Consider the following 112,315-nt stretch of genomic DNA (forward strand, 5'->3'; position numbering starts at 1 on the left):
CGGCCGTGAGCGTGAACTCGACCACTTCCGATGCGCCCGGCGCGATGGCCAGCTTGCGGAAGCCTTTGAGCTCGCGCACCGGCCGCGTCACGCTGGCGGCGCGCTCGGCGATGTAGAGCTGCACCACTTCCTCCGCGTCGCGCGTGCCGGTGTTGGTGACGGTCGCGCGCACGCGCAGCGTGCCCGACAGCGGCATGCGTTCGCTGCTCAGTTCCACGCTGTCGTAGCGCACCGGCGAAAAGCCGATGCCATGGCCGAAGGGGTAGAGCGCTTCGTTCGTCGCGTCGACATAGCGCGTCTTGAAGGCCGTGTCGGGCGCGTTCTCGGGCGACGGGCGGCCGGTTCGCTTGTGGCCGTAGTAGTAGGGCACCTGTCCGGCCGTCTGCGGAAAGCTCACGGGCAGCCGGCCCGAGGGATTGAAGTCGCCGAACACCACGTCCGCGATCGCGTTGCCGGTCTGCACGCCGAGGAACCACGTGACGAGGATGGCGCGCGCATTGCGCACCGCGCCCTTCAGCGCCATCGCGCGGCCGTTGCTCAGCAGCACGACCACCGGCTTGCCGGCGGCTGCCACGGCTTCGGCCAGGTCCTGCTGCGCCTGCGGCAGGCCGATGTCGCTGCGCGAGCGCGCCTCGCCCGACATTTTCTGGCTCTCGCCGATGGCCAGCAGCACCACGTCGGCATTGCGCGCGGCCGCTACCGCGGCGTCGATGCCGCCGGGCAGCGCCGACTCGATGCCCGAGCCGCGCACCACGTTCACCGACGAATTGGGCCCCAGCGCGTTGCGCAGGCCCTGGTCTATGCCCACCGGCGCCGACTGCCCGGGAAACAGGCTCCACGCGCCCATCAGGTCGATGGTGCCTTCGGCGAAGGGGCCGATCAGCGCGATCTTCGTGCCGGCCTTGGGCAGCGGCAGCAGCATTCGCTCGTTCTTCAGCATCACGATGGAGCGGCGCGCGCTCTCGCGGGCCAGCGTGATGAACTCCGGGTTCTCGGGGCGCTGCGAGGCGGGCAGCCCGTCGAGCCCGTGCATCGGGTCGTCGAACAGGCCCAGCTTCTGCTTGACGCGCAGCACGCGGCGCACGGCGTCGTCCAGCCGCGCCACCGGCACCTCACCAGAAGCGACGAGGTCGGGCAGGTAGCGCATGTAAAGGCCGCTCTGCATGCTCACGTCGGTGCCCGCCATGAAGGCCTGCTTGGCCGCCTCGCGCGGGTTGGCCGCGTAGCCGTGCTCCACGAGTTCCTCGTCGGCCGTGTAGTCGGAGACCACGAAGCCCCGGAATTTCCATTCGTCGCGCAGCACGCCCGTGAGCAGCGCCGGGTTGGCGGTGGAAGGCACGCCGCCGATCTCGTTGAAGGCGCTCATCACCGACAGCGCCCCCGCATCCAGCGCCGCGCGGAATGGCGGCAGGTACACCTCGCGCAGCGTGCGCTCGGAGATGTCGCTCACGTTGTAGTCCAGCCCGCCCTCGGCCGCGCCGTAGGCCGCGAAGTGCTTGGGCGTGGCCAGCATCGAGTCGGGCCGCGAGAGGTCGGTGCCCTGGAAGCCGCGCACCCGCGCAGCCGCGAACTGCTTCGCGAGGAAGACGTCCTCGCCCACGCCCTCGAGGCCGCGGCCCCAGCGCGCATCGCGTGCGATGTCGACCATCGGCGCGAAAGTCCAGCGAAAGCCGTCGGCCGTGGCCTCCACAGCCGCCGCGCGCGCCGTGCGCTCGGCCAGCGCGGGCTCCCAGCTCGAAGCCTCGGCCAGCGGCATCGGGAACATCGTGCGAAAGCCGTGGATCACGTCGGCGCCGAAGATCAGCGGAATGCCCAGCCGCGACTCCTTGATCGCGATCTGCTGCAGCCGCCGCTTGCCCTCGACGCCCGCGTTGTTGAAAAGGCCCGTGAGCCGTCCGGCGCGCACGTCCGCCGTTTCCTGCTGCGCATTGCGCCAGCCGGCCTGCGGGTTGTTGGGCGTGTCGATGTCGGCCGGGCCGTACAGGCTGAGCTGGCCGGCTTTTTCCTGCACCGTCATGCGGGAGATGAGGGCTTCGATGCGGGCGTCGGCGTCTTGCTGCGATTGCTGCTGCTGTTGTGGCTGCGGCGTGGCGGCCGTTGACGCATCGGGGGCGGCCGAGGCGGAGGGCAGAAGGAGCGCGAGGGAGAGGAGGGCGCAGGCGGGGGCGAGAGAGCGCGCCGGAGGGCGCGGGAATCGGACGTGCATGGCCTCCTATTCTGCAGGCATCGGGAGTCACCCCTTGGCGGTGGGTCTTGGCGCTGGTTGTTGCTGGATGTGACGCACTTCAGCGTCAGCTCAATGGCTTCTTCGTCGTTGAGCGAGGAAGCCTTGGCAGCGCTGATGCGGTCGGCCATGACCTTGTGCGCATCGTCACGGGCAGCTTCCTCTACGGCAGCATTGCTGGCCAGTGTGGGCGCGAGGCTGCGGCCGGGAGCGCACTTTCACAGCGTAACGGAGCATCGGTTTTCGCGTGATGGCGATGCTCCTTGTGGTCACATTCTCCATTTGAAGCCAAACAAACAGATACTCGTCAGAACTCCGAGACCCAATGCAACGAGGCCGATAGAAGTCATCGCCGCGAGGTACAGCACAAGGCGAACGATTTGCCCCCTGACACTGCTTGCCTTTGGAACACAAACCCAATAAATGAGTGCCGGCCAGACAATGAACAGTACCGCCAGCACCATGATTTGAAGCGCGTCGTGCGTGTCGTCAAGGAAGGCGAATGCACAGAAGGTCGCGAAGGCCCACCCTGCCACGTTCGCCAAGAGGCGAAGCCAGGGATTGGTGGTGCTCACACCGAGTCCATCCCCCGCAGAGTCTGGAACGGTCCACGCCGGAAAGACGCGGAATCTGCCATTGGCCGCCACAGCCCGTTGCTCGCGGAACCCACCGCATGCGCTGGTCCGACATGAGCGCGTACTGTGGGGAAAAAGGGCAATGCGCCCATCGCCCCTGCAGCCTGCAAGGCACGTCGGCGCGAAAGTGCCGTATTCATGCTGGTCTTCGTCATTGGTTGTTTTCTCCCCGATTCGGTTGTCTGGCGGCTTACTTGATCGCCACCGCGCTGGCTGGGGCGCCGGGCACGGCCACGCGAAACTTGAGGCCGTCGAGCAGCTTGTCCCACAGGGCGATGGCTTCCTGGTCGTTGAGCGAGGAGGCCGCCGCCGCGCCAACTCGGTCCGCAGCCACCTTGGTGGACATGGCCACATTGAGGTTGCCAGGGCGTGCCACGCTGCCGCCGTTCTCGCCGATGAACATCCACTCGAAATCGTGGAAACCCTCGGCGGCGCGCACCAGCGATTCCTCTCCGTTCCAGCCATGGACCTTCTTCTTTCCCTCGCGCAAGGTTGTGAGCTTGGGATAGCTTTTGCCGGCTTCGCGTTTGCGATCGGCGATGAGCTTCAGCAGGCCGTAGCTGTTGCTGGCGAAGTTGGTGTTGACGGTCTGGTTGCTCTCGACGCTGAACACCACGTCCGGCAGCGCGGCCATGTGCAGGCCTACCTGGGTGAGGACGTCGCCCTCGGCGCCATCGACTCGGGTGAAGCCGTATTCGTGGCACAAGCCCTGATCGGTGGGGACTTCGTCGGGTGAGCGCAGGCGCAGGCTGCCGGCGGTCTCCTCGATGTCCTTGAAGATCCGCTCGACGGTCATGTTCTGGCTCTTGGCAGTCGCGGTTCCGTCGATGAAGATGTGCGGACCCACGATGTAGTAGATGCGGAAGCCCTCCAGCTCGAGATCTTTGGCCGAGGCACTCTTGAACGAGCGAATCAACCAAGTATTGGGGACGGGGCCTTTGCCGATGTAGTTGATCTCCGCAGTGCCGTTGGCTGCCAGGATCTTTGCCCGTTCGGCCGCCAGTACTTTCTCGATGTCGTTGGCTTGGTCCGGCAGCGTCGGAAAGTCACGCCCGAACTCAAGCCGCGAGTCCGCCGGTACGGTCAGTACATAGCGTCCGAAGCACAGCAGCTTGGTGTGCTGGAACAACTGTTCAATACGTCTGTTCATGCAAGTAGTCCTCCCTCGTTGTCATGTCTTGCCGGGATAGTCCCATTCCTTTTTTGCCCACCATGCGGAGTCATGATCGGCGGCGATGCGCACGATGCTGTAGAGCGTGGCAGCGGTAGCGTTCGAGGCCTTGTAGCTGTCTTGGTGGTCGTAGCCTGTCTGCACGAACTTCAGCTTGGCGCGTACCTTGCTGGCACTCCGCTCGACAGGCACGGTGCCGTCGCTTGGCGTCATCGGGGGCTGCAGCTTGAGCTTGAGTACTTCACCGCCGTAGCCTTTCACCCGCAGCGTCCCCTGACCGTTGTCACCCTTGTTGCCGCGCAGCAGCGTCCACGTCAACGGATTTCCTGCTGCTGCCGGATCTCCATCGACGACCCTCCACACGAGTTCGTTCCACGCGGGCTGCCCGGGGTCGCTGCCGTAATGCGCGTAGGTGCGTTCGTGAAAAGTGTCCTTGATCGCGTCGGCGAAACGCATGGCTTCTCTGATCCGCTCCATCGTCGCCTCTGGACCGATCTGCTCCGATGTCTTGCCGCCTTTGTTGGGCGGCCTGTCGATCTGCTTTGCCGGGTCGATCCAATCCGGATTGATCAGCCGCCACCACTTGTCCCGATCCAACGTGTAGATCTCGCTTACCGCATCGCTCTGGGGCCACTTCGCAAGGAGCTTGCCGTTGTCGTCCTGCAGGTGCAGCCACTGCGTGCCATACGCGGCGGCAGGCAGCAGCTCAAGGCCGCCCTGTGCATTGGCGAGCACTGCCGTAACTTCCTCGCCGTTGTCGCCGAGCAAGCTTTGCGTGACGTTGCCTACGATGTTTGCCCCGACATCCCACCACGGGTGGTTGCTGGCCTCGAAGCCAGCTCGCATGCGCTTGTATGCCGCTGCCGCACCCGTGGTGGGCATCACCCCGTGCACGACGCCCAGTATCTTGTCCCTGATGTTCCCGTATTTCGGATGCATCATTGCCCGCGCCAGGATGCCGCCCATGCTGTGGGTGACGATGATGACGCCGGGGCAGTTGAAGCCGTTCTCGTTGTAGGTGTCGACCAGCAGGCGGATTTTCTCGGCCAGCAATGGAGCTTCCACACCATTGCTCCTGAGCCAGTTGTAGCCAAAGGCATGCACCGGATACCAGCATTCGCCGATCTTGCGTATGTCGTCCTCGCCCAGCGGCTGTGCTCCGTGAACACCGAAGCTCGAAGGCGCTCGTCCCACAAGCGCTTCGGGGTTGTTCTTGTCCAGCCACGCTGGCGAGATGACGTGCTTCTTGCCCTCGCGGCGCAGCATGTCGTTGAGCTGGCGCTCCATCAGTTGGAGGATGTCGCCGTAGGCGTTGAACATTACCTCGCTCCACCCCCGCGCACGGGCCTTCTGTGCGGCGGTGAAGCATTGCCGGTTCATCGCCAGCGGGTGTGTCGGATCGGCCTTCGGGTCGGTGATCAGCAGCTTGCTGACGTCGCCCAGATCGTCGGGCACGTTGTCGTGGCGCTTGTCGGAGCTGACGGTCAGGTCGCCCGTGGCGTCGAAGCGGTGGCTCCTCTTGCCCTCGACTTCTTCGTGAGTGACCTTGTAGCGGTCTACCTCCACGTAGTCCGGGTCCAGCCTCAGTTGGCGGGCCGCGGCGCTCGCATTGCGCCGCCAGTACGCATCGCCCCTCTTGTCGGGCCACCATGCAAGGTTGTTGATGCGCTTGAGCAGTGCTTGCCGTTCCCGGGACAGGCGCAGGTTGCTGCCCATGATGCCGGGAAGGAACACGATCGGAATGAGCTTGCCAGGCGGCACGCGCACCCGGATCTTTCTTCTGTCGTCGAGCGGCGTCGTCACTGCGGTGATTTCCGCGAAACCGTCCAGACCCAGGCTGAAGTCCAGCCACGCGTCTTCTTCTTCTCCTTGTACTGCCATTACGTGGCCCTCCTGAACCATTTGACTTTGTAGGCCTCGGGTCCGTCCGAGCGCTGCTGCTGCGTGGTGCCGTCGGCGCTGGTGATCTCGCCGGCTTGCTGGCCCGGTTCCGCTGTCTTGCCGGGCTCGCCATTGCGCACGAGCTCGAAGAGCTGCCTTGCCGCCGGCGTTTCCTTCTCATCGATGTGATGGAAGAGAACCTCCTGGTCGAACCGCGTCTGCACATCCCGGTTCATCTTGTCGGGCGTGCGACTGTCGGGCCCGATGAAGCTGTGCTTCGCCGCATGCGCCCGCCACGTTCCACGCGTGCCGTTGACGATCCCCGAAGCATTCCAGCAGGTGTAGCTCGACCCACCATTGATGACGACTTCCTCGACGGCCGTGATGGTGATCCGGTTCGCCTCCTGCCGGATGTCCATCTTCGCGAGCACGCTGATGCTGTTCTTCAGCGCCACGATGTCGATGTCCGCGTTGGCCGCCACCAGCTTCATGCCCGCCTTGTAGGCGAACATGCGCACCGCGTTCTTCGCGGAGACGAGGAAGCTCTTCGCCGTGGCGACGCTGGTGTGCCCGCCGCTGGTGAGCGCGTTGTGCCCGGCGCTCGCGAAGTGGCTGGAGCCCTGCGCCGTGGTCTGTATGCCGCAGGGGCTCGCGAGCGTGAGGTGCGGCTGGATGAACTCGGGGAACTCGCCTTGCGCGGTGTGGTTGCCCTTGCCCTGGATCGCGTCGTTCTGCTGCTTGAGTTCACCGGCGACCTCGTGCTGGTCGCCGCTGTCGTGGGCCTTGGCATCGAGCGCCAGCCGCGACATGCCTTCGTGCACCTCGCGCGCCTGCGTGAGCCGCGCGATGGTCTCGCCCATGTCGGTGATGTGCGCCTGCGCGTTGGGCCGGGGCTCGGTGCTCACCAGCAGGCCGCGTGCGGCGCGCAGTGCGCCGTGCCCGTCGGTGCGCAGCTCGAAGCCCTGGCCGCGGTCGTCCTTGCGGCCGGCGGTGTCCTCGATGCGGCCTATGTGCCCGAGGCTGAGGCTGCTGCACTGGTGGTCGCTCTTGAGCTGGGCCTGCACCTTGCTTGCGCTGTCGTCGAGGGCCAGGTGGTTTCCGCGCAGGCTGCCTCCGAGTTCGCGGCTGCGGATGCCCGTCAGGTGTGTCTGGTCGGGCAGCTTCCACGCCGGCATCTCGTCAGCGTTGTGAAAGCGGCCGACGACGATCGGGCGGTCGGGGTTGCCGTTGAGGAAATCGACGATCACTTCCTGCCCGATGCGGGGCAGCGCGGCCGTGCCGAACTGGGCTCCGGCCCAGCCGTGCGACACGCGCAGCCAGCAGGAGGAGTTCTCGTCGTGGCTTCCGATGCGGTCCCACTGGAACTGGACCTTGACGCGGCCGTATTGGTCGGCCCAGATTTCCTGGCCTGCGGGACCGACCACCATTGCAGTCTGCGGACCGCCGGTGCGAGGTTTCGGTGTGGTGCGCGGCGGGCGCCAGGCGAAGCTGGCGGGCTGCGCGTCGAAGGCGAAGCGCTGTATGGAGCCGCCCGGCGTGGCGGTCGTGCCTTCGGTGGCGCGCAGGTTCTCCTGCAGGTGGTAGGCCACGCCCAGCACGAGGTACTGGCGGTTCTGGTCGTCGCGCGGGTGATCGGCCAGCCGCAGGGTATGGCCCGGCGCCAGCGAACGCAGGTTGGAGCGCCCGCCGACGAGGCTGCGCGCGCTCAGCTGCTCCTCGTTGCGGATGCGCGCACAGGTGTCGCCGTCGCCGTTCAGCAGATAGTGGCCGGGCCACTCGAAGACTTCGTGGCTGTCGTTGTCGTGGCCCGGCGGCATCTGGCGCCGGCTTCTCAGGTCGGCCTTGGGCTTCTCGAAGTCGTAGTCGTCGGTGCAGTGGTGGCCGGAGCGCAGGTCTTCGGCCATCTCCCATGCGTAGATGCGTTCGGCCGGCTCCTCGCCGCCGGTCATGCCCGACTGCTCGTGCGGGTGGTAGCGCACGGTCTCGCCGCCGGGCAGCGGGCCGTGCGAGCTGGCGATGTCGTCCGCGAACACCAGCACGTGCTGCGCGGCCTCGTGGCGGAACCAGTAATGGATGCCCTCGTGCTCGCACAGGCGCGAGACGAAATCGAAGTCGCTCTCGCCGTACTGCACGCAGTAGTTCCACACCCGGTAGCTGCGCGTGAGCTTCTGCTCGAAGGGATGGCCGTAGCGGCCCAGCACCTCGGCCAGGATCTCGGGAACGCTGCGGTCCTGGAAGATCCTGTAGTCGTGCCGCCTCGTGGCCAGCCAGAACCAGGGGCGCAGCCTCATCGCGTAGAAGCACAGCCGCGCGTCTTCGCGCGCGAGGCCGAAGCGGGTGACGATGCCGGCGAGATGGCGTATGTCGCCGTGCTCGGTCTGCATCGACACCGTGGCCGTCCTGCCGAGGAGTGCCTTGGGGTCGATGGCGTTGCTGCGGCCCAGCAGGTCGACATCGAAGGCGTAGGCGCGGCTCAGCGCCTCGCGGCCGACCAGCCGGTGGAATTGCAGCGCCTCGCCGACGGGCGTGGCAATGGTGACGCGACGGCCGGCCAGGATGGGCTTGGTCACGGGATCCTCCCTGAATAGTCGATTGCTCGACCGAAATTAGTTTTTTCGGATTATTCGAGCGCGCGATTCGAGGGATATGACGAAGCGTGCAAAGCGCGGAAATGCGTGAAGAAATCCTCGCCGCAAGCGCGAGGCTCGGCCATTTAAATTCCGTAAGGAATAAATCGGGGCCGTTTCAGGCAACCCGGTTCAGCAGAGCTTCGCCGCGCACCCAGCGCCGCGGGTTGTCGGGAAAGATGCCGGCCACGCGCGCCTCGTTGCCGTCCGAATGGCCGGCGGTGTGGGGCGTGACGATGACGTCCGGCAGGTCCCGCAAGGGGGAGTCGGCGGGCAAAGGCTCGTGCGCGAACACGTCGAGATACGCGCCCGACAGAGCGCCGCCGCGGCGCGGCCCATGCTGCGAAGCTCCCAGACCTTGCCGGAGTTCCATCCACCGGTCATCGCGCAGGCGCGGTGACCGGTGCCGGGCGGCGCAGCAGCAGCCATCCGAAGAGCGGGGCGGTGATGTACATCACGACCGAGTAGATGGCCGCCGGCAGCGCCAGCTGGAAGCTGCCCAGCACGCTCACCGCGATGAAGATCGCCAGCGTGGAGTTGTGGATGCCGATCTCGTAGCTGATGGCAGTGGCCAGCGGCTTGTCGAGCCCGGCGGCGCGGCTCAGGTAGTAGCCCGCCAGCAGGCTCAGCAGGTTGAACAGCAGCACCGGCACGCCGATCTGCGCGAAGGTGGTCGTGATGGTCTTCCATTCGTTGGCGATGGCCAGCACCGTCACCACCGCGAGCACCACGCCGCTGAAGATCTTGGTGGGTTTTTCCATGCGCGCGGCGAAGCCGGGCCGGCGCGAGGCCACGAACATGCCGAGTGCTACCGGCACCAGCACGATGGCGATGACTTCCACCAGCTTGCGCGTTTGCAGCGGCACCACCTGGCCGCCCTGCGCGAAATGGCCGATGGCCCAGTTCGCGATGAGCGGCAGCGTGACGATGGAAAGCAGCGTGTTCACGGCGGTGAGCGAGATGTTCATCGCCACGTTGCCGCCGAACAGGTGCGAGAACAGGTTGGCCGAGATGCCGCCCGGCGAGGCCGCCAGCAGCATCAGCCCGACCGCGAACACCGGCGGCAGGCCGAAGCCCACGATGATCGCGTAGCAGGCCAGCGGCAGCCCGATCACCTGCAGCGCGAGCGCGATGGCCACGGCCTTGGGGTGTTTGAAGAGCCTTTTGAAGTCGGCGAGCGAAAGCGAAAGGCCGAGCCCGAACATGACCAGCGCGAGCGCGCCGAACAGGAAGCGGGTGACGATGACGGTACTGTCCATGGGGTTTGTCTCCTCGTTGGTTCTTGCTTTTCTTGTAGTTGTTGTAGTGCGGGCGATAAAAGGGCACTAAAAAAATGGCCGCCAACACCTGTCGCGCAGGCGCTGGCAGCCGTGGAAACCGGGAGCGACGAAGCTCTTACTGCTTGTAGCTGTCGTCGATGCGGTCGAGCTTGCGGATGAGCGATGGCCAGACGAACTGCCCGCCCATGCCGCCGGTCTGCACCTTCATGGCCTGGCCCACGCCTTCCACGATGCGCGGGTCCACGTGAGTGAGTTCGCCGCCGCCCGACTGCGCCGCGATCTGGATCTGGCAGGTGGCCTCGAAGGTGTACATCGAAAGAAAGGCGTCGGCAATGGTCTTGCCGCAGGTCAGCAGGCCGTGGTTGCGCAGCATGAGGAAGTTGGCGCTGCCCATGTCGGCCTGCAGGCGCGGCTTCTCGTCGTCGCGGAAGGCCACGCCCTCGTAGTCGTGATAGGCCAGCGAGGCCAGCACGAAGGTCGACTGCTGGCTGATGGGCAGCACGCCGTTCTTCTGCGCGCTGACGGCGATGCCGGCGCGGGTGTGGGTGTGCAGCACGCACTGGATGTCTTCGCGCGCCGCATGCACCGCGCTGTGGATCACGAAGCCCGCCGGGTTCACGGGGTAGGGCGAGTCGATGATCTTGTTGCACTGCTGGTCGACCTTCACCAGGCTCGACGCGGTGATCTCGTCGAACATCAGGCCATAGGGGTTGATCAGGAAGTGGTGCTCGGGGCCGGGAATGCGCGCGCTGATGTGCGTGAAGACCAGGTCGCTCCAGCCGTGCAGCGCCACGAGGCGGTAGCAGGCGGCGAGGTCGACGCGAAGCTGCCACTCCTCGGCGGAAACGAGCTTCTGGATTTCGGGTTGGGCGAAGGCGTTCATGGGGTGGTGTCCTGTGTAGCTGGTTCAGGCGGCCGCGGGCTCGGTCAGCGCGGCCTTGTAGATGCTCTGCTTCGGCTGCGCCATCACGCGGCGCAGCATCGGCTCGAACTCGCTGATGGGCAGCGTCTCGGCCTTGGGGTCGAAGGCGGGGTTGTCGTAGAGCGCGCAGAACTCGGCCGTGCGCTCGTAGTGCGGATGGCCCTTGAAGTTGTCGCGCATGTCGCGGTCCAGGCCGATGTGGTGGAAGAAGTAGTGACCCTGGAAGATGCCGTGGTTCTGCACCATCCAGTGGTTGGCCTCGCTCACGAAGGGCTTGAGGATGGCGGCGGCGATGTCGGGGTGGTTGAAGCTGCCGAGCGTGTCGCCGATGTCGTGCAGCAGGGCGCACACCACGTATTCCTCGTCGCGGCCGTCGCGCAGCGCGCGGGTGGCGGTCTGCAGCGAGTGGGTGTAGCGGTCGACCGGGAAGCCGCCGTAGTCGCCTTCGAGGATCTGCAGGTGCTTGATCACGCGTGCGGGCAGGCCGCCCGCGAACTGCATGAATTCGCCACCGATCAGCTGCCAGTCTTCTCGCGTGCTTTCCTGCATGCTCTTGAAACTTGCGCGTGCGTTCATCGCCGGGGTCTCCGTTCTTGTCTCTTGTGGGGAGCTGGCCACTGTATGCCTGCGCTTGACCATGAACTGTCAAGAATTTGACAATGCGGGGTTCTGGTAAACCCCCGTCCCACCGTCATTCCCCAGTCATGGCTGCTTCCCCGAAACCGCGCCTTTCCGCAGCCCACCGCACCGCGCTGGAAGGCAACCCCTGGTTCCTGAGCATGCCGCGCGCACAGCGCGATGCGCTGGTGGGCGCGGCAGAGCTGCATCACGTGCGGCGCGGCGCGATGGTGTTCCGCCAGGGCGATCCGATCCACGCCACGGACGGCGGCTTCTACGGGCTGGTGGCAGGCACCATCAAGATTTCCTCGCTGCGCCAGGACGGGCGCGAAGCCATCCTCGCGGTGCTGGAGCCGGGCAACTGGTTCGGCGAGATCACGCTGATCGACGGCTCTCCGCGCACCCACGACGCCACCGCGCTGGGGGCGCTCGACCTGCTGGTGGTGCCACCCGCGGCCTTCGTGCAGCTGATGCGCGACGTGGTGTTCTCCAACGCCATCGCCGCGATGCTGGCCGCGCGCGTTCGCATGCTCTACGGCCTGGCCGAAGACGCCACGCTGCGCAGCCTGCGTGCGCGCGTGGCGCACCGGCTGCTGGTGCTGGCGCGAGGCGACGCCACGCAGTCGCTGCTGCTGCGCCACGAGCTGCAGCTGCCGCAGGAAGCGCTGGCGATGATGCTCGGCGTGACGCGCCAGACGCTGTCGAAGGAGCTCAATGCGCTGGCGTCCGAAGGTGTGCTTTCGCTGGGCTACGGGCGCATCGAACTGCGTTCGCTCGACGCGCTGCGCGCGCTCGTGAGCACCGGCTAGGAGGGCAGGCGGCCGCCTACCTCAGAACCCGGCCGTCGGCCGAGATGCTGATCAGGTCGATGTTGCGCACGCTGTCGCGCAGGCCCGGGCGCAGGTTGATGCGAAAGCCCCCCACGTCGTAGTCCGTCATGCCCGACATCACGCGCATGAGGCTCGCGGTGTTCAGCCCCCGGCCGGCGCGCTTCACCGCCTCGCCGGCGGCCTTGGCCGCGATGAAGCCCTCGAGGCCCTCGTAAGACGGGTTCTGGTCGGAGTTGTCCACGGCCGCGAGGTATTCCTTGACGATGGGAATGGCCGAGGGGCGGGGCGAGGGCACCACCTGCGAGATCACGATGCCGCCGATGTCCTTGCCGAGCGTGGCGTAGAGCGGGTCGATGCCGACGATGGAAAAGGCCATGAAGCTGCCCGCGTAGCCGCTCTTGCGCAGCTTGCGGATGGCGTTGGCCGTGGTGCCAGAGAGCGACACCAGTACGATGGCCTGGGGCGACTGCTTCTGCACTTCCTTCAGCGCCGCGTCGAGCTTGTCGCCCGTGGCCGGCACCAATGCGGTCGCGACCAGCGGCGTGAGCCTGAGCTCGGTGATCGCCTGCTCCACGGCCGCGAGGCCGGCGCGGCCCATGGCGTCGTCGTCGCCCACCAGCGCCACGCGCGTCTGCCCCACGGTGGCGCACTGCTTCACGATCTTCAGGGCCTCGTCGATCATGCCGGGGCGCACATGGAACACGTTCTGGTGCTCGGCGCCGCGCAGCGTGTCGGAGGCCGCGAAGGGGGCGAACAGCAGGCTGCCCTGCTGCGTGGCGACATTCGCGCCGGCCTCGCTGCTGGCCGTGCCGACGAAGCCGAAGAGCATGTCGGCCTTGTCGGTGGTGAGAAGGGTGCGTGCGTTGGCGGCGGCACGCGCTGCGTCGTAGCCGTCATCGAGCTGCAGCAGCTTGAGCTGCAGGCCGCTGGCGGCGTTGCGGTCGTTGAAGGCGCTGACCGCGAGGCGGCTGCCGGCGGCGAAGGCGGTGCCGATCTCGGAGGCTCCGCCGGTCAGCGGCACCGATTGCCCCAGCAGCACGACGCGCGTTCCGCCGGCCGCTGCCGCAGTCCGCGCGGTCTGCGCCATGACGGGGTGGGCCATGCCGATGCCGCTTCCCAGCACCAGCGCGCCTGCCTTGCTCAACCATTCCCTGCGTGATGTGTTCATCGGACACCTTCTTTCACATTAGTAAAAAAGTGTAGCAATTTCGGGGCCAGGGTGGAAGGCGGGCTGACGAGGAGGAGGGTTTTGGCTCAGCCTCCCTTGACGTAGCTGGCGAGGTGCTTGCCGGTCAGCGTGGCGCGCCTGGCGACGAGATCGGCGGGCGTGCCCTCGAAGACGACCCGGCCGCCGTCGTGCCCCGCGCCGGGGCCGAGGTCGATGAGCCAGTCGGCATGCGCCATCACGGCCTGGTGGTGCTCGACCACGATGACCGACTTGCCCGAATCCACGAGCCGGTCGAGCAGTCCCAGCAGCTGCGCCACGTCGGCCAGGTGCAGGCCGGCGGTGGGCTCGTCGAGCACGTAGATGTCGCCCTTCTCCGCCATCTGCGTGGCCAGCTTGAGCCGCTGCCGCTCGCCGCCCGAGAGCGTGGTGAGCGGCTGCCCGAGCCGCAAGTAGCCCAGCCCCACGTCGGCCAGCCGCTGCAGGATGGCGTGCGCGGCCGGCGTGCGCGCCTTGCCCTCGCCGAAGAAGGCCGAGGCTTCGTCCACCGGCATCGCCAGCACCTCGCTGATGTCACGCCCGCCGAAGCGGTATTCCAGCACCGAGGCCTGGAAGCGCTTGCCACCGCATTCCTCGCAGGTGGTGGCCACGCCGGCCATCATTGCGAGGTCGGTGTAGATCACGCCCGCGCCGTTGCAGGTGGGGCAGGCGCCTTCGGAGTTTGCGCTGAAGAGCGCCGGCTTCACGCCGTTGGCCTTCGCGAAGGCGTTGCGAATGGGGTCGAGCAATCCGGTGTAGGTCGCCGGGTTGCTGCGCCGCGAACCGCGGATCGCGCCCTGGTCGATGCTCACCACGCCCGCGCCGGCCGGGATCGAGCCGTGCACCAGCGAGCTCTTGCCGGAGCCCGCGACGCCGGTGATGACGGCCAGCACGCCGAGCGGTATGTCGACGTCCACGTCGCGCAGGTTGTGCGACTTGGCGCCGCGTATCTCCAGCTTGCCGGTCGGCTTGCGCACCTTCTTCCTGAGCGAGGCCCGGTCGTCCAGGTGGCGGCCGGTGACCGTGCCGCTGCCGCGCAGCCCCTCGACGCTGCCTTCGAAGCACACGCTGCCGCCGGCCGAGCCCGCGCCCGGGCCGAGGTCGACGACGTGGTCGGCAATGGCGATGACCTCCGGCTTGTGCTCCACCACCAGCACCGTGTTGCCCTTGTCGCGCAGCCGCAGCAGCAGCTCGTTCATGCGCTGGATGTCGTGCGGGTGCAGGCCGGTGGTGGGCTCGTCGAACACGTAGGTCACGTCGGTGAGCGAGGAGCCGAGGTGGCGGATCATCTTCGTGCGCTGCGCCTCGCCGCCCGAGAGCGTGCCCGAGGGCCGGTCGAGCGAGAGATAGCCAAGGCCAATCTCCACGAAGGAATCGAGGCTGGCCGCCAGCGCCGTGAGCAGCGGCGCCACCGAGGGCTCCTTCAGGCCGCGCACCCACGCGGCGAGGTCGCTGATCTGCATCGCGCAGGCGTCGGCGATGTTGACGCCCTTGATCTTCGATGAGCGCGCGGGCGCGGCGAGCCGCGTGCCGTCGCATTCGGGGCAGGTGGAGAAGGTCACCACGCGCTCCACGAAGGTGCGCACGTGCGGCTGCATCGCCTCCACGTCCTTCGAGAGAAAGGACTTCTGGATCGTCGGGATCAGCCCCGCGTAGGTGAGGTTGATGCCGTCGACCTTGATCTTGGTCGGCTCCCTGTAGAGCAGGTCGTGCAGCTCGTTCTTGGTGAACTTGCGGATCGGCTTGTCGGCGTCGAAGAAACCGCAGCCCCGGAAGATGCGGCCGTACCAGCCTTCCATGCTGTAGCCGGGAATGGTGAGCGCGCCTTCGTTGAGCGACCTGGCGTCGTCGTAGAGCTGCGAGAGGTCGAAGTCGGTGACGGCGCCGCGGCCTTCGCAGCGCGGGCACATGCCGCCGATGCGGTTGAAGGTTTCCTTCACCGTTTTCGTCTTCGAGCCGCGCTCGACGGTGATCGCACCGGCCGCGCTGACCGAAGGTACGTTGAAGGCGAACGCACCCGGCGGCCCGATGTGCGGCTTGCCCAGGCGGCTGAAGAGAATGCGCAGCATCGCGTTGGCGTCGGTGACCGTGCCCACGGTGGAGCGCGGGTCGGCACCCAGGCGCTGCTGGTCGACGATGATCGCGGTGGTCAGCCCGTCGAGCACGTCGACGTCCGGCCGCGCCAGCGTGGGCATGAAGCCCTGCACGAAGGCGCTGTAGGTCTCGTTGATGAGCCGCTGCGACTCGGCTGCGATGGTGCCGAACACCAGCGAGCTCTTGCCCGAGCCCGAGACGCCGGTGAACACCGTCAGCCTGCGCTTCGGGATCTCGATGCTGATGTCCTTCAGGTTGTTCTCGCGCGCGCCGTGCACGCGGATCATGTCATGGCTGTCGGCGGCGTGCTGCGTGGACGGCGCCGCCTTCGCGGTCGTTTTGGGGGGCGTTTTCTTCGCGGGCTTGGTGCTCATCGGCTCGCCTCTGCGCCTCAGCCCTGCTGCTGGATGCGGATCAGGCTGCCCGCGGGGTCGCGCACCGCGCAGTCGCGCACGCCGTATGGCTGGTCGGTCGGCTCCTGGACGATCTCTGTGTCGCTGGCCTGCAGCTTCGCGAAGGTGCCTTCGAGATCGGGCGTGGCCAGCAGGATGGCGGCGTAGGTGCCCTTGGCCATCATCTCGGCGATGGTGCGGCGCTCCTCGTCGGTGATGCCGGGATAGGCGGCTGGCGGCGCGAGCACGATGGAGACGGCGGGCTGGCCCCTGGGGCCGACGGTGATCCAGCGCATGCCGCCATATCCCACGTCATTGCGGACCTCGAAGCCGAGCAGGTCGCGGTAGAAGGCGAGCGACGCCTCGGGGTCGTTGTGCGGCAGGAAACTCGCGTGGATGCTGATGTTCATCGTCGTCGCTCCGGTCGGTTGTTGTCGAGGAGCGCCCAGTCTAGATGCGGCTAGGCAGCCGGCGCTTCTCGATTCCTGATCGGTCGCGTGACCTGCTTCTCCACGCAGGACGGCATGCCCCCGGTCTGCTGCGCGGCCTCGCGCTTGTAGGTGCTGGGCGGTACGCCCACCAGTTCGGTGAAGCGGGTGCTGAAGGTGCCCAGCGACGAGCAGCCGACCTCGAAGCAGACCTCGGTGACGCTGAGGTCGCCCCGGCGCAGCAGCGCCATCGCGCGCTCGATGCGCCGCGTCATCAGGTAGGAATAGGGCGCCTCGCCGTACGCGAGCTTGAACTGGCGGCTGAGGTGGCCCGCCGACATGTGCACGCCGAAGGCGAGCGCCTCGACGTCCAGCGGCTGCGCATATTCGCGGTCGATGCGGTCGCGAACGCGGCGAAGCCGGGCGAGGTCGCGCAGGTGCAGTTGCTCCGCGTCGGTCTTGTTGCTGCTGGTCATCCGCGGGATCGTGCCATGCCGGGCCGGCAGGCTCAACCCGGCAAGCTCAGGCGGTCCGCACGAACACCAGGTCCCACACCCCGTGGCCCAGCTTGATGCCCCGATTCTCGAACTTGGTCAGCGGGCGGTAGTCGGGCTTGGGCGCGTAGCCCTCGGCGGTGTTGCGCAGCAGCGGCTCGCCTGAGAGCACCTCGAGCATCTGCTCGGCGTAGGGCTGCCAGTCGGTTGCGCAGTGGATGTAGCCACCGGGGCGCAGGTGCTGCGCGAGCTTGGTCACGAATTCGGGCTGGATCAGCCGGCGCTTGTTGTGGCGCTTCTTGTGCCACGGGTCCGGGAAGAAGACGTGCACGCCGGCCAGCGTGCCGGGCTGCAGCATGTGGTCGAGCACGTCGACCGCGTCATGCGCGCAGATGCGGATGTTCGACAGCTGCTGCTCGCCGATGCGCTTGAGCAGCGCGCCCACGCCGGGCTCGTGCACCTCGCAGCAGAAGAAATTGGTGTCGGGCAGCACCGTCGCGATGTGCGCGGTGGCCTCGCCCATGCCGAAGCCGATTTCCAGCACCGTCGGGCCGGCACGGCCGCCGAAGGTGGCGGTCAGGTCGACCGGCTCGGGCTTGTAGGGCACGAGGTACAGCGGCCCCAGTTCGGAGAAGGCGCGCGCCTGGCCCTCGGTGGTACGGCCGCCGCGCTTGACGAAGCTCTTGAGGCGGCGGTGCAGCGGATGGGGCTTGGCGCCGTCGTCGGTGCCCTCGTCATGGTCGGGCGGGAGGTCGTTGGACACGGTGTCGGAAAGATTCATCACGGGCGCGAATTGTAGAGAGCGCGCCATTCGGGCACCCAGCCGGCCAGCGCCGCCGGGCAGTCCGTGGCCGTGGCGGTGCTCAGGCCCAGTACCCGCGCCGCGGCATCGAGCGCCGCCAGCGCGGCCGCCGGGGAGCCGGTATCGATGGAGGTGGCGCCGTTCTGCTTGGAGAGCTTGTCGCCGTCGGCGCCGCGCACCAGCGGCGTGTGCAGGTAGCTGGGCGTGGCGAAGCCCAGTGCGCGCTGCAGCAGGATCTGGCGCGCGGTGTTGTCGGTGAGGTCCTCGCCGCGCACCACGTCGGTCACGCCCTGTTCGGCGTCGTCGACCACCACCGCGAGCTGGTAGGCCCAGGGGCCGTCGGCGCGGCGCAGCACGAAGTCGCCGACCTCTCGGCTCACGTTCTGGCACTGGCGGCCGAGGCGGCGGTCGGTGAAGCAGAGCTCGCCGCCGGTGCCTGCGTCGTGGCCGTCTTCTTCCTTTTCCTCCCAGGGCACGCCGGGCGTGGGCGGAAGGTCGGCTTCGAACTTCTCGGTGGCGAAGCGCCAGGCGCGCGCGGGCTTGCCGTGCAGCCCGTCGCGGCAGGTGCCGGGGTACACGCGCTCGCCATGGCGCTCATGCCGCTGGCCCAGCCGCGCGAGCGCCGCGTTGATGTCCTTGCGCGAGCAGCCACAGGGGTAGGCCAGGCCGCGCGCCTTGAGCCGGGCCAGCGCGGCCTCGTAGCGGTCGGTGCGCCGGGTCTGCCACACGGGCGGCTCGTCGGGCAGCAAGGCGCACTCGGCCAACTGCTGGAGGATGTGCTCGCCCATGCCGGGCAGGCAGCGCTCGGTGTCGGCGTCCTCGATGCGCACCAGCCAGCGCGCCTGCGGGCCGCGTGCGCGCACGTCGAGCCAGCTCGCGAGCGCGGCCACCAGCGAGCCCGCGTGCAGCGGGCCGGTGGGCGAGGGCGCGAAGCGGCCGGTCTCTCGCATCTCCCGGTCAGAGCACGTCGAGCGCGAGCGACAGGCCGGAGAGGAAGGCGTCTTCCACGCGGTGGCCGGTGCACCAGTCGCCCGCGATACCGATGCGGGCCTTGGAGTCCCACAGGTGAGTGGTGCCCACGGGCACCTGCGTCTGCGCTTCGTTCCAGCAGATGGCCTGGGCGTGCGCGGGCGTGGCGTGGATGCCGGTGATTTCCGCGAAGGCGCGCAGCAGCTTTGCTTCCACGCGCGAGGGCGCGTCGCGCAGATGCTCCTGCGACCAGGCCGCGCTGGCCTGCAGCGTCCAGCGCTCCACAGGCTCGCGTCCGGGCTTGGATGACTCGCGCGCCAGCCAGGCCACGCGGTGGTGCGTGCTGCGCGCCGCGTTCCACTGCGGGCCGAGGTGCGACATGTCGGGCTGGTTGGCCTGGGGGTAGGCGATCATCAGCGTCCAGCAGGGTGCGATGGTCACGGGTTCGATCTTGCGGGCCAGCGTGGCCGAGAGCTTGCCGCCATCGCCCAGAAGCGCGCGGGTGCCGGCCGGCGGCACGGCCAGCAGCACGGCGTCGAAGCCCGAGTACACATGATGCGAATCGTCGGCACCGGCGGTGCGCAGCTGCCAGCGCTTCGCGTCGAGCGCGTCGGGCTCGATCTGCGTGACGCGCGCGCCGGTGACGAGGCTGTCGCCCAGTGGCGCTGCCCAGCGGGCCACCAGCGAATCCATGCCGGGCTGAGCCACCCAGTGCGGCTCGAGGGAAGGCAGCGCGGCCTCGGCCACGCGGCCGTGCGCGTCGAGCACGCGCACGAGGTTCGCGCTCCAGCGCTTGCAGACGCCGGGGGCGTTCTCCAGCGCCAGGGCAAAGCGCGCGTCGCGCACGGTGAAGTATTGGGCGCCGCTGTCGAAGCGGCCGAAGGCGGTGTCCACGCTCGCCATGCGCCCGCCGGGGGCGTCGCCGCGCTCGAACAGCGTGACCTTGTGGCCGGCCTGCACCAGCGTTCGCGCACAGGCCACCCCGGCAATGCCGGCGCCGACAACGGCGAAGTGACGAGGAACGCGCGGCTGGCCTGGGCCGGCTGGGGTTCGGTGACGGTCGGCGGCGGCCTTGGCCGGCTTCTTTGCAGTTGCGCGAGTGCTCATGAACGGCTCTTTTCTTCTGGATGGAATGCGGAGGGATGTGTCTGCACTCTACATCGGTCCGGCAGCCGCTCCGCCTGAGGGCACACCCTTAGCGGCGCGGCGCGATCCTCGGCAATACTCATCTGCTCTTTCATCAGCTCTTTCATCGGCCCCGGTGCCGTTCGAGCAGCGCCCGGCGCGTGCCCTCGTGCTCGAACTGCGCCAGCCACCATTCGAGCGCGCGCCCAGGCTTGCCGGCGCTGCGCACCCGCCACGCACAGTGCAGCGACCCCAGCGGCGGCTTGCGCTCCGTCTTCAATTCGACCAGGTGCCCGGCCTCGATGTACGGCCGCGCCATCGGCTCGGGCAGGAAGCCGCCGCCCAGCCCGTGCAGCTGCGCCGCGATCTTGGCCTGCATGCTCGGCACGGTGAGCACGTCCTGTCCGCCGACGAGGTGCACCGTGAGGCCCGGCGCCTGGCGAGCCGAGTCGGCCGCCGCCACCGCGCGGTGCTGCCGCATCACCGCGTCGCTCAGCGGCTGAGTGGCGCGCGCCAGCGGGTGGTGCGGCGCCACCGCGTAGACGAAGCTCAGCTCGCCGATCGGCCGGCTGCGGATGCCGGTGGTGGTGAAGGCCAGGCTCGCGGCGTCGAGCACCGCGCCGATGGCGAGGTCGGCCTCGCCGGTGGTCAGCGCCTCGATGGTGCCCATCAGCGTCTCGTCGCGCAGCTTCAGCCGCGTGGGCGGCTCCAGCGCGAAGAAGGCGGTGGCCAGGTCGAGCAGCGGGTCGCGCGCGATCACGCTGTCGACCGCGATGGTCAGCATCGGCTCCCAGCCGGTGGCCACGCGCTTGACGCGATTGGCCACCGCGTCGATCTCGCCGAGCAGCCGCTCGGCCTCGCGCAGCAGCTCGGCGCCGGCTTCGGTCAGGCGGGCCTGGCGGGCGCTGCGGTCGAACAGCAGCACGTCGAGCGCGTCCTCGATCTGGCGCACCCGGTAGCTCAGCGCGCTGGGCACCAGGTTCAGCGCCCGGGCGGCGGCGGCAAAGCTGCCTGTTGCGGCCACGGTCTGGAGCATGGCGAGGGAGTCGGGGGTCAGCACGTCTCTGGGGCTGGGCATGGCGGCTCCATTGATCAAAATATTTGAATGGTGCCATCAAACCACGACGCCTTTCCGAAGGGGGCGGCGGCCCAAAATTCTTCACATCCGCTGCGCATCCGGCGCGGCATACGAAAGAAGCCCGAGCACCCCGACGGGGCAGGGCAGAAGGAGTCCGACGATGTTGCAAGTCCGTAAATCCCAGGAACGCGGTTACGCCGATCACGGCTGGCTGCGCTCGTTCCACAGCTTTTCCTTTGCCAACTACTACGACCCGGCCCACATGGGCTTCGGCAACCTGCGTGTGATCAACGAAGACCGCGTGGCGGCGGGCGCCGGCTTCGGCACCCACGGCCACAAGGACATGGAGATCATCAGCTACGTGCTCTCGGGCGAGCTGGCGCACAAGGACAGCATGGGCAACGTGGAAAGCATTCCGCCCGGCGACGTGCAGCGCATGAGCGCGGGCCGCGGCGTGATGCACAGCGAGTTCAACCACAAGGCCGACCAGACCACGCACTTCCTGCAGATCTGGATCCTGCCGAAGGAGCGCGGCGTCGAGCCCGGCTACGAGCAGAAGAAGTTCAGCGACGCCGAGAAGCGCGGCCAGCTGCGCCTGGTGGCCTCGCCCGAAGGCAGCGATGGCTCGGTGAAGGTGAATGCCGACGCGAGCCTGTACGCCGGCCTCTTCGATGGCGACGAAAAGGCCAGCATCTCGCTGGACCCGAAGCGCAAGAGCTACGTGCACCTGGTGCGCGGCGAGCTCGAAGTGAACGGCCAGAAGCTCTCGGGCGGAGACGCCGCGATGCTGGAAGGCGAGTCGCAGGTGACGCTGGGCGCGGGCAAGGACGCTGAAGTGCTGGTGTTCGACCTGGCCGCCTGATTTTTCCCCCTTGCCGGGCGGTGGCCGCCCGGCTTTTTTCTTTCCTTTTCCCTTTTCCCTTTTTTCCAATCCAACCAACAACCGAGGAGTTTTCAACCATGGCAACCGCAAACACCGCACCCAACCCCGCACAGGACACCCTGGCCCTTGTCGGCCGCATCCTCATTGCCTACCTGTTCATTCCCGCCGGCATCGGCAAGCTGATGGGCTTCGGCGGCACCGTCGGCTACATCACCTCCGCCGGCCTGCCGCTGCCCGAGGTTGCAGCGGCGATCGCGATCATCGTGGAGCTGGGCCTTGGCATCGCGCTGCTGCTGGGCTTCAAGACCCGCTGGACCGCGATCGTGATGGCGATCTTCACCGTGGCGACCGCGCTGTTCTTCCACAAGTACTGGTCGGCACCCGAGGCCATGAAAATGATGCAGCAGATCAACTTCAACAAGAACATCGCGATCGCCGGCGGCCTGCTCGCCCTGGCCGCCTTCGGCCCCGGCCGCTTCAGCATCGACAAGCGCTGATCGCGGCATCACCATCACCGATAGGAGCACCATCTCATGGCAAACATCGTCGTCGTCTTCCATTCCGGCTACGGCCACACACAGCGCGTGGCGCAGGCCGTGGCCGACGGCGCGGGCGCGCAGCTGCTGGCCATCGACGCGGACGGCAACCTGCCCGAGGGCGGCTGGGAGCTGCTGGCCGCGGCCGACGCGATCATCTTCGGCTCGCCGACCTACATGGGCGGCGTGAGCTGGCAGTTCAAGAAGTTCGCCGACGCCTCGTCGAAGGTCTGGTTCACGCAGGGCTGGAAGGACAAGCTCTTCGCCGGCTTCACCAACAGCGCCACCATGAACGGCGACAAGGTCACGACCATGACCTACCTGTGGACACTGGCGATGCAGCACAGCGGCATCTGGGTCAGCATGGGCATCCTGCCGAGCAACAGCAAGGCCGCCACGCGCGACGCGCTGAACTACGTGGGCGGCTATGGCGGCCTGCTGACGCAATCGCCATCGGACGCCAGCCCGGCTGAAATGCTGAAAGGCGACTTCGACACGGCTCGCGCTTTCGGCGAGCGCATTGGCACGGTGGCAAGATCGCGCAAGTAACAGGCCCCCAGGAGAACCCACGATGACCGACACCGCCCCCGAAACCCGACTGCTCAAGCCGCACGACAAGGACCTCGGAGGCGGCTTCCAGGTCAGGCGCCTGCTGCCCGCGGCGCAGCAGCGCTCGGTCGGTCCCTTCGTGTTCTTCGACCATTTCGGCCCGGCCACCGAGCAGCCGGGCAGCGAGCACGACGTGCGGCCGCATCCGCACATCGGGCTCTCCACCGTCACCTACCTCTTCAAGGGCGCGATGATGCATCGCGACAGCCTGGGCAGCGTGCAGGAGATCCTGCCGGGCGCCATCAACTGGATGACCGCCGGGCGCGGCATCGTGCATTCCGAGCGCAAGCCCGAGCGCCTGAAGGCCGACACCTACGTGAACCACGGCCTGCAGCTGTGGGCCGCGCTGCCGCAGGCGCATGAAGAAATCGAGCCCAGCTTCGAGCACACGCCGGCCGACGCGATTCCCGAACTGGTGGAGCAGGGCGCGGCAGTGCGCGTGCTGGTGGGCGAGGCCTTCGGCGCGCGCTCGCCGGTGAAGACGCATTCGCAGACCGTGTACCTCGACATCGCGCTGCCCGCGGGCGGACGCTTCGAGCTGCCCGCGCTGGCGCCCGAGCTGGCCGTGTACGCGGTCGATGCCGATCTGGCGGTGAACGGCGAGCCGGTCGCGGTCCACACCATGGCCGTGCTGCCGAACGGGCAGGGCGGCGTGCTCACGGCCGATGCCGCCGTGCGCCTGGTGGTGATCGGCGGCGAGCCGCTGGACGGCCCGCGCTACATCACCTGGAACTTCGTCTCGAGCCGGCGCGAGCGCATCCTCGAAGCCGGCGCCGACTGGGCGGCCCAGCGCATGGGCCATGTGCCCGGCGAAACCGAGTTCATCCCGCTGCCGGGCAAGCCCTTCGGCGTGCGCGAGCCCGACACGGGCACGACCCCCGTCTGAAGCCGAAACCCGGGCAAATGGAAAAAGGGCCCGATGCGTTGGGCCCTTTTCTTTACTCGTTGCCGATTGCCACGGTCTCGGATGGCGATGCACCCGGCGGTGCCTTCGGCAGCTCGACCATCCCCTTGCGCCCTGCGCGGCCGCGCCATGCGGAGTAGCTCACGCCCAGCAGCAGCAGCGCGCACAGGCCGATGAAGGTTGCGCTGATCGGCCGCGTCACGAACACCGACATGTCGCCGCGCGACAGCAGCAGGGCGCGGCGGAAGTTCTCTTCCACCATCGGCCCGAGCACGAAGCCCAGCAGGATCGGCGCGACCGAGAACTCCAGCGTCATCAGCACGGCGCCGACGATGCCGAACACCAGCACTTCCCAGATCTGGAAGAGGCTGTTCTGCGTGCTGTACACACCCGTCGCGATGAAGAACATCGCGGCTGGGAACAGGTACTTGTAGGGCACCTTCAGCAGCTTCACCCACACGCCGATCATCGGCACGTTCAGGATCACGAGGATCACGTTGCCGATCCAGAAGGAGGCGATCAGGCCCCAGAAGATGTCCGGATGCTCGGTGATGAGCTGCGGCCCGGGCTGGATGCCCTGGATCAGCAGCGCGCCGAGGATCAGCGCCATCACCGCGTCGCCCGGAATGCCCAGGCTCATCGTCGGGATGAAGTCGACCTGCGTCTTCGAGTGGGCCGAGGCCTCGGGGCCGGCCACGCCTTCGATCATGCCGGTGCCGAATCTGTTCGGCGTCTTCGACACCTTGCGCTCCAGCGCGTAGGCGATGAAGGTGGTGATGGTCGGGCCCGTGCCGGGCATCGCGCCGAATACCGTGCCCACCAGCGTGCCGCGGATCATCGCGGGGAAGGCGCGCTTGAGCTCTTCCCGGCTCGGGCGCATGTCGCTGAGCTTGAGCGTGCCGGTGTCGCCGATGGCCTTCATGCGGTTCACGTTGAGCAGGAAGTCGGCCACGCCGAACAGGCCCATCGAGATCGCCACCAGCTCCAGGCCGTCGCTCAGCTCGGGCAGTCCGAAGGCGAAGCGGAAGCTGCCGCTGTTCACGTCGGTGCCGACCACGCCGCACAGCAGGCCGAACAGCGTCATGGCCACGCCCTTGAGCGGCGAGCCGCGCGACATGGTGGAGCCGGCCAGCAGGCCCAGCAGCATGATCGAGAAGATCTCGGTCGGGCCGAACTTGAAGGCGATCTGCACCAGCAGCGGCGAGGCGAAGATCATCACGATGATGCCGACGGAGGCCGCGAAGAACGAGGCGATCATCGTCACCCCGAGCGCCACGCCTCCCTTGCCCTGCTTGGTCATGGGGTACCCGTCCAGACAGGTCACCGCATGCGGCGGGTGCGAGGGCATGTTCATCAGGATGGCGCCGATGGCGCCGCCGTACTGCGAGCCGTAGAAGATGCCGGCCAGCATCAGGATGGCGGGCACCGGGTGCATCACGTAGGTGAGCGGCAGCAGGATCGAGATGGCCTGCAGCGCGCCCATGCCTGGCAGCACGCCGATCAGGTTGCCCACCAGCACGCCGAAGAAGGACCACAGCAGGTTCGAGCCCTGGAAGGCGACGCCGAAGCCGAACCAGAGGTCGTGGAGCGATTGACCGATCATGGCTTCAGCCTCCCCACTGGAACAGGGGCAGCTGCAGCTTCAGCGCCCACCAGAAGACCACCACCGCGATGAAGCACATCGCGAGCGACAGCAGCAGCACCTCGGTCAGCGTGTTGTCGCGGTCACCGAGCGCCGAGATGAACACGATCGCGAAAGTCGCAGGCAGCAGGCCGCCGTATTCGCCGAAGAGCAGGAAGGCGAGGATGCCGAGGATGATGCAGATGCCGCCGCGCAGGTCGGGCATGCCGCCGGGGTGGCCGTGCGAGGCCGCTTCCTCGCCCGCGCCTTCGGCCGATTTGTCGCCGCGCGCGGAGACCGCGATGAGCAGCCCCGTGAGCGCCAGCAGCGCGCCGAGCGCGACGGGGAAGAAGCCCGGGCCCATGTGCGCCAGCTCGCCGACGCGGTAGCCGACGCCGGCATACACGGCGGCCAGGCCGACGACGATCAGCAGCGCGCCGCCGTAGTAGTCTTTCTTGAATTTCGAAGCGGGCCGGGGCGCGTGCGAGGCCGGATCTTCACCGAGCTGGTGCTGCATAAGTCTCCTTGGTCTGGAAGGAGCGCAGTCTAGGAATCGAGACTTTCAATCCCCTTTCGGCAGGGGCTCCGGCAGCCTTGCGGGCCGCAAAATACGTGTAATCACGTACCGGCGTATCCGGTGAAACCCTTGCAGAAACGAGTGCGGATGGGGCTCACGAAGCGCGCAGCGGCAGCCTCAGCGTCGCGCGCAATCCGCCGCCGTTGGGGCGCTCGGGCGTGTCGGCATTCGAGAGTTCGATCTCGCCGCCGTTGCGCCGTGCATAGCCGCGCGCGATGGTGAGGCCGAGGCCCGCGCCTTGTGCCGCTGCGGTGCCCGTGGCGCTGTCGCGATGGAAGCGCTCGAACACGCTCTCGCGCCGTTCGGGCGCGATGCCCGGTCCGCTGTCGCACACCTCGGCCAATGCGTGCGTGGCATCGCGCCGAACGGTCACGGTGATGTTGCCGCCGCGCGGCGTGTACTTGATGGCGTTGTGCACGAGGTTGGCGAGCACCTCGTGCAGCTCCGCAGCATTGGCTGCGACGGGCAGCACGGGCGTGTCGTCTTCGTCATCGCTCGATTCGTCGGTGCCGTTCGCATCGTCCGTGCCCATGTCGCCGCGCGCATCGACCCAGCCCAGGTCCTGGTCGTTCTCGCGCGCCAGCGGCAGGTACTGCAGCACCACGCCGCGCGCGATGGCGTTGAGGTCGGCCACTGCGGCTCCGGCCGGTGCGGCCTCGTCGCCCGCGGTGGCGTGGGCCAGCGCCAGCAGCTGCTCGCTCAGGCGGCGGGTGCGCGCGAGCTGCGCGACGATGGCCTGCAGCGATTCGCGCATGCGCGCCGGATCGGTCTCGCGCACCGCGTAGCCGGCCTGGATCGACAGGATGCTCAGCGGCGTGCGCAGCTGGTGCGAGGCATCGGCCAGGAACTGCGACTGCTCCGCCACCATGCGCCGGTGGCCCGCGATGTGGTGGTTGACCGCATCGACCAGCGGCGCCACTTCGTGCGGCACGCCGCTGGCGTCGAGCGGCGTGAGGTCGTCGCGCGGACGCTCGCGCAGCGAGCGGCGCAGGCGCTCCAGCGGGCGCAGCGTCCAGGCCACGCCCAGCCACACCAGCAGCGCCATCACCACCACCATGCGCGTGTCGCGCAGGAACTCCTGGCGCAGCGTCTCGGCCTGCGCCTCGGTGCGCGGGCCGGTGCCCTCGGCCGCCTGGATGAGCACGCTGTAGGCCTCGCCGGGATGAACGTTGTCGTACACCGTCTGGCGCAGCGCGGCCACGCGCACCGGGTGCTGCTGGTAGACCGCGTCGTAGAACACCGGCGTGCCGTCGGGCGGGCGGTGCGCGGGGCGGGGCAGGCCGGGCACGCCCATGAGCGTGGCCTCGGGCGAATTCACGTCCAGCGTCCCGCCCTTGGGAATGCGCTGCACGCCGACGTGCAGGTACTTGTAGCGCAGCCGCGTCGACTCGAACATCGCCTGGATCGAGAAGGGCTCCTGCACGCGCACGCTGCCGTCGCTGGCCACGACGATGCCGTTGGCCAGCGCCTGCACGGGCTCCAGCAGGCTCTGGTCGTAGGCGACCACGAGGGAGTCGGTCAGCGCGCGGTAGTCGCTCCAGCTGTCCAGCGCCAGCAGCACGACGAGGCCCGGCAGCAGCAGCGCGAGCAGGCGCGCGCGGATGCCGAAGCGCTGCGGCCGCGGTGACAGCTGCTGTTGCTGCTGTTCAGCCGCCGTCGCCGCGGAGTTCGCTGTGGGCTGGGGCTGAGGAACCATCGGCAATGCTCTCCAGCATGTAGCCCAGGCCGCGCACGGTGACGATGCGCACGTCGCTGTCGGCCAGCTTGCGCCGCAGCCGGTGCAGCACCACCTCGATGGCGTCGGGGCCGGCGGTGCTGTCGTTGGTGAACACCTTGGCGAAGAGTTGCGACTTGCCCACCGGCGAGCCGCTGCGCAGCAGCAGGGCGGTGAGCGCGGCCTGCTCGCGCGGCGTGAGCGACAGCAGCGTGCCGCGCAGTGTGAAGGCGCGGCTCTGGCTGTCGTAGGAGAGCGAGGCGCACTGCAGGCGCGGATGCTGCTTGCCGCGGCTGCGCCGCACCAGCGCCGACAGCCGCGCCTCCAGCTCTTCCAGCTCGAAGGGCTTGGTGAGGAAATCGTCGGCGCCAAGGTTCAGGCCGCGCACCCGGTCCTGCAGCGCACCTTGCGCGGTGAGGATCAGCACCGGCGTGCGGTCGTCGGCGGCGCGCATGTCGGCCAGCACGCTCAGGCCGTGCTTGTCGGGCAGGCGCAGGTCGAGCACCACGGCGTCGTATTCGGTGCCGGCCATGAAGGCTTCGGCGGTGCGCGCGTCGGGCGCGTGGTCGGGCACGAAGCCGCTTTGGGTGAGCGCGCGGACCAGCCACGAGGCCATGTCCAGTTCGTCTTCCACCAGGAGGATGCGCATGGGGCCTGCCGCGTCTCGTTGTCGTCGTTGTTGCCGTTACTGCTTGATGGCGAGGTCGGGGTCTTCCGAGGCGCGGGCGCTGGCGCGCGCCGAGCGCGCACTCAGGTCGGGCGCCAGGGCCTCGCGGCCGTCGAAGACGAAGCAGTCGCCCTTGTAGTGCGCGCCGCCGACCTCCTCGAAGTACTTGAGGATGCCGCCTTCTAGCTGCAGCACGTTCTCCACGCCTTCCTCGTGCATCAGGATCGCCGCCTTCTCGCAGCGGATGCCGCCGGTGCAGAAGCTCACCACCGTCTTGCCCTTGAACTCGTCGCGGTGCGCGCGCAGGGCGGGCGGGAACTCGGTGAACTTGCCGATGCGCCAGTCGATGGCGCCCTCGAAGCTGCCGTAGTCGACCTCGAAGGCGTTTCGGGTGTCCAGCAGGGCGATTTCCCGGCCCTGGTCGTCATGGCCCTGGTCGAGCCAGCGCTTGAGCGTGGCGGCGTCCACGCCGGGCGCCCGGCCTGCTTCGGGCTGGATGGCGGGGTGGTCCATGCGGATGATCTCGCGCTTGAGCTTCACCAGCATGCGCCGGAAAGGCTGCGTGGCCGACCAGCTTTCCTTGACCTCGAGGTCGGCGAACCGGGCGTCGGCGCGCAGGTGGGCCAGGAAAGCCCGCACACCATCTGACGTTCCGGCCAGGAACATGTTGATACCTTCGGGCGCCAGCAGGATGGTGCCCATGAGCCCCAGGGCCTGGGTGCGGGCACGCAGGTCTTCACGCAGCGCGGGGCTGTCGTCGATGGCCACGAACTTGTAGGCCGCGATATTCAAAATCTCTTGCACGGGGCGGGATTTTAGGTGCCGCCGGGCCCGGCTTCCCTGACTGGGGGCCTCTGCCCGGCGGCCGGGCGGGCCGGGAGCGATTTCAGGGATTGCCAACCCACATCGTGGAGGGCCTGCTTCCTACAATGAAGGCATGTTTGTTCACCTGCGCCTGCACACCGAGTTTTCCGTCGTCGACGGCACCAACCGAATCGACGATGTCGTCAAGGCCGCCGCTGCCGACAAGCAGCCCGCGCTGGCCATCACCGACCTGAACAACCTGTTCGGGGCCGTCAAGTTCTACAAACAGGGCCGGGGCAAGGGCGTCAAGCCCATCATCGGCGCCGAAGCCTTCGTGGACGGGCTGGGCAAGGAGCCCGGCGCGCTGACCCGCATCGTTTTGCTGGTGCAGAACATGGAGGGGTATCTCAACCTGTCGGAGCTGCTCGCGCGGGCGTGGACGCAGAACGTGGGCCGGGGCCAGTCGCAGGCGGCCTGCAAGCTGGAATGGCTGCAGGAGCTTTCGGGCGGGCTGATCGCGCTGTCGGGCGCGCAGGCCGGGCCGCTGGGGCAGCCGCTGCTGCAGGGGCAGGGCGAGCGCGCGGCCGAGCTGGCCTTGCAGCTGGCGGGCATCTTCCCGCACCGTTTCTACATCGAGCTGCAGCGCGCGGGCCGTCCCGAGGACGAGCCGCACGTGATCGCCGCCGTGCAGCTGGCGGCCCGGCTGCACCTGCCGGTGGTTGCCACGCACCCCGTGCAGTTCGCCGCCCGCGAGGACTACGAGGCGCACGAGGCGCGCGTGTGCATCTCCGAAGGCGAAATCCTCGGCAACCCGCGCCGGGTGCGCCGCTTCACCGAGGAGCAGTATTTCAAGTCGAGCGCGGAGATGCAGGCGCTTTTCGCCGACGTGCCCAGCGCGCTGGCCAACACGGTCGAGATCGCCAAGCGCTGCAACCTCACGCTGGTGCTGGGCAAGCCGCAGCTGCCGGACTTTCCGACGCCCTTCATCGCCGAGGGCGTGCGCATGCCCATCGACGATTTCTTCCGCCAGGAGTCGTTCGACGGCCTCGAGTTGCGCCTGAAGCACCTCTACCCCGACGAAGCCAGGCGCGACGCCGAGCGCCCGCGCTACGTGGAGCGGCTGGAGTTCGAGATCAACACCATCCTGAAGATGGGGTTCCCGGGCTATTTCCTGATCGTGGGCGACTTCATCCAGTGGGCCAAGAACAACGGCTGCCCGGTGGGCCCGGGCCGGGGCTCGGGTGCCGGCTCGCTGGTGGCCTATGCGCTGAAGATCACCGACCTCGACCCGCTCGAATACAAGCTGCTGTTCGAACGCTTCCTGAACCCCGAGCGCGTCTCGATGCCCGACTTCGACATCGACTTCTGCCAGGGCAACCGCGACCGCGTGATCGACTACGTGAAGGACAAGTACGGCCGCAACGCCGTGAGCCAGATCGCCACCTTCGGCACCATGGCCGCGCGCGCGGCCATCCGCGACGTGGGCCGCGTGCTGGACATGAGCTACATGTTCTGCGACGGCATCAGCAAGCTGATTCCGAACAAGCCCGGCATGTCGGTCACGCTGCAGTACCCGCCCGAGAAGAAGATCGAGGGCGACAAGAACAACTACGCCATCGAGATGGAGCCGCAACTGGCGGAGCGCATCGAGAAGGAAGAAGAAGTCCGCATGCTGGTCGAGCTCGCGCAGAAGCTCGAAGGCATGACCCGCAACATCGGCATGCACGCCGGCGGCGTGCTCATCGCGCCGGGCAAGCTCACCGACTTCTGCCCGCTCTACCAGCAGCCCGGCAGCGAATCGGCCGTGAGCCAGTACGACAAGGACGACGTGGAGGCCATCGGCCTCGTGAAGTTCGACTTCCTGGGCCTGGCGACGCTCACGATCCTGGAGATCGCGCGCGAGTTCATCATGAAGCGCCACAAGGGCCAGGAGAACTTCGCGTTCGAGAACATCCCGCTGAACGACGCGGCCACCTACAGGCTCTTCTCCGACGGCAAGACCGAAGCCGTGTTCCAGTTCGAATCCCGCGGCATGCAGGGCATGCTGAAGGACGCGCGCCCGACGCGCCTGGAAGACCTGATCGCGCTGAACGCGCTGTACCGACCGGGCCCGATGGACCTGATTCCCAGCTTCGTGGCGCGCAAGCACGGCCGCGAGGACGTGGAGTACCCGCACCCGGCCGTGGCCGAGATGCTCTCCGAGACCTACGGGATCATGGTCTACCAGGAGCAGGTGATGCAGACCGCGCAGATCCTGGGCGGCTACTCGCTCGGCGGCGCCGACTTGCTGCGCCGCGCGATGGGCAAGAAGAAGCTAGAGGAAATGGCCGAGCACCGCGAGAAATTCCGCGCCGGTGCCCTTGCCACCCACGGCATCGAGCAGGACAAGGCCGACGAAATCTTCGACTTGATGGAGAAGTTCGCGGGCTACGGCTTCAACAAGTCGCACGCCGCCGCCTACTCGCTGCTGGCGTATCACACGGGCTGGCTCAAGGTTCATTACACGGCCGAGTTCTTCTGCGCCAACATGACCGTTGAAATGGACGACACGGACAAGCTCAAGCTGCTGTTCGAGGACGCCCAGAAGAACTTCGGCATCACCTTCGAGCCGCCGGACGTGAACCGCGGCAACTACCGCTTCGAGCCGGTCACCAACAAGGTGATCCGCTACGGGCTGGGCGCCGTGAAGGGCACCGGCCAGCTCGCGGTCGAGGCCGTGGTGCGCGCGCGCGAGGAGGGCGGGCCCTTCAAGAGCCTGTACGACTTCTGCGTGCGCATCGACCGCCAGCGCATCAACAAGCGCACCGTGGAAGCGCTCATCAAGGCCGGCGCCTTCGACGCCATCCAGCAGAACCGCGCGGCGCTGGTCGCCTCGCTGGACCGCGCCTTCGAATTCGCCAACGCCACGGCGGCCAACGCTTCGCAGGTCGACATCTTCGGCGACTGCGAGCACGGCTCCGCCACCGCCGAGCCCGACCTCGTCGACGCCACGCCCTGGGGCGTGAAGGAGCGCCTGACGCTCGAAAAGACCGCCATCGGCTTCTACCTCTCGGGCCATCTGTTCGATGAGGTCTCGCACGAGGTGCGGCGCTTCTGCAAGCGCGAGATCACCGACCTGCTCGACAGCCGCGACCAGCAGGTCATCGCCGGCATCGTGAGCGACTTCCGCGTCATCAACGGCCAGCGCGGCCGGCTGGCGATCTTCAAGCTGGACGACAAGTCGGACTCTATCGAGGCCACGGCCGACGAGGCGACCATCAACGCCAACCGCAACACGTTGAAGGACGACGAGCTGGTCATCGTCAGCGGCCGGCTGCAGCCCGCGCGCGGCGGCTTCGAGGCGCGCTTCCAGGTGCAGCAGGTGTGGGACCTTGCCTCGGCGCGCTGCCGCTTCGGCAAGTTCCTGCGCGTGGCGGTCAACGGCAAGGCGCCCGACATCGCGCGCCTGCTGAAAGACTTTCCCCGCGCACCGAGCAGACCGAGGTGGGTGACCTGATCCAGGGGCTGCCGGTGCGCTTGTCGATGGCGCGCGGCGGCGCGCAGGTCGAGCTGCAGCTGGGCGAGCGCGCCAAGTTCTTCCCGACCGACGCGGCATTGGCCAGCTGGACCGCGCAGGCCGAGGCGGGCAAGGCGCTGATCGTTTACGACTGATTTCTTCCGGCGCGGTGACAAGTGCCCGCCGGGCGTGGGCTCTTTGGGCCCCTCGATAGGATTCCTCCTGCCTTTCAACCAAGAAGTTCAAGGAGGAACTCGTCATGAAGAAATCGTCCCTCGTCCTCGCGCTGGCTCTGGCATTGCCTATCGCCGCCTCGGCCCAGTACTCCGGCCCGAGCACCACCCCGCAGAACGCCGCTTCGGGCACGCCTTACGCCGGCCCGAGCACCGTGCCGACCATGACCGTCAAGCAGCTGATCGACACCGGCAAGGACGACCAGCACGTCACGCTGCGCGGCTTCATCGTGTCGCACGATGGCGGCGAGCACTACACCTTCGCGGACGACACCGGCCGCATCAAGGTGGAGATCGACGCCAAGCACTTCCCGCCGGGCGTGAAGATCGACGACAAGGTGCGCGTCGAGATCACGGGCGAGTTCGACAAGGACCTGATCGGCAGCAAGGTCGAAGTCGACGTGAAGCGCCTCAGCGTGCTGCGCTGAGCCTTGCCCTGAACCCGCCCCTTCCGGCTCAGTGCGCCATCGGCGTCACTGCGAGGTCGGGCACCACGTTCATGATGCGCAGCGTCTGCTGCACCACCTGGCTGAACACCGGCGCGGCCACGAGGCCGCCGAAGTACTTGCCGGCGCTGGGCTCGTCGACCATTACCGCGACGATGATGCGCGGCTTGTCGATGGGCGACATGCCCGTGTACCAGGCGCGGTACTTGTTGCTCGCGTAGCCCTTGCCGACCTGCTTGTGCGCGGTGCCGGTCTTGCCGCCCACCGAGTAGCCCACGGTCTGGGCCAGCGGCGCGGTGCCGCCGGGTGCGGCGGCCATGTGCATCATCTGGCGCACCTCGCTGGCCACCAGCGGCGAGAACACCCGCACGCCGGGCGGCTCCTCGCCGTGGTTCTTCAGCAGGCTGATGGGGATCACCTCACCGTCGTGCGCGAAGGCCGTGTAGGCATGCGCGATCTGGAAGAGCGACGCCGACAGGCCGTAGCCGTACGACATGGTGGCCTGCTCGATGGGGCGCCACGACTTCCACGGCCGCAGCCTGCCGGTCACCGCGCCGGGGAAGGGCGTCTGCGGCTTCTGGCCCAGGCCCACGGCGGTGAGCGAGTTCCACATTTCCTGCGCCGACATGCGCTGCGAGATCTTGGTGGCGCCCACGTTGCTCGACTTCTGGATCACGCCCTCGACCGTGAGCACGCCGAAGTTCTCGTCGTCGTGGATGGTTGCGCCCGAGACGGTGATGCGCCCCGGGTTGGTGTCGATGATGGTCTTGGGCGTGACCCGGCCCAGCTGCAGCGCGGTGGCGATGGTGATGGGCTTCATCGTCGAGCCGGGCTCGAACACGTCGGTCATCGCGCGGTTGCGCAGCTGCTCGCCAGTGAGGTTGCGGCGGTCGTTGGGGTCGTAGCTCGGGTAGTTGGCCATGGCCAGCAGCTCGCCGGTCTGCGCGTCGACCACCACCACGCTGCCAGCGCGCGCCTTGTTGGCGACCACTGCGTCGCGGATCTTCTCGTAGGCCACGAACTGCACCTGGTCGTCGATGCTCAGCTGGATGTCGTGGCCCGGCGTGGGCGGCACCTGGTCTTCGGTGTCTTCGATGATGTGGCCCAGCCGGTCTTTCAGCACGTGGCGCGAGCCGGCCTTGCCGGCCAGATCGTGGTCGAAGGCGAGCTCGATGCCCTCCTGGCCAATGTCCTCCACGTTGGTGAAGCCCGCCAGGTGCGCCGCCGCCTCGCCCTCGGGGTACTGGCGGCGGTAGTCGCGGCGCAGGTAGATGCCCTTGATGTTGAGTGCGGCCACCTGCCTGGCGATGGGCTCGTCGACCTGGCGCTTGATCCAGACGAAGCTCTTGTCCTCGTCCTCCAGCTTCTTGTCGAAGTCCTTCTGCGGCATGCCGAGCAGCTTCGCGGCCTGCTTGAGCTTCTCCAGCGTGGCGGGGTCGTCGCGCTCGATGTCCTCGGGAATGGCCCAGATGCTGGGGGCGGGAATGTCGGAGGCCAGGATCAGCCCGTGCCGGTCGAGGATGCGGCCCCGGTTGGCCGGCAGCTCCAGCGTGCGCTGGTAGCGCACCTCGCCCTGGTGCTGGAAGAAGTCGTTGGCGAAGATCTGGACGTAGGCGGCGCGTCCGGCCAGCAGCACGAAGCCGAAAGCGACGCTGGCCACGATGAACTTGCTGCGCCACACGGGAGTGGGGCTGGCGAGCAGGGGACTGCTGCCGTAGCGGATGCGGCCGTTGAGGGTCATGAGCCCCGATTATCGAGTTCCGGGTGACGTGAAAGTCACCCGGATGGGGCCCGTTTTCTTAGCTGCGCGTTAGGCGCAATCGGAAGTCAGCGCTTGGGTCGCAGCGTGACGATCAGCGACGGGAAGATGCGCCCGTCGGTGTCGCGCGGCAGCTTGTCGGTCTTGCGCAGGCCGCGCTCGGCGGCGTCGTCCCAGCCCGGCAGTCCGCTGGAGCGGCTGAGCTTGACCCCGACGATGGTGCCGTCGGGGGCGAGGCTCACCTCGAACTCGGCGGCGGGGTTGCCGTTCACGGTGTCGGCATCGGGGAAGGTGATGTTCGGGCGCACCGCGGCAGCGATGCGTCCGGCATAGCCGCTCGACGGTCCCGATGAACGCTGGGCCGTGCCCTTCGAATCATCGGCGCCGCTGGCCCCGGCAAGACCCTGCATCCGCTTCAGCGCGGCAGCGCGGTCGGCGGCTGCCTGCTTCGCGGCGGCCTCGGCCTTCTTCTGCTCGGCCAGCTTCGCATCGGCTTCCTGCTGCTTCTTCTGCTCGGCCAGCTTCTGCTGCTGTTCCTTCTTGCGCTGGGCTTCGTCCTCGGCGCGCTGCTTGGCTTCCAGCTCTTTCTTCTTCTGCTGTTGCTGGCGTTCGAGCTCGCGCTCCTGCTGTTCCTTCTGCTCCTTGAGCTTCTTCTCGCGCTCGAGGGCGATGTCGGGGGCTTTCGGTGCGGGAGCGGGCTCGGGTGCCTTCGCTGCCGGAGGCGGTGGCGGCGCGGGGGCGGGCGGCGGTGGCGCGGGAACCGGGGTGGGCGCCGGCGGTGCCTGCAGGCGGGGCGCCGCCTGCTGCACCGTGGACGACCACAGCTCCGCATCGACAGCGCCTTCGTCCGCATCGCTGCGCCAGCGCACGCCCCACGTCAGCGCCGCGATCAGCAGCCCGTGGGCGATGAGCGCCAGTACCAGTGCACGTCCGGTGCCGCGCTGCGGCGGCGGTGCGAACTCGGGGCGATCCAGTGCGAGCGACATGCCTTATTTGCCGCCCGTGGTCGTGACCGACAGGCCCACGCGCTCGATGCGATTCTTCTTGAGCTCGTTCATCGCCTTCACGACGGTCTCGTACTTCACCGACTTGTCGGCGCTGATGACCACAGGGCGCTGGTCGTCGCCACCCTGCGCCTGTTTTGCGGCCGAGCCGATCTGGGTCATGGGGATCGAGGTGCCGCCCGTGCCGGTGGACGGGTCCTTCTTGATCTGCACTTCGTCCTCGCTCTTGATGACGATCTCGATGGGCTTGTCGGGCTGTTTGCTGGCGCGGTCGACCGAGGGCAGGTTGATCACGCTCGGCGTGATGAGAGGAGCCGTGACCATGAAGATGATCAGCAGAACCAGCATCACGTCGATGAACGGGACCATGTTGATCTCGTTGATCGTCCGGCGGCCGCGGCCCCGGGATGAAACGGCGGGCATGCGCTGCGCCTCCGTTCAGCGGTTGGCCGGAGCCACCGACGACGCAACGCCCGCGTTCGGGTTGGCCGACAGGTTGCGCTGCAGGATGTTGGAGAACTCCTCGATGTAGGTCTCGAGGGCGATGGCGATCTTGTCGATCTCGCGGGCGAAGCGGTTGTAGCCCACGACCGCCGGAATGGCGGCGAAGAGGCCGATGGCGGTGGCCACCAGCGCCTCGGCGATGCCGGGGGCCACGGTGGCCAGCGTCACCTGCGCCAGTGCGGCCAGGCCGGTGAAGGCGTGCATGATGCCCCAGACCGTGCCGAACAGGCCGACGTACGGAGAGACGGAGCCGACGGTGGCCAGGAAGGAGAGGTTCTGCTCGGCTGCATCCAGCTCGCGCTGGAAGCTCGCGCGCATCGCGCGGCGGGCGCCGTCGAGCAGGGTGCCGGCGTCGGTGACGTGGCGCTCGCGCAGCTTCTGGTACTCGCGCATGCCCGAGGCGAAGATGCGCTCCATGGGGCCGGCGAACTTGGCGTTCTGCGCGGCCGAGGCGAACAGTTCGTTGAGGCTGGTGCCCGACCAGAACTCGCGCTCGAAGTCGTCGTTGAGGGCACGCATGCGCCGCAGTGCGAAGTACTTGCGGATGATCGCGGCCCAGCTTGCGATCGAGACGATCACCAGCAGCAGCACGACCAGTTGAACCACGAAGCTCGCATGGAGCAGGAGATTGATGATGGAGAGGTCTTGGTTCATGGCTTGAAAGTTTGAGTCATGGAGCCGCTGTAGCGCTCTAGGGTTCCCGTCACCTGTTTCGGGATGCGTGCGGGCCGCAGCGTGGCGGCGTCCACCCATCCGATGCGGATCGTGCCTTCGCACAGCAAGACGGGTGCCGGGGCTCCTGTTCGCTCTTGCTCTGTTTTTGATAGCACGCGCTGACCGATTATCAACGACGCCGTGCCCAATTGTTGAAGATCGGCTGTAACGAGCAGTTCGTCGTCCAGCCGCGAGGGCTGATGGTATTTGAGCTGCGTTTCGCTCACCACGAACTGGCCGCCCGTTTCCTCGCGCAGCTTGCGCTGTTCGACGCCCAAAGAGCGCAGCCACTCGGTGCGGCCGCGCTCCATGAACTTCAGGTAGTTGGCGTAGAACACGATGCCGCCGGCGTCGGTGTCTTCCCAGTAGACGCGGATCGGAAACGCGTAGCTCATCGGTCCCCGTTCTCTGCCATCGCCCGCAGGCGCTCGATGGATTCCTGCAGGTGCGCCATCGAGCTGGCGGTAGAGAAGCGGACGAACTTCGCGGTCTCGGCGGTGCCGAAGTCGCGACCGGGCGTGACGGCGACGTGCGCGCGCTTCATGGTCTCGAAGGCGAAGTCCCAGCTGCCCGAGATGCCGAGCTTTTCGGCGAAGGCGGTGCAGTCGGCCCAGGCATAGAAGGCGCCGTCGGGCACCACGGGCACGTTCAGGCCCAGCGCGTTCAGCTGCGGAATGAACCAGTCGCGGCGCGCTTTGAACTCGGCGCGGCGGCGCTCGTACTCGGCGATGCTCTCGTCCTCGAAGCAGGCCAGCGCCGCGTACTGCGACACCGTGCTCGCGCAGATGAAGAGGTTCTGCGCCAGCCGCTCGACCACGGGCACCAGCACTTCGGGCACCACCAGCCAGCCGAGGCGCCATCCGGTCATGTTGAAGTACTTGCTGAAGCTGTTGATGCTGATGACGTTCTCGTCGATGGCCAGCGCCGTCTGCCCGAAGGCATCGTCGTAGGAGAGGCCGAGGTAGATCTCGTCGATCAGCGTGATGCCGCCGCGCTTCGACACCGTTTCATGGATGCGGCGCAGCTCGTCGGGCGCGATGGAGGTGCCCGTCGGGTTCGAAGGCGATGCCAGCAGCACGCCGCGCGTCCTGTCCGTCCAGGCGGCCTCGACCTTGGCGGCCGTGAGCTGGAAGCGCTCCTCGGCCGTGGTCGGAATCAGCACCGCCTTGCCCTCGGCAGCGCTCACGAAGTGGCGGTTGCACGGATAGCTCGGGTCGGGCATCAGGATCTCGTCGCCGGATTCGATCAGCGCGAGGCAGGCAAGCTGCAGGGCGGCCGAAGCTCCGGCAGTGACGACGATGCGGCGGGCCGGCACGTCGACGTTGAAGCGCTGGCGGTACCAGGCGCTGATGCGCTCGCGCAGATGGTCGAGGCCGGTTGCCTGCGTGTACTGCGTGGCGCCGGCACGCACCGCGCGGGCGGCCGCTTCCTGTACCAGCGGCGGGGCGGTGAAGTCGGGCTCGCCGATGTTCAGGAAGATCATCGGCCGGTCGGTGTGGGCGACCTCGCGGGCCAGCACGCCGGCCGCCTTGGCCACTTCCATCACATAGAAGGGCTCGATGCGCTGCGCGCGCGTCGAGATCCTCATGCCCGGGCTTTCCCCGAAGCGCGGTCGGCTTCCACTTCCAGCGGACGCAACTGCGGCGCCAGCCCGTTGAGCACCGCATTCACATACTTGTGGCCGTCGGTGCCGCCGAACTCCTTGGCGAGCTCGATGCACTCGTTGAGCACCACGCGCCACGGTACGTCGGGGCAGTTCTGGAATTCGTAGACGCCGATCCACATCACGGCGTGCTCGATGGGCGAGATTTCCTCGAACTTGCGATCCAGCAGCGGGCGGATCAGCGCGTCGAGCTGCTCGGCGCCTTCGATCGAGCCGTGCAGCAGCGCGTCGTAGTGCAGTGCGTCGGCCTTGTGGAAGCCCGCGAGATCGCGTGTGAAGTGGTCGATGTCAGTCGGGTCGTTGCGGCCCACCAGGTGCTGGTAGAGCGCCTGCAGCGCGAACTCGCGCGCGCGGGTGCGGTTCGACTTGGCCGAGGCCTTGCGCGCGCCGGTGCTGGTGAGTCCGACGCGCGATTGCCGTGGCTTGGTTGGCTTGGAGGTGTCTTCGGTCATGAAAGCGTGGCCAGCAGTTGCGCCATCTCGACAGCCACGCGGGCGGCGTCGCGGCCCTTGTCGGTCTGGCGGGCGACGGCCTGCTCGAGGTTTTCGGTGGTGAGGATCGCGTTGGCGATGGGCAGGCGGTAGTCGAGAGCCACGCGGCTCACGCTGGCGCCCGATTCGTTGGCCACGAGTTCGAAGTGGTAGGTTTCGCCGCGGATGATGCAGCCCAGCGCCACCAGCGCGTGGTAGCCGCCGCGCTCGGCGAGCGCCTGCAGCGCCACGGGCACTTCGAGCGCGCCCGGCACCTGCAGGTGATGGATGTCATTGGCGGCCACGCCCAGCGCCTCGAGTTCCGAGAGGCAGGCCGAGGCCAGCGCGTCGGTGATGTCGGCGTTGAAGCGTGCCTGCACGATACCGATGCGCAGGCCCTTTCCGTTGAGCAGCTTTGCGTCCGCTCCCTTGTTTGCACCTTGCATGGTTTTCAGTCTTTCGTGAGGTAGCCGGCAATTTCGAGGCCGTAGCCCGCCGCCATGCTGGGCATGCGCCGCGGCGTACCCAGCAGGTTCATCTTGTGCACGCCGCATTCGCGCAAGATTTGCGCGCCGATGCCGTAGCTGCGCAGGTCCATGCGGCCGCGCTCGGGTGCCTGCGCGGGGCGCGCGGTGCCGTCGAACTGCGCGAGCAGCTCGCCCGCGGTTTCGCCGCAGTTCAGCAGCACGGCCACGCCCTTGCCCTCGTTCGCGATGTGCGAGAGGCTGGCGTCCAGGCTCCAGGAGTGCAGCGAGCGGTTGATTTCGAGCGCGTCGAGCACCGACAGAGGCTCGTGCACGCGCACCGACACGGTTTCGTCGGGCGACCACTTGCCACGCACCAGCGCGAGGTGCACGCCATGGCTGGGCTTGTCGAGGAAGGCGTGTGCGGTGAAGGCGCCCCAGTTGGTCTGGATCTCGCGGCAGCCGACTTTTTCGACCAGCGATTCGACGCGGCTGCGGTGCTCGATGAGCGCGGCGATGGTGCCGATCTTCAGGCCGTGCTCGGCCGCGAAGATCTGCAGGTCGGGCAGGCGGGCCATGGTGCCGTCTTCGTTCATCACCTCGCAGATCACCGAGGCGGGCGAGCAGCCGGCCATGGCGGCGAGGTCGCAGCCGGCTTCGGTATGGCCGGCGCGCATCAGCACGCCGCCATCCACCGCCTGCAGCGGGAAGATGTGGCCGGGCTGCACCAGGTCGGCGGCCACGGCGTTGGGTGCCACGGCGGCCTGCACGGTGCGGGCGCGGTCGGCGGCCGAGATGCCGGTGGTCACGCCCTCGGCCGCCTCGATGGAGACGGTGAAGGCCGTGGAGTGCTTGGCGCCGTTGCGCTGGACCATCGGCGGCAGCTGCAGCCGCTCGCACATCTCGCGCGATAGCGTGAGGCAGATCAGGCCGCGCGCATGGCGTGCCATGAAGTTGATCGCCTCGGGCGTGATGTGGTCGGCCGCGATGACGATGTCGCCCTCGTTCTCGCGGTCTTCCTCGTCGACCAGGATCACCATGCGGCCGGCGGCGAGCTCGGCCACGATCTCCTCGACCGAAGAGATCGGGGCTGGTGCGCGCGCGGCGCGGGGGGCGCCGATCGGCGTGACGGAAGCGTTCATTTGGAAGTGTCCTTGGATGGAGTCGGTGTGAGCACGCCCGCCTGAAGCATGCGCTCCACGTAGCGCGCCACGGTGTCGATTTCGAGATTGACCTTCGAGCCGGCCTTCAGGCCGCCGAGGGAAGTGTTTTCGACGGTGTGCGGGATCAGGTTGATGCTGATCTCGGCGCCATCGGCGATATCGCTCACGCTGTTGACCGTGAGGCTCACGCCGTTGACGGTGATCGAGCCCTTGTAGGCGAGGAAGCGGGCCAGCGCTGGCGGTGCCACCACCCGCAGTTCCCAGCTTTCGCCGATGGGCTCGAAGAAGCTCACGGTGCCGATGCCGTCCACATGGCCCGACACGATGTGGCCGCCGAGACGATCGCTGGCGCGCAGGGCCTTTTCGAGGTTGATGCGGCTGCCCTCGTCGGTCAGGCCCGCGGTCTTGTCGAGGGACTCGGCGGAAATGTCGATGGTGAACTGCTGTCGCTCGGGAGCGAGCGTGGTGACGGTCATGCAGGCGCCGTTGAGCGCGATGCTGTCGCCAAGGCCCACATCATCGAGATACCCGTCGGGCACCGCAATGCTGAGTCTTTTGCCAAAGGAGGAGGTGGTGCCGAGGTCGTGGATGGCGGCGATGCGCCCCACGCCGGTGATGATTCCGGTGAACATCCCGGCATTTTCGCAGAGAACGAGAGGGGCTTCGGGCTAAACGTCAGAAGGTGTCCCTTCCGGCGACTCGGGCCACGATGCGCAGATCGGGCCCGATCTGCTCGAAGCCGCGGAATTCGAGGGAGAGGGCGCCCGTCAATTCGGTCAATGCGCCGCCGACGTGGATGCCCGAGGCGATATCCAGCCCGTCGCCGATCAATTTCGGCGCCAGGTAGATCAACAGCTCGTCGACCAGCCCTTCGCGCAGCAGCGAGCCATTGAGCTTGTGCCCGGCTTCGACGTGCAATTCGTTGACCTCGCGGCGGGCGAGATCCTTCAGCATCGCGGCGAGGTCGACCTTGCCCTGCGCATTCGGCAAAGAGGTGATGGTTGCACCGCGCGCCTCCAGCGCGGCGGCCTTCTGTTCGTCCTGCCTGGCGGCGTAGATCCAGATCGCGCGGCCGGGCATGAAGAGCTTCGCAGCCGGGGGCGTCTGCAGCTGGCTGTCGATCACCACGACGCGCGGCTGGCGGGTGGTCTGCACCAGCCGCACGTCGAGGCGCGGGTCGTCTTCCAGCACCGTGCCCACGCCGGTCAGCACTGCGCTGGCGCGAGCCCGCCAGGCATGGCCGTCGGTGCGCGCCGGCTCGGAGGTGATCCACTGGCTCACGCCGTTGCGCAGGCCGGTCTTGCCGTCCAGCGAGGCCGCCGCCTTGAGCCGCACCCACGGCGTCTTGCGCACCATCCGGCTGAAGAAGCCGAGGTTGAGCTCCCGAGCCTCATCAGCTCCCGGTCCGACCTCGACCGCCACGCCCGCGGCACGCAGCCGCTCGAAGCCCTGGCCCGAAACCAGCGGGTTGGGATCGGCCATCGCCGCCACGACCCGGCCGATGCCGGCCGCGACCAGGGCATCGCAGCACGGGCCTGTACGGCCGTGATGCGAACAGGGCTCCAGCGTGACCCAGGCCGTCGCGCCGGCGACCGAATTGCCTTGCGCCGCCGCATCGCGCAGCGCCATCACCTCTGCATGCGGACCGCCGACCTGCTGGGTGTGGCCCTTGCCGATCACGGTGCCGTCGGGCGCCACCAGCACGCAGCCGACGCGGGGGTTCGGATCGGTTTCCGGGCCGGCCTGGCGCGCGAGATCCAGGGCCTGAATCATGAAATTCGGATTTTCTTTTGTCATTCTTTTGTTAAATCAATTGCCTTGCAAATGTCAATTTCGAAATCCATCGAAAACAATTCGCCGCCAATCCATTTGTTTTGACCGCCTGTCGCGCAATTGGCTTATTGGCCGGCCAGCGGCAAATCGGATAAATAGAATTCGCGCCCATCGAAATCAGGGAGGAGCGCCCGTCCGGCACACAGGTGCAAGGCGGCGGGCGGCACGATATGGACAACAACGGATTCTGCGCGTCCGAACGAGGCTTCACGCTCATCGAGATGATGGTCGTGATCGTACTGATGGCCGTGATGCTGGGACTGGCGCTGCCGAGTTTCAGCGGCCTCATCGAACGGTATCGGGTCGAAGCCATGGCCAAGGCGTTGATGGCGAGCATCAGCGATGCCCGCGCCGAGGCGGCTCGCCGAGGGGTGAAGGTGACCATGCAGCAGCGAGCGGGGTGCCAGGGCCGGGACTGGAGCTGCGGCTGGGAGACTCAGGTCGGAAGCGGCGACGCCGCCGAAATCCTCAAGCGCCAGGACCCCGACGGCCGTGTCTCCATCGAGAAGGGTGCGGCTGGCGCCATGTCGTTCGACCCCATGGGCCACTCGACTGGCGGGGGGCGTTTTCGCCTTCGCCCGGCCGACAGCGCGGATTCATCCAAGATCGTCGCGGTATGCCTTTCGCTCGGAGGGCGCATGCGGCTGGTGAAGGCGGACGGCGCATGCTCATGAAGCGCCTTCGCGTTCGCCGGGTGGGGCAGGTGCAGCGGGGCTTCTCGATGATCGAGGCGCTCGTCGCGCTGCTCGTGCTATCGCTGGGCCTGCTGGCGCTGGCCGGCTTCCAGGTTCGCGTGCTGGTCGACAGCGTCGGCGCGAGCAACCAGAACCTCGCGATGCAACTCGCCGGCGACATGGCCGATCGCATCCGCGCCAATCCCGCAGCAGCGGCGACGACGCCCAGCAAGTACGTGACAGACTGGTCGGCCGCAGCAGCCAGCGGCCCCAAGCCGTCCTGCGAGGGAGCCAGGGCTGCATGCAATGCCGCCGAACTGGCGGCGCACGATATCTGGGGCTGGAAGCGCGCGGTAGCTGCTGCCTTGCCCGGCGGGGTGGCCGACGTGAAGGCCAGCGCGACGGCGGGCGGCATGCTGTTCTTGCATGTCGCCTGGGACGAGCCGGCGGTGCTCAACCCCATCGCACCCGACCCGGACTGGCAGTGCCCCACGGGCAAGGCCTGCCTCGAAGTCGCCGTCGCGGTGCCGCAGCCATGAAGCGCCGAACGCCATCCGGCTTCACGCTGGTCGAGTTCCTCGTCGCGCTGGTCGTTGGCATGCTGATCGTGCTGGCCGCGATCGCGGCCATGCTCGGCACGCGCAGCACCGCCATGACCGGCGACGACGTCAACACGCTCAACCAGTCCTCGGCGCTGGCTTTCAGGCTGCTGGGCCAGCAGATACGGCAGGCCGGCTACATCCCCATCGATCCCACCGAGCCGCTCTACTACTTCAACACCAGCGCCGGCCGGGACACCAACCTGACAGACGAGCCCGCCTTCTTCGCGATCAAGGGCGTGGAGTCCGAGAGCGGCTCCGGCAACGACAAGCTGAAGCTGGGCTACGCGCCGAACCCCGACTATTTCAAGGACTGCCTGGGTCAGGAGCCAGGGCGGTCTTCGGGCGGCGAATACGACCGTACCGCCCCCGGAGCGCAGGGCAACGCGCGGCCCATCACCAGCGAGTTCTATGTGTCGAACTACACGCTCAGGTGCCAGGGAAGCGGCAACGCGATTCCGCAGCCGGTCATCGACGGCGTGGAGCGTTTCGACGTCATGTACGGGGTCAGCGCCATGTCCGGAAGCCGGCAGGTGGTGCGCTACGTGAAGGCCGACGACGTCGATGAGGGCTTTCGCGACGTCCGGACGGTACGCATCTGCCTGCAGCTCGCGGGCACCTCGAGGAGCAACCCTGCAGGCAGCTACGTCGACTGCGACGGGGTCTCGAAGACGAGCGGCGACGGCAAGCTGCGGCGTGTCTACACGGCAGTGTTCTCGCTGCGAAACGACCTGGGGGCGTTGTGAGCATGGCAAGAGGCACGGTCGGCGCCCGCAGGCTGGCCGGCGAACTGCCGGCGCAGCATGGCTTCACGCTGTTCATCGTGATGATCATGCTGCTGCTTACGGCCCTGCTGCTGATCGGCGGTGCGCGCACCGCGGTGCTTCTCGAGTCGATGGCGGGCAACCAGCGCGAATACCAGCGCGCCTTCGAGGCTGCCGAGGCAGCGCTGCTGGATGCTGAGCGCGACATCCGGCAAATGGCCTTCGATTCCGCGAGCAAGACCTACGTGGCGTGTTCGGCACTCGCCACGGCGCGCTGCCGCAAGGCAGAAGACGGCCGCGTCTTTCCCGACCGGGATACGGGCTGGGTCACCGCCTACATGAACGCCGGCCCCAACAGCTGCGAGCGGGGCATCTGCTATTTCTCCGAACCCGATTCGGTCGCCGCGGCCGACGGCAGCGAGGCCTACCGCTTCTGGCGCGGCGATGCCTACAAGGCCAAGTCCGCCAGGTACGGCGAGTTCACCGGAGCGCCCAAGGCCAGCAGTCCGGCGCTGGCCGGTGCCAGGTACTGGATCGAGGTGATCGACCGACGGAACAGCAAATACCCGCTGTATCGCATCACGGCGACTGCCACGGGAGCGCGCAGCGGCAACGGCAAAGGGGATGCGACGAAGGTCGAGCTGCAGGTGTCCTTCGATCCGGACCCGGTCTCCGGGGTGAACTGAATATTGGGAGAGAAAGAGATGAGGATCAGGAAGCTGCCAGGACGCGCCGTCGTGTCCAGCCTGGTGTTGGCACAGACCTTCGTGCACGCCGCGCAGTATCCGCTGGCGCAGGTGCCGCGAAATTCCGCGGTCGCGGAGCCGGCGCCGAACGTGATCGTTTCCGTCGACAACTCCGGAAGCATGTACGGCAGCGGCATGGCTGCCCTGCAGGCTGCTCTCAGGGAGAACTTCTCGGAGGCCAATATTCCCGATCACCGCATCCGCCTCGCCTGGCAGGCGCTGAACGACGATCGCAGCGATCGCAACTGCGCTGCATTCAGAAGCGCCGCGCTTCCTTGCAGGATCGGCGGACGCGTCAACGCAAACCTGATGCGTTCGCTGGACCGGACGCACCGCGCCAATTTCATGGCCTGGGTCAACGCCATCCAGGCGACGGGAGGCACGCCTCTTCACGAAATGATGGCCCGTGCGGGCGAGTACATGCAGACCACTGGCCAGCACAGCCCCTTCTCGGATGATCCGGGTGTGGCCGGAGCCTCGCAATCGGGTTGCCGGAGGTCGTTCCACATCTTCATGACGGATGGCGACTATTCGCCGCCGTCGGGATTGGAGAGCTTCATGCCCATCGTCACCAACGAAGATGGCTTGTACCGCTGGCTGCCCGACGGTGCCCTCTACGCGCCGCGCGCACCCTATGCCGACAGCTTCGGGAGTATGAAGCGTCCGACGCTCGCCGACTTGACCTTCGAGTACTGGGCCCGCGACCTGCAGCCAGGCGTGCCGAACAACCTGAGGAAGATCATTGCCGAGCCGGGCGACGTGACAGTAGGGCGCGCCAAGGTTCCCGAGTACTGGAATCCCAAGAATGATCCGGCCACCTGGCAGCACCTGACGACCCACTTCATCGGATTCGGCGCTGCGGGTGACTGGTGGTCGCGACCGAAAATCTCGACGACTGCATTGAACCCCACCTACAGCGGAGACTATGCCGGCGTTGTCGATGGCTCGATCCAATGGCAGGATCCATTCAGAGGCAATGCACGCATGGACCTCTGGCATGCCGCCCTGAACAGCCGTGGCACCTTTACGCCGGCTTCCAATGCCAAAGCGCTGAGCAGTGCCTTCAAATCCATCCTTGGACAGGTCCTGGTCAACACCGGCACCCCGCTGACCTCCATTTCCGCCAGCGCTTCCCGAGTCTCGACGGGCACTTCCGTCTATCAGGCCGGCTACGACACGGCCGACTGGTCCGGCAGACTCAGCGCCACGAAGTTCGGCGCCGACGGCAGGCTCGCTGCCAAAGCCGACTGGTCGGCGCGCGACCTGCTCGATACCCGCATGGCAAGCACTGGCGCACACGACCGGGACCGCGTTGTGCTCAGCTTCTCCGGCACCACGGCTGCGTCTGCGGACCGCGCAGCGACCACCGGCGCGGGCGTGCCGTTCAGGTGGGCCGACTTGAGCGACGCGCAGAGGGCCGCGCTCAAGGCCAGCACCGACACCGACACCGAGAGCACCGCCCTCGGCCGGGCCGTGCTCGACTTCCTGCGCGGCGATCGCAGCAACGAGGGCGCCGGCCGCCAGTTCCGCAAGCGCGGCCATGTGCTCGGCGACATCGTGGGCTCCAGCGTCTGGTACGAGGGACAGCCCAAGAGCGGCTTCACCGGCGAGGCCTATGCGGCGTTCGCTGCCATCTCCCGCGCGCCGATGCTCTACGTCGGCGCCAACGACGGCATGCTGCATGCGTTCAACGCGAGCACCGGCAAGGAGGCGTTCGCCTACGTGCCCGAAGGCCTCTACGGCACAGCGGCGGCACCGAATCTCAAGCGGCTCAGCGAAGGCGGCTACACCCACCGGTACTACGTCGACGGCAGTGCCTTCGTCGCCGACATCTACATGGGGCCGACATCCTCGGCCAAGACGACCGACGAGCAGAAGGCGGCGAACTGGAAATCTTTGCTGGTGGGCACGCTGGGCGCGGGTGGCAAGGGCTACTTCGTGCTCGACGTCACCAGGCCCGAGAGCGTCGACGAGCGCAAGGCCGCCAGCGTCGCGCTGATCGACACGACCGCGCTTGCGGACGACGACCTGGGCCATCAGTTCCAGCAGCCCGCGCTCGATTCCTTCTCGGGGCGGGCGCTGCAGGTCGCCCGGTTGAGCAACGACCGAAAGGCCCTGATCCTGGGCAACGGCTACAACAGCAAGAGCGAGAAGGCGGTGCTGTGGATCCAGTATCTCGATGGCGACAAGGAGATCCTCAAGATTCCCGCCCCGGCCGCGCAGGCGAAAAACACGAGCAACGGCCTGTCCGCGCCACGTCCGGTGGACCACGACGGCGACGGCAAGGTCGACCTCGTCTACGCCGGCGACCTGCTCGGCAACCTCTGGAAGTTCGACCTCAGCAGCACCGACAGCCGCCGGTGGAAAGCCACCATGGGGCCCTTCGACAAGCGCCGCGCGGCCGGTTCGGAATCTGCCTCCGGCCTCGACGACAAGCCGTTGTTCGCGGCAGGCGCCAGCCAGCCGATCACGGCGGCGCCCGTCGTGGTCGGGCACCCCCGTGGGGGCTACATGGTGGTGTTCGGTACCGGACGGCTGTTCGCCTCGGGCGACGAAGGCTCGACAGCGGACCAATACCTTTACGGCATCCGGGACCCGGCCAACGGAAGCTCGGGCACCGCGGCCCTCACCGACCTGGTGGCGCAGACCATTGGGGACACCCCTGTCCGCGAAGGCGATGCCGAACTGCGCACCGTCTCCCGCAATGGCGTCAGCTTCGGCGGTTCGCAGGCCCGGCGCGGCTGGCATCTGAAGCTGCCGACGGCGGGCGAGCGCATCGTCTATCCCGGCGACGTCTTGGGCAGCGGCCTCGGCCTGTTCTCGACAACCATCCCCGGCTCGAGCAGCAACTCGGTCGACTGCACAGCCGGCACGGGCGACGACGGGTGGTCGCTGCTGATCGACTTCTTCAGTGGTTCCGCGCCGGCAGGCATTTCGTACACCACATCCGGTGCTGTGGGCGCCTATGCGGGGTTCAGGAACCGCTCCGGCAGGGACGACCTCGTCCTGCAGCCGCAGAACCGGGAGAAGGGCAAGGAGGTGATCTGCAATGCCGCCGGCGACTGCAAGTCACCCTCCCGGCCGGACATCGTGCGCCGGTTCGGCTGGCGCAGCCTCATCTCGGGCAACTGAAACGCAAACCATGAACCACAATTCCAGAGCACAAGCCCGCCGGCAGGCTCGTTCGCGCGGCTTCACGTTGATCGAACTCATGATCGTGACGGCGGTGATCGGCATCCTCGCCGCCATTGCGTATCCCAGCTACACGCGCTATGTGCTGCGGGCCAAGCGCGCCGACGCGAAGCAGCAATTGCTGCAGGCGGCGCAATGGAACGAGCGCTACCTGACGGTCAACGGCAGGTATCCGCCCAGCAGCGTCGCGCTGCCGGCCGGGCTGAAGCAGTCGCCGTCGTCCGGCTCGGCCAGCTACGACATCGGCTATGTCGACAGGAGCGAGACCAGCTACACCTTGAAGGCCGTACCGCAGGGCGCGTCAGCCGCAGACGAGTGCGGAACGCTCACGGTGAACCATCAGGGAGTCAAGCTGGCCGCAGGACGGACGAGCGCCTCGGATTCACAGGTGCAACTCTGCTGGACCCGCTGAGGGCCGGCGGGAGAAGGAGCCCCGAGGGAACTGAGGGAAAGGCGGCAGCGCAAATCAGATGTCGCGCAGCAGCTGCCTGAATTCGTCCACGTCCTCGAAGCTGCGGTACACCGAGGCGAAGCGAACGTAGGCGACCTTGTCGAGCTTCTTGAGTTCGCGCATGACGAGCTCGCCGACCTTGGTCGAGTCGATTTCGCGCAGGCCGCTGGCCAGCAGCTTCTGCTCGATGCGCAGCAGGGCGTTGTCGATCTGCTCGATGCTCACCGGGCGCTTGCGCAGCGCCAGCATCATGGAGGCGCGCACCTTGGTCGAGTCGAAGTCGGCGCGGCTGCCGTCCTTCTTCACGACCACGGGAAAGTTGACGTCGGGCCGCTCGTAGGTGGTGAAGCGCTTGTCGCAGGCGCTGCACTGGCGGCGCCTGCGGACGAAGTCGGCGTCTTCGGAAACGCGGGTCTCGACGACCTGCGTTTCAAGATGGCCGCAAAAAGGGCATTTCATGCGGCCAGGGCTTCTTTTTCTCTGCTGCCCAGGAAATCAGCGGTAGACAGGGAAGCGGCTCGTCAGGGCGTGGACCTTGGCGCGCACGGCGTCGATGTTCGCCGCGTCGCGCGGGTTCTCGAGCACGTCTGCAACCAGGTTCGCGGTGATGCGGGCCTCTTCGTCCTTGAAGCCGCGTGTGGTCATGGCGGGGGTGCCGATGCGCACGCCGCTGGTGACCATCGGCTTTTCCGGGTCGTTGGGGATCGCGTTCTTGTTGATCGTCATGTGGGCGCTGCCCAGCACGGCTTCGGCTTCCTTGCCGGTGATGCCCTTGGCGCGCAGGTCGACCAGCATCACGTGGCTTTCGGTGCGTCCGCTCACGATGCGCAGGCCGCGCTGGGTGAGGGTCTCGGCCACGATCTGGGCGTTCTTGACCACCTGCTGCTGGTAGGCCTTGAACTCGGGCGACATGGCTTCCTTGAACGCGACGGCCTTGGCGGCGATCACGTGCATCAGCGGGCCGCCTTGCAGGCCCGGGAAGATTGCGCTGTTGATGGCCTTCTCGTGCTGCGACTTCATCAGGATGATGCCGCCGCGCGGGCCGCGCAGGCTCTTGTGGGTGGTGGAGGTGACGATGTCGGCGTGCGGCACCGGGTTGGGGTACACGCCTGCAGCCACGAGGCCGGCATAGTGGGCGATGTCGACCATGAAGATCGCGCCGACGTCCTTGGCGACCTTGGCGAAGCGTTCGAAATCGATGCGCAGCGAATAGGCGGAGGCGCCCGCGATGATCAGCTTGGGCATGTGCTCATGCGCCTTGCGCTCCATCGCGTCGTAGTCGATCTCTTCCTTGTCGTTCAGGCCGTAGCTCACGACGTTGAACCATTTGCCGCTCATATTGAGAGGCATGCCGTGGGTCAGGTGGCCGCCTTCGGCCAGGCTCATGCCCATGATGGTGTCGCCGGGCTTGAGGAAGGCGAGCATCACGGCTTCGTTGGCCGATGCGCCGCAATGCGGCTGCACGTTGGCGGCGTCGGCGCCGAAGATCTGCTTGACGCGGTCGATGGCCAGCTGCTCGGCCACGTCGACGTGCTCGCAGCCGCCGTAGTAGCGCTTGCCCGGATAGCCTTCGGCGTATTTATTAGTGAGCTGCGAGCCCTGGGCGGCCATGACGGCCGGCGAGGCGTAGTTTTCGCTGGCGATCAGCTCGATGTGGTGTTCCTGGCGTGCGTTTTCGGCTTGAATCGCGGCCCAGATTTCGGGGTCGGTCTGTTCGACCAGGATATTGCGTTGGTACATGGCAGTCCTTTGAAGACGAGGTCCTTGTTCTTCAACCAAACAAGGGCTGCCCAGGCGAACGGCTGAACGCCTGTATGACCAGGCGGTACGCTTCCCAGTGGTATTCCACGTCAGCGCGTGGCACCTTGCAGGGTGCTGCGCCTATCGCCAGTCGCGTACCGGGCGAGTGTAGCTCAGGAGGCTGTACCCGCGCGGCGAAAACTCCTTCAGGAAACGGAGGAGAGCAAGGCCACCTTGGCCGGCTCGCTGCCTTCCTCGCGCTTGGCGGGAGGCGCTGCCACCGGGATCGGCTGCGGACGCACGGTCGGCGTGATGGTCGAGGGCGCGCGGCCGTTGGCGACCTGCAGCAGGCGCTCGTGCTCGGCCATCACCTTGGCGGCATAGCCGCCGTCGTCCTCGAGGTTGGCCGCGCCCACGTAGTAGCGCAGGCCGCCTTCGAGGGAGCCGGCGCGGGCGATGCATTCCTGCAGCACCTTCACGCCGACGCGCATGTTGGTCACGGGGTCGAAGGCGGTGAGCGTGCCGCCCGCGCTTTCGTATTTGTCGCCGTGCACGCGGGTCATGACCTGCATCAGGCCCTGGGCGCCGACCTGGCTCTGGGCGAAGGGATTGAAGCTGGATTCGACGGCCATGATCGCGAGGATCAGGGTCGGGTCGATCTTCGTGCGCTTGCCGATGCCATAGGCCTCGGCCACCAGCACGCTCAGCGGCTCGGCGGCCACGCGGTACTTCTTGCTCAGCCAGTAGGCCACGGCTGCCTGCTGCTTGGGCAGGTCGGCGGGGCTCGCGGCCGTCGTGCGCTCGATGGCGGTCGGCTCGAGGTCGGTGGCTTCGGGCGCGGGCTTGCGCGACTGCAGCCAGCCCATCAGTTCCTCTTCGCCGGTCTTGCGCAGGTCGGGTCGCGCCACCAGGGCGAGAGCCGCGAACACGATGGCCAGACCGACCAGTGCAAACCCGTTGTGGGTGATTTCAAAAAAGCCGTCTGCCACGTCGGACACGAAGGTCCGCAGCCCTCGGGCCGTGACATCAAACGCCTTGTTCATCGCTCTTCCTTTCTGTGCGGCACCCGATTCGCAACGCCATCGAAGGCGAGGGATGAGGGCAGCGGCGCTTGGATTGGTACGAATCAGGCTCCGCGCATGGAGTGAAGGGTTGGTTGGGAGCGCGGCGGCCTGATCAAGCCGGGGGAATTCGGCAGCGGATTCAGGTGGCCCCTCTGCGTCGGGCAGTCAGGGCAGCGCGGATTCTAGCGTGGCTAAATACCCGGTCAAGCATAAGAATTTGTTTTCTTATGCTAATAGTTGTTTAAAAAGTTGGCTCCCACAGAGGTGTTTCGGCTTACGGGAAATCCCTTTGTAAAACACGTTTGCAATCGGAGGGAGCGACGCCTAATCTGAACGGGCCTGGCTTTTCAGGCGTTCTTCCGAGGCCCGGGCAACCCGAGGTGCAAGTCAAGGGTTCAGCGGTCGAGGATCCACGGTGGCAATCTCTTGCTGCCAGCACGGCAGGAACCATTGACTTCCGGTCGCGCGAATCGATGGCATGGGTTTTGTGCCCGCCATCAAGCCCGGTGACAAGACATTCCGTCGACTCACCGGGCTTTCTTCATTTGGGAAACCCTGCGAAGACCTTTCTCCGGTATTTCTTCCGGCGATGGGCGTGCGTCCTTTCTGCGTACGCAGCGTTGGCGCATGTTTGCGGCACACTCCAGCGATGGACGTAGCTTCGATCAAACAGAACAAATGGGTGCGACGTGGGATCGTCGCTTTGCTGGCGCTGTTGGCCTTCTGGGTCATTGCCTGGCTTGCAGTACCGCCGATCGCCAAGAGCCAGCTCCAGAAGATCGCGAGCGAGAAGCTCGGCCGCCAGGTCACCGTCGGCAAGATCGACTTCAAGCCCTGGACCCTCGAACTCACGCTGAACGACCTGCGCATCGCCACCGCCGACGGCAGCAAGCCGCAAGTGGCGGTCAACCGCATCTACGCAGACGCCGAGCTGCAATCGATCTTCCGCCTCGCTCCGGTGATCGACGCCGTCACCGTCGACGGCCCGGCCATCCTGCTCACGCACCAGGCCGACGGCAAGTACGACATCGACGACATCCTGGCCAAGCTCTCGGCCGGGCCGCCGCCCGACCCGAACGCCAAGCCCGCGCGCTTCGCCATCTACAACATCGCGATCAATGGCGGCTCGGTCGACTTCGATGACCAGACCGTCAAGCGCAAGCACGAACTGCGCGACTTCGTGCTCAAGGTGCCTTTCCTGAGCAATCTCGATTCCAAGCGCGACATCAACACCGAGCCCAAGCTCGCCTTCGCGCTCAACGGCAGCAAGTTCGACTCGGCCGCCTTCACCACGCCCTTCGCCGACAGCCGCAAGACCGACGCCCATGTTCAGTTCAAGGGGCTCGACCTGGCGCCGTACCTCGGCTACATCCCCGGGGGTCTGCCGGTGAAGCTGCAGGCGGGCAGCCTCGATGCCGACCTGAAGATCGCCTTCGAGCAGGCGGCCACCACCGGCCTGAAGATCACCGGCACGGTCGAGGCCCACGCCACCAAGGTGGCCGACGCGCGCGGCCGCGACCTGCTGGCCTTCGAGTCGCTCAAGCTGGGGCTGGCCGATGTGCGCCCGCTGGAGTCGGCGTTCCACCTCAGCGAGGTCGCACTGGCCAATCCGCAACTGGCGGTGGCGCGTGACGCGGCCGGCAAGCTCAACCTGCTGGCCACCGACCCGGCCACCGGCGTCGCGGAAAAAGTCGCCACGCCGCCCGCCGCGGCAGCGAGCGCACCTGCCGCAGCCGGCAAGCCGGCGCAGAAACCGGTGCTCAAGGTGCAGGTCGACAAGGTCGCGCTGAGCGGCGGGCGCATCGGCTGGCGCGACGAGACTGTCAATCCGGCCGCCGCCGTCGACGTCACCGATCTCGGCATCGACGTCTCGGGCGTCACCTGGCCGATGGAAAAGCCGGCCGAGTTCAGCGGCAGCACGGCCGTTGCCGGCGCCTCGCTCAAATTCAAGGGCAACGCCACCGACAAGGTGGCTGACGTGCAGACCGAGGTCGACGCGCTGCCGCTGTCGCTGGCCGCCCCCTACCTGGCGCAGAGCCTGGAGCCCACGCTCGACGGCAAGCTCAGCGGCCAGATCGACATCGCCTGGGCCCAGCCCGACTTGAAGTTCAGGGCACGCCGGGTATCCGCCGATGGCCTGGCGCTGACCCAGGGCAAGACCGCGCTGGCCAGCGCCGGTCGCTTCGAGCTGGTCGACGCCGAAGCCGACATGACGAAGCACACGCTGAACGTGGCCTCGTTCACCGCCACCAACCCCAAGATCCGCGTGGAGCGCGACAGCGAGAAGCGCTGGATGTTCGAGCGCTGGCTCAAGACGCCGGCCGGCGGCGGCACCAGGGAGGCCGAAGCCAAGGTTGCCGCGCCCAAGCCCGCTGCCGCCGAGACGCCGCAGCCCGGCGCCAACACCAAGCCCTGGGCGCTGACCGTCGGCACGCTGGCGGTCGACAACGGCGCGCTCTCTTATTCAGACAAGGCCGGCGCAACGCCTGTGACGGTCGAGGTCACGGCCTTCAAGCTGCACGCCCAGAAGCTCGCACCTGAAACCAATACGACCTCGCCGCTGGAGGTCTCGGGCCGCATCGGCTCCGGGCGTTCCGACCCGGGCCGCTTCGACTACAAGGGCAACATCGTCCTCAAGCCGCTGGCGGCCGAGGGCAAGGTGGAGATCGCGTCCTTCCCGGCGCACGCCTTCAAGGCCTACTACGCCGACGCGCTCAACGTCGACATCCGCCGCGCCTTCGCGAGCTATCGCGGCACGGTGCGCTACGCGACTTCGCCGGCGGGCATGAGTGTCAAGCTGGCCGGCGATACCGCGCTCGACGACTTCCGCGCCAACAGCGTCTCGCTGACCCAGTCGCCCGGCTTCGACCGCAACAACAACCAGCTCCTGAGCTGGAAGACGCTGAGCCTGCGCGGCCTGCAGGTGAGCATGGCGCCCAACGCGCCGCCGAATGTGGACGTGAGCGAAACCACGCTGACCGACTTCTTCGCCCGCGTGATCGTCGACCCCACCGGCCGGCTCAACCTGCTGAGCCTGACCAAGAAGGGCGAGGCCGAAGCGAATGCGGCAGCGGCTGCCGCCGGCGAAGCCAACACCCGCAAGAGCCCGGGCGGCACGACCACCACGACCGCCAAGGCCTCGGCGCCGAAGGCCGCCGGCGGCAGGCCGACGTCGGCCGAGGAAATGGTCGGCGCGGCGCCGGAGCCCGCCAAGCCGGTGGCAGCGGCAGCCGTCGCGCCGGCAGCACAGGCCGACGCCGGACCGGCGCCGGTCATCAACTTCGGCCCGATGAGCCTGGTCAACGGCAAGATCGACTTCACCGACCTGTTCGTCAAGCCCAACTACTCGGCGGACCTCAGCGAGCTGACCGGCAAGCTCAGTTCGTTCTCGTCGAATCCGCCCAAGGGCGAGAGCGGCCGGCCCGCGCTGGCTGACCTCGAGCTGCGCGGCAAGGCTCAGCAGACGGCGGCGCTCGAAATCACCGGCAAGCTCAACCCGCTGGCCAAGCCGCTCGAGCTCGACATCACCGCCAAGATGCGCGACCTCGACCTGGCGCCGCTGTCGCCGTACTCGGTGCGCTACGCCGGCCATGGCATCGAGCGCGGCAAGATGAGCATGGACGTCAACTACAAGGTCGCGCCCGATGGCCAGCTCACCGCCACCAACAAGCTGGTGCTCAACCAGCTGCAGTTCGGCGACGAGGTGGCCGGTTCCACCAACAGCCTGCCGGTGAAGCTGGCCGTGGCGCTGCTGGCCGACCGCAACGGCGTGATCGACGTCGATCTGCCGCTCAGCGGCTCGCTCAACGACCCGCAGTTCAGCGTCGGCCCGCTGATCTGGAAGGCGGTGGTCAACCTGGTCGTCAAGGCCGTGACGGCGCCGTTCAGCCTGCTCACCGGCGGCCTGGGCGGCGGCAGCGGCGAATCGAGCGCCATCACTTTCGAGCCCGGCAGCTCCGAACTCGGCGCTTCCGCCAAGGAAAGCCTGGACAAGGTCGCCAAGGCGCTGACCGACCGGCCCTCGCTGCAGATGACGGTGATCGGCACCTCCAGCCTCGAGAAGGAGCGTGACGCCTATCAACGCCAGCGCGTGCGCCAGCTCGCCTACGCCGAGAAGCGTCGCGTCGCAGTGCGCGGCGGCCAGACGGGTACCGATATTCCACCCGTCACCGACGCCGAATACCCCGAGCTGCTGACCGCCGTGTACAAGCGCGCCGACATCACCAAGCCGCGCAACATGGTCGGCCTCGCCAAGGACCTGCCGCTGCAGGACATGGAAAAGCTGCTGTTCGCCAGCGTGCCGGTCGACGAGGAATCGATGCGCCAGCTGGCCGTCGAGCGCGGCGCTGCCGTGCGCGACTACCTGCTCGCGAAGAAGCTGCCGAGCGAGCGGCTCTTCCTGGGCGCGGTGCGCACCAGCGCCAGCGGCAATGACTGGAAGCCGGGCGCAGAGCTCAGCCTGACCATGAAATGAGCTGAACAGGCACGGCGCGGCAGCCGGATTCGCCGCGCCGACTTGGTTTTTTCCATGGGCTTGCTATATATGTAGTCCGTCAGCTTCCCCACCCACGACCCCCTGGAGCACCGCCGTTTCATCACGGAATTCAGTGACCGGCCGCAAGTGGGTGAAAATGTCGATGTGCGCCGGCCTTTGCCGGCGCCTTCGCTTTCTCTACCAAGACAACGATTTCGCGCAGTGACCTCTACTTCTTCCAAGCCACACGACATTCAGGCCCTCGACACGCTGACCGGCGGCGCCTTCACCGCGCCGACCTCCGGCGAGCGCGCCGCGCGCATCCGCGAATGGCTCGCGGGCAACCCCGCGCCCGAGCAGATGCAGGAAGTCTTCAAGGAACTGAGCGGTCGTGACAAGGGCGCCGCGCGCCTGCTGCGCGAAAAGCTCGACGAACTGAAGCGCGCCAAGGGCCAGGAGGCCATCGCAGCCGAATGGGCGCAGAAGGCGGAAGCCCTCGTTGGCCAATCCAAGCTCAACATCGCCGATGCGCTCGCATGGCAGCGTGATGCCGCCAAGGCCGGCGCGCCCCTGTCGCGCGAACCGCTGGCCGGCCTGAAGCTCAAGCTGTCGGAGCGCGTCAAGGGCATCGAAGACCTGCAGCACCGTGCGCAGGTGCACCGCGAAGCAGCCGTGCTGCTGGCGCAGCGCTTCGAGGTGCTCTCCACCAAGGGCTGGCAGGATGCCCAGGTCGCCGAGGAGTCGCTGCGCGCCGACGTCACGCACTGGCAGCAGCAGGCCGCCGAGATCGTGGCCGACGCCAACTGGAGCAGCCTCGACGCCAAGTTCGCGCCGCAGCTCGAATCGTCCAAGTCGCAGCTGCTGGTGGTTTCCGATGCGTTCCACAGCGCGCTGGCCCAGGCCGTTGCCGCCGCGGCGGATGCCGCTGCGCCGCTGCCGCCGGTGCCCGTGTGGGCTGACGAGCTTCGCGCCGCGCGCGGCGAAGTCGCGGCGCCCAAGCCCGCCGCTGCGGCCCGCCCGGCTGCGCCCAAGGTCGATCCGGCCGTGCGCGCCGCTGCCCAGGACGCCGTTCAGGCCGCGCTCGCCAAGCTCGAACAGGAAACCGCCGAAGGCCATGGCAAGGCAAGCGCAGGCGCGGCCGCCGCGCTGCGCGCCGTGCTCAAGGAACACGGCAAGCTGGTCGAGGCACCGCTCGAAGCCCGCGTGCATGCCGCGCTGGTGGCAGCCGGCGAACTCGAAGGCTGGCAGCGCTGGAGCGCCGACAAGGTGCGCGAAGACCTGGTCGCCAAAGCCGAAGGCCTGCTCAAGCGCCCCGAAGGCCAGGCCCTCGGCGGCCGCAAGATGCAGGAAACGCTGCGCTCGCTGCGCGACCAGTGGAAGCAGGCCGACCAGGGCGGCGTGCCGAACCATGCGCTGTGGAAGCGTTTCGACGAAGCCTGCAACGAAGCCCACAAGGTGGTCGAGGCCTGGCTCGAGAAGGTCCGCGCCGACGCGGCCGAGCACCGCGCGCTGCGCGTTGCGCTGATCGAGGAGGTCAAGGCCTGGGCTGCCGAACATGCAGGCGCCACCGACCTGAAGGCGCACAACCGCGCGCTCCACCAGTTCGCCGACCGCTGGCGCGATGCCGGCCACGTGGGCGAGAAGGTGTTCGCCGAGCTGCAGCCGCTGTGGAACGAAGCCTTCGGTGCCGCCCGTGCACCGTTCGAGATGGCGCAGAAGGCCAGTATCGAACGTCGCCAGGCCATGATCGCCGAGGCGACCGAGCTTGGCGCACAGCCGGTGCTGCGTATCGACGCCGTCAAGGCGCTGCAGCAGCGCTGGCAGGCCGAGGCACAGGGCGTGCCTCTGGACCGCCGCCAGGAACAGAAGCTGTGGGACGCCTTCCGCGCGCCCATCGACGAAGCATTCAACCGCAAGACCGCCGAGCGCGAAAAGGCATCGGCCGCGATGAACGAGCACGACCGCAACGTGCTCGAGGCGTCCAAGGCGCTCGACGCGGCCAATGCCGGCGGCGATGCGCAGAAGATCCGTGCCGCCATCGCCCGCCTCGAAGGCGCGCTGCGCGGCGAGGCGCCGCCGCCCGCGCCGAAGGCCGACGGTCCGTCGGTTGGTGCGACCGAGGTCGTGGCGCCGGGGCAGGCAGCCGCCGAATTCAGCGAAAGTGCCGGACAGGCGACTGGCCCGAGCGACGCGGAAGCATTGCCTGGCATGCCTGCCGATGCAGCCGCATCGCCCGCCGCTTCGGCTGATCTCGTGGCACCCGCCGACGGTGCCGACGCTTCGGCACGCACCGATGGCGCGGCGCACGACGCCGGTGAAGCCGCCGCAGTGGTCGAAGCACCGGCAGCGGCGCCGAAGGCCCCGCCCAAACCCGTCGTGGCGATGCGCGGCGACGACCGTCCGAGCAGCAAGAAGGCCGAGGCGGCGCCTGCCGCGCGCGGTGGTGCCGGTGGCCGTTTCGGCGACCGCCGCGACGGCGGTCGTCCCGGTGCTGGTGGCCCGGGTCGCCCCGGCGGTGATCGCGGTGACCGCGGTGACCGTGGAGCCCCTCGTGGCGGCGATCGCGGTGCGCCCGGTGGCCGCTTCGCCGACCGTCCGCCGCGCGAAGATCGCGGCCCGCGCCTTGGCGATGCCGCCTTCCGCGCACAGCGCGAAGCGCTCGAACGCGCCGACATGGCGCTGCGCAAGCTCGCGGCGCAGGCACACGGCGAGGCCCTGACCCAGGTGCTGGGCGCCTGGGAGCAACGAGACGCCAGCCGTCTGCCGAGCATCCAGGAACTGGGCCGCGCGGTCACGCCGGCGGTGCGCAGCGGCTGGTCGCAAGCCATCGGCTCCGCGCCGACGGCTGCCGCGAACGACGCCGCCGAAGCGCTGCTGCGTCTCGAAATGGCGGCGGAGGTGCCGACACCCGCCGAGCAGCTCGACGCGCGCCGTGCCCTGCAGCTCAAGTTGCTGACGAAGCGCGGCGACCCGGCTCCTGCTCAGACCTGGGGTCAGGATGCCGGCAAGGTGCTCGCCGCGGCGCACGACGCTGCCAGCGCGCGGCGTCTGCAGAACGCGCTGAAGGCGCTGCTGCGCAAGTAGGGAAGAAAGCGGCTTTCCGGCCACAAAAAAGGCGCCCCGCGGGGCGCCTTTTTCTTTTGGGGCGGTTGCGTGCCAGCCGACTCAGACCTTCTCGCCGATGACCGGCGTCTGCACGGCCGCAGCCTGCTCGGCCAGATAGCCGTCGCGGATCCTGCGGCGGATCAGCAGCCCGCCGATGCCCAGCAGCAGGGCGAGGGCCCCGACGATCAGCGTGCCCTTGTCGGTGGCGCTCGATGCCGCGGCCTTGTCCTTGACCTCCATGATCTTCTGCACGTCGGCCAGCGACACCACGGGCTGGCCCTTGAGCTTCACTTCGTAGACCAGGTTGTTGTCGGAAGGATCGACGCGCACTTCGACGGCTTCGTCGATCAGCGGCTCGAGCTTGCTGCGGCCGACCGCGTAGTCGACGCGCCACTTCTCGGTGTTGCCGTCGGCCAGCTTGGCGTCGAGCACGAAGTAGCGGCGCGTGCTGCTGCCGCCGCGGCGGCGCTTGGTGGTTTCGGTGACTTCGCTGCCGCCGGTGATCGTGCCGCTCCTGGCGACCAGGTCTTCGACGGCGGTGCCGTGCGTGTCCGAGCTGGCCTTGAACTGCGCATACCCGGCCCAGCCCAGGATGCCGATGCCGAACACCAGCGCGATCCACGCCTTGCCCGTGAGCTGATAGAACCAATCCCTCATGTTGTGTGCCTTTTTGGACGAGTTGATAACCCGTCGATGGTAAGGGTTGGGTAGCTATCAAATGAATAGCTGACAACTGAGGCTGGGTGTACGTTCAGGGCCTTTTAGGCAGAAAGAATTCATCGAAGATCGCGAGCACTTCGGGGAAGTCGCGCGCGAAGTTCGGGCGGTTCACGAAGTAAGCCTCGCAGGCCACCGCGAAGAACTCGCTGATCGACGTGGCGCCATAGGCATCGAGCCACGGCGCCTCGGTGCCGAAGCGCTCAGCCTTGATGGTCTGCTCGCGGAAGTCGTCGTAGGCGGGCTGCAGCACGGCCAGCCACGCCTCGCGGGCCGCGCGCGAGTTGCGCTGGCCCGCGAAGCCGGGCGGCAGGGGCGGGCAGCCGTTGGCGTCGCCGCCGCGCATGTCGATCTTGTGGGCGAACTCGTGGATCACCACGTTGTAGCCGCGCTCGCTGGTGATGCTGCTGGCCAGCACGTCGTCCCAGCTCAGCATGACGGGACCGCGCTCCATGGCCTCGCCGGCCACGACTTCGCCGTACTCGTGCACCACCTGCGCTTCGTCGACGACCTTGCGCCGCGCCACCACCTCGGAGCGGTGCACGACGATGCCGACGAAATCGTCGTACCAGTTCAGCCCGCCCTTGAGGTGCAGCACCGGCAGCACGGCCTGCGCCGCGATGGCCAGCGCCACTTCGTTCGTGATGGTGAAGCCCTTGGCGCCGTGGAATTCCTTGTCGCGCAGGAACTCGGCCGTGAGCGTGCGCAGCCGCTGCCTGTCGGCTTCGGGCAGCGCGCCGAGGAAGGCGTAGCGCCGGAGCGTGGCCTGCCACGCGGCTTCGGGAATCGGGGGCAGGGCGCGCAGGCGGCGCAGCCACTTGAACATTGCTGGCGGCGGCGCGGCTAGCGCAGGTCGACGCGCTGCGCGCCGGCGGCGGAGAGGCACAGCAACTGCGCGCGCGGCGGATGCGCGCCGGCGTCCCAGTCGCTCAGCACGATGCGGCGCAGGCTGTCGCCCAGGTCGTGATCGGCCGGGCGGTGGGTATGGCCGTGCACCAGCGTGTGGGCGTTGGCCCGCCGCAGCCAGTCGCGCGCGGCCGGCGTATCGACATCGGCCCAGACCATCGACGGATTGCGCTTGCGGTCTTCGCTCTGCACGCGCATGGAGCGTGCGAGCGCACGGCGCTCTTCAAGCGGCCGCGCGAGGAACGCGGCCTGCCATTCGGGCGTGCGCACCTGCGCGCGGAATTTCAGGTATTCGATGTCCTCGAGGCAGAGGATGTCGCCGTGGCTCAGCAGCCAGCGCTGGCCATGCAGCACCAGCACGGTCGGGTCGTCGAGCAGCGTGAGGCCGCATTGCGCCGCGAACGTGGGGCCGACGAGGAAGTCGCGGTTGCCGTGCATGAAGAACACGGGCATGCGCTGCGCGGTGCGGCGCAGGAGTTCGGCGCACTGGGCCTCGAAGGTCGCGGGCTCGCCAGGCTGGGTGGCGGAATCGTCGCCCACCCACACTTCGAACAGGTCGCCGAGGATGATGAGCGCATCCGCCGGCGTGGTCTGCAGATAGCCCTGCCAGGCCTCGAAGGTGGCGGGCTCTCCGGCCTGCAGGTGCAGGTCGGAAATGAGGTCGACCGTGCGCCACGCGGGCGGCGCCACCAGCTCCGGAAAAGCCGGGTTCGCCGCCGTGCTCATGCTGCTGCCGCTGCGAGTGCGTTGCGCCGGTTGCGGGTCATTCCGCGGAGACGACAGCCTTTTCGATCACGACGTCCTCGAGCGGCACGTCGTCATGGAAGCCCTTGCGGCCGGTCTTCACAGCCTTGATCTTGTCGACCACCTCGGTGCCGGCGATGACCTTGCCGAACACGGCATAGCCCCAGCCCTGGGCCGAGGGAGCGGTGTGGTTCAGGAAGCCGTTGTCGGCCACGTTGATGAAGAACTGGGCGGTGGCCGAGTGGGGCGCGCTGGTGCGGGCCATGGCCACGGTGTAGTTGTCGTTCTTCAGGCCGTTGTTGGCTTCGTTCTGGATCTCGGCGTCGGTGGGTTTCTGCTTCATGCCGGGTTCGAAGCCGCCGCCTTGCACCATGAAACCGGGGATCACGCGGTGGAACACCGTGTTGTCGTAGTGGCCCTTCTTCACGTACGCGACGAAGTTCTCGACCGACTTCGGCGCCTTGGCTGCGTCGAGTTCGAGCGTGATCACGCCGAGGTTCTTGATGTGCAGTTCGACTTGGGGGTTGCTCATGTTGGGCTCCTGCTTGGGAAGGGAAAAACCGATTCGAAAACCGATGCGATTACTTCGCCACGACGGTGGCGGACTTGATGGTGACGGCTTCGAGCGGCACGTTCTGCATGCCGCTCTTGTTGCCGGTGGCGACCGCGCGGATCTTGTCGACCACGTCGGTGCCGGAGACGACCTTGCCGAAGACGGTGTAGCCGTAGCCGTCGGGGTTGGGCGCGTTGAGCGAGTCGTTGTTCTTCACGTTGATGAAGAACTGCGAGGTCGCCGAGTTGGGGTTGCCGGTGCGGGCCATGGCGATCGTGTACTTGTCGTTCTTCAGGCCGTTGCTCGCTTCCAGCGGAATGGGGGCGCGCGTGGGCTTTTGCTGCAGGTCGGCCGTGAAGCCGCCGCCCTGGATCATGAAGCCGTCGATCACGCGGTGGAACACCGTGCCGTCGTAGTGCTTGTCCTTGACGTACTGCAGGAAGTTCTCGACCGTCTTGGGCGCCTTGGCCTCGTCGAGCTCGACCACGATGTCGCCCGCCGAGGTGGCGAGCTTGACGCGCGGCGTGGCCGATTGCGCATGGGCGCCGGCGGCGAACGCGAATGCGGCGGCGAGCACAAGGGCGCCGCGGCGGCTGAAGCGGGAGAAGGAGTTGATCGTCAAATGAGGCTCCGTGTGCGGATGGAGGAACGGTGCCGCGCCGTTGACACCGTGGCGGTGCCGTGGCGGCGGCGACAGATTACTTGCTTGCGCGGCCGACCGGCTTGCGGATGACCACCGGTGCGGCGGGCAGGGCGGCCGCCTCGGCTTCGGTCTTCGAAGTGAAGATCTGGCGGATCAGCGCGAGCTTGGGCGCGACGCTGGCGTTGGTGCTGGCGAACTGCTGGGCGCGCACGTATTCCTGCGCGGCCAGGCGGGCGTACACGTCGCCGAGGTTCTCGTGCGCCGTGGCGTAGTTCGGGTTGAGCTTGATGGCCTGCTCGAGCGCGGCGCGCGCCTGGTCGAACTTGCTCTGCGAGGCATAGAGCGCCGCGAGGTTGTTGTAGGGCTCGGAGAGCTCGGGGAAGTCCTGCGTGAGCTGCGTGAAGGCGATGATGGCTTCGGCCTGCTTGTTCTGCTCGGTGAGGATCACGCCGCGCAGGAAGCGCATCTGCGGGTCGCGTGGCTTGCCGGCGATATAGGTGTCGGCCTTGGCGAGTGCTTCGTTCGACTTGCCCTGGCGCAGCAGCGCGTTCACGTCGTCGTATTCGTTCGCGTGCACGGCGGAGCCCCAGAGGCTGAACAGCAGTGCGAAGGCAATGGAGAGTCTGGAGAAAGCGGAGTGCTTCATGAAGCCTCGACGGATTTGGGGGAGATGCGGGGAAAGAACTCGGGGGCGCGGGCTTGGGGAACACCCGGACGCTACCCGGTGGCGGCCGTTTATACTTGACCGGATTGTAACCGAGGGGCCATGTCGACCCCCTCGCGAATACAGTCCCAGCCACCCCTGAAAAACACCGTCTTTCGCCCGTGCCGCACGCGCGCGAAATGACGTTTTCCGAATCTCATGAGTCTGCGCATCTACAACACGCTGTCGCGTGAATTGGAGGAATTCTCCCCATTGCAACCGGGACAGGTGCGCATGTACGTCTGCGGCATGACGGTCTACGACTTCTGCCACATCGGCCACGCCCGCATGATGATGGCGTTCGACGTGGTGCAGCGCTGGCTGCGCGCCAGCGGCTACGCCGTGACCTACGTGCGCAACATCACCGACATCGACGACAAGATCATCGCCCGCTCGGTGCAGCGCGGCATCACCATCCGCGAGCTGACCGACGAAGTGATCGCGGCCATGCACGAGGACATTGGCGCGCTCGGCATCGAGCCGCCCACCGTCGAGCCGCGCGCCACCGAATACGTGCCGCAGATGCTCGGCATCATCGAGAAGCTCGAGCAGAAGGGCCTGGCCTATCGCTCCGACAACGGCGACGTGAACTACGCGGTGCGCAAGTTTCCGGGCTACGGCAAGCTCTCGGGCAAGTCGCTCGACGAGCTGCATGCGGGCGAACGCGTCGCGGTGCTCGACGGCAAGCAGGATCCGCTCGACTTCGTGCTGTGGAAGGCCGCCAAGCCGACCGAGCCCGCCGATGCCAAATGGGAAAGCGCCTACGGCACCGGCCGTCCAGGCTGGCATATCGAGTGCTCGGCCATGAGCTGCGCCACCCTCGGCGAGACTTTCGACATCCACGGCGGCGGCGCCGATCTCCAGTTCCCGCACCACGAGAACGAGATCGCGCAGAGCGAGGGTGCCAACGGCAAGCCGCTGTCGCGCTTCTGGGTGCACAACGGCTTCGTGCGCGTGGACAACGAGAAGATGTCCAAGAGCCTGGGCAACTTCTTCACCATCCGCGAGGTGCTGCAGAAGTACGACGCCGAAAGCCTGCGCTTCTTCCTGGTGCGCACGCATTACCGCAGCGCGCTCAACTACAGCGACGCCCATCTGGACGACGCGCGCAATTCGTTGAAGCGCCTGTACACCGCGCTCGACCTGGTCGCGCCGGCCGACGTGGCCATCGACTGGACCCAGCCCCATGCCGCGCGCTTCAAGGCCGCCATGGACGAGGACTTCGGCACGCCCGAAGCCATTGCCGTCCTGTTCGAGCTGGCCGGCGAAGTCAACCGCACTAAGTCCGCCGAGACCGCCGGTCTGCTGAAGGCGCTGGCCGCTTCGCTGGGCATCCTGCAGGGCGACCCGCGGGCCTTCCTGCAGGCGGGCAGCACGCTCGACGACGCCACCATCCAGGCAAAGATCGACGCGCGCGCGGCCGCCAAGGCCGCGAAGAACTTCGCCGAAGCCGACCGCATTCGCCAGGAACTCCTCGAGCAGGGCATCGTGCTCAAGGATTCGCCCACGGGCACGACCTGGGCGGCTGCGCAGTGAACGGAACGACGAACCCCATGCCTGCCCCCAGGAAGCCCAGCGTCAAGATCTACACGCCGGACTATTGGGAGGAGGCGTGCAAGCACCTGTCGCGCAAGGACCGCGTGATGAAGCGGCTGATCCCGAAGTTCGGCGACGCCTGCCTGGAGTCGCGCGGCGATGCGTTCACCACGCTCGCGCGCAGCGTGGTCGGCCAGCAGATCTCGGTGAAGGCCGCGCAGTCGGTCTGGGACAAGTTTGCCGCGCTGCCGCGCAAGCTGACGCCGGCTAACGTGCTCAAGCTCAAGGTCGACGACATGCGCGGGGCAGGGCTCTCGGCGCGCAAGATCGAGTACCTCGTCGACCTGGCCCTGCATTTCGATTCGGGCCTGGTGCACGTCGATGCATGGAAGGACATGGACGACGAGCAGATCATCGAGGAACTCGTGGCCATCCGCGGCATCGGCCGCTGGACGGCGGAGATGTTCCTCATCTTCCACCTGATGCGCCCGAACGTGCTGCCCGTGGACGACCTGGGGCTGCTCAACGGCATCAGCGTCAACTACTTTTCGGGCGACCCCGTCAGCCGCAGCGATGCCCGCGACGTCGCAGTGGCGTGGGCGCCTTATTGCAGCGTGGCGACTTGGTATATTTGGCGATCGCTGGATCCCGCTCCAGTCGCGTATTAGCAACACCCCCAGGCTGCGCGCACTTCGTGTCGCTTCGCCAACCCCCTCAAGGGGGCAACACCTAAGGCCCGGCGAAGCCGGTTCCTTGGTGTTCCTGGAATGGATGGTGCGGTGGATGGGCGGGCAGCAAATTGAAATAAACAGGAGAAGACGTTGGCGAAACGAACCTTCCTCGACTTCGAGCAGCCGATTGCGGAGCTCGAAACAAAGATCGAAGAATTGCGCTATGTGCAGACCGAATCCGCGGTCGACATTTCTGAAGAGATCGATCAGCTCGGCAAGAAAAGCCAGCAGCTCACCAAGGACATCTACAGCGACCTGACGCCCTGGCAGATCACCAAGATCGCGCGGCATCCGGAACGCCCCTATACGCTGGACTACGTCAACGAAATCTTCACCGATTTCGTCGAACTGCACGGCGACCGCCATTTCTCGGACGACCTGTCGATCGTGGGCGGCCTGGCGCGCTTCAACGGCGTGCCTTGCATGGTCATCGGCCACCAGAAGGGCCGCGACACGAAGGAGCGCACCGCGCGCAACTTCGGCATGAGCAAGCCCGAGGGCTACCGCAAGGCGCTGCGCCTGATGAAGACGGCCGAGAAGTTCAAGCTGCCGGTCTTCACCTTCGTGGACACCCCCGGCGCATACCCCGGCATCGACGCCGAGGAGCGCGGCCAGTCGGAAGCCATCGGCCGCAACATCTTCGAGATGGCGCAGCTCGAGGTGCCGATCATCGTCACCATCATCGGTGAAGGCGGCTCCGGTGGCGCGCTGGCCATTTCGGTCGGCGACCAGCTGCTGATGCTGCAGTATTCGATCTATTCCGTGATCAGCCCCGAAGGCTGCGCTTCTATCCTCTGGAAGACCGGCGAGAAGGCCCAGGAAGCCGCCGACGCGCTGGGCATCACCGCGCACCGCCTCAAGGCGCTGGGCCTGGTCGACAAGATCGTGAACGAGCCGGTGGGCGGCGCGCACCGCGACCATCGCCAGATGGCTGCGTTCCTCAAGCGCGCCCTCAACGACGCCTTCCGCCAGGTCAGCGACCTGAAGCCGAAGGAGCTGCTGGAGCGCCGCTACGAGCGCCTGCAGAGCTACGGCCGCTTCAACGACACCAAGGCCGACAGCAGCGGCAGGTAACACCCGTCCCGGCGCAGCGATGAACTCCGCTTTCGAACGCGCCATTGCCGCGTTCGAGCCGGCGCACTGGCCGCTGGCGGTGGGGTTCAGCGGCGGCGCCGATTCGACCGCCTTGCTGGCCGCCTGCGCATCGCGCTGGCCGGGAAAGGTGGTCGCCTTCCACGTGCATCACGGGCTGCAGGCCGCGGCCGACGGCTTCGAGCAGCATTGCCGCTCCATGTGCGAGCGCCTGGGCGTGCCGCTGGTCGTCCATCGCGTCGATGCGCGGCATGCGGCGGGCGAAAGTCCTGAAGACGCCGCCCGCCGGGCTCGCTACGCGGCGTTTGCCGTGATGGCACAAGCGGATGGGGCGAGGGCGGCGATCAGGTCCATCGCGCTGGGGCACCATGCCGACGATCAGGTCGAGACCCTGCTGCTCGCGCTGTCGCGCGGCGCGGGGCTCCCGGGGTTGGCGGCGATGCCGGCGCATGCGCGGCGCAACGGGCTCGATATCTACCGGCCGCTGCTCGCGGTTGCAGGCGCCGAAATCCGCGAATGGCTGGCCGGCCGCGATCTTCCGTGGATCGAGGATCCGACCAACGAAGACGCGCGCTACACCCGCAACAGGATCCGCTCCATGCTGCTGCCCGCGCTGGAGCAGGCCTTTCCGCAGTTCCGCGCCACCTTCGCGCGCAGCGTGGGCCACGCCGCGCAGGCGCAGCAGCTACTGAACGAGCTGGCCGCGCAGGACCTGGAAAGCGTGGGCAGCCCGCCGCGCATCGCCACGCTGCAGACGCTGTCGCGCGCGCGCCAGGCCAATGTGCTGCGCCACTGGCTGATGCAGTCGCACGGCTGCGCGCCCAGTGCGGCGCAGCTGGACCAGCTGCTGGACCAGGTCCGCGCCTGCACCACGCGCGGCCATCGCATCCACCTCAAGGTGGCAGCCGGTTTCGTCGAACGAAAGGGCGATTTCCTGCATTGGTACAATGCTTCGCCCTCGCCGAAGACTTCGCTCTGACCGCTTGCAGGGCGCCGCCCATCAAGCGGCCCTTTCCTTTTCTCTGATTTCACCCATGGCATTGATCGTTCACAAATACGGCGGTACGTCGATGGGCTCGACCGAGCGCATCAAGAATGTCGCCAAGCGCGTCGCCAAGTGGGCGCGCGCGGGCCACCAGATGATCGTGGTTCCGAGCGCCATGAGCGGCGAGACCAACCGCCTGCTCGGCCTGGCCAAGGAACTGGCGCCCAGCAAACCCGGCGTGGCCCACAACCGCGAGCTCGACATGCTGGCCTCCACCGGCGAGCAGGCTTCGTCGGCGCTGCTGGCCATCGCGCTGCAGGCCGAGGGCGTCGAGTCCGTGAGCTACGCCGGCTGGCAGGTGTCGGTGCGCACCGACAACTCCTACACCAAGGCACGCATCGAGAGCATCGACAGCGAGCGCGTGATGGCCGACCTCAATGCCGGCAAGGTGGTGGTCATCACCGGTTTCCAGGGCGTGGACGACGACGGCAACATCACCACGCTGGGCCGTGGCGGCAGCGACACCTCGGCCGTGGCCATCGCCGCGGCCATGAAGGCGCACGAATGCCTGATCTACACCGACGTGGACGGCGTCTACACGACCGACCCGCGCGTCGAGCCCGATGCGCGCCGCCTGACGACCGTGAGCTTCGAAGAGATGCTCGAGATGGCGAGCCTGGGCTCCAAGGTGCTGCAGATCCGCTCGGTGGAATTCGCCGGCAAGTACAAGGTGCCGCTGCGTGTGCTTTCGAGCTTCACGCCGTGGGACATCGACATCAATGAAGAGGCCAAGTCCGGCACGCTGATCACTTTCGAGGAAGACGAAAACATGGAACAAGCCGTCGTATCCGGCATCGCATTCAATCGCGACGAAGCCAAGATCTCGGTGCTCGGCGTGCCCGACAAGCCCGGCATCGCATATCACATCCTCGGTGCGGTGGCCGACGCCAACATCGAAGTCGACGTGATCATCCAGAACCTCAGCAAGGACGGAAAGACCGACTTCAGCTTCACCGTTCACCGCAACGAGTACGCGAAGACGATCGACCTGCTGCAGTCGAAGGTGATGCCCTCGCTGGGCGCGACCGAAGTGGTCGGCGACACCAAGATCTGCAAGGTCAGCATCGTGGGCATCGGCATGCGCAGCCACGTCGGCGTGGCGAGCAAGATGTTCCGCGTGCTGAGCGAAGAGGGCATCAACATCCAGATGATCTCGACCAGCGAAATCAAGACTTCGGTCGTGATCGACGAAAAATATATGGAATTGGCAGTGCGCGCACTGCACAAAGCCTTCGATCTGGATCAGCCGGGCGCCTAAGTAGTGGCATAATCTCGGCTTCTTTCAGGAACTGTGACCGAGTGGCCGAAGGTGCTCCCCTGCTAAGGGAGTATGGGGTGTAGAGCCTCATCGAGGGTTCGAATCCCTCCGGTTCCGCCAAGATGCAACCCCTGTAGCTCTCCAGCTACAGGGGTTTTTTCTTTGCCGGATCGATCCCGTGACTGGGCCGTCAGACGTCGTTCAATTCCGGAAACCCGGCCAGCACCGTCTGGCACCGCTCGCAGAGCATCCCTTGCTCGCCGTCTTCATCCACCACGGTGGCGTCGTGCCGCCAGCACCTCCTGCACCGCAGGAACGAGGTCTGCCTGACCTTGATGTCGACCTTGCTGCCCACCCTCAGGGCCACGTCGGCGACCATGAAGATCGAAGCCAGTTCCGAACCCAGCAGGGCGAGCGACTCGACGACTTCCTCGGGTGCCTCGATCACGATGTTCGCCTCGCTGGAGCGGCCGATGTCCCCGGTCGAACGCAGGTCCTCGATCGCCTTCATCACGCCGGGGCGCAACTGCCTTGCATGTCGCCAGAACTCGGCGACATCCGGGTCGTCGTCCGTGGCGGGCGGGGCGACTTCGTCCCAGGTGTGGATGAACACGCTGCCGTCATTTCTTTCCGCGTCGAAGAGCACCATCCACGCTTCCTCCGCGGTGAAGCTGAGGATCGGTGCCGCGAGCAGCAGGAGGTTCTTCACGATGGCGTGCAGCGCGGTCTGTGCCGAACGTCTTTCATGGCTGTCCCGCGCGCTCGCGTACAGCCGGTCTTTCAGCACATCGAGATAGAAGCCGCCGAGCTCGTCCGCGCAATAACCGTGGATGAGCCGCGTCACCGAGACGAAGTCGTACTCGCGGTAGCTCTCGCGGCATTGTTCGACCAGTTCGCGGCAGCGTGCCATCGCGTAGCGGTCGACGATCGCCAGATCGCTGTCGGCCACCGCATCCGCGCCCGCATCGAAGTCCGACACGTTCAGCAGCAGAAAGCGGATCGTGTTGCGGATGCGCCGATACATCTCGACGACGCGGTCCAGGATTTCTTCTGAAACAGAGATGTCGGTCGAGTAGTCGGTGCTCGCAATCCATAGCCGGATGATCTCCGCGCCCCGCGTGCCGGCCACTTGCTGCGGGCTGACGGTGTTGCCCAGCGACTTGCTCATCTTCTTGCCGTTTCCGTCGACGGCGAAGCCGTGCGTCAGCACGGCCTTGAAGGGCGCGCGGCCGTCCGCGGCGCAGCCCGTCATGAGCGAGGAGCCGAACCAGCCGCGATGCTGGTCGGAGCCTTCGAGGTACAGGTCCGCTGGATAGGCGTGCGCGTCGGGGCGTCGCGCGTCCCTGTAGACGGTGGCGTGGATGGAGCCGGAGTCGAACCACACGTCGAGGGTGTCCGACAGCTTCTCGAACTCCGCCTCGTCCACGCCGAGGTCCGCCGGGCTCAGCCTTGCCCAGGCGGAAATTCCTTCGCGCTCCACGCGCCGCGCCACTTCCTCGGTGAGCCGCGCGGTCTCGGGGTGCAGCGAGTTGTCGCTGCGCCGCACGAAGAAGGCGAGAGGTACGCCCCATGCGCGCTGGCGCGAGATGCACCAGTCGGGCCGGCCGTCGATCATCGCCTCCATGCGCGAGCGGCCCGTCGCCGGGTAGAAGGGCACGTCGCGGATCGCCTCGCGTGCCGTCTCGCGCAGCGTGTGCTCGCCGCCGGTCGCGAGCCGGTCCATGCCGATGAACCATTGCGTGGTCGAGCGGAACAGGATCGGTGTCTTGTGCCGCCAGCAGTGGGGGTACGAGTGCTCGATGCGCTCCTGCCTGAGCAGCGAGCCATCGGCCTTCAGCATCTCGAGGATCGCCTTGCTGCCTTCCTCCAGCGCCATGCCGCCGATCACCGGCAGGCCGGGCACGAAGCGGCCGGCGCCGTCGATCACGTTGTCGCCGGTGATGCCCAGGCCGCGGCACAGCTCGAAGTCTTCCGCGCCATGCGCTGGCGCGAGGTGGACGAGGCCGGTGCCGGTGTCCAGCGAGACGAAATCGGCGGCAACCATGGGCACCGCGATGTCCTGCAGCGGATGCTTCAGCATCGTTCCGGCGAGCTCGATGCCGGGCGCGACGGCGCGCAGTTCATGCTCGATTCCGAAGGCGCCCAGCAGCCTGGCGCCGCTCTCCACTGCAAGCACCAGCATGCCGTCGGGCGTGTCGTACAGGCCGTAGCTGGCTTCGGCAGCCAGCCCCACGGCGGCGTTGCCGGGCAGCGTCCAGGGCGTCGTGGTCCAGATCACGATGCGAGCCTGCTTGCCGGGAGCAACGGCGCACTTGAAGCGCGACGCCAGATCGGCCGCGTCCATCGCCCGCATGCCCACATACGCCGTCGTCGAGCGCTTTGACGCGTATTCGAGCTCGGCCTCGGCCAGCGCCGACTGGCAATCGACGCACCAGTTCACCGGTTTCTGGCCGCGAAACAGCAGGCCGCGTTGCCGGATGCGGTCGAGAAAGCGGATCTCGTTGGCCTCGGTCTCGAAGTCCATGGTGCGAAAGGCCCTGTCCCAGTCGCCGAGCAGGCCCAGGCGCAGGAAGTCCTTCTTCTGGCTCAGCGTCTGCTGCATGGCGTAGTCGCGGCACAGCTTCTGCACCTGCTCGGTCGGCAGGCCCCGGCCGTTCATCTGCTCGATGCGGTGCTCGATGGGCATGCCGTGGCAGTCCCAGCCCGGAATCCACTGCGAGTCGAAGCCGTCGAAGAAACGGCTCTTGAAGACCATGTCCTTGAGCACCTTGTTCACCGCGTGCCCGATGTGGATGTCGCCGTTCGCGTACGGCGGGCCGTCGTGCAGGACGAACGGCGGGCGCCCGGCGGCCGCTTCGCGCATCCGCGCGTAGATGCGCTGTTGCGTCCAGCGCTCGACCAGTGCGGGCTCGCGCTTCGGCAGGTCTCCCTTCATCGGGAACGGTGTCTTCAGCAGGTTCAGGGTGTCTTTCAGGTCTGGCATGCGGTGTTTTCTTTTTTGAGGGAGCGGTCGGTTGCGTTGTTGTCGGTCAGTCCCTGTTGCGCAAGGCCGAGCCGGCCGCCAGCAGCGCGACGAGGCTGGCCGCCGCGGCGAACACCACGTACCAGGCGGGAGCGAGCGGATTCCCCGTCCGCGCGATCAGCGCCGTTGCAATGAAGGGCGCGAAGCCCCCGAAGATCGTGACAGCGAAGTTGTAGGCAATGGAAAGGCCCGTGGACCGCACCTCCGGCGGATAGAGCTCCGCCATGGCGGCGGGCGCGGGGCCGGTGAAGCCGGCGATCAGCACCGCGAAGACGAGCAGCACGATGGTCAGCGTCGACGGGTTGGGCACGGCCGTGAGAAGCCACAGCGCCGGATAGGCCAGCACCAGGATCGCGGTGGCGAAGCCGATCAGCAGCGGCCTGCGCCCGATCCGGTCCGACAGCGCGCCGAAGAAGGGCGCGAGCACCACCAGCACCATCAGCCCCGCGCCGTTGGCCCACAGCGACACGCTCTGCGGCAGCTTCAGCGTGCGCACCGCATACGTCGGCATGTAGACCAGGAAGAAGTACGTGCAGACCGTCCACACGATGGTCACGCCGAAGCCGGCGATGATTTCCTTGCGGTAGGAGCCCAGCGCCTTCTTCAGCGGAGACGCCTGCCGGTTGGCCGCCTTGACCTGCTCGAAGCTCTCGGACTCGTGCGTGCGGGTGCGGATGTACCAGCCCACCGGTCCGATGATCAGGCCGAACAGGAAGGGCACGCGCCACCCCCACGCCTGGAGCTGCTCCGGCGTGAGCACGTCGGTCAGCGTCGCGCCGAAGACCGAGCCCAGCAGCAGCGCGCCGGCCTGGCTCGCCTGCTGCCAGCTCGCGAAGTAGCCTCGTCGGCCCTTGGGCGCGTGCTCGACCAGGAACGCGGTTGCGCCGCCGACCTCGCCACCGGCGGAAAAGCCCTGGATCAGCCGCGCCAGCACGATCCACGCTGGCGCCCAGAGGCCCGCGTCGGCATACGTCGGCGCGAAGCCGATCATGGCCGTGCCCAGCGCCATCAGCAGGATCGTCGTGGACAGCGCGGCCTTGCGTCCGCGCGAGTCGCCGAGCGCACCCAGCACCACCGCGCCGACGGGGCGCATCACGAAGCCCACGCCGAATGTCGCGACGGTCAGCAGCAGCGACGAGGTTTCGTCGCCCGTGGGAAAGAACAGGCGTGAGATCGTGAGCGCGAAGAACCCGTAGACCGCGAAATCGAACCACTCCAGCGTGTTGCCGATGACGGCGGCGAGGATGGTCCGGCGCGAGGCGTCCCGGGTCCGCGCGCCCTGCGCGGGGGCGGCGTGCGTGTCATGGGTGGAGGAGATGGGAGCGAAGTTGCTCGTGGCGTCCGCCAGCGCGGCAGCGTCAAGGTTTTTCATGCTGTCTTGAGAGTTGGAGTCGTTGAACAGGTGGCGGCCTTGGAAAGGGCCCATGCCCCGGCCGATTGCATGAAGCGGTCGGCCGCCTGCAGCTGGCTTGCGGCAATCCATTCGTCGGGCTGGTGCGCCTGCGCGATGGAGCCGGGGCCGCACACCACTGTCGAGATGCCGACCTGCTGAAAGAAGCCGGCCTCGGTGCCGAAGGGCAGTTCCGCTTCGGGCCAGAGCGCGCCGAGTTCACGCGCCACCGAGACGGCCGTGTCGTTGTCGCGCGCCGAAAGCGCCGGCACGCCGGCGACCTGGCTGGCTTCGACCGTCACGCCGGCGGGGAGGTCGGCCAGCGCATCGCGAACCGCGTCGCGCACGAGCTGGGCGGTGGCCTCGTCCTGCGGGCGGAATTCCCACAGCACCTCGCAGCAGCCCGGCACGATGTTGATTGCGGTGCCGCCGTTGATCTGGCCGATGTTGATGGTGGCCTCGCCGCCGCGCCCCGCAAGGTTGCGCCGCAGCCCGGCCAGCCGCGTGACGAGATAGGCCGCGGGCTCGATCGCGCTGGCGCCCAGGGACGGATCGCTCGAATGCGCGGGCAGCCCGGTGAAGAGCGCGCGGTGCCCGAAGAAGCCGCGATGCCGCACGCCGACGCGCATCTCGGTCGGCTCGCCGACGATGGCCAGCGCGGGCGCTTCCACCTGCGTCTTCAGGCGCTCCACGAGCTGCGGAACGCCGAGGCAGCCGATCTCCTCGTCATAGGAGAAGGCCAGGTGGATCGGACGGCGCAGCGGCTGCCGCCGCCACGAGGGCACGGCCGACAGGCAGGCGGCGATGAAGCCTTTCATGTCGGCCGCGCCGCGCCCGTGCAGGCGGCCGTTGCGCTCGACCAGCGTGAAGGGGCTGGCGCTCCAGTTCTGGTCGGTCACGGGCACCACGTCGCTGTGCCCCGAGAGCACCATGCCGCCGGCGGTGCCGGGGCCGATGCTGGCGAGCAGGTTGGCCTTGCGCCTGTCGTCGCTGTGCACCAGCTGCACCTTCACGCCGTGCCCCGAGAGGTAGTTGGCGATCCAGTGGATCAGGTCGAGGTTGGAGCGATGCGAGGTCGTGTCGAATGCCACCAGGGCGCGCAGGATGTCGATGGTGTTCATGCGACGCGCTCGGCAAGGGGCCGCTCGTTGGCATTGCCGGTGCTGGTGGCGGCGCTGCCCGGCTTGCCGCCGCTGCCCAGGCGCTCCTGCACGAGCCGCATCGCGGCCGACTGGGTCGGCATGCCATCGCGGTCGGCGAGCTCGAAGATGCGGCGCAGCGTGGCGCCGATGCCTTCCACCTGCGAATCCACCTTCGCGCGGTTGAAGCCTTCATGCTCCGAGGCCACTCGGATCAGGCCGCCCGCGTTGATGACGAAATCCGGCGCGTAGAGGATCTCTCTTTCTCGCAATTGCCGGCCGTGCTCGTCGCGCGCGAGCTGGTTGTTCGCGCCGCCCGCGATCACGCGGAAGCGCATCTGCGGCAGCGTCTTGTCGTTGACGACGGCCCCCATCGCGCAGGGGGAAAACACGTCGGCCTGCACGGCGTAGATCGCATCGGGCTCGACGATCTTCGCGCCGAACTCGGCTGCGGCCTTGCCCGCGAGCACCGGATCGATGTCGCACACCACCAGATGCGCTCCTGCCTCGCAGAGCAGCCGGCAAAGGCTCCAGCCGACGTTGCCGAGGCCCTGCACGGCCACCGTCAGTCCGCGCAGGTCGCGGCCCAGCCGGTGCGCGACGCCGGCCACGATGCCGTGGTAGACCCCCAGCGCCGTGGTCGGCGACGGGTCGCCCGTGCCGCCCAGCGCCTCCGGCAGGCCGACCACGTGCCGTGTGCTCTGCCGCACCCAGGCGAAGTCGTCGACCGTGGTGCCGACGTCCTCGGCCGTGATGTAGCGCCCGCCGAGGCGGTTGACCGCCACGCCCATGGCACGCAGCAAGTCGGGCGTCTTGCTCTTGCGCGGATCGCCGAGGATCACCGACTTGCCGCCGCCCAGGCCCAGCCCCGCGGCGGCGGCCTTGAAGGTCATGCCGCGTGAGAGCCGGAGCACGTCGCGCAGGGCGGAAGCCTCGTCGGCGTACGGATACATCCGGCAGCCGCCCAGCGCGGGCCCGAGCTTCGTGCTGTGGATGGCGATGATGGCCCGGAGCCCGACCCGGTCATCGGATATGAAAACAACCTGTTCGTGGTCCGCGAAAGACTCGGTGGAGAAGACTGTCATCTGGTTCTTTTTCGAATTCGGGTGAACGAGTGCGGACCTGCTTCGAGCTGTGGAAGGCCGCCTTGTCAATGCCTGCTGGAGGATGCTAGGAACAGCAGCAGGCGACGTAGATACAGGAGCAGCTCCACCGGACGGACATCGGGCTGCGAGCCGCATAGCGGCAGGATTTCAGTGCTTGCTTGGCGAAATGATTGCGTCATGTGTTGGCCTCGCTTTGAGGTCAAGCATGACAGGGAGAAGTGCCGTGATATTGGCGAAAATTTCTGGCGGAGAAAGTTCAGGCGCCAGAGGAGGCCAGGGCGCTTGGCATGCTGCCGAAGCCCAACTCTTCGAGAAGTCTTTGCAGCTCGTCAAGAGCGAGATCTTTCTGTGAATCAACTAGGGATTCGATTGAAAGTTTGAAGATGGACGTCATGCCATCCTGCGGAGAATTCTCGACTTCAGAGGAGATTGAAGGCATCCATGCCTCGTCTTCAGGAATCAGGCAAGTCCAGATAAGCCCATGCCGCTCGACAGCCGGAAACGCCGTGATCCTGAAGCAATCCGCCGTCTTGGGTGCGAGCTTCTCCGGAACCAGCCGGCATTGCCCGTCGGAGCCGAAGCGCAGGCCGTGGTACGCACAGACCAGTTCTTCTCCCTCGATGCGCCCGCTGCTCAGCGGCAGCCCGCGATGCGGGCACATGTCGCGGCCGATGCGGATGCCGTCGGGCATGCGGTAGACCGCCAGGCGCAGGTTCAGCAGCACGACCTGCCTCGGCTTCACGAGCGGATCGTCGGCGCGCACGAGCGGAAACCACTGCCGCGCGAGTACGGGCCAGTCCTGCTCGGGGTAGCTGCAGTTCGGAGGCAGGAAGCCCTCGGGCAAGGGGCGTGGAAGAGCCGCTTCGACCGTCATGTGCTGCCTGCCTCTCTGTGTGTTGACGACCTGCCTGCGCTACTTGACCTACTTGACCAGCCCGATCCGGATTCTCCGGTTGTGCTGTCCCTTGTTCTCGATCTTCATGATGCGCAGCGGCGCCGATTGCGAAGTCTTCGAGAGATGGGTGCCGCCACAGGCCTGCCGGTCGAGGCCCACGATCTCGATGATGCGCGTGGTGCCGTCGTCCTGGGCCGGTGGCGCAACCGAGCGGCTGCGCAGCACGCCGGGCTCGCTCGCGAGTGCCGCGGCATCGAGATACACCGCGTTCACCTGCAGCCCGTCGGAGATCAGGCTGTTGAGCTCGGGTTCGAGCTTGCGCAGTTCGTTGTTGTCGACCGTGGGCAGGTCGAAGTCGATGCGGGCCGTGCCGTCGGCCGCCATCTGCACGCCGGTGACCAAAGAGCCTTCGAAGCGCTGGTAGACGAGGGCGTTGAGGATGTGCAGGCCGGTGTGCAGCTGGCACATCATCGAGCGGAAGTCCTGGTCGACGCTGGCGATGACCTTGTCACCGGGCACCTTGCCGATGTCGGCCTCGTCGAAGTAGTGCCAGGCGTTCCTGCCCTCCATCTCGATGCGGTCGATTCTGAGCTGGCTTCCGTTCCAGCGCAGCGTGCCGCGATCCGCCAGCTGCCCGCCGCCACCCGGATAGAAATAGGACTTGTCGAGAAGAACAGCATTCGGCCGGCGCGCGATGACGTCGGCCTCGAATTCGAAACGGTCGGGTTCGATGTGGCAGAGATACGGAGACATGAATTCCTCGGTTGTGCGGGATGCTTGATTGCTTGCGGGGTTGCTTCTTGCTCAGGAAAAACGCCGGGCCGTCACGATGCCCGCCAGGATGACCACGGCCCCCACGAACTCGGTGGCGCTCAGATACTCGTGGAACAGGTAGGCGCCGAACACGGTGGCGATGACGGGCTGTATCAGCAGGGTGATCGACGACATCGCGGCCGGGAGCTTGGCCAGCGCATAGGCGATGAGGCCCTGGCCGCCGACGTGCGACACCACCGCGAGCGCCACCAGCATCAGCACGCCTTGCATCGTGTGCGGCACCAGCGATTCGCCGCGCAGCAGCGTGATGGGCAAAAGGATGATCAGCGTGCCGACGCTGCTCCATGCCATGACGGTCATGGTGCGGTAGTTGGAGCGCACGAGGCTGACCGCCAGAAGGTAGGAGCCGTAGAACACGGCGGTCAGCAGCCCCAGCAGGTTGCCGGCCATGTAGTTGGAGCCGAAGTCGAGCCGGTGGCCTATGAGGATGAAGGCGCCGGTCAGCGCGAACAGCATTCCGAACAGGAAGCCCCGCTTGAACCTCTTTCCGAGAAAGATGTTGGAGCCGAGCACCACGAAGATGGGCGCGAGGTTCGCGAGCAGGTTGGAGTTGGCCAGCGTGGTCAGCGTCATCGACCAGTGGTAGAGCGCGAGATTGCCCGAGAAGATGAAGCCCACGAGGATGAGCTTGAAGGGAATGCCCGGCGCGGGTTGCCGGGCGGCTTGCTGTACGCCCGCGGGCACCGACTCGGCCCTTGCCGCGAGCATGTCGAGCAGGAAGAAGATCGGGATTGCCAGTGCAACCCTGTAGACGGCGCTCGCGGTCGGCGGTAGCTCGCTGTGGCGCAGGAAAACGCCGCCCAGCGCCAACGCCGCCGCGCCCAGTAGTAGCGCGACGAATGAAAAGAAGCTGCTCTTCGAAGCAGCCGGTAGAGCGATGGTTGTCGTCATATTTGTTTCGATGCGACCGAGTCTCCATCGGTCGTATCGGGCGATTTGTTGTGAATGAAACCTCAAGTGGACGTGGTGCCGAAGAGCTGGCCAGTCAGCCTGGTGGGCCCTCGAATCCTTCGATCACCATGAGCTGCATGTCGACCGCAGCGTCCTTTCTCAACCCTCTTGCGTGGGTGTATTCGGGTGACTCGTAGAACTTCCTCGCCGCGTCCGCGGTCTTGAACTCGACAAGAACCACTCGCCTGTCATCGTGAGCGCCTTCCAGGTGCATGCGCTCGCCTCCCCGGGTCAGAAACCTGCCCCCGAATTTCTCGACGATGCCGGGCGTGAGTTGCTTGTATTGGTTGTATTGGTCCGGATTCACGATGGACATCCGGCCGATCAGATAGGCGACCATGTGGCTATCCGGAACTAGCGCAACAGCTGCTTGCAGCCCGTTGCTACACGTAGGCCACTTTGCGCTGCTGCGTCTGCGCCGACACGCCGGACTGCAGCAGCGCCGCGTCCAGAACGTCCCACAGGCCGGTCAGCGAATCGAGGAAGTCGTCCGCACCTTCGACGACGAGGTGGGCGTATTCCGTCTTCAGCGCGAGCTCGACCGCGGTGCGCGCGTTCTGCTCGTGATGCTGCTCGGCGCCGACTTCGCCCCAGTGCTCCAGCAGGTAGTGCATTTCGGGCTTCTCGAGATCGGCGTTGTAGATGCCGCTGTCGACCAGGCAGTACTTCTCGCCGGGAATCAGCTGCTGGTTGGAGATCATCTCCAGCGCCAGCGTGGTGCCCAGGTTGCGGTAGGTGTTCTCGATGTCCGTCAGCTTGCGGTGGTCGAACACGCCGATGGCCTTGCGCACCTGCGTGGTCAGGCCGGTTTCCATGTCGTAGCCGGGCAGGGAGCCGAGCAGCTGGTCGGAGAAGGCCTTGAGCTTCGCCTCGACCTTCTCCTGGTTGTAGAGGTCGGAGAACACGGGTGCTTCGGCCGACTGGTTGACGATGTAGCCGGCCATCGTCGCGAGTTCGGGGCCGTGGCCCGATTCGCTTTCGACGATTTCCTCGAGCAGCTCGCTCTGCCTGTGCAGGCCGTGCTTCTTCAGCGCGTCGGGAAAGCTCCAGCCCGGGCGCGTCGAGGCGCAGAAGCTCTGGATCTGATGGAACAGGGCGCCGACGACGGGCGGCTCCGGTTCGACCTTGGCCCAATTCTTGAAAATCGGGTGCGAGTAGCACCGATGACTTTTGACCCTATCAACCAGATCGGAAATGGTTACGTTCATTTCTTGCTCCTAATCACAGTGGGTTGAAAAAATGCCATGGGGAGAATTCGATCGCCAATCAATTGATTTCCTGTTTATTTGCTTGCCATCAACATGCGCCCTCCAGGGTGGTCGAGTACTTCAATCCGGACATTTGAAAATCCAGCGCGGAAAAGCTTTTCACTCCATTCCTCCTCGCTCAGGAGCCTTCTGGACATGAAATGGTTGTGCAGGTGGTTGAACGCGGCCGCAAACGGCTTTTCCCAATTCGACTGGGCGACCGGAATTGCGTCGACGATGATCAGCGTGCCCTTGATCGCGTGGGCGCAGCAGGCGCGCAGCAATGCATCGAGCGTTTCTTCTTCCGCCGGAAGAAGGTCGTGCATGACGAAGCCGGCGTGGATGATGTCCGCGTCCTTGATGAGCGACGGGTCTTCCACGAGCACCTGGATGGGGGCGGTCACGAACTGGAGCCGGTCGCTCATTCCGGCTTCGCCGGCGGCGCGAACGGCCTGCTCGGTGGCCGATGCGCTCAGGTCGATGCCCACGCCGGTGGAGCCCGGGATCTTGCGCAGCATGCGGATCAGGAAGCCGCCCGAGCCCGATCCAAGATCCACGATTTTCTTTGGTGCCATCGCGACGATGGCGTCTTCGGGCTGCGGATAGAAGGACTTCTCTCCCATCCACTTCGAGGTGCGCGCCACCAGCCCGCCGCTGCGGGGGTACTTGAGCTGCGCTTCCTCGTTGTTCTCGGAGAACTCCTTCGCGTTGTTGATCAGGGGCGCGCAGGCGCGCAATGCCCAGGAGAGGTAGCCGACCTCGTTGATCAGCTCCTCGAAATTGCTGCCGACCTTGTAGGTGGCAGGAGCCTTCGGGCTCAGCACTTCGATGATTCCCGCCTTGCTCAGGGAGTCGAGGTAGGCGGAAATCACCGACTCCTTTATTCCGCAGGACCTGGCCGCCGCCGCGGCGTCCACGACTTCCGAATTCTGGAGAAATTCGATGACTCCGTACTCCGCACCAATTTCGAGCAGGATTGCGGAGCCTGCGAGGGAAGAACCAGTAATACCGCGATCAACATTTTGCATGGGGCACCTGTGTGTTAAACGCCATTGAAAACCAACTGATTACTTTGCAATAGCCGAGGCCATTTGGTTGCACGATAGACAGCGTGCAGGAAGCCGTATTGGTAAAAATTGCGGCGCCGGGCCATTGCGGAAAAAAGAGATTCGGACGAATTCAGAAAAAGGTTCCGAATGCGGTGCGGGCATGGCAAAGCCGGCTCCGGCGCGGTGCGTGCCGCGCGAGCCGGGTGCAAAAAAAAACGGGTGGAGAAAGAGCGTCGGCGCTTCAGTTGATCCGCGCGCGGACGTACTGAAGCGGCGTCATGCCGAAGGTGCGCTTGAAATGCCGGGTGAGGGCGCTCTGGTCGTAGAAGCCGCTGGCCACTGCAGCCTCGATGAGAGGCCTGCCGGCGGTGAGATGGCTGATGGCCGCCCTGAGCCGCAGCTGCGTCAGGTACATGTGCGGCGTCAGTCCGATTGCGCGGTTGAACGCACCGATCAGCTGGAAGGGCGTGAGGTCCGCGGCCGCAGCCATCGCCTCGAGGGTGAGCCTTTCGGAAAAGGTATCGCGCACCAACTCCAGCACCGGCGCGAGCACGCTGGTGTCGGCGGGCACCGGAAGCACGCGATGTCCCTGCTGCGCATGCCTCTGGAACAGCGTGCCGAAGGTGTGCACGAAGAGTTCCTGCTGCCGCATCGGGTCGCACTGCCCGCCGTCCTCATCGAAGGCGCGATGCAGCTCGAGAAAGCTGGCGATGAGCTCGTCGTCGCAGTAGACGTTCGAGTCGAAGTAGCGGGCCTGGTCCATGCCCAGCGTCGTCATCAGGTGCCGGATGCCCGGATCGGCCAGGTAGAAGGAGCGATAGCGCCAGCGCGGGCTGCCGGCCATGCGCCCCGAGTGCGGCTCGGCCGGGTTGAAGACCAGCAGCGCCTGCTGGTGCGCCGCGCCCGTTCGGCCGCGGCTCTTGAATTCCGCACCCCCGACCTCGGTGACCGCGATCACGAAGGAGTGGTGCACATGAGGCGCGTATTCGTGCGTGGTGAAGTCGGCGTGCAGCATGTCCATGCCCGGCAGGCCGGGCGCATGCCAGTAGCGCGACGTGTTCAGAGGGTCCAGCTTGGCCAACGAAAACCTCCGTTTGCATCAGCGGTTGCCATGCAGCCATTCATCCAGCGTCGTCCGACCGATCGATGGCACCTGAATGGTGAGCAAGGCCGCCTTGTTCCGGTGATTACAGCGCGATCTTGGTGGAAGCGGAAAGCCTCCGGCCTCGATGCCCCGATCAAGCAAACGCTGTGCCATTCGGCGGCCCGCGAAATCGCGAGAGGGCCCGGGAAAGATCAGATTCACGAACGGCGAGGAATGCCTCACCATGCTTCGCGGCGCAGTCACCTTGCCGCCACTCATTGGAGACCTTCATGAACATGCCTCTCGAGAGCACCGAACTGGCGTTTCAGTTTTCGCTGGCCAATGGCGTCGAAACGGGCGCCGAAACGCACAAGGTATTCAACCAGGCCGAGCCATGCATCGGCCACAACGCATTCACCGGCGACGTGGCGCTACGGGAGTTGGTCGAGCGCCATGCACCATGGAGCATTCCGCACGCGACGGCCGTAGGTGCACTCGCAGGCGACGAGCAGGTGCAGGACCTCGCGCGACTGGCCAACGAGCACAACCCCCAGCTGCGCACGCACGACCGCTTCGGCAACCGGCTCGACTGGGTCGAGTTCCATCCCGCATGGCATCAGCTCATGAGCCTGGCCTTCTCGCATGGCGTGCCCGGCCTTGCGTGGACCACCAGCGAAAGCTCGGGCCACTTCGCGCGCGCCGTGCTCAGCTACCTGTGGAACCAGGTCGAGAACGGCACCGGTTGCCCCACCGGCATGGCGTACGCCGCGTGCGCGGGTTTCGAAGGACGGCCCGAGTTCGCGGAATGGAGAGAGAAGACGCTCTCCGGCAAGTACGACCCGCGCCGCGTTCCGCTTTCGCAGAAGACGGGCGCCGTGATCGGCTACGCCATGACCGAGAAGCAGGGCGGCTCCGACCTGCGCCAGACGCAGACCACCGCCACCTTCGTCGGAACCGAGAAGAACGGCGTGCAGGTCTACAGCATCACCGGCCACAAGTGGTTCTTCTCGGTGCCGACCTCCGACGGCTTCTACACGCTGGCGCAGACGAAGTCGGGCGTGAGCTGCCTCTTCGTGCCGCGCTTCCTGCCCGACGGCAGCGCCAACCGCGTCGCGGTGCAGCGCCTGAAGGACAAGTGCGGCAACCGCTCCAACGCATCGAGCGAGGTAGAGTTCAACAAGACCTGGGCGATGCTGGTCGGCGAGGAGGGCCGAGGCATCCGCGAGATCCTCTCGCACGCGCACCTGACTCGGCTGGACTTCGCGGTCGGCTCGGCCGGCCTGATGCGGCAGGCACTGACGCTGGCGATCGGCCACGCATCGACGCGCGACGGCTTCGGCCGCCGCATGGCCGACCTGGCCATGCAGACCAATGTGCTGGCGGACCTCGCACTCGAAAGCGAAGCCGCCATGCTCTCGGCGATGCGCGTGGCGCGCGCGACCGACGCCATGGCATCGGACGAACGCGAGCGGCTTCTCGCGCGCGTCGCGACGCCGGTGGTCAAGTACTGGAACTGCCAGCGCGCAACGTACTTCGTCTACGAAGCGCTGCAGGTCCACGGCGGCAACGGCTTCATCATGGAGAACCCCATTGCGCGCCTGTACCGCGAGGCGCCGCTCAACTCGATCTGGGAAGGCACGACGAACATGATGTGCATGGACGTGGTGCGCGCGCTCGGGCGCGAGAAGGGCTCGCTCGAAGTCTTCCTCGACGAGGTTTCGGTGCCGCAGGCGGCGGGCAACGCGGCGCACGCGAAGTTCATCGCGAGCCTGCGTGACGACCTGGGCGCCGGTGCGATCGAGGAAGGCAACGCGCGCGCACTCGTGACGCGCATGGCGCTCGCGTTGCAGGCGAGCGAGATGCTGAGGCACGGCGGCGCGGCGGTCGCGCAGCGCTTCATCGAATCGCGCCTGGGCGGCCGGCATGCCGGCGTGATGGGCACTCTTGCGGCGGGAGCGGACCTGCGAGACATCGTCTCGCGCGCGGAGGTGGCGCCAGCCCGTCAGGCCGCCTGAGCCTGCCGCCGCAGCGGCAACCACAGCACGAAGCGCGTTCCCGTAGGCAGCGATTCCCAGCCGACGGTGCCGTGGATCGAACGCGCGCGCCGCCGCTGGTTCTGCAGGCCCCGGCCCGATGACGAGGCCATGGCCTTGTCGACGTCGAAGCCCTGTCCGTTGTCCTCGATGGTCACGCGCACGCCCGCACCGTCGAGCGAGGTGCCGACGCGGATCTCGGTCGCGCGCGTGTGGCGCAGGATGTTCGAGATGCCCTCCTGCACGATGCGCAGGATGTGCAGCGCGCTCGACGGGTCCAGCCATTCCAGTGCGGGCAGCTCCCGCACTTCCCAGCGCAGCGAGACGCCCGTGCCTTCGAGGCGCGGTTCGAGCCGGTAGCGCAGCGTGGCGAGCAGCAGGAGCAGGTCGGCTTCGACGGGCTCCAGCGAATCGAGCGTGAGCTTCAGGTCGTCCAGGCAGCTCTTGAGAATCTGCGAGACCCTGTCGTCGCTCATGCCGCCGCTTTCGACGGAACGGATGGCGCTGACCAGCGAGGAGCCCAGCCCATCGTGCATGTCCTGCATCAGCCGCTGGCGCTCGTCGCTGATGGTCTGCAGGCGCTCGACTTCGCGCAGGCGGCGGTGGCTGATCTCGAGCTCGGCTTCGCGTGCCTGCAGGCGGTGCGCGAGGCTCGCGTTGAGTTCCTCGACTTCGCCGATGGCCTGCACGTAGCGGCGGTACATCAGCACGCCGAACACGCTGAAGGTGACGGCGTTGGTATACGCGCCGAGGTACCAGCCTTCGGGGCTGATGAAGTTGTTCTGCAGCAGCCAGTCGGTGACGCCGAGCAGCACACAGATGCCGATCCCCACCGCCACCAGCCGGCCCTCGGTGGAGCGGCGCCATGCGCTGATGCCGCCGACGAGGCACACCGCGGTGCCCATCATCGCGGCGACCGCGTAGATCAGCGGCGTCACCTGCGGCGTGTTCTGCACGATGGCGAGGCCGGGAATCGTGACGATGCCGATGGCCGTCGTCGTCACGACCACGCCCCGGGTGAGCCACAGCAGCTGCCGCCCATGCAATTGGCGCAGGAAGAAGTGCACGACCATCACCAGCCAGAAGAGCGAGTTGACGGTCAGCCACGCGAACCAGTCGTTGAGCACCGGCAGGCTCACGTAGAAGTGCAGCCCCCGCATGAACGAAGTGGCCGAGAGATTGAAGAAGAGCAGGTAGCCCGTTTCGTCGCGGCGCCTGAACCAGACGAAGAGGGCGAACACGCCCACCGCCATGAATGCGGCGCCGAGCATCGCGGGCAGTTCCTGCTGCAACCACTGGCGCATGCCGTGGCGGCCCCTGAGCGCATCGACCGGGCCGATCCACAGCGAGGACAGCGCCACCTGGGCGCTGCGGGTGTGTTCCAGGCGCAGAAGGATCTCGGCGGGCGGGGCGTTGCTGGCGGCGCCGTGGTCGTCGAGCTGCACCCACAGCGGCGTGCGTGTGCTGTTCCACAGCGGGCCCGACTGCTGGGCGCGATGCACCAGTTGGCCGTCGGCATAGACCGCGATGGTGCCGTCGGTCTTGATGCGCGCGCCGTACAGCGCCAGCGGGCCGGAGCTGGCCGGCAGGCCGCGCGTGCCGAGCCTGATCCAGGTGGTGCGAGTCGTGCTGGTGGACGTGTTCCCGGCCTGGCTCAGCAGCGCGATGGGCAGGGCCAGGGGCAGTTCGACCTTTTTCCAGTCCTGCGGCAGGGCGCTGCTGTCCTGCCGGGACGGCGGTGCGCTGAAGCCCTCCGCATCGTCGACCTGCCAATCGGCGTGGGTCATGTGCAGCAGCGCGTCGGACTGCCGCACGCCGGTCGCCCCCACCAGATAGGCGCCGATGATGCCCAGAAGTGCAATCGAGAGAACGAGCACCACGTTGGCGAAGAAGGGTGCGGGGCGGTAATTCAAGGGATGCTGGAAGGTGCCGCAGCCGAGGCTGATGCGGAGGTTTATGTAACCTATTTTCTCACTTTGTTACCAAGCGAGCGGTGTCCCGCCTCCGGATGGGCCTCAGCGCGGTGTGGGTTGCGACAGGATCCACTGCGACAGCGCCTGCGCGTCGGCCTCCGAAACCTGTGTCTGCCTCGGCATGATCACGCGGCCCCATGTGCCCACGCTGCCGTCGCGGATCTTCCCGGCCAGCCGCGCTGCTGCCCCGCCGTCGCCGCGATAGCGCTCGGCGATCTGCGCGAAACCCGGGCCCACCTGCTTGTGGACCAGGCCGTGGCAGGCCAGGCAGGCGTTCTTGCGGGCCAGGTCGGCGGGCGTCTGCGCCGTGGCGCAGAAGGGGTGGACGGCCATCACGCAGCCGGTGAGGAACGGGAAAAGGAGCTTGCCGGGAGTCTTGGTCTTCATTGGTGGGCGGGGCTTTCGCCCGGCATCGTCGCATGCCGTTCCAACGGCGCCGGCCGTCGTGCATTCACGACAAGACGATTCAAGAGTAACTATATGTATGGTTAAATCCGCGCAACTATCGCGAAGAAGACGAGGGATTGCATGAAGCTGCTGCTGAGCATTGCGTTTGCCGCCGTGGCCCTGGCCGGTTGTGCCAGCGCTCCGACCACCCCCACCGAACCCGGAACGGGCAGGGGCACTTCCTATGTGCCGATGGTGGCCATGGAAGGCGTGGACAAGGTGCGCTACGACAACGACGTGGCCGACTGCCGCACCGCCGCCAACCGCATCACCGCACGCAGCGAAACCGGCGACGCCATGTGGGGCGCGCTGGGCCTGGGCCTGATCACGGTGCACGGGCAGGGCATCGTGGCCGCGGCGTCCTACACCGGCATCACCGCCGCCATCATCGACTGGAACGGCCGCCCCAGCTCCGAGCTGATCGCCGAGCACCAGCAGATCGCCATCGTGCATTGCATGGCCAAGCGGGGCTACCGCAACCTCGACCCGAACGTGCGCGACACCTTCTACGGCAACACCTTCGATCCGGGCGTGATCGTCAAGCCGCGCCGCACCGGCGTCGATACCTACAACGTCGAAACGCTGGCCAAGGCCGGCCGCTGCAACCTGCAGCCGCGCGCCGAACTCACGGCCAAGGGCCCCGGCTACGAAACCTACAACGTGCCTTGTGACAACGGTGGAACCTGGGCGGTGCGCTGCGAGTTCGGCAAGTGCCGCGTGCTGGCGCAGGCGGCGGTGCGCCGCTCCTGAGTTTCGGCAGGCTGGCCAATACAAAAACGGGCCCGCGATGCGGGCCCGTTTTCTTTATTACTTGACGATCATTCCCTTGAGCGCCGGATCGGGCGGCGGCGGCTTGAGCTTCATCTGCCGCATCGTCTTCACCAGCAGCTGCGCGATCATCACGTTGCGGTGCCGCTTGCTGTTGGCGGGCACCACATGCCACGGCGCGTGGTCGGTCGACGTGGCCGACAGCGCGTTCTGGTAGGCCTGCTGGTAGGCGCTCCACTTGGTGCGCACTTCCAGGTCGTCCATGCTGAACTTCCATTGCTTGCCGGGCGTGTCGATGCGCGCCTGCAGGCGCTCGCGCTGCTCGTCCTTGTCGATGTGCAGCATGCACTTGACGACCACCGTGCCGGTTTCCGTGAGCAGTCGCTCGAAGTCGTTGATCTGCGCATAGCGGCGCTTCGCCTCGGCTTTGTCGATCCAGCCTTCGACCACGGGCACCAGCACGTCCTCGTAGTGGCTGCGGTTCCACACCATGATCTCGCCGGTACGCGGCACCACGGCGTGGCAGCGCCAGAGGTAGTCGCGCGCGCGTTCGTCCACGGTCGGTGCCTTGAAGGCCGTCACGCGCACGCCCAGCGGCGAGGTGCGCGAGAACACCCAGCGCACGGTGCCGTCCTTGCCGCTGGTGTCCATGCCCTGGAGCACCAGCAGCAGCTTGCGCTTGCCCTCTGCGTTCAGCAGGTCCTGCAGTTCGTCGAGCTCCACCGCCAGCGCATCGAGCTCGGTGCGCTGCGCGTTCTCATCGCCCTCGCAGAAGGGCGTGTCGTCGGGGTCGATGTGGGAGAGCTTGAACTTGCCGCTGACGCGGTATTTCTTGAAGCTGGCCATGTAGCGGGACTCCGTGATGAAGAACAACGAAGCCCACAGCGTAAGCGATCGGTCAGGACTCGTCGTCGTCCGCGGGCAGCGATGCGCTCCAGCGGTTGTCCCACTCGGCATGGTGGCGCACCGCGCCGTCGAGCTCGCGCCGGTCGCGCTTGGTGGGGCGGCCCTGCTCGATGGCCAGGGCCGGCTCGATGCCCGCGCGGCGCATCTCACGAAAGGCGGCCTGCGCCGCCAGGCTCTCGGCTGTTTCTTCATAGAGCTGCTGCGCCACCGGCGCCGGCCCGCGCTGGCCGCTGAGGCCGCGCACCGTCACGGTCCGCGTCAGCGGGCCCATGCGCATGGCGACGGTGTCGCCCGCCTTGACCTCGCGCGAGGCCTTGGCGATGTCTCCGTTCACCTGCACCCGGTTCTTGCCGATTTCCTCCGCGGCCAGCGAGCGCGTCTTGAAGAAGCGGGCGGCCCAGAGCCATTTGTCGATGCGCAGACGGTCCATGAATATCTGGAAGTGGAGGTCAGGCATTGTGCCGCGATGGCGGCGGAGACGGCAGTGTCGGCAAGGGCGCGAGCGGCAGATGCACGACCGCGTCCAGCCCGACCACCCGTTCGGCCTTGCCATCATGCGTGACCGGCCCGGTGCGGTTGTCGAGGCTGATGCGCCCGCCCAGCGCCTGCACGATCTCGCGGCAGATCGCCAGCCCCAGTCCCGAACCGCTCGAGGTGCTGCCCGCCGCAAAGGGTGCGAAGAGGCGCTGGCGCAGTTCGGGCGAGATGCCCGGGCCGCCGTCGCGCACCACCAGCACTGCGTCGGCGCCTTCGGTTCGCACCGTCACCGACAGCGCCGCTCCCGGCGGGCTCTGCTTGATCGCGTTGTGCAGCAGGTTGCGCGTGAGTTCGTGCAACATCCACTGGTGGGCGCGCACCGGTGTGCGCTCGTCGATGGCGAGTTCGAAGTCGAGCGCCTTGTCGGCCACCAGCGGAGACAGGTCGAGCGCGATGTGCCGCGCTACCTCGCCGAGGTCGAGCGTCACCGACTCCGGCTGCTGGCGCAGTTGCTCCACCTTGGCGAGCGACAGCATCTGGTTGGCCAGCGTGGTCGCGCGGTCCACGGTGCCGCTGATCTCGCCGAGCGCCTGCTCGGGCGCCACGTCGCCGCGTTGCGCCGACTGCACCTGCGCCTTCAGTACGGCCAGCGGCGTGCGCAGCTGATGGGCGCTGTCGCGCACGAAGCGTTTCTGATGGTCCAGCAGCCGCTGCAGCCGGCCCATGACCTGGGTGGTGGCGTCGATCAGCGGGCGCAGTTCGCGCGGCGCGTCGGGCGCGTCGATGGGCGAGAGGTCGTCGGCCTGGCGCCTCTCGATGGCCTCGCCCAGTTCGCGCACCGGCCGCGTGGCGCGCTGCACCACGAACACCGTGACCAGCGCGATCACGCCCATCAGCAGCAGCTGGCGCCACAGCGTGTCGATGAGCAGCTTGCGCACCAGCGTCTCGCGCAGCTCCAGCGTCTCGGCCACCTGCACCACGGCCATGCCGCGGCCGGTGGCGCTGGCCACCGGCTGCAGCAGCACCGCCACGCGCACCGGCTGGTTGCGGAACTGCGCGTCGTAGAAGTCGACCAGCGCCGAATACGCGCCCCGGTCGGGAATGCGGCCGCGCCAGAAGGGCAGCTCGGCGAAGCCCGAGATCATCTCGCCGTCGAGTGCCGAGACCCGGTAGAAGAGCCGGCTGCGGTTGTCGGCCTCGAAGGCTTCCAGCGCGGAGTAGGGCACGATGGCGCGCAGCCGTGCCATCTCGTCGTAGCCCTCCACGTCGAGCTGCTCGCCGATGGTCTTGGCCGACGCCAGCAGGGTGCGGTCGTAGGCCGTGGTGGCGGCCGCGAGGCTCTGGCGGTACAGGCTCACGCTGTTGATCACGATGAACACCGCCACCGGCGCAAGGATGCCGAGCAGCAGCCGCGCACGAAGCGAGGAGACGCGGGTCATGCCTCGGGGCGCAATAAATAGCCGAGGCCGCGCATGGTCATCAGCACCGCGCCGGTGCCCGCGAGCTTCTTGCGCAGCCGGTACACCACCACCTCGATGGCCTCGTACTGCACGTCGGTCTCGCCCGGGAACACCAGCTCGAACAGGCGCTCCTTGGTCACGGCGTGGCCCGGCTTCATCATCAGCGCCTTCAGCAGCGCCAGCTCGCGCGGCGTGAGCTCCAGCAGCTCGGCGCGGTTGTAGATGGCGCCGTTGTCGGGCTCGAAGCGCAGTCCGCCGATCTCCTGCGGGTTCAGCCCCGCGTCCTGCCCGGCAACGCCGTGGCTGCGCCGGCGCAGCGCGCGGATGCGCGCTTCCAGCTCGTCGAGGTCGAAGGGCTTGGGCAGGTAGTCGTCGGCGCCGGCGTTCAGGCCGACGATGCGGTCGCCCACCGTGCCGCGCGCGGTCAGCAGCAGCACCGGCGTGCGCAGGCCCTCGGCGCGGGCCTGGGCCAGCACCTGCAGGCCGTCGACGTTGGGCAGGCTCAGGTCGAGGGCGACCACGTCGGGCTCGATGGCGCGCCACTGCGCGACGGCCTCGGCGCCGTCGCCGCACACGCGCACATCGATGCGGCGGCGCCCGAGGGTGCGCTGCAGGGTGATTTGCATCGAGGGGTCGTCTTCGACCAGCAGCAGCTTCATACGTTGGCGTCGGGGGTGCGTACTTTGGTGTTTTCCCCAGTCTGGCGGACAGCCAACTGACAGCGGGGCGGCGCATGATAGCGCTCAGCTACAAGTCAGCTTCCTTTCAAGTTCCTTCCAATCAGGAGACCCCAGCATGCGTCGCGACACCTTTCTGAAGTCACTGGCCGCCATGGCCGCCGTCGGAGCCCTGCCACTGTCGGCGCGCGCGGCCGCCAACGTCAAGATGATGATTCCCGCCAACCCCGGCGGCGGCTGGGACACCACCGGCCGCGCCCTGGGCAAGGCGCTGACCGACGCCAAGGTGGCCGACACCGTCACCTACGACAACAAGGGCGGCGCCGCCGGCGCGCTGGGCCTGGCCCAGTTCGTCAACGGCTCCAAGGGCGACGCCAACGCGCTGATGGTCATGGGCTCGGTCATGCTGGGCGGCATCATCACCGGCAAGCCGCCGGTCAACCTGTCGCAGGCCACGCCCATCGCGCGCCTGACCACCGAATACAACGTGTTCGTGCTGCCGGCCAATTCGCCGTTCAAGACCATGAAGGACGTGGTCGAACAGCTCAAGAAGGACCCGGGCAGCGTCAAGTGGGGCGGCGGCTCGCGCGGCTCCACCGAGCACATCGCCGCGGCCATGATCGCGCAGAGGGTCGGCGCCGATCCGTCCAAGATCAACTACGTCGCCTTCCGCGGGGGCGGCGAGGCCACCGCCGCCGTGCTGGGCGGCAACGTCACCGTCGGCGGCAGTGGCTACAGCGAGTTCGCCGAATACATCGCCGCCGGCAAGATGAAGCCCATCGCCGTCACTTCCGGCCAGCGCCTGCCGGGCGTGAACGTGCCCACGCTGAAGGAACAGGGCATCGACGTCGAGATCGGCAACTGGCGCGGCGTCTACGGCGCGCCCGGCATCTCGGCCGAACAGCGCAAGGCCCTGACCGACATGGTGCTGGCCGCCATGAAGAGCCCGTCGTGGGCCGAATCGCTCAAGAAGAACGACTGGACCCCGGCCGTGCTCTCGGGCGACGCCTTCACCAAGTTCGTCGACGACGACTTCGCCAGCCTGCGCGCCATCATGACCAAGTCCGGCATGGTCTAACCCTGCGGCGCCCGCACCGCTACTGGCTCGCCGCACGGCGCGCTGTCCTCGCAAGAGACGACAGCGTGCCGTTTTCAAATCCAGCTCCTCATTCCCGGGAGAAAAAATGACAACTCCAGACTCCTCGGCCCCGCCGCAACCCGTGGCCACATGGCCGCAAACCCTGGTCGGCGCCGGCGTGCTGCTGACCGGCCTGGCGCTGGCTTTCGGCGCCATCGGCATTTCTTCCGACGCGGGCTACGGCGGCGTCGGCCCCAACTTCCTGCCCTGGCTGGTGTCCGTGGTGCTCGTGCTGTGCGGCGCCTGGATCCTCTGGGAGGCGCGCACCGGCGGCTTCCGCGAGCTCGATGCACCCTCGGGTGCAGAGCATGCCTACTGGCCCGGCTTCGTCTGGGTGTCGGCGGGCCTGCTGCTCAACGCGGCGCTCATCACCACGCTCGGCTTCATCCTGAGTTGTACGCTGTGCTACGTGCTGGCCGTTCAGGGTCTGCGCCGCGCGAGCGGGCAGGCCGGCGCGAACGCGCCGCGCACCTGGGCCATCGACTTCATCAGCGGAGCGCTCATTTCCGCACCCGTGTTCTGGATGTTCACGCAATTCCTGGCCATCAACCTGCCTGGCCTCACCAACACCGGGTGGATCTGACATGGAAATCTTCAATGCCCTCATGGCCGGCTTCGCCGCGGCCATCACCCCCGTCAATCTCCTCTGGTGCCTGGTCGGCTGCGCCCTGGGCACGGCCGTCGGCGTGCTGCCCGGCATCGGCCCGGCCGTGGCGGTGGCCATGCTGCTGCCCATCACCGGCAAGGTCGACATCACGGCCTCGATGATCTTCTTCTCGGGCATCTACTACGGCGCCATGTACGGTGGCTCCACCACTTCCATCCTGCTGAACACACCCGGCGAAACCGCCAGCATGGTGACGGCGATGGAGGGCAACAAGATGGCCAAGAGCGGCCGGGCGGGCGCGGCGCTCGCCACGGCCGCCATTGGCTCCTTCGTGGCCGGCACCATCGCCACCGTCATCGTCACGCTGTTCGCGCCCTTCGTGGCCGAGTTCGCGGTCAAGCTCGGCCCGCCGGAATACTTCCTGCTGATGCTGCTGGCCTTCACCACCGTGAGCGCGGTGCTCGGCAAGAGCACGCTGCGCGGCATGACGGCGCTGTTCGTCGGCCTCGCCGCCGGCTGCATCGGCCTCGACCAGATCTCGGGGCAGGGCCGCTACACCGGCGGCATCCCAGAACTGCTTGACGGCATCGAGATCGTGCTGGTGGCCGTGGGCCTCTTCGCCGTGGCGGAAGTGCTGTACGCCGTGCTGTACGAAGGCCGCGTGGTCGAGGGTCAGAACAAGCTCAGCCGCGTGCATATGAGCAAGCGCGACTGGAAGCGCTCCATTCCCGCCTGGCTGCGCGGCACCGCCATCGGCACGCCCTTCGGCTGCATTCCGGCCGGTGGCACGGAGATTCCGACCTTCCTGAGCTACGCCACCGAGAAGAAGCTCGCCAAGGACGCGGAAGCCAAGGCCGAGTTCGGCACCAGCGGCGCCATCGAAGGCGTGGCCGGCCCCGAGGCCGCCAACAACGCAACGGTGACGGCCGCGCTGATCCCGCTGCTCACGCTGGGCATTCCCACCTCGAACACCACCGCCATCCTGCTGGGCGCGTTCCAGAACTACGGCATCCAGCCGGGCCCGCAACTCTTCACCACGTCGGCCGCGCTGGTGTGGGCGCTGATCGCGTCGCTGTACATCGGCAATGTGATGCTGCTGGTGCTGAACCTGCCGATGGTCGGCCTGTGGGTCAAGCTGCTGAAGATTCCGAAGCCCCAGCTCTACGCCGGCATCCTGATCTTCGCGACGGTGGGCGCCTATGGCATGCGCCAGAGCGCGTTCGACCTGTTCCTGCTGTACGCCATCGGCCTGCTGGGCGTGGTGATGCGCCGCTTCGACTTTCCAACGGCTCCCGTGGTGGTCGGCATGATCCTCGGCCCGCTGGCCGAAGCGCAGCTGCGCAACGCCATGTCGATCGGCGAGGGCAGCGCGGCAGTGTTCTTCCAGCGTCCGATGTCGATCGCGCTGGTCATCATCGTGGTGGCCGTGCTGATCCTCCCGCGCCTTGCCAAGCGCATGAGCGAACGCAAGCTGGCGAAACTGGCGCAGATGGACGCCTGATCTTCCAAAGGCCTCATCCGGGGCCCGGCCAAAAAAAGCTGCGGCATTGCCGCAGCTTTTTTTGTTTGTGTGCCGAGAGGTTTCGCTTACCGTCCCGGCGCAGGCGTCTCGACCAGATCGTCATCGATGTGCGGATCGGCCGGCTGCCCGCGCAGCTTGCGCACGGTGCGCCTGATCCAGTGCTCGATGTCGTCGATGTAGGTGAACACGGCCGGCACCACCAGCAGGCTCAGCACGGTGGAGGTGATGAGGCCGCCGATCACGGCCATCGCCATCGGCGAGCGGAAGCTCGAATCGGCCGTGCCGAAGCCGACCGCGATGGGCAGCATGCCCGCGCCCATGGCCAGCGTGGTCATGATGATGGGCCGCGCGCGCTTGTGGCAGGCATCGCGCAGGGCGTCCCAGCGGCTCATGCCGTGGTCGCGGCGGGCCACGATGGCGTACTCCACCAGAAGAATGGAGTTCTTCGTTGCGATGCCCATCAGCATGATCAGGCCGATCAGCGAGGGCATCGACAGCGCCTTCTGCCCGATCAGCAGGCCCACGAAGGCGCCGCCCAGGGCCAGCGGCAGCGCGCACAGGATGGTCACCGGGTGCAGGAAGTCCTTGAACAGCAGCACCAGCACGATGTAGATGCACAGCACGCCCGTGAGCATGGCCAGGCCGAAGCTGGCGAACAGCTCGGTCATGACTTCGGCGTCGCCCACCTCGGCGATGCGCACGCCGGGCGGCAGCTTCTCGATGGACGGCAGCTTCGTCACCGCCGCCTTGGCGTCGCCCAGGCCCACGCCCGACAGCTCGATCTCGAAGTTGACGTTGCGCGAGCGGTCGTAGCGGTCGATCACGGCGGGGCCGCCTTCCATGCTCAGGGAGGCCACCTGGTTCAGCATGACCGGCCCGCGCGCGCCGGGCACCGACAGGCGCCCGAGCAGGTCGATGTCCTTGCGCGCCGAGTCTTCCAGCTTCACCACGATCGGCACCTGCCGCTGCGCGAGGTTGAGCTTGGCCAGCGACTGGTCGTAGTCGCCCAGCGTGGCCACGCGCAGCGTCTCGGCGATGGCGGAGCTGGTCACGCCCAGGTCGGCGGCGCGCGCGAAGTCGGGGCGCACGGCGATCTCGGGGCGGATGAGGCTCGCGGTGGAGGTGATGTTGCCCAGGCCGGGAATGGTGCGCAGATCCTTCTCGACCGCGCTGGCGGCGCTGGCCAGCGCCACCGGGTCTTCACCGGTCAGCGCCAGGATGTACTTCTCGCCCGAGCCGCCCAGGCCCACCGTGCTGCGCACGCCGGGCAGGGTTTCGAGCGCCGCGCGGATCTGGTTTTCGATCACCTGCTTGCGCGGCCGGTCGCCGCGCGGGTCGAGCTTGATGGTGAGCGTGGCCTTGCGCGTCTCGGGCGTGCCGAAGTTCGCGAACGGGTCGCCGCCCGCGCTGCCGCCGGCCACCGTGGTGTAGACGCTCTTCACGTGCTGGATCTTCATCACGCGGTTGCGCGTTTCTTCAGCAGCGGCCGTGGTCTGCGCCAGCGTGGAGCCCGGCGGCAGCGACAGGTAGATCTGCGTCTGCGAGTTGTCGTCCGGCGGAATGAAGCCGGTCTTGAGCAGCGGGATCATCGCCAGCGAGCCGAAGAAGAAGAGGGTGGCCAGCACCATCGTCTTGAAGCGGTTGTGCGTGCTCCACTCCACAGCGCGCATGTACCAGCGCAGCCAGCCCGGCTCCTTCTCGGCGCCGACCACGGGCTTGAGCATGTAGGCCGCCATCATCGGCGTGAGCACCCGCGCCACCACCAGCGAGGCGAACACCGCGAGCGATGCCGTCCAGCCGAACTGCTTGAAGAACTTGCCGGCCACGCCGCTCATGAAGGCCGTGGGCAGGAACACCGCGATCAGCGTGAAGGTGGTGGCGATCACCGCCAGCCCGATCTCGTCGGCCGCCTCCATCGCCGCCTGGTAGGGCGTCTTGCCCATGCGCAGGTGGCGCACGATGTTCTCGACCTCCACGATGGCGTCGTCCACCAATATGCCGACCACCAGCGAAAGCGCCAGCAGCGAGATCACGTTCACCGAGAAGCCCAGCAGGTGCATGCCGATGAAAGCCGGAATCACCGACATCGGCAGCGCGATGGCCGAGACGAAGGTGGCGCGCCAGTCGCGCAGGAACAGCCACACCACCACCACCGCCAGGATGGCGCCCTCGTACAGCAGGTGCAGCGAGCCGTTGTATTCCTCTTCCACCGGGTCGACGAAGTTGAAGGCTTCGGTCAGCTCGATGTCGGGGCGCGCGGCGCGCATGTCGGCCAGCGCCTTCATCACCGCGTGGCCCACCTCGACTTCGCTGGCGCCGCGGCTGCGGGCCACTTCGAAGCCGACCACCGGCTTGCCGTTGAGCAGGGCGGCGGCGCGCGGCTCGGCGATGGTGTCGCTCACGCGCGCCACCTGGTCCAGGCGGATGCGGCGGCCGTCGCTCAGCACGATCTGCATGTCGGCGAGCTGGTCGGCCGACTTCACCGTGGCCATGGTGCGCACCGGCTGCTCGCTGCCACCCAGGTCGAAGCGGCCGCCCGCGCTCTCGGTCTGGACCTGGCGCAGCTGGCGCGAGATGTCCGCCGCCGAGGCGCCCAGCGCCTGCAGCTTGCTCGGGTCGAGGTCGATGTGAACCTGGCGCGTGACGCCGCCCACGCGGTTCACCGCGCCCACGCCGGGCAGCGCGAGCAGCTTCTTGGTGACGTCGTTGTCGACGAACCAGCTCAGCGCCTCGCTGTCCATGGCCGAGGAGGCGATGGTGAAGGCCAGCACCGGCTGCGCCGCGAAGTCGAGCTTGGTGACGACCGGGTCGCGCACGTCGGCCGGCAGGTCGGCGCGCACGCGCTGCACCGCGGAGCGCACGTCGTCCACGGCCTCCTGCACCGGCTTCTCGAGGCGGAACTCGACGATCAGCGTGGCGGCGCCGTCCTGCACCTTGGTGGTGATGTGCTTGAGGCCCTGCACCGTGGCAATGGAGTTCTCGAGCTTGCGCGCGACGTCGGTCTCAAGTTGCGAAGGCGCGGCGCCGGGCAGCGAGGCCGAGACCGTCACGGTCGGCAGGTCGATGTCCGGAAAGTTCTGCACCTTCATCGCGTTGAACGACAGCAGCCCACCGAAGGTGAGCAGCACGAACAGCATCACCGCCGGAATCGGGTTGCGTATGGACCAGGCGGAAACGTTCATGGGCGTGTCCTTTGAATTGCTTACTTGGCCACGGCGGCGGAGGCGGCCGACCTTGCCGGCTGCGCGGCGGGCAAGGGCGAGGGCGAGGGCGAGGGCGAGGGGGCATCCACCACGCGCACCAGGTCGCCGTCATTGAGGAAGCCCGCACCCTGGACCACCACCTGGGCGCCGTCGGGCAGCGCGCTGGTGATCTCGATGCGGTCGTTCAGCCGCCGGCCGATCTGCACCTTCAGCTGCGACACCTTGTTGTCGGGCTTCAGCAGGAACACGTTGTTGAAGCCGTCGCGCGGCACCACGGCCGCCTGCGGCACCGTCGGCGCTGTGCTGCGGCCCAGCTCGAAGTCGCCGCGCGCGAACATGCCGGCCTTCACGCCGGTGTTCTGCTGCACGTTGGGCAGGTCGACGTAAACCAGCGCCGCACGCGTCTGCGGATCGACCGTGGGCGCGATGCTGCGCACCTTGCCCCGCACCTGCGCGCCGCTGGCGCTGACCACGAAGGCAGTGGTGCCGACGGCGACGCGGCTGAGCTCGGCCGAGGTCACCTCTGCACGCCATTCGAGCCGACCCTGGCGGATCAAGCGGAAGAGTTCGGTGCCCGCCGCGACCACGCTGCCCACGGTGGCGGTGCGTGCCGAGATCACGCCGTCGTCGGGCGCCAGCACCTGCGTGTTGCGGCCGCGAACCTGCTGCGCGGCCAGCACGGCCTCGGCCGCTTCCACGCGCGCCTTGGCGGTCTGCTCGGTAGTCTGGTACTGGTTGATCTGCTGCTGGCTCAGCGCGCCCGTGGCCTGCAGCGTGCGGGCGCGCGCGGCGTTGCCGGCTGCGTCGGCCGCGGTGGCTCGGGCCTCGGCCAGCGAGGCGCGTGCCTGCGCGATGTCGGCCTGCACCGTCTCGGGCGAGAACACCGCGAGCACCTGGCCCTTCTTCACCGTGTCGCCCACGTTCACGCGCACTTCGGCCAGCTTCAGGCCGTTGGACTCGGAGCCGACCACGGCCTCCTGCCACGCGGCCACGTTGCCGTTGGCCGCGAGCGTGAGCATCAGCTCGGTGGCTTCCGGCTTCGCGACGGTGACGGTCAGCGCGGGCTTGGGCGACGCGGCGCCGTCCTTGCCCTTGGCGGCAGCGGCGTGATCGCCGGCCTTGTCCGACGGCTTGCCGCCCGTCATGAAGAAGATCGCCGCGATGACGACGACCAGCGCGATCAGCGCAATGGCGAGAGTGGAACGCTTCATTGTTTTCATGGCGACGTCGCGACCTTGGCGGCCGGGGAGGTGGTCATTGAGGACGATTCGAAAGAGGGGCCCTGCGCGGTCTGTCGATTCCAGCCGCCGCCCATCGAGCGGTACAGCGCCACCCATGCCTCGGTGCGCTCGCGCTGCAGCGAGACGCGCGCGGTCTGCGCCGAGAACAGCGTGCGGCGCGAATCCTCCAGCTCGAACAGGCTGGCGAGGCCGCTGCTGTAGCGCGCCTGCGTGGCGTCGAAGGAGGCCTGGTAGTTCTTCACCGCGGCATCGGCGTCGGTGGTGCGGGCGTTGGTGGCGTCGAGGTTGACCAGCGCCTCCTCGACCTCGCGCACCGCCTGCCGCACGTTGGAGCGGTAGAGCGAAACAGCCTCGGCATAGCGCGCCTTGGCGGCGTCCGCGTTGGCCTTGCGCGAGCCGCCGTCGAGCAGCGGCACGGTCAGCGAGATCGGGCCCACCGTCCAGGTTTCGAGCGACTGGTGCACGCCGCTCACGCGGTACTGCGTGCGCCCGATGGAGCCCGACACCGTGAGCTTGGGGTAGCGCTCGGCCTCGGCCGAGCCCACGTCGGCGCTGGCCGATGCCACGCCGAGTTCGGCCGCATACACGTCGGGCCGCTGCGAGATCGCCTCGGCCGGCACGCTGGCGATGCTGCCCACGGCCGGCAGTGCGCGCTGCGCCGGCGCTGCCGCGAGCTTCTGTTCGAGCGTGCTTTCATCGATGCCGCTGAGCGCGACCAGCGCCTTGCGCTGCACCGCGCACTGGGCGCGCTGCTGCGTGAGCCGGCCCGATGCGTCGGAGGCGCTGGCACGGGCCAGTGCCGCATCGGCGGGCGCGGTAAAGCCGGCCTTTGCCGACAGATCGGTGAGCCGCGAGGTTTCGGCACGCGAGCGCGCATCCGATTCGGACACGCGCAGCTGCTGCTGGCAGGCGCGCTCGGCGAAATAGGCGTTGGCCGTCTCGGCCGCCACCGCCACGCGGGCGTCGTGCCACTTGGCATTGGCGCTGCTCTGCTTGGCCTCGGCGGCGTCGCGATCGGCGCGCAGGCGGCCGAACAGGTCGAGCTCCCACTTCGACTGCAGGCCGGCCTGCAGCGTGGTGATTGGTGTGCTGGACGAGAGCCCGCTGCCGCTGCTCGTGCCGGAGCCGCCGCTGGAAATGCCCACCGGCCCGCGGCTGGCCGAGGCCGTGCCGTCCAGGCTGGGCAGCAGCGCCGCGCCGGCCTGCACGCGCGTGAAGCGCGCCTCGGCCACGCGTGCGGCGGCGCTCGCGACGTTAGGGCTAGCAGCCTCGGCTGCGGCGATGAGTTCGACCAGCAGCGGATCGTCGAGCTGGCTCCACCAGTTGGCCAACGAGGCCAGCGAGCCGCCATGAGGCAGGGGGGCGTGCCATTGCGCAGACATCGGTGCCTCGACCTGCGCGGGCGGGCGCGTCAGCGAGCAGCCCGAGAGGCCGATGCCCAGGCACAGGGCGGCCGTCAGTTTGAATCGGAGTTTTCTCATTGTTTCTTCTGCTTTCTCTCGGCACGCCGGCGGGCCGCCTCGACCTCGACCAGCGCCAGCGCGTAGCTCGTGAGGCGGTCGGCCCAGGCGTCGATGGCGCGCGGCGTGCGCAGCAGCGAAGGGCGGATGGCCTCGATGAAGTCCTGGCTCACGTAGAGCTGCATCGACAGTCCGGTGATCGCGAAGGTCAGGCGGTGGATGTCGTCGTCCGCCCGGTCCACCTTCAGGTGGCGGCACAGCAGGTCGGTGATGGCGCGGTGCGGGCCCTTGATGTCGCGCTCCAGCTCCTCGGCCCAGCGGCTCGTGGGCTCCAGCATCTCGCGCATGTGCAGCTGTATGCATTGCCGCACGATCTCGCCCTGCTTGAGCGGATCGATCATCGACACCATGCACATGCGCAGCGTGGTTTCGAGCGGCTGGCCGGGCACGTTGCAGGCGGCGATCAGGTCGCTGGAGTCGCCGCCCATCGGTTCGCTGAAGGTGGCTGCATAGAGCCCTTCCTTGTCGCCGAAGTAGTAGCTGATGGCCGAGATGTTGACCTCCGCCTCTCGGGCGATCTCGCGCGTGGAAGTCTTGGCGAAACCCTTCTGCGCAAACAGCCGCAGGGCAGTGTGGAGCAGCCGGTGGCGTGCCTCGGCACCGTCGGCGCGCGGTGCGCGGCGAGGTGCCTGGGTGATCGGATCTCTCGCATTCATGGCCGGCATTACACCACGCATGAAATCAAACGATTGATTAACTTAAGGCTTGCTGAAGGGTTTTGTCTGAAGCGGTTGGGGCCCGAGCGAATCCTTAAGACTTACGGCCACGATCCGCGGCGCGCTACGATCCCGCCATGCCTGTCGCTCCCACCGCAACACCCTCGCTGCCTCTCGATGCCGAGGGCATTCTCGCGCTCGCAGCGCGCTCGATGTTTCATTTGTTTTCGAGCATCAGCCAGGGCATGTTCCTGGTCGACAGCACCGGGCGCATCGTGTGGGTGAACGAAGGCTACCGGCGTTTCCTGCCGGCCCTGGGCTTCTCGTCCATCGACGAGTTCATGGGCCACATGGTGGAGGACGTGATTCCCAATACCCAGATGCGGCGCGTGCTCGAAACCGGCGAGCCCATCCTGGTCGACCTGCTGACCAACAAGGCCGGCACCTTCGTCGTCAGCCGCATCCCGCTGCGCGAGGAGCGCGAGGGCGGGGAGGGCGGCATGGGCAAGGTCATCGGCGCGATCGGCATCGTGCTCTTCGACCAGCCCGAGACCACGCTGCAGCCGCTCATCAGCAAGTTCGCGTTGCTGCAGCGCGACCTCGACGACGCGCGGCGCGAACTCGCGAGCCAGCGCAACAACCCGCTGTACCAGCATGCGGCCGACGGCCAGCGCCGCTCCAAGTACACATTCGCGAGCTTCATCGGCAGCAGCCCTGCGGCGGTGGAAGTGAAGCGGCATGCGCGCCGTGCCGCACAGTCGGCCAGCCCGGTGCTGCTGCTGGGTGAAACGGGCACCGGCAAGGAGTTGCTGGCGCACGCCATCCACGCCTCGTCCGCGCGCGCCAAGGGCCAGTTCGTCAGCGTCAACATCGCGGCCGTGCCCGACACGCTGCTCGAAGCCGAGTTCTTCGGCTTCGCGCCCGGCGCCTTCACCGGCGCCGACCGCAAGGGGCGCGAGGGCAAGTTCAAGCTGGCCGACGGCGGCAGCCTGTTCCTCGACGAAATCGGCGACATGCCGCTGGGTCTGCAGGCCAAGCTGCTGCGCGCGCTGCAGGAGGGCGAGATCGAGCCGCTGGGCTCCAACAAGCTCGTGCCCTTCGACGCCCGCGTGATCGCCGCCACCTCGCGCGACCTGCCCGAACTCGTGCGGCGCGGCCAGTTCCGCGAAGACCTGTACTACCGCCTCAACGTGCTCCCGCTGCGCGTGCCGCCGCTGCGCGAGCGGCGCGCCGACATCCCCGCGCTCGTCGAGGCGCTGGGCGAAGACATGGCGCTGCGCAGCGGCGAAGCGCCGCCCGAGCTCACGCCCGACGCGCTCGCGCTGCTCGCCGGCCAGCACTGGCGCGGCAACATCCGTGAGCTGCGCAACGTGCTGGAGCAGGTGACGATGCGAAGCGACTCGCAGCGCATCGATGCCGTGCAACTCGAGCGCATCCTGCGCGAAGCCGGGCTGGAGCAGATCGAGTTGCCTGCCACCCTGCAGAGCAGCCACGACGCCGACGAGCAGGCCGCGCTGCTGCGCCCGCTGTCGCAGCAGGTGGCCGAACTGGAGCGCAAAGCGATCGCGGCGGCGTTGGCGTCAACCGGCGGCAACAAGCTGGCGACTGCGCGGCTGCTCGGGATTTCGCGGGCGACCTTGTATGAGCGGATGACGAACCAGGAGCAGTCGACGTGAATCCGCTGTCTGCCATGCGCAAGATAAGCCGCGCGGACATAGAGATTTGTGAGCGCCTGATATCTGTCGAGATGCCGCATGCGGAATTCATCGGGCGATTTGGCGCAAGGCATTCGGATCATCCCGCCGACTGGGATGCGCCGGGACCGGTGGAGCTATGGTTCTTCGAGCTACCTTGGGGGCACAAGATCACCCTCGAGCGCCATATGACCGTCGACTGGTTCAACATCTATCTGGAATCGCTTGAGATCGAAGCCGTGCTGGATTTTCTGGAGTTGAGAGCCTTCGAGACGCACGTCGATACGCACATGGTGGAACTGCTGAGGGCGAAGTCTCCGGCTTTCACGAAGCCTCTTCAGGCTTTCCGGCTTTTCCGGCTGGACGACAACGGCAATCGCATCCTGATGCGCGAATACGAGAGCCGCCGGGTTGCCGATTACTACCAGCGGGTCTACGAGGGGCGCGGCCACAAGCAGCTCTACTGGGTGGAGCCTGCAGGGCAGGGGCACTGAGCCCGAGCGATACTCCCGCCCCAGTCCACAACCCCCGACGCCACATCCGATGAAGAAGGCCCTTGTCCGCTCCGCTGCCTGTCTTGCCCTCTGCGCCACCGCCAGCCTGGCAAACGCCGCGCCCCAGTGTTCCGGCGAAGCCGTCTCCCGCGCCAAGAAGCTGTTGACCTTCCATTTCGGCGAGGACGACCGCATCCGCATCAGCCCCGACGTGAAGGAGCTGCCGCCGATCCGCAATCCGGCCAACAAGAAGCAGCAGTTCAAGGTGCTCGAGGTCTGGGGCAGCATCTACAAGGGCGAGTACCGGATGCGGCTCATCTACTTCGTGTCGGGCAACGACTGCACGCTGATGGGTCAGGAGATCCTGGAGTACGCGAACCTGTGAGCGTCAAGGCACTTCGCTCCACCTTCGGGCCCAACTGCCACTGGTGCGGTTTGCCCATGGACTTCGACGAGCCCGCGGGCCGGCCGGAGTCCGCCACCATCGAGCATCTCGTGGACTCGACCTTCGGTGGCATCCGCTCGTCGAAGCACCGGCGGCTCGCGCATGCGGCCTGCAACCATGCGCGCAACGAATTCCGCCAGCAGGCCGAGCGGCAGTTCGAGCAGTGGATCGCCCAGCGCAAGGCCTCCGCGAAAACCCTGACTGAAAATCAGACATTCGACTGAAATCCGGACATTGCAAGTGTTCTGAATTCAGCCGGAAGGCGTTCCTCCCGAGTGGAGAAACGTTTGTTATCAATGGCTTAGCGGATGGCACGAACTGTGCAATATTCAGTCACCTTTTTCAGGAGACAAAGAATGAACCGTCGCCACCTCGTCGCCCTGGCCGCGCTCGCCGCCTGCGCCTCGGCCGCCGCTCCCGCCTGGGCGCAGTCCAACGAAATCCGCATCGCCCACATCTACAGCAAGACCGGCGCGCTGGAAGCCTACGGCAAGCAGACCCAGACCGGCTTCATGATGGGCCTGGACTACGCCACCGGCGGCACGATGACGATCAACGGCAAGAAGCTTGTGGTCATCGAGAAGGACGACCAGGGCAAGCCCGACCTCGGCAAGTCGCTGCTGGCCGCCGCGTATTCCGACGACAAGGCCGCGCTGGCCGTGGGCCCGACCGCCTCGGGCGTCGCGCTGGCGATGCTGCCGGTGGCCGAGGAGTACAAGAAGATCCTGATCGTCGAGCCCGCGGTGGCCGACTCGATCACCGGCGACAAGTGGAACAAGTACATCTTCCGCACCGGCCGCAATTCGAGCCAGGACGCGATCTCCAACGCGGTGGCGGTCGACAAGCCCGGCGTCACCGTCGCCACGCTGGCGCAGGACAACGCCTTCGGCCGCGACGGCGTGAAGGCCTTCGGCGCCGCGCTCAAGAAGGCGAAGCTGGTCCACGAGGAATACCTGCCGCCCGCCACCACCGACTTCACCGCCGGCGCGCAGCGCCTGATCGACAAGCTGAAGGACCAGCCGGGCCGCAAGATCATCTGGATCGTCTGGGCCGGCGCGGGCAATCCGTTCAAGATCGTCGACCTCGACCTCAAGCGCTACGGCATCGAGATCGCCACCGGCGGCAACATCCTGCCGGCCATGGCCGCCTACAAGGCACTCCCGGGCATGGAGGGCGCGGCCTACTACTACTTCGGCATCCCGAAGAACCCGGTGAACGAGGCGATGGTCTCGGCCCACTACAAGGAATTCAAGACGCCGCCCGACTTCTTCACGGCCGGCGGCTTCTCGGCCGCGATGGCGGTGGTGACGGCGCTGAAGAAGACCAACGGCGACACCAGCACCAACAAGCTCATCAGCACCATGGAGGGCATGAGCTTCGACACGCCCAAGGGCAAGATGACCTTCCGCAAGGAAGACCACCAGGCGATGCAGTCGATGTACCACTTCAAGATCAAGGTCGACCCGGCGTTCGCCTGGGGCGTGCCGGAGCTGGTCCACGAGATCAAGCCCGAGGAAATGGACATCCCGATCAAGAACAAACGCTGAACACCACGGCGTAGATCGTTCCCCCTGACCCGCGCGGCGCCCGAGGAGCGCCGCCCCGTTTTCGCCCCGGATGGCCGCCGGGCGAAGCGCCAGCCTGCGCCTTTCTTGCGGCGGCGTGTTGTTCCCACGGCCGATTCGATTCGTCAGTCAGCAAAGCAAGCGTTCGATACCCACAACAGAAGGAGACAGCGATGCCAGCGATGAAATGGAAGAACTGGAAGGGACTCGCCGCGGCTGCGGCGATGACGGTGGTGGCGCATGCCGCGACGGCGGCGGTGCCGCTGCCGGCGCTCGGCGCCAACCCGGCGGAGGTGAGCGTGTCGGGCCTGTCGGCCGGCGGCTTCATGGCGGTGCAGCTGCACGTGGCGTACTCGGCCACCTTCAAGCGTGGCGCCGGCGTGGTCGCCGGCGGGCCGTACTACTGCGCCGAGGGTTCGGTGGTCAACGCCACGGGGCGTTGCATGACGCACAGCACCAGCATCCCGGTGTCGTCGCTGGTGAGCACCACCAACAGCTGGGCCGCCAGCGGCGCGATCGACCCGGTGTCGAACATGAGCAGTTCCAAGGTGTACCTGTTCTCGGGCACCTCGGACAACACCGTCAAGCAGGCGGTGATGGACGACCTCAAGACCTACTACCAGAGCTTCGTGCCGGCCGCGAACACGGTCTACAAGAACAACGTAGGCGCGGGCCACGCGATGGTCACCGACGACTACGGCAGCGCCTGCAGCACCACTGCCGCGCCCTACATCAACAACTGCGGCTTCGACCTCGCGGGCGAGATCCTCACGCAGCTCTACGGACCACTGAACCCGCGCAACAACGGCACGCTGGGCGGCACCTTCACCGAGTTCAACCAGTCTGAATTCATCAGCGGCCACGGCATGGCCGCCACCGGCTGGATCTACGTGCCCCAGGCCTGCACCACCACCTCGTGCCGGGTGCACCTGGTGCTGCACGGCTGCAAGCAGAACTACACCGACGTGGGCGATCAGTACGTGCGCAAGACCGGCTACAACCGCTGGGCCGACACCAACAACATCGTGCTGATCTACCCGCAGACCAGCACCGCCGCCACCAACAGCTGCTGGGACTGGTGGGGCTACGACAACGCCAACTACGCGAAGAAGTCGGGGCCGCAGATGGCGGCGATGAAGGCGATGATCGACCGCGTCACGGGCTCCTCGGGCGGCAGCGGCCTGCCTGCACCCACCGGCGTCGGCACCTCGGGCGCGACCGCCAGCAGCATGGTGATCGGCTGGGCCGGCGTGAGCGGCGCCAGTGGCTACAACGTGTACCGCGGTGGCAGCAAGGTCAACGCCTCTCCGGTGGCCACCACCAGCTACACAGACACCGGCCTGGCCGCCTCCACCACCTACAGCTGGACCGTGGCCGCGCTCGACGCTAGCAACGTGGAAGGCGCGATGTCGGCGCCCGCCAGCGGCACCACCCTCGGCGGCTCCGGCGGCGGAACGTGCTACACCGCGAGCAACTACACCCACACCGTGGCCGGACGCGCCTACGCGCTGTGGGGCCTGACCTATGCCTATGGCTCGGGACAGTCCATGGGGCTGTGGAACATCTACGTGACGACCACGCTGAAGCAGACCGGGCCCAACTACTACGTGATCGGCACCTGTTGAGGCCGCCGCCTTTTCTTCCTTTCGATTCGCAATGACCAACAACGATGCTTGAGACCCGAGATCTGACCATCCGCTTCGGCGGGCACGTGGCCGTCAACAGCGTGAGCTGCGCCTTCGCGCCGGGCACGCTGACGGCCATCGTCGGCCCCAACGGCGCGGGCAAGACCACCTACTTCAACCTGATCTCGGGCCAGCTCAAGGCGAGCGCGGGCACCGTGTCGCTCGACGGGCATTCGTTGTCGGGCCTGTCCCCCTCCGCACGCACGCACGCGGGGCTGGGGCGGGCCTTCCAGCTCACCAACCTGTTTCCCAACCTCACGGTGCTGGAGAACGTGCGCCTCGCGGTGCAGGCCACGCGCGAGGGCGCGCACCGGCGCGGGCTCAACCTGTGGAGCATCTGGAGCGACCACAAGGCGCTGACCGAGCGGGCCGACCAGATCCTGGCCGACGTCGCGCTCAAGTCGCGCGAGCACGCCACGGTGGCGAGCCTGCCGCACGGCGACCAGCGCAAGCTCGAAGTGGCTCTGCTGATGGCGCTGGAGCCCAAGGTCTTCATGTTCGACGAACCCACGGCCGGCATGAATGCGGCCGAGGCGCCCGTCATTCTCGACCTGATCCGCAAGCTCAAGCAGGACAAGAGCAAGACCATCCTGCTGGTCGAGCACAAGATGGACGTGGTGCGCGAGCTTGCCGACCGCATCATCGTGCTGCACAACGGCACGCTGGTGGCCGACGGCGAACCGGCCGAGGTGATCGCCTCGCCGGTGGTGCAGGAGGCCTACCTGGGCGTCGCGAAGGAGGCCGCATGAGCACGAACAACCTGCTGACCCTCGAGGGCGTGCACACGCACATCGGGGCGTATCACATCCTGCACGGCGTGGACCTTGCCGTGCCGCGCGGCCAGCTCACCATGCTGCTGGGCCGCAACGGCGCGGGCAAGACGACCACGCTGCGCACCATCATGGGCCTGTGGCATGCGTCGCAGGGCAGGGTGCGCTTCGGCCATGGCAACAAGGTCGTGGAAATCACCGCCCAGCACACGCCGCAGATCGCCGGCCTGGGCATCGCCTACGTGCCCGAGAACATGGGCATCTTCTCCGACCTCACGGTGAAGGAGAACATGCTGCTGGCCGCGCGCGGCGCGAAGAACGCTCAGCAGATCGACGACACGCGGCTGAAGTGGATCTTCAAGCTCTTCCCCGCGGTCGAGAAGTTCTGGAACCACCCGGCGGGCAAGCTCTCGGGCGGGCAGAAGCAGATGCTCGCGGTGTCGCGCGCCATCGTGGAGCCGCGCGAGCTGCTCATCATCGACGAGCCCAGCAAGGGCCTGGCGCCCGTGATGATCAACAACATGATCGACGCCTTCGCCGAGCTCAAGCGCAGCGGCGTGACCATCCTGCTGGTGGAGCAGAACATCAACTTCGCCCAGCGGCTGGGCGACACCGTCGCGGTGATGGACAACGGCCGGGTGGTGCACGCCGGCTCCATGGCGGAGTTCTCCGCCGACGCGCAACTTCAGCAATCTCTATTGGGTCTCGCGCTATGACGTATTTGTTGTCTTGTCCCCTCTCCCGCGTGCGGGAGAGGGCTAGGGTGAGGGCCGGGGGCCTGTGCAACGGCCTTGCCCTCGTCTCGGCGCCGTCGGCCCTCACCCCAACCCTCTCCCGCAAGCGGGAGAGGGGGCAAGAGGAGGCGCAGCAATGAAAGCCCTCGACTTCGACTGGCGGCCGCTGCTGCTCGCGCCAATCCTCGCGCTCGTCGCGCTGCCGCTCACGGGCTCCTTCTCGACCTGGCTCACGCTCACCGTCGCGGGGCTGGCGATGGGCATGATCATCTTCATCATCGCCTCGGGCCTCACGCTGGTGTTCGGCCTCATGGACGTGCTGAACTTCGGCCACGGCGTGTTCATCGCGCTGGGCGCCTTCGTGGCGAGCAGCGTGCTCGGCCTCATGGGCGACTGGACCGGCTCGGGCGAGCTGTGGCGCAACCTGGTGGCGGTGTTTCCGGCGATGCTGATCGCGATGGCCGTGGCCGGCGCGGTCGGGCTGGCCTTCGAGCGCTTCATCGTGCGGCCGGTGTATGGCCAGCACCTGAAGCAGATCCTCATCACCATGGGCGGCATGATCATCGGCGAGGAGCTCATCAAGGTGATCTGGGGCCCGGCGCAGATTCCGCTGCCGCTGCCCGAGGCGCTGCGCGGCTCGCTGCTGGTGGGCGACGCGGCCATCAGCAAGTACCGGCTGCTCGCGGTGGCCGTGGGCGTGGTGGTGTTCGGCGTGCTCGCATGGACGCTGGGGCGCACCAAGATCGGCCTGCTCATTCGCGCCGGCGTGCAGGACCGCGAGATGGTCGAGTCGCTGGGCTACCGCATCGGGCGGCTCTTCGTCGGCGTGTTCGTAGTCGGCAGCGCGCTGGCAGGCCTGGGCGGCGTGATGTGGGGCCTCTTCCAGCAGAACCTGGTGCCGCAGATGGGCGCGCAGGTCAACGTGCTGATCTTCATCGTCATCATCATCGGCGGGCTGGGCTCGACGGGCGGCGCGCTCATCGGCGCGCTGCTGGTGGGGCTGATGACCAACTACGTGGGCTTCCTGGTCCCCACGCTCACGCAGTTCGCGAGCATCTTCCTGATGGTGGCCGTGCTGCTGTGGCGCCCGCAGGGCGTGTACCCGGTGGCGAACCGCTGAAGAAGAGGAGGAAGAAGACATGTTCCTGAAACGACTCCTCTCCAACGACATGCCCAAGAGCCGGCTGCTCGCCGTGCTGCTGCTGGCGGTGTTCATCGCGCTGGCCTTCGCGCCGTTCATTTTCCCGGGCGTGAAGGCACTGAGCGTCGCGGCCAAGATCCTGGTGTTCGTGGTGCTGGTGGCCAGCTTCGACCTGCTGCTGGGCTACACCGGCATCGTGAGCTTCGCGCACACCATGTTCTTCGGCATCGGGGCCTATGGCATCGCCATCTCGGCCTCGCGGCTCGGGCCCAACTGGGGCGCGGTGCTGGTGGGGCTGGGCGCGTCGCTGGCGATCTCGCTGGTGCTCTCGTTCGCCATCGGCCTGTTCTCGCTGCGGGTGCGCGCGATCTTCTTCGCGATGATCACGCTGGCCGTGGCCTCGGCCTTCCAGACGCTGGCTTCGCAGCTTTCCGACTTCACCGGCGGCGAGGACGGCCTGACTTTCAAGCTGCCCGAGCTGATCTCGCCGAGCTTCGAGTTCGCGGAAGAGCCTTTCCTCGGCGTTTCGCTCGACGGCCGGCTGCTTTGCTACTACCTGCTGTTCGTGGCGGCGGTGGTGCTGGTGCTGGCGCTGCTGCGCATCGTGAACTCGCCCTTCGGCCGCGTGCTGCAGGCCATTCGCGAGAACGAGTTCCGCGCAGAGGCCATCGGCTACCGCGTGGTGGTGTACCGCACCACGGCCGCCGTGCTGTCGGCGCTCTTCGCCACGCTGGCCGGCGCGATGCTCGCCATCTGGCTGCGCTACAACGGGCCCGACACCTCGCTGAGCTTCGAGATCATGATCGACGTGCTGCTGATCGTGGTGATCGGCGGCATGGGCACCATCTACGGCGCGGCCATCGGCGCGGTGCTGTTCGTGGTGGCGCAGAGCTACCTGCAGGACCTGCTGCGCCTGGGCAGCGAGGCTGCGAGCGGGCTGCCGTGGCTGGCCGCGCTGCTGTCGCCTGACCGCTGGTTGTTGTGGTTGGGCGTGCTGTTCGTGCTGTCGGTCTACTACTTTCCGACCGGCATCGTTGGCAAGCTGCGGGCGAGGGCGGCGCGATGAGCGACAACAACATTCCACTCTCCCGCTACGCGCAGCTCGCGGGCCGCGAAGTCCATTGGCTCGAATGGGGCGCGCCCGAGGCGCCGGTGGTCATTGCCTGGCACGGCCTGGCGCGTACCTGCCGCGACATGGACGAACTGGCGCAGCACTTCGCGTCACGCGGCTTCCGCGTGATCTGCCCCGACACCATCGGCCGCGGCCTGAGTCAGTGGAGCCCACTGCCCGACGAGGAATACAAGCTCGCGTTCTACGCGCGCATCGCCAATGCGCTGTGCGACGAGCTGCGGCTGGGGCGCGTGCACTGGGTCGGCACCTCGATGGGCGGCGCCATCGGCACGGTCTGCGCGTCGGGCCTGTTCGAGCCGCGCATGAAGGCGCGCATCGCGAGCCTGGTGCTGAACGACAACGCGCCCGAACTGGCCCAGCCCGCCATCGAGCGCATCCGCGCCTATGCGGGCCAGCCGCCCGCATTCGACACGGTGGCCGAGCTGGAGGCTTTCTTCCGCACCGTCTACAAGCCCTACGGCTGGCTCAGCGACGCGCAATGGCGCCGCCTGACCGAGAGCTCCACGCGCAGGCTGCCCGACGGCCGCGTGACGCCGCACTACGACCCGGCCATGGTCCGGCAGTTCAGCGCGCACGACAACGACTACCTGATCTGGCCGCACTACGACGCCATCGAGGTGCCGGTGCTGTGCCTGCGCGGGGTCGAGTCCGATCTGGTGCTGCCCGGCGTGGTCGAGGAGATGAAGCGGCGCGGTCCCGGCGCGGCCGGCCGGCTGCAGGTCATTGAAGTGCCTGCCTGCGGTCACGCGCCCGCGCTGAACGTGCCCGGACAACTGGAGCCGATCGAAGGGTTTATTCGGGCGGCCGGTCGTTGAAGGAGCGGCGGCGTGACAATCGCCGCCGATTCCAACCACAACAAGGCCTCGAACACCATGACGCTCTCTCTGTACGACCTGTCAGTGCCCGTCTTTACCCGCGGACTCGGCCAACTCACCCACCTGCTCGACAAGAGCCTTGCGCATGCCAAGGCCAACGGCATCGACCCGGCCACGCTGGTCGAGGCGCGCCTGGCGCCCGACATGCTCACGTTGGCCGGCCAGATCCAGCGCGCGAGCGATGCTTGCAAGCTGGGCACGGCCCGCATCGCGGGCATCACCGCGCCGAGCTTTCCCGACGAAGAAAAGACCTGGGACGACCTGCTGGCGCGCATCGTGAAGACGCAGGACTTCCTGAATAGCGTCGAGCGCGCGCAGATCGACGGCCAGGAAGAGCGCCCCGTGACCATCAAGGCGCGCGAAGGCGAAGCACATTTCACCGCTCAGCGCTACCTGCTGCAGTTCGCGCTGCCCAACTTCTTCTTCCACGTGACCACGGCCTACGACGTGCTGCGCCACAAAGGCATGCCCATCGGCAAGATGGACTATCTGGGCAAGTTCTGAGGCATTGAAGGCCGGCGGCCTTCACACCGCCGGGACAAACTTCAAATTGCCGTGACACATGCGCACGCACGGCGTGCGCCGCAAACAATCGCGCCAGACCGCTGTCGGTCTGACACACGAACGAGGTTTGCGATCATGAAGATGTTGTCCAGAAGGGCGTTCTCGGGGCTTGCGGCAGGGGCTTCCGCGCTCGTGGCGGTCGCAGGCGGCGGATGGCCGGCGCGCAGCGCGCTGGCCGCCTCGCCGGGCCTGCGTGACTACGGCAAGGCCCCCGAGTTCGCAGGCATCGACAAGTGGCTCAACTCGCAGCCGCTCACGATGCAGGGGCTGGCCGGCAAGGTGGTGCTGGTCGACTT

At 67.2% G+C, this 112,315-nt stretch carries 100 protein-coding genes, 1 tRNA gene, 2 pseudogenes and 1 riboswitch (2 of these 104 running past the window's edge); of the genes and pseudogenes, 39 read left to right on the forward strand and 64 right to left on the reverse strand.

Annotated features, from left to right (window positions below; translation table 11 throughout):
- From AC1VNX_RS15085 to AC1VNX_RS15125, 9 genes and pseudogenes are all read right to left on the reverse strand, one after another.
- On the reverse strand, nt 1–2,206 hold the 5' portion of the coding sequence (locus tag AC1VNX_RS15085; protein ID WP_483157423.1) for a glycoside hydrolase family 3 N-terminal domain-containing protein. It extends 122 nt beyond the left edge of the window; the window shows 2,206 of its 2,328 coding nt (coding positions 1–2,206); it begins with the start codon at nt 2,204–2,206; the stop codon falls past the left edge of the window.
- Between the two features lie 287 nt (nt 2,207–2,493).
- Nucleotides 2,494–2,799: a hypothetical protein gene (locus tag AC1VNX_RS15090; protein ID WP_483157424.1), complete on the reverse strand. Its 306-nt coding sequence runs from the start codon at nt 2,797–2,799 to the stop codon at nt 2,494–2,496.
- Nucleotides 2,800–3,049: 250 nt separating this feature from the next.
- On the reverse strand, nt 3,050–3,988 hold the full coding sequence (locus AC1VNX_RS15095) for a T6SS immunity protein Tli4 family protein (RefSeq protein ID WP_483157425.1): 939 nt from the start codon (nt 3,986–3,988) through the stop codon (nt 3,050–3,052).
- Nucleotides 3,989–4,030: 42 nt separating this feature from the next.
- A complete protein-coding gene (locus AC1VNX_RS15100; protein WP_483157426.1) occupies nt 4,031–5,911 on the reverse strand; it encodes an esterase/lipase family protein in 1,881 nt (626 codons plus the stop codon).
- A complete protein-coding gene (locus AC1VNX_RS15105) occupies nt 5,911–8,481 on the reverse strand; it encodes a type VI secretion system Vgr family protein (protein WP_483157427.1) in 2,571 nt (856 codons plus the stop codon). The genes AC1VNX_RS15100 and AC1VNX_RS15105 overlap by 1 nt, the downstream gene beginning before the upstream one ends.
- A 175-nt stretch (nt 8,482–8,656) precedes the next feature.
- Nucleotides 8,657–8,860, reverse strand: a pseudogene (locus AC1VNX_RS15110) (NAD(P)-dependent oxidoreductase); the annotation flags it as partial.
- A 58-nt stretch (nt 8,861–8,918) separates the two neighbouring features.
- Complete coding sequence (locus tag AC1VNX_RS15115; protein ID WP_483157428.1) at nt 8,919–9,797, reverse strand: bile acid:sodium symporter family protein; 879 nt, start codon at nt 9,795–9,797, stop codon at nt 8,919–8,921.
- A 136-nt stretch (nt 9,798–9,933) separates the two neighbouring features.
- Nucleotides 9,934–10,701: a class II aldolase/adducin family protein gene (locus AC1VNX_RS15120; RefSeq protein WP_483157429.1), complete on the reverse strand. Its 768-nt coding sequence runs from the start codon at nt 10,699–10,701 to the stop codon at nt 9,934–9,936.
- A 24-nt stretch (nt 10,702–10,725) separates the two neighbouring features.
- Nucleotides 10,726–11,316 (reverse strand): HD domain-containing protein, encoded by a 591-nt coding sequence (locus AC1VNX_RS15125; protein WP_125952939.1) that lies wholly within the window; start codon nt 11,314–11,316, stop codon nt 10,726–10,728.
- Nucleotides 11,317–11,444: 128 nt separating this feature from the next.
- Between AC1VNX_RS15125 and AC1VNX_RS15130 the strand changes: the two genes are divergently transcribed.
- A complete protein-coding gene (locus AC1VNX_RS15130; RefSeq protein WP_483157430.1) occupies nt 11,445–12,167 on the forward strand; it encodes a Crp/Fnr family transcriptional regulator in 723 nt (240 codons plus the stop codon).
- A 16-nt stretch (nt 12,168–12,183) separates the two neighbouring features.
- On the opposite strand, the gene AC1VNX_RS15135 is transcribed toward AC1VNX_RS15130, so the two are convergent.
- The 8 genes from AC1VNX_RS15135 to AC1VNX_RS15170 form a co-directional block, all read right to left on the reverse strand.
- Entirely contained in the window at nt 12,184–13,356 is a 1,173-nt protein-coding gene (locus AC1VNX_RS15135) for an ABC transporter substrate-binding protein (protein ID WP_483157431.1), read from the reverse strand.
- A gap of 86 nt (nt 13,357–13,442) precedes the next feature.
- Nucleotides 13,443–15,860 carry an ATP-binding cassette domain-containing protein gene (locus AC1VNX_RS15140; RefSeq protein WP_483157432.1) on the reverse strand — a complete coding sequence of 806 codons (2,418 nt, stop codon included), beginning with the start codon at nt 15,858–15,860 and terminating at the stop codon, nt 13,443–13,445.
- Between the two features lie 17 nt (nt 15,861–15,877).
- Nucleotides 15,878–16,288 carry a VOC family protein gene (locus AC1VNX_RS15145; RefSeq protein WP_483157433.1) on the reverse strand — a complete coding sequence of 137 codons (411 nt, stop codon included), beginning with the start codon at nt 16,286–16,288 and terminating at the stop codon, nt 15,878–15,880.
- Between the two features lie 50 nt (nt 16,289–16,338).
- Complete coding sequence (locus tag AC1VNX_RS15150) at nt 16,339–16,782, reverse strand: helix-turn-helix transcriptional regulator (RefSeq protein WP_483157434.1); 444 nt, start codon at nt 16,780–16,782, stop codon at nt 16,339–16,341.
- A 46-nt stretch (nt 16,783–16,828) separates the two neighbouring features.
- Nucleotides 16,829–17,581: a tRNA (guanosine(46)-N7)-methyltransferase TrmB gene (gene trmB / locus AC1VNX_RS15155; protein WP_483157435.1), complete on the reverse strand. Its 753-nt coding sequence runs from the start codon at nt 17,579–17,581 to the stop codon at nt 16,829–16,831.
- The gene (gene gluQRS, locus AC1VNX_RS15160) at nt 17,581–18,552 is read right to left on the reverse strand and encodes a tRNA glutamyl-Q(34) synthetase GluQRS (protein WP_483157436.1); all 972 of its coding nucleotides are present in this window, start codon (nt 18,550–18,552) and stop codon (nt 17,581–17,583) included. Before gluQRS ends, trmB begins: the two co-directional genes overlap by 1 nt.
- A 7-nt stretch (nt 18,553–18,559) precedes the next feature.
- Nucleotides 18,560–19,678 carry an NAD(P)/FAD-dependent oxidoreductase gene (locus AC1VNX_RS15165; RefSeq protein WP_483157437.1) on the reverse strand — a complete coding sequence of 373 codons (1,119 nt, stop codon included), beginning with the start codon at nt 19,676–19,678 and terminating at the stop codon, nt 18,560–18,562.
- Nucleotides 19,679–19,820: 142 nt separating this feature from the next.
- On the reverse strand, nt 19,821–20,774 hold the full coding sequence (locus AC1VNX_RS15170; protein ID WP_126023822.1) for a LysR substrate-binding domain-containing protein: 954 nt from the start codon (nt 20,772–20,774) through the stop codon (nt 19,821–19,823).
- A gap of 160 nt (nt 20,775–20,934) precedes the next feature.
- Between AC1VNX_RS15170 and AC1VNX_RS15175 the strand changes: the two genes are divergently transcribed.
- From AC1VNX_RS15175 to AC1VNX_RS15190, 4 genes are all read left to right on the forward strand, one after another.
- Nucleotides 20,935–21,636 carry a pirin family protein gene (locus AC1VNX_RS15175; protein WP_483157438.1) on the forward strand — a complete coding sequence of 234 codons (702 nt, stop codon included), beginning with the start codon at nt 20,935–20,937 and terminating at the stop codon, nt 21,634–21,636.
- 98 nt (nt 21,637–21,734) lie between these two features.
- The gene (locus AC1VNX_RS15180; RefSeq protein WP_483157439.1) at nt 21,735–22,154 is read left to right on the forward strand and encodes a DoxX family protein; all 420 of its coding nucleotides are present in this window, start codon (nt 21,735–21,737) and stop codon (nt 22,152–22,154) included.
- A gap of 36 nt (nt 22,155–22,190) precedes the next feature.
- Complete coding sequence (locus tag AC1VNX_RS15185; protein ID WP_483157440.1) at nt 22,191–22,742, forward strand: flavodoxin family protein; 552 nt, start codon at nt 22,191–22,193, stop codon at nt 22,740–22,742.
- 22 nt (nt 22,743–22,764) lie between these two features.
- Nucleotides 22,765–23,688: a pirin family protein gene (locus tag AC1VNX_RS15190; protein ID WP_483157441.1), complete on the forward strand. Its 924-nt coding sequence runs from the start codon at nt 22,765–22,767 to the stop codon at nt 23,686–23,688.
- 52 nt (nt 23,689–23,740) lie between these two features.
- Here the strand turns inward: AC1VNX_RS15190 and AC1VNX_RS15195 are convergent, their stop codons facing one another.
- The 5 genes from AC1VNX_RS15195 to AC1VNX_RS15215 all read right to left on the reverse strand — a co-directional run bounded on the left by AC1VNX_RS15195 (nt 23,741) and on the right by AC1VNX_RS15215 (nt 29,089).
- Entirely contained in the window at nt 23,741–25,309 is a 1,569-nt protein-coding gene (locus AC1VNX_RS15195; RefSeq protein WP_483157442.1) for a tripartite tricarboxylate transporter permease, read from the reverse strand.
- A 4-nt stretch (nt 25,310–25,313) separates the two neighbouring features.
- A complete protein-coding gene (locus AC1VNX_RS15200; protein WP_483157443.1) occupies nt 25,314–25,844 on the reverse strand; it encodes a tripartite tricarboxylate transporter TctB family protein in 531 nt (176 codons plus the stop codon).
- A gap of 154 nt (nt 25,845–25,998) precedes the next feature.
- Nucleotides 25,999–27,600: a sensor histidine kinase gene (locus AC1VNX_RS15205; protein WP_483157444.1), complete on the reverse strand. Its 1,602-nt coding sequence runs from the start codon at nt 27,598–27,600 to the stop codon at nt 25,999–26,001.
- Complete coding sequence (locus AC1VNX_RS15210; protein ID WP_483157445.1) at nt 27,551–28,267, reverse strand: response regulator; 717 nt, start codon at nt 28,265–28,267, stop codon at nt 27,551–27,553. The genes AC1VNX_RS15205 and AC1VNX_RS15210 overlap by 50 nt, the downstream gene beginning before the upstream one ends.
- 36 nt (nt 28,268–28,303) lie before the next feature.
- Complete coding sequence (locus AC1VNX_RS15215) at nt 28,304–29,089, reverse strand: sulfurtransferase (protein WP_483157446.1); 786 nt, start codon at nt 29,087–29,089, stop codon at nt 28,304–28,306.
- Nucleotides 29,090–29,222: 133 nt separating this feature from the next.
- On the opposite strand from AC1VNX_RS15215, the pseudogene dnaE reads away from it, so the two are divergent.
- Both dnaE and AC1VNX_RS15225 read left to right on the forward strand, forming a co-directional pair.
- Nucleotides 29,223–32,740 (forward strand): annotated as a pseudogene (dnaE, locus tag AC1VNX_RS15220) (DNA polymerase III subunit alpha).
- A gap of 104 nt (nt 32,741–32,844) precedes the next feature.
- Nucleotides 32,845–33,246: a YgiW/YdeI family stress tolerance OB fold protein gene (locus AC1VNX_RS15225; RefSeq protein WP_483157447.1), complete on the forward strand. Its 402-nt coding sequence runs from the start codon at nt 32,845–32,847 to the stop codon at nt 33,244–33,246.
- A gap of 28 nt (nt 33,247–33,274) precedes the next feature.
- Here the strand turns inward: AC1VNX_RS15225 and AC1VNX_RS15230 are convergent, their stop codons facing one another.
- The 11 genes from AC1VNX_RS15230 to ribD form a co-directional block, all read right to left on the reverse strand.
- Complete coding sequence (locus AC1VNX_RS15230) at nt 33,275–35,005, reverse strand: peptidoglycan D,D-transpeptidase FtsI family protein (protein WP_483157448.1); 1,731 nt, start codon at nt 35,003–35,005, stop codon at nt 33,275–33,277.
- Between the two features lie 86 nt (nt 35,006–35,091).
- A complete protein-coding gene (tolA, locus tag AC1VNX_RS15235; protein ID WP_483157449.1) occupies nt 35,092–36,009 on the reverse strand; it encodes a cell envelope integrity protein TolA in 918 nt (305 codons plus the stop codon).
- 3 nt (nt 36,010–36,012) lie between these two features.
- On the reverse strand, nt 36,013–36,450 hold the full coding sequence (locus AC1VNX_RS15240; RefSeq protein WP_483157450.1) for an ExbD/TolR family protein: 438 nt from the start codon (nt 36,448–36,450) through the stop codon (nt 36,013–36,015).
- 15 nt (nt 36,451–36,465) lie between these two features.
- A complete protein-coding gene (gene tolQ, locus AC1VNX_RS15245; protein WP_301511031.1) occupies nt 36,466–37,185 on the reverse strand; it encodes a protein TolQ in 720 nt (239 codons plus the stop codon).
- On the reverse strand, nt 37,182–37,640 hold the full coding sequence (gene ybgC / locus AC1VNX_RS15250) for a tol-pal system-associated acyl-CoA thioesterase (protein ID WP_483157451.1): 459 nt from the start codon (nt 37,638–37,640) through the stop codon (nt 37,182–37,184). The genes tolQ and ybgC overlap by 4 nt, the downstream gene beginning before the upstream one ends.
- Nucleotides 37,637–38,833 (reverse strand): pyridoxal phosphate-dependent aminotransferase, encoded by a 1,197-nt coding sequence (locus AC1VNX_RS15255; protein ID WP_483157452.1) that lies wholly within the window; start codon nt 38,831–38,833, stop codon nt 37,637–37,639. The genes ybgC and AC1VNX_RS15255 overlap by 4 nt, the downstream gene beginning before the upstream one ends.
- Nucleotides 38,830–39,360: a transcription antitermination factor NusB gene (nusB, locus tag AC1VNX_RS15260; protein WP_483157453.1), complete on the reverse strand. Its 531-nt coding sequence runs from the start codon at nt 39,358–39,360 to the stop codon at nt 38,830–38,832. Before nusB ends, AC1VNX_RS15255 begins: the two co-directional genes overlap by 4 nt.
- Nucleotides 39,357–39,824: a 6,7-dimethyl-8-ribityllumazine synthase gene (gene ribH, locus AC1VNX_RS15265; RefSeq protein WP_483157454.1), complete on the reverse strand. Its 468-nt coding sequence runs from the start codon at nt 39,822–39,824 to the stop codon at nt 39,357–39,359. Before ribH ends, nusB begins: the two co-directional genes overlap by 4 nt.
- A 5-nt stretch (nt 39,825–39,829) precedes the next feature.
- Complete coding sequence (gene ribBA, locus AC1VNX_RS15270) at nt 39,830–40,984, reverse strand: bifunctional 3,4-dihydroxy-2-butanone-4-phosphate synthase/GTP cyclohydrolase II (protein ID WP_483157455.1); 1,155 nt, start codon at nt 40,982–40,984, stop codon at nt 39,830–39,832.
- Nucleotides 40,981–41,637, reverse strand: coding sequence for a riboflavin synthase (locus AC1VNX_RS15275; protein WP_483157456.1), 657 nt, complete (start codon nt 41,635–41,637; stop codon nt 40,981–40,983). Before AC1VNX_RS15275 ends, ribBA begins: the two co-directional genes overlap by 4 nt.
- Before the next feature lie 43 nt (nt 41,638–41,680).
- Nucleotides 41,681–42,802 (reverse strand): bifunctional diaminohydroxyphosphoribosylaminopyrimidine deaminase/5-amino-6-(5-phosphoribosylamino)uracil reductase RibD, encoded by a 1,122-nt coding sequence (gene ribD, locus AC1VNX_RS15280; protein WP_483157457.1) that lies wholly within the window; start codon nt 42,800–42,802, stop codon nt 41,681–41,683.
- Nucleotides 42,803–43,008: 206 nt separating this feature from the next.
- Between ribD and AC1VNX_RS15285 the strand changes: the two genes are divergently transcribed.
- The 6 genes from AC1VNX_RS15285 to AC1VNX_RS15310 are packed head-to-tail and all read left to right on the forward strand — an operon-like array spanning nt 43,009 to nt 49,225.
- Entirely contained in the window at nt 43,009–43,512 is a 504-nt protein-coding gene (locus AC1VNX_RS15285; RefSeq protein WP_483157458.1) for a GspH/FimT family pseudopilin, read from the forward strand.
- Nucleotides 43,509–44,051: a type IV pilus modification protein PilV gene (gene pilV, locus AC1VNX_RS15290; RefSeq protein WP_483157459.1), complete on the forward strand. Its 543-nt coding sequence runs from the start codon at nt 43,509–43,511 to the stop codon at nt 44,049–44,051. The genes AC1VNX_RS15285 and pilV overlap by 4 nt, the downstream gene beginning before the upstream one ends.
- A complete protein-coding gene (locus AC1VNX_RS15295; protein ID WP_483157460.1) occupies nt 44,048–44,857 on the forward strand; it encodes a PilW family protein in 810 nt (269 codons plus the stop codon). The genes pilV and AC1VNX_RS15295 overlap by 4 nt, the downstream gene beginning before the upstream one ends.
- A 2-nt stretch (nt 44,858–44,859) precedes the next feature.
- A complete protein-coding gene (locus AC1VNX_RS15300; protein WP_483157461.1) occupies nt 44,860–45,561 on the forward strand; it encodes a pilus assembly PilX family protein in 702 nt (233 codons plus the stop codon).
- A 51-nt stretch (nt 45,562–45,612) separates the two neighbouring features.
- Complete coding sequence (locus AC1VNX_RS15305) at nt 45,613–48,753, forward strand: pilus assembly protein (protein WP_483157462.1); 3,141 nt, start codon at nt 45,613–45,615, stop codon at nt 48,751–48,753.
- Between the two features lie 10 nt (nt 48,754–48,763).
- Nucleotides 48,764–49,225 (forward strand): type IV pilin protein, encoded by a 462-nt coding sequence (locus tag AC1VNX_RS15310; RefSeq protein ID WP_483157463.1) that lies wholly within the window; start codon nt 48,764–48,766, stop codon nt 49,223–49,225.
- A 54-nt stretch (nt 49,226–49,279) separates the two neighbouring features.
- On the opposite strand, the gene nrdR is transcribed toward AC1VNX_RS15310, so the two are convergent.
- The 3 genes from nrdR to AC1VNX_RS15325 all read right to left on the reverse strand — a co-directional run bounded on the left by nrdR (nt 49,280) and on the right by AC1VNX_RS15325 (nt 52,047).
- Nucleotides 49,280–49,723, reverse strand: coding sequence for a transcriptional regulator NrdR (gene nrdR / locus AC1VNX_RS15315; RefSeq protein ID WP_007836918.1), 444 nt, complete (start codon nt 49,721–49,723; stop codon nt 49,280–49,282).
- 36 nt (nt 49,724–49,759) lie between these two features.
- A complete protein-coding gene (glyA, locus tag AC1VNX_RS15320; protein ID WP_483157464.1) occupies nt 49,760–51,004 on the reverse strand; it encodes a serine hydroxymethyltransferase in 1,245 nt (414 codons plus the stop codon).
- A gap of 41 nt (nt 51,005–51,045) precedes the next feature.
- Nucleotides 51,046–51,169, reverse strand: a riboswitch (ZMP/ZTP riboswitch).
- 41 nt (nt 51,170–51,210) lie between these two features.
- A complete protein-coding gene (locus AC1VNX_RS15325; protein ID WP_483157465.1) occupies nt 51,211–52,047 on the reverse strand; it encodes a lytic transglycosylase domain-containing protein in 837 nt (278 codons plus the stop codon).
- 670 nt (nt 52,048–52,717) lie between these two features.
- Between AC1VNX_RS15325 and AC1VNX_RS15330 the strand changes: the two genes are divergently transcribed.
- The gene (locus AC1VNX_RS15330; RefSeq protein WP_483157466.1) at nt 52,718–56,542 is read left to right on the forward strand and encodes a DUF748 domain-containing protein; all 3,825 of its coding nucleotides are present in this window, start codon (nt 52,718–52,720) and stop codon (nt 56,540–56,542) included.
- A 222-nt stretch (nt 56,543–56,764) separates the two neighbouring features.
- Nucleotides 56,765–59,626, forward strand: a complete 2,862-nt coding sequence (locus AC1VNX_RS15335; protein WP_483157467.1) for a DUF349 domain-containing protein — start codon at nt 56,765–56,767, stop codon at nt 59,624–59,626.
- Between the two features lie 81 nt (nt 59,627–59,707).
- On the opposite strand, the gene AC1VNX_RS15340 is transcribed toward AC1VNX_RS15335, so the two are convergent.
- From AC1VNX_RS15340 to AC1VNX_RS15365, 6 genes are all read right to left on the reverse strand, one after another.
- A complete protein-coding gene (locus tag AC1VNX_RS15340; RefSeq protein ID WP_483157468.1) occupies nt 59,708–60,304 on the reverse strand; it encodes a hypothetical protein in 597 nt (198 codons plus the stop codon).
- Nucleotides 60,305–60,398: 94 nt separating this feature from the next.
- Nucleotides 60,399–61,190, reverse strand: a complete 792-nt coding sequence (locus tag AC1VNX_RS15345; protein WP_483157469.1) for a M90 family metallopeptidase — start codon at nt 61,188–61,190, stop codon at nt 60,399–60,401.
- Between the two features lie 17 nt (nt 61,191–61,207).
- A complete protein-coding gene (locus tag AC1VNX_RS15350; protein WP_483157470.1) occupies nt 61,208–61,996 on the reverse strand; it encodes a UDP-2,3-diacylglucosamine diphosphatase in 789 nt (262 codons plus the stop codon).
- Between the two features lie 37 nt (nt 61,997–62,033).
- Nucleotides 62,034–62,546 (reverse strand): peptidylprolyl isomerase, encoded by a 513-nt coding sequence (locus tag AC1VNX_RS15355; protein ID WP_483157471.1) that lies wholly within the window; start codon nt 62,544–62,546, stop codon nt 62,034–62,036.
- 49 nt (nt 62,547–62,595) lie between these two features.
- Nucleotides 62,596–63,189, reverse strand: a complete 594-nt coding sequence (locus tag AC1VNX_RS15360; RefSeq protein ID WP_483157472.1) for a peptidylprolyl isomerase — start codon at nt 63,187–63,189, stop codon at nt 62,596–62,598.
- 76 nt (nt 63,190–63,265) lie between these two features.
- Entirely contained in the window at nt 63,266–63,856 is a 591-nt protein-coding gene (locus AC1VNX_RS15365; protein WP_483157473.1) for a tetratricopeptide repeat protein, read from the reverse strand.
- A 216-nt stretch (nt 63,857–64,072) separates the two neighbouring features.
- On the opposite strand from AC1VNX_RS15365, the gene cysS reads away from it, so the two are divergent.
- The 6 genes from cysS (at nt 64,073) to AC1VNX_RS15395 (ending at nt 69,695) form a co-directional block, all read left to right on the forward strand.
- Entirely contained in the window at nt 64,073–65,449 is a 1,377-nt protein-coding gene (gene cysS / locus AC1VNX_RS15370; RefSeq protein ID WP_483157474.1) for a cysteine--tRNA ligase, read from the forward strand.
- Nucleotides 65,450–65,466: 17 nt separating this feature from the next.
- Nucleotides 65,467–66,117: a DNA-3-methyladenine glycosylase family protein gene (locus AC1VNX_RS15375; RefSeq protein ID WP_483157475.1), complete on the forward strand. Its 651-nt coding sequence runs from the start codon at nt 65,467–65,469 to the stop codon at nt 66,115–66,117.
- 153 nt (nt 66,118–66,270) lie between these two features.
- A complete protein-coding gene (locus AC1VNX_RS15380) occupies nt 66,271–67,254 on the forward strand; it encodes an acetyl-CoA carboxylase carboxyltransferase subunit alpha (protein ID WP_126023862.1) in 984 nt (327 codons plus the stop codon).
- 19 nt (nt 67,255–67,273) lie between these two features.
- On the forward strand, nt 67,274–68,251 hold the full coding sequence (gene tilS / locus AC1VNX_RS15385; RefSeq protein WP_483157476.1) for a tRNA lysidine(34) synthetase TilS: 978 nt from the start codon (nt 67,274–67,276) through the stop codon (nt 68,249–68,251).
- 55 nt (nt 68,252–68,306) lie between these two features.
- Nucleotides 68,307–69,575, forward strand: coding sequence for an aspartate kinase (locus tag AC1VNX_RS15390; protein WP_483157477.1), 1,269 nt, complete (start codon nt 68,307–68,309; stop codon nt 69,573–69,575).
- 27 nt (nt 69,576–69,602) lie between these two features.
- A tRNA-Ser gene (locus tag AC1VNX_RS15395) sits at nt 69,603–69,695 on the forward strand.
- Nucleotides 69,696–69,765: 70 nt separating this feature from the next.
- Here AC1VNX_RS15395 and ileS read toward each other — a convergent pair.
- The 12 genes from ileS to AC1VNX_RS15455 all read right to left on the reverse strand — a co-directional run bounded on the left by ileS (nt 69,766) and on the right by AC1VNX_RS15455 (nt 82,571).
- On the reverse strand, nt 69,766–72,558 hold the full coding sequence (gene ileS, locus AC1VNX_RS15400; RefSeq protein WP_483157478.1) for an isoleucine--tRNA ligase: 2,793 nt from the start codon (nt 72,556–72,558) through the stop codon (nt 69,766–69,768).
- A 46-nt stretch (nt 72,559–72,604) separates the two neighbouring features.
- Complete coding sequence (locus tag AC1VNX_RS15405) at nt 72,605–73,969, reverse strand: MFS transporter (protein ID WP_483157479.1); 1,365 nt, start codon at nt 73,967–73,969, stop codon at nt 72,605–72,607.
- Nucleotides 73,966–75,108, reverse strand: coding sequence for an acetylornithine deacetylase (gene argE / locus AC1VNX_RS15410; RefSeq protein ID WP_483157480.1), 1,143 nt, complete (start codon nt 75,106–75,108; stop codon nt 73,966–73,968). The genes AC1VNX_RS15405 and argE overlap by 4 nt, the downstream gene beginning before the upstream one ends.
- A complete protein-coding gene (locus AC1VNX_RS15415) occupies nt 75,105–76,211 on the reverse strand; it encodes a Leu/Phe/Val dehydrogenase (RefSeq protein ID WP_483157481.1) in 1,107 nt (368 codons plus the stop codon). The genes argE and AC1VNX_RS15415 overlap by 4 nt, the downstream gene beginning before the upstream one ends.
- Nucleotides 76,212–76,488: 277 nt before the next feature.
- On the reverse strand, nt 76,489–77,106 hold the full coding sequence (locus AC1VNX_RS15420) for a Rieske 2Fe-2S domain-containing protein (RefSeq protein WP_483157482.1): 618 nt from the start codon (nt 77,104–77,106) through the stop codon (nt 76,489–76,491).
- Nucleotides 77,107–77,154: 48 nt separating this feature from the next.
- Complete coding sequence (locus AC1VNX_RS15425; protein WP_301511374.1) at nt 77,155–77,880, reverse strand: alanyl-tRNA editing protein; 726 nt, start codon at nt 77,878–77,880, stop codon at nt 77,155–77,157.
- Nucleotides 77,881–77,931: 51 nt separating this feature from the next.
- Nucleotides 77,932–78,852, reverse strand: a complete 921-nt coding sequence (locus AC1VNX_RS15430) for a DMT family transporter (protein ID WP_483157483.1) — start codon at nt 78,850–78,852, stop codon at nt 77,932–77,934.
- A gap of 94 nt (nt 78,853–78,946) precedes the next feature.
- Nucleotides 78,947–79,252 carry a DUF1330 domain-containing protein gene (locus AC1VNX_RS15435; protein ID WP_483157484.1) on the reverse strand — a complete coding sequence of 102 codons (306 nt, stop codon included), beginning with the start codon at nt 79,250–79,252 and terminating at the stop codon, nt 78,947–78,949.
- Nucleotides 79,253–79,295: 43 nt separating this feature from the next.
- Nucleotides 79,296–80,120, reverse strand: coding sequence for a hypothetical protein (locus AC1VNX_RS15440; RefSeq protein WP_483157485.1), 825 nt, complete (start codon nt 80,118–80,120; stop codon nt 79,296–79,298).
- A gap of 74 nt (nt 80,121–80,194) precedes the next feature.
- Complete coding sequence (locus tag AC1VNX_RS15445) at nt 80,195–81,187, reverse strand: class I SAM-dependent methyltransferase (protein ID WP_483157486.1); 993 nt, start codon at nt 81,185–81,187, stop codon at nt 80,195–80,197.
- 262 nt (nt 81,188–81,449) lie between these two features.
- Nucleotides 81,450–82,289, reverse strand: coding sequence for an AraC family transcriptional regulator (locus AC1VNX_RS15450; RefSeq protein ID WP_483157487.1), 840 nt, complete (start codon nt 82,287–82,289; stop codon nt 81,450–81,452).
- Between the two features lie 18 nt (nt 82,290–82,307).
- A complete protein-coding gene (locus AC1VNX_RS15455; RefSeq protein ID WP_483157488.1) occupies nt 82,308–82,571 on the reverse strand; it encodes a hypothetical protein in 264 nt (87 codons plus the stop codon).
- 11 nt (nt 82,572–82,582) lie between these two features.
- Here AC1VNX_RS15455 and AC1VNX_RS15460 point away from each other — a divergent pair, with 11 nt between their 5' ends.
- A complete protein-coding gene (locus AC1VNX_RS15460) occupies nt 82,583–84,307 on the forward strand; it encodes an acyl-CoA dehydrogenase family protein (protein WP_483157489.1) in 1,725 nt (574 codons plus the stop codon).
- On the opposite strand, the gene AC1VNX_RS15465 is transcribed toward AC1VNX_RS15460, so the two are convergent.
- Nucleotides 84,295–86,238: a sensor histidine kinase gene (locus AC1VNX_RS15465; protein ID WP_483157490.1), complete on the reverse strand. Its 1,944-nt coding sequence runs from the start codon at nt 86,236–86,238 to the stop codon at nt 84,295–84,297. The genes AC1VNX_RS15460 and AC1VNX_RS15465 overlap by 13 nt on opposite strands.
- A gap of 102 nt (nt 86,239–86,340) precedes the next feature.
- On the reverse strand, nt 86,341–86,685 hold the full coding sequence (locus tag AC1VNX_RS15470; protein WP_483157491.1) for a c-type cytochrome: 345 nt from the start codon (nt 86,683–86,685) through the stop codon (nt 86,341–86,343).
- A gap of 141 nt (nt 86,686–86,826) precedes the next feature.
- Here AC1VNX_RS15470 and AC1VNX_RS15475 point away from each other — a divergent pair, with 141 nt between their 5' ends.
- Complete coding sequence (locus AC1VNX_RS15475) at nt 86,827–87,495, forward strand: hypothetical protein (RefSeq protein WP_483157492.1); 669 nt, start codon at nt 86,827–86,829, stop codon at nt 87,493–87,495.
- Nucleotides 87,496–87,552: 57 nt separating this feature from the next.
- On the opposite strand, the gene AC1VNX_RS15480 is transcribed toward AC1VNX_RS15475, so the two are convergent.
- Genes AC1VNX_RS15480 through AC1VNX_RS15495 form a run of 4 tightly spaced genes read right to left on the reverse strand, consistent with a single transcriptional unit; the run spans nt 87,553 to nt 91,015 of the window.
- Nucleotides 87,553–88,359, reverse strand: coding sequence for a PPK2 family polyphosphate kinase (locus AC1VNX_RS15480; protein ID WP_483157493.1), 807 nt, complete (start codon nt 88,357–88,359; stop codon nt 87,553–87,555).
- A gap of 52 nt (nt 88,360–88,411) precedes the next feature.
- Nucleotides 88,412–88,849, reverse strand: a complete 438-nt coding sequence (locus tag AC1VNX_RS15485) for an RNA-binding S4 domain-containing protein (protein WP_483161959.1) — start codon at nt 88,847–88,849, stop codon at nt 88,412–88,414.
- Nucleotides 88,850–88,868: 19 nt separating this feature from the next.
- Nucleotides 88,869–90,335 carry a sensor histidine kinase gene (locus AC1VNX_RS15490; RefSeq protein ID WP_483157494.1) on the reverse strand — a complete coding sequence of 489 codons (1,467 nt, stop codon included), beginning with the start codon at nt 90,333–90,335 and terminating at the stop codon, nt 88,869–88,871.
- Nucleotides 90,332–91,015: a response regulator gene (locus AC1VNX_RS15495; RefSeq protein ID WP_483157495.1), complete on the reverse strand. Its 684-nt coding sequence runs from the start codon at nt 91,013–91,015 to the stop codon at nt 90,332–90,334. Before AC1VNX_RS15495 ends, AC1VNX_RS15490 begins: the two co-directional genes overlap by 4 nt.
- Nucleotides 91,016–91,151: 136 nt before the next feature.
- On the opposite strand from AC1VNX_RS15495, the gene AC1VNX_RS15500 reads away from it, so the two are divergent.
- The 3 genes from AC1VNX_RS15500 to AC1VNX_RS15510 all read left to right on the forward strand — a co-directional run bounded on the left by AC1VNX_RS15500 (nt 91,152) and on the right by AC1VNX_RS15510 (nt 94,279).
- Nucleotides 91,152–92,111, forward strand: coding sequence for a Bug family tripartite tricarboxylate transporter substrate binding protein (locus AC1VNX_RS15500; RefSeq protein ID WP_483157496.1), 960 nt, complete (start codon nt 91,152–91,154; stop codon nt 92,109–92,111).
- Between the two features lie 106 nt (nt 92,112–92,217).
- Nucleotides 92,218–92,754: a tripartite tricarboxylate transporter TctB family protein gene (locus AC1VNX_RS15505; protein WP_483157497.1), complete on the forward strand. Its 537-nt coding sequence runs from the start codon at nt 92,218–92,220 to the stop codon at nt 92,752–92,754.
- 1 nt (nt 92,755) lies between these two features.
- Nucleotides 92,756–94,279 carry a tripartite tricarboxylate transporter permease gene (locus AC1VNX_RS15510; protein ID WP_483157498.1) on the forward strand — a complete coding sequence of 508 codons (1,524 nt, stop codon included), beginning with the start codon at nt 92,756–92,758 and terminating at the stop codon, nt 94,277–94,279.
- 86 nt (nt 94,280–94,365) lie between these two features.
- Here the strand turns inward: AC1VNX_RS15510 and AC1VNX_RS15515 are convergent, their stop codons facing one another.
- The 4 genes from AC1VNX_RS15515 to AC1VNX_RS15530 are packed head-to-tail and all read right to left on the reverse strand — an operon-like array spanning nt 94,366 to nt 100,920.
- Complete coding sequence (locus AC1VNX_RS15515) at nt 94,366–97,482, reverse strand: efflux RND transporter permease subunit (protein ID WP_483157499.1); 3,117 nt, start codon at nt 97,480–97,482, stop codon at nt 94,366–94,368.
- A gap of 20 nt (nt 97,483–97,502) precedes the next feature.
- Nucleotides 97,503–98,723, reverse strand: a complete 1,221-nt coding sequence (locus tag AC1VNX_RS15520) for an efflux RND transporter periplasmic adaptor subunit (RefSeq protein WP_483157500.1) — start codon at nt 98,721–98,723, stop codon at nt 97,503–97,505.
- Nucleotides 98,720–100,225 carry an efflux transporter outer membrane subunit gene (locus AC1VNX_RS15525; RefSeq protein WP_483157501.1) on the reverse strand — a complete coding sequence of 502 codons (1,506 nt, stop codon included), beginning with the start codon at nt 100,223–100,225 and terminating at the stop codon, nt 98,720–98,722. The genes AC1VNX_RS15520 and AC1VNX_RS15525 overlap by 4 nt, the downstream gene beginning before the upstream one ends.
- Nucleotides 100,222–100,920 carry a CerR family C-terminal domain-containing protein gene (locus AC1VNX_RS15530; protein ID WP_483157502.1) on the reverse strand — a complete coding sequence of 233 codons (699 nt, stop codon included), beginning with the start codon at nt 100,918–100,920 and terminating at the stop codon, nt 100,222–100,224. Before AC1VNX_RS15530 ends, AC1VNX_RS15525 begins: the two co-directional genes overlap by 4 nt.
- Nucleotides 100,921–101,057: 137 nt before the next feature.
- On the opposite strand from AC1VNX_RS15530, the gene AC1VNX_RS15535 reads away from it, so the two are divergent.
- The 13 genes from AC1VNX_RS15535 to AC1VNX_RS15595 all read left to right on the forward strand — a co-directional run.
- A complete protein-coding gene (locus tag AC1VNX_RS15535; RefSeq protein ID WP_483157503.1) occupies nt 101,058–102,596 on the forward strand; it encodes a sigma-54 interaction domain-containing protein in 1,539 nt (512 codons plus the stop codon).
- A complete protein-coding gene (locus tag AC1VNX_RS15540; protein WP_483157504.1) occupies nt 102,593–103,108 on the forward strand; it encodes a hypothetical protein in 516 nt (171 codons plus the stop codon). The genes AC1VNX_RS15535 and AC1VNX_RS15540 overlap by 4 nt, the downstream gene beginning before the upstream one ends.
- A gap of 163 nt (nt 103,109–103,271) precedes the next feature.
- A complete protein-coding gene (locus AC1VNX_RS15545; protein ID WP_483157505.1) occupies nt 103,272–103,493 on the forward strand; it encodes a hypothetical protein in 222 nt (73 codons plus the stop codon).
- A 56-nt stretch (nt 103,494–103,549) separates the two neighbouring features.
- Entirely contained in the window at nt 103,550–103,777 is a 228-nt protein-coding gene (locus AC1VNX_RS15550) for a hypothetical protein (RefSeq protein ID WP_483157506.1), read from the forward strand.
- 132 nt (nt 103,778–103,909) lie between these two features.
- The gene (locus tag AC1VNX_RS15555) at nt 103,910–105,100 is read left to right on the forward strand and encodes a substrate-binding domain-containing protein (protein WP_483157507.1); all 1,191 of its coding nucleotides are present in this window, start codon (nt 103,910–103,912) and stop codon (nt 105,098–105,100) included.
- 191 nt (nt 105,101–105,291) lie between these two features.
- Nucleotides 105,292–106,743 carry an extracellular catalytic domain type 2 short-chain-length polyhydroxyalkanoate depolymerase gene (locus AC1VNX_RS15560; RefSeq protein ID WP_483157508.1) on the forward strand — a complete coding sequence of 484 codons (1,452 nt, stop codon included), beginning with the start codon at nt 105,292–105,294 and terminating at the stop codon, nt 106,741–106,743.
- Between the two features lie 44 nt (nt 106,744–106,787).
- Nucleotides 106,788–107,552: an ABC transporter ATP-binding protein gene (locus AC1VNX_RS15565; protein WP_301508989.1), complete on the forward strand. Its 765-nt coding sequence runs from the start codon at nt 106,788–106,790 to the stop codon at nt 107,550–107,552.
- Complete coding sequence (locus tag AC1VNX_RS15570; RefSeq protein WP_301508987.1) at nt 107,549–108,289, forward strand: ABC transporter ATP-binding protein; 741 nt, start codon at nt 107,549–107,551, stop codon at nt 108,287–108,289. Before AC1VNX_RS15565 ends, AC1VNX_RS15570 begins: the two co-directional genes overlap by 4 nt.
- Before the next feature lie 154 nt (nt 108,290–108,443).
- Entirely contained in the window at nt 108,444–109,427 is a 984-nt protein-coding gene (locus tag AC1VNX_RS15575; protein ID WP_483157509.1) for a branched-chain amino acid ABC transporter permease, read from the forward strand.
- A 19-nt stretch (nt 109,428–109,446) separates the two neighbouring features.
- On the forward strand, nt 109,447–110,514 hold the full coding sequence (locus AC1VNX_RS15580) for a branched-chain amino acid ABC transporter permease (protein WP_483157510.1): 1,068 nt from the start codon (nt 109,447–109,449) through the stop codon (nt 110,512–110,514).
- Entirely contained in the window at nt 110,511–111,395 is an 885-nt protein-coding gene (locus AC1VNX_RS15585; protein WP_483157511.1) for an alpha/beta fold hydrolase, read from the forward strand. The genes AC1VNX_RS15580 and AC1VNX_RS15585 overlap by 4 nt, the downstream gene beginning before the upstream one ends.
- A gap of 57 nt (nt 111,396–111,452) precedes the next feature.
- Nucleotides 111,453–111,959: a DUF1993 domain-containing protein gene (locus tag AC1VNX_RS15590; protein WP_093056584.1), complete on the forward strand. Its 507-nt coding sequence runs from the start codon at nt 111,453–111,455 to the stop codon at nt 111,957–111,959.
- Between the two features lie 141 nt (nt 111,960–112,100).
- A protein-coding gene (locus tag AC1VNX_RS15595) for a thioredoxin family protein (RefSeq protein ID WP_483161960.1) crosses the window boundary here: on the forward strand, nt 112,101–112,315 show its beginning. The gene runs 349 nt beyond the window's last position; only the first 215 of its 564 coding nucleotides appear in the window; the start codon lies at nt 112,101–112,103; its stop codon lies beyond the right edge, outside the window.

The organism is Variovorax sp. TLI9-5A, assembly GCF_056867935.1.

Bases quoted from the DNA above. Each gene is read 5' to 3' on its own strand.
- AC1VNX_RS15100 (WP_483157426.1), bottom strand. From the start codon at position 5,911: ATGGCAGTACAAGGAGAAGAAGAAGACGCGTGGCTGGACTTCAGCCTG.
- AC1VNX_RS15115 (WP_483157428.1), bottom strand. From the start codon at position 9,797: ATGGACAGTACCGTCATCGTCACCCGCTTCCTGTTCGGCGCGCTCGCG.
- AC1VNX_RS15120 (WP_483157429.1), bottom strand. From the start codon at position 10,701: ATGAACGCCTTCGCCCAACCCGAAATCCAGAAGCTCGTTTCCGCCGAG.
- AC1VNX_RS15125 (WP_125952939.1), bottom strand. From the start codon at position 11,316: ATGAACGCACGCGCAAGTTTCAAGAGCATGCAGGAAAGCACGCGAGAA.
- AC1VNX_RS15130 (WP_483157430.1), top strand. From the start codon at position 11,445: ATGGCTGCTTCCCCGAAACCGCGCCTTTCCGCAGCCCACCGCACCGCG.
- AC1VNX_RS15135 (WP_483157431.1), bottom strand. From the start codon at position 13,356: ATGAACACATCACGCAGGGAATGGTTGAGCAAGGCAGGCGCGCTGGTG.
- AC1VNX_RS15140 (WP_483157432.1), bottom strand. From the start codon at position 15,860: ATGAGCACCAAGCCCGCGAAGAAAACGCCCCCCAAAACGACCGCGAAG.
- AC1VNX_RS15145 (WP_483157433.1), bottom strand. From the start codon at position 16,288: ATGAACATCAGCATCCACGCGAGTTTCCTGCCGCACAACGACCCCGAG.
- AC1VNX_RS15150 (WP_483157434.1), bottom strand. From the start codon at position 16,782: ATGACCAGCAGCAACAAGACCGACGCGGAGCAACTGCACCTGCGCGAC.
- trmB (WP_483157435.1), bottom strand. From the start codon at position 17,581: ATGAATCTTTCCGACACCGTGTCCAACGACCTCCCGCCCGACCATGAC.
- gluQRS (WP_483157436.1), bottom strand. From the start codon at position 18,552: ATGCGAGAGACCGGCCGCTTCGCGCCCTCGCCCACCGGCCCGCTGCAC.
- AC1VNX_RS15165 (WP_483157437.1), bottom strand. From the start codon at position 19,678: ATGAGCACTCGCGCAACTGCAAAGAAGCCGGCCAAGGCCGCCGCCGAC.
- AC1VNX_RS15170 (WP_126023822.1), bottom strand. From the start codon at position 20,774: ATGCCCAGCCCCAGAGACGTGCTGACCCCCGACTCCCTCGCCATGCTC.
- AC1VNX_RS15175 (WP_483157438.1), top strand. From the start codon at position 20,935: ATGTTGCAAGTCCGTAAATCCCAGGAACGCGGTTACGCCGATCACGGC.
- AC1VNX_RS15180 (WP_483157439.1), top strand. From the start codon at position 21,735: ATGGCAACCGCAAACACCGCACCCAACCCCGCACAGGACACCCTGGCC.
- AC1VNX_RS15185 (WP_483157440.1), top strand. From the start codon at position 22,191: ATGGCAAACATCGTCGTCGTCTTCCATTCCGGCTACGGCCACACACAG.
- AC1VNX_RS15190 (WP_483157441.1), top strand. From the start codon at position 22,765: ATGACCGACACCGCCCCCGAAACCCGACTGCTCAAGCCGCACGACAAG.
- AC1VNX_RS15195 (WP_483157442.1), bottom strand. From the start codon at position 25,309: ATGATCGGTCAATCGCTCCACGACCTCTGGTTCGGCTTCGGCGTCGCC.
- AC1VNX_RS15200 (WP_483157443.1), bottom strand. From the start codon at position 25,844: ATGCAGCACCAGCTCGGTGAAGATCCGGCCTCGCACGCGCCCCGGCCC.
- AC1VNX_RS15205 (WP_483157444.1), bottom strand. From the start codon at position 27,600: ATGGTTCCTCAGCCCCAGCCCACAGCGAACTCCGCGGCGACGGCGGCT.
- AC1VNX_RS15210 (WP_483157445.1), bottom strand. From the start codon at position 28,267: ATGCGCATCCTCCTGGTGGAAGACGAACTGGACATGGCCTCGTGGCTG.
- AC1VNX_RS15225 (WP_483157447.1), top strand. From the start codon at position 32,845: ATGAAGAAATCGTCCCTCGTCCTCGCGCTGGCTCTGGCATTGCCTATC.
- AC1VNX_RS15230 (WP_483157448.1), bottom strand. From the start codon at position 35,005: ATGACCCTCAACGGCCGCATCCGCTACGGCAGCAGTCCCCTGCTCGCC.
- tolA (WP_483157449.1), bottom strand. From the start codon at position 36,009: ATGTCGCTCGCACTGGATCGCCCCGAGTTCGCACCGCCGCCGCAGCGC.
- AC1VNX_RS15240 (WP_483157450.1), bottom strand. From the start codon at position 36,450: ATGCCCGCCGTTTCATCCCGGGGCCGCGGCCGCCGGACGATCAACGAG.
- tolQ (WP_301511031.1), bottom strand. From the start codon at position 37,185: ATGAACCAAGACCTCTCCATCATCAATCTCCTGCTCCATGCGAGCTTC.
- ybgC (WP_483157451.1), bottom strand. From the start codon at position 37,640: ATGAGCTACGCGTTTCCGATCCGCGTCTACTGGGAAGACACCGACGCC.
- AC1VNX_RS15255 (WP_483157452.1), bottom strand. From the start codon at position 38,833: ATGAGGATCTCGACGCGCGCGCAGCGCATCGAGCCCTTCTATGTGATG.
- nusB (WP_483157453.1), bottom strand. From the start codon at position 39,360: ATGACCGAAGACACCTCCAAGCCAACCAAGCCACGGCAATCGCGCGTC.
- ribH (WP_483157454.1), bottom strand. From the start codon at position 39,824: ATGCAAGGTGCAAACAAGGGAGCGGACGCAAAGCTGCTCAACGGAAAG.
- ribBA (WP_483157455.1), bottom strand. From the start codon at position 40,984: ATGAACGCTTCCGTCACGCCGATCGGCGCCCCCCGCGCCGCGCGCGCA.
- AC1VNX_RS15275 (WP_483157456.1), bottom strand. From the start codon at position 41,637: ATGTTCACCGGAATCATCACCGGCGTGGGGCGCATCGCCGCCATCCAC.
- ribD (WP_483157457.1), bottom strand. From the start codon at position 42,802: ATGACAAAAGAAAATCCGAATTTCATGATTCAGGCCCTGGATCTCGCG.
- AC1VNX_RS15285 (WP_483157458.1), top strand. From the start codon at position 43,009: ATGGACAACAACGGATTCTGCGCGTCCGAACGAGGCTTCACGCTCATC.
- pilV (WP_483157459.1), top strand. From the start codon at position 43,509: ATGAAGCGCCTTCGCGTTCGCCGGGTGGGGCAGGTGCAGCGGGGCTTC.
- AC1VNX_RS15295 (WP_483157460.1), top strand. From the start codon at position 44,048: ATGAAGCGCCGAACGCCATCCGGCTTCACGCTGGTCGAGTTCCTCGTC.
- AC1VNX_RS15300 (WP_483157461.1), top strand. From the start codon at position 44,860: ATGGCAAGAGGCACGGTCGGCGCCCGCAGGCTGGCCGGCGAACTGCCG.
- AC1VNX_RS15310 (WP_483157463.1), top strand. From the start codon at position 48,764: ATGAACCACAATTCCAGAGCACAAGCCCGCCGGCAGGCTCGTTCGCGC.
- nrdR (WP_007836918.1), bottom strand. From the start codon at position 49,723: ATGAAATGCCCTTTTTGCGGCCATCTTGAAACGCAGGTCGTCGAGACC.
- glyA (WP_483157464.1), bottom strand. From the start codon at position 51,004: ATGTACCAACGCAATATCCTGGTCGAACAGACCGACCCCGAAATCTGG.
- AC1VNX_RS15325 (WP_483157465.1), bottom strand. From the start codon at position 52,047: ATGAACAAGGCGTTTGATGTCACGGCCCGAGGGCTGCGGACCTTCGTG.
- AC1VNX_RS15330 (WP_483157466.1), top strand. From the start codon at position 52,718: ATGGACGTAGCTTCGATCAAACAGAACAAATGGGTGCGACGTGGGATC.
- AC1VNX_RS15340 (WP_483157468.1), bottom strand. From the start codon at position 60,304: ATGAGGGATTGGTTCTATCAGCTCACGGGCAAGGCGTGGATCGCGCTG.
- AC1VNX_RS15345 (WP_483157469.1), bottom strand. From the start codon at position 61,190: ATGTTCAAGTGGCTGCGCCGCCTGCGCGCCCTGCCCCCGATTCCCGAA.
- AC1VNX_RS15350 (WP_483157470.1), bottom strand. From the start codon at position 61,996: ATGAGCACGGCGGCGAACCCGGCTTTTCCGGAGCTGGTGGCGCCGCCC.
- AC1VNX_RS15355 (WP_483157471.1), bottom strand. From the start codon at position 62,546: ATGAGCAACCCCCAAGTCGAACTGCACATCAAGAACCTCGGCGTGATC.
- AC1VNX_RS15365 (WP_483157473.1), bottom strand. From the start codon at position 63,856: ATGAAGCACTCCGCTTTCTCCAGACTCTCCATTGCCTTCGCACTGCTG.
- cysS (WP_483157474.1), top strand. From the start codon at position 64,073: ATGAGTCTGCGCATCTACAACACGCTGTCGCGTGAATTGGAGGAATTC.
- AC1VNX_RS15375 (WP_483157475.1), top strand. From the start codon at position 65,467: ATGCCTGCCCCCAGGAAGCCCAGCGTCAAGATCTACACGCCGGACTAT.
- tilS (WP_483157476.1), top strand. From the start codon at position 67,274: ATGAACTCCGCTTTCGAACGCGCCATTGCCGCGTTCGAGCCGGCGCAC.
- AC1VNX_RS15390 (WP_483157477.1), top strand. From the start codon at position 68,307: ATGGCATTGATCGTTCACAAATACGGCGGTACGTCGATGGGCTCGACC.
- ileS (WP_483157478.1), bottom strand. From the start codon at position 72,558: ATGCCAGACCTGAAAGACACCCTGAACCTGCTGAAGACACCGTTCCCG.
- AC1VNX_RS15405 (WP_483157479.1), bottom strand. From the start codon at position 73,969: ATGAAAAACCTTGACGCTGCCGCGCTGGCGGACGCCACGAGCAACTTC.
- argE (WP_483157480.1), bottom strand. From the start codon at position 75,108: ATGAACACCATCGACATCCTGCGCGCCCTGGTGGCATTCGACACGACC.
- AC1VNX_RS15415 (WP_483157481.1), bottom strand. From the start codon at position 76,211: ATGACAGTCTTCTCCACCGAGTCTTTCGCGGACCACGAACAGGTTGTT.
- AC1VNX_RS15420 (WP_483157482.1), bottom strand. From the start codon at position 77,106: ATGACGGTCGAAGCGGCTCTTCCACGCCCCTTGCCCGAGGGCTTCCTG.
- AC1VNX_RS15425 (WP_301511374.1), bottom strand. From the start codon at position 77,880: ATGTCTCCGTATCTCTGCCACATCGAACCCGACCGTTTCGAATTCGAG.
- AC1VNX_RS15430 (WP_483157483.1), bottom strand. From the start codon at position 78,852: ATGACGACAACCATCGCTCTACCGGCTGCTTCGAAGAGCAGCTTCTTT.
- AC1VNX_RS15435 (WP_483157484.1), bottom strand. From the start codon at position 79,252: ATGGTCGCCTATCTGATCGGCCGGATGTCCATCGTGAATCCGGACCAA.
- AC1VNX_RS15440 (WP_483157485.1), bottom strand. From the start codon at position 80,120: ATGAACGTAACCATTTCCGATCTGGTTGATAGGGTCAAAAGTCATCGG.
- AC1VNX_RS15445 (WP_483157486.1), bottom strand. From the start codon at position 81,187: ATGCAAAATGTTGATCGCGGTATTACTGGTTCTTCCCTCGCAGGCTCC.
- AC1VNX_RS15455 (WP_483157488.1), bottom strand. From the start codon at position 82,571: ATGAGTGGCGGCAAGGTGACTGCGCCGCGAAGCATGGTGAGGCATTCC.
- AC1VNX_RS15460 (WP_483157489.1), top strand. From the start codon at position 82,583: ATGAACATGCCTCTCGAGAGCACCGAACTGGCGTTTCAGTTTTCGCTG.
- AC1VNX_RS15470 (WP_483157491.1), bottom strand. From the start codon at position 86,685: ATGAAGACCAAGACTCCCGGCAAGCTCCTTTTCCCGTTCCTCACCGGC.
- AC1VNX_RS15475 (WP_483157492.1), top strand. From the start codon at position 86,827: ATGAAGCTGCTGCTGAGCATTGCGTTTGCCGCCGTGGCCCTGGCCGGT.
- AC1VNX_RS15480 (WP_483157493.1), bottom strand. From the start codon at position 88,359: ATGGCCAGCTTCAAGAAATACCGCGTCAGCGGCAAGTTCAAGCTCTCC.
- AC1VNX_RS15485 (WP_483161959.1), bottom strand. From the start codon at position 88,849: ATGGACCGTCTGCGCATCGACAAATGGCTCTGGGCCGCCCGCTTCTTC.
- AC1VNX_RS15490 (WP_483157494.1), bottom strand. From the start codon at position 90,335: ATGACCCGCGTCTCCTCGCTTCGTGCGCGGCTGCTGCTCGGCATCCTT.
- AC1VNX_RS15495 (WP_483157495.1), bottom strand. From the start codon at position 91,015: ATGAAGCTGCTGCTGGTCGAAGACGACCCCTCGATGCAAATCACCCTG.
- AC1VNX_RS15500 (WP_483157496.1), top strand. From the start codon at position 91,152: ATGCGTCGCGACACCTTTCTGAAGTCACTGGCCGCCATGGCCGCCGTC.
- AC1VNX_RS15505 (WP_483157497.1), top strand. From the start codon at position 92,218: ATGACAACTCCAGACTCCTCGGCCCCGCCGCAACCCGTGGCCACATGG.
- AC1VNX_RS15510 (WP_483157498.1), top strand. From the start codon at position 92,756: ATGGAAATCTTCAATGCCCTCATGGCCGGCTTCGCCGCGGCCATCACC.
- AC1VNX_RS15515 (WP_483157499.1), bottom strand. From the start codon at position 97,482: ATGAACGTTTCCGCCTGGTCCATACGCAACCCGATTCCGGCGGTGATG.
- AC1VNX_RS15520 (WP_483157500.1), bottom strand. From the start codon at position 98,723: ATGAAAACAATGAAGCGTTCCACTCTCGCCATTGCGCTGATCGCGCTG.
- AC1VNX_RS15525 (WP_483157501.1), bottom strand. From the start codon at position 100,225: ATGAGAAAACTCCGATTCAAACTGACGGCCGCCCTGTGCCTGGGCATC.
- AC1VNX_RS15530 (WP_483157502.1), bottom strand. From the start codon at position 100,920: ATGAATGCGAGAGATCCGATCACCCAGGCACCTCGCCGCGCACCGCGC.
- AC1VNX_RS15535 (WP_483157503.1), top strand. From the start codon at position 101,058: ATGCCTGTCGCTCCCACCGCAACACCCTCGCTGCCTCTCGATGCCGAG.
- AC1VNX_RS15550 (WP_483157506.1), top strand. From the start codon at position 103,550: ATGGACTTCGACGAGCCCGCGGGCCGGCCGGAGTCCGCCACCATCGAG.
- AC1VNX_RS15555 (WP_483157507.1), top strand. From the start codon at position 103,910: ATGAACCGTCGCCACCTCGTCGCCCTGGCCGCGCTCGCCGCCTGCGCC.
- AC1VNX_RS15560 (WP_483157508.1), top strand. From the start codon at position 105,292: ATGCCAGCGATGAAATGGAAGAACTGGAAGGGACTCGCCGCGGCTGCG.
- AC1VNX_RS15565 (WP_301508989.1), top strand. From the start codon at position 106,788: ATGCTTGAGACCCGAGATCTGACCATCCGCTTCGGCGGGCACGTGGCC.
- AC1VNX_RS15570 (WP_301508987.1), top strand. From the start codon at position 107,549: ATGAGCACGAACAACCTGCTGACCCTCGAGGGCGTGCACACGCACATC.
- AC1VNX_RS15575 (WP_483157509.1), top strand. From the start codon at position 108,444: ATGAAAGCCCTCGACTTCGACTGGCGGCCGCTGCTGCTCGCGCCAATC.
- AC1VNX_RS15580 (WP_483157510.1), top strand. From the start codon at position 109,447: ATGTTCCTGAAACGACTCCTCTCCAACGACATGCCCAAGAGCCGGCTG.
- AC1VNX_RS15585 (WP_483157511.1), top strand. From the start codon at position 110,511: ATGAGCGACAACAACATTCCACTCTCCCGCTACGCGCAGCTCGCGGGC.
- AC1VNX_RS15590 (WP_093056584.1), top strand. From the start codon at position 111,453: ATGACGCTCTCTCTGTACGACCTGTCAGTGCCCGTCTTTACCCGCGGA.